Origin of the sequence: Streptomyces sp. NPDC001544 (genome assembly GCF_042894285.1) — a bacterium.
Taxonomy (GTDB): Bacteria; Actinomycetota; Actinomycetes; order Streptomycetales; family Streptomycetaceae; genus Streptomyces.
Window position 1 is genome coordinate 1,023,940 of record NZ_JBIAVN010000001.1, and the last position, 114,925, is coordinate 1,138,864.

Sequence of the window (114,925 nt, forward strand, 5' to 3'; positions counted from 1 at the left end):
GCGCACCACCCGACGCCCCGACATCCTCAAAATCGCCGCCACCCTCAAAACCCTCGGCCGCACCGGCCTCGGCGCCCTCGTCGACCAGGTCTGCGCCCACGCCCGGCACTTCGCCGCCCTCGTCCAGGACCACCCCGGCTTCGAACTCTACGACCGGCCCGCCATCAGCACCGTCCTGTTCCGGCCCCAACACGCCACCGACGACGCCGTCGCCGACGTACGCCGCACCCTCCTGCACGACGGCCGGGCCGTCCTCGGCCGGGCCCGCATGGACGGCCGCCTCTGGCTCAAGGCCACCCTCCTCAACCCCCACACCAGACCCGACGACCTCACCCGCCTCCTGAAACTCGTGGAAGGAACCACCTCCCGATGAGCCCGACGCCCAACCCCCCACGCGACGAACCCGAACCACCACGCGACCTCGTCGGCATCGGCATCGGACCGTTCAACCTCTCCCTCGCCGCCCTCGCCCACCCACTCGCCGAACTCGACACCGTCTTCTACGAACAACGCCCCGGCTTCGACTGGCACCCCGGACTGCTCATCGACAACGCCCGCGTCCAGGTCCCCTTCCTCGCCGACCTCGTCACCCTCGCCGACCCCACCAGCCCCTGGACCTTCCTCAACTACCTCCGCGCCCGCGACCGGCTCTTCCCCTTCTACTTCGCCGAACGCTTCCACATCCAGCGCACCGAATACGACGCCTACTGCCGCTGGGCATCCCAGAACATCCCCGGACTACGCTTCTCCCACCAGGTCGACGCCGTCCGCTGGAACCCCGATCGCGACGCCTTCGAAGTCGACTACACCCAACTCGACACCGACGGAAACACCCACACCCTCGGCCGCACCTACACCAGGAACATCGCCCTCGGACTCGGCACCGAACCCCACATCCCCCAACCACTCACGCCCCTCGTCGAAGCCCCCGGCGTCCCCGTCATCCACGCCGCCGACTACCTCGACCACCGCGAGCGCCTCCTCGCCGCCGGCCACGTCACCGTCGTCGGCTCCGGACAGTCCGGCGCCGAAGTCTTCCTCGACCTCCTCCGCCACCGCCCACCCGGCCGCGAACAACTCCACTGGCTCGGCCGCACCGAAGCCTTCGCACCCATGGAGTACTCCAAGCTCGGCCTGGAACACTTCACCCCCGACTACACCCGCTACTTCCAAGCCCTCGACGAACCCGTCCGCGACCAACTCGTCGCCTCCCAGTGGCAGCTCCACAAAGGCATCGACGCCGACACCACCGCCGCCATCCACGACGAGCTCTACCGGCGCAGCCTCCACGGCGGCTGGCCCGACGCCGTCCTCACCCCCGGCGTCCACGTCCGCACCGCCGGACGCATCGCCACCACCAAAATCGAACTCCACCTTGAACACACCCGGCAAGGCACCCGGTCCCGCCTCACCACCAACGCCGTCGTCCTCGCCACCGGCTACCGCGAACGCCCCCTCGACCGCCTCCTCGCCGGCCTCGACCCCTACCTGCGCCGCGACAACCGCGAACGCCCCCGCGTCGACGAACACTTCCGCATGATCCTCGACCCCTGCGTCACCGGCGCCGTCTACGTACAGAGCGCCGGACTCCACACCCACGGCGTCGGCGCCCCCGACCTCGGCCTCGCCGCCTGGCGCAGCGCCACCATCCTCAACACACTCACCGGCAAGGACCCCTACCCCCTGCCCACCCGCACCGCCTTCACCACCTTCGGCCTCGACCGGCAACCACACCTCCCCGACACCCGCCGGCCCGCACCGACCCTCGTCCCCCTCATCGACAGCCGGTGACCCACCCGGCCGCCGACGGACCACACCACGCCGCCGACGGACCCCACCACGCCGACGGCGCCGGCGCGAAAACCGCCACCGACGCCGCCGACACGAAACCCCCCACCCGCTAGAACACGGGCGTGCCGTTCCGCGTGAGCCTCCAGTCCACCGACGCGAAGTCCTTCGGGTCCAGCACACCCTTCGCGGTCACCCACTCCGCGATCCGGGTCCGGATCTCCGTCGACTCCGACCACAACTCCTTCGCCGACGCCACATACGGGAACGCGCCACCACCATTGGCCCGGTAGTTGTTCACCGCCAGCACGAACTGCCGCGCGTCATCCAGCGCGGCACCGTCGTAGGTCAGGTTCCTGATCCGCGAACCCGCCGCCTGGGCGACATCGATCTCGTACCGCAGACCCGACACATAGTCGTAGTTGTAGTCCGGGCGGCCGTTCGCATTGGTCAGCTTCTCCACATCCACCACCGCGTCCGCGGCGGTCTGGACGAAGTACTCCGCCGAATACTCCAGGTACGCCCGGATCTGCGCCCCCGTCATCAGCTTCGCGACCAGCGTGTTGTCGTACACGTACAGACTCGACAGGTCCCGGATCGTCACATCGCCCGCCGGGATCTCCGAGGTGCGCGAGAACGGCGAGGCCTGCGCGATCACCGGCAGCGAGGCGTACTCGGTGCCCGCCAGGGCCGCCTTCACCACGTCCTCCTGGACCTTCGTGATCAGGTCGATGATCGCGGCGTCCTTGTACCGGGCCTCGACCGTCGTCAGGGTCTCGGTCGCGGTGCCGACGACCTGGTTGACGTACTGCACGACCTTCGCGTGCTCGTCCGTCAGCAGCTTGGTGATCTTGGGATCGTCGGCGACCGAGTTCGCGTTCAGCAGCGAGGCCGCGACCGACTCCACCTCCCACCGCCCCTTGTCGAACACCAACTCGATGTCGAACAGCGACAGGCGCTCCGCGAAGCACAACGGCTCCGACAACACGACCGTCCGGCCCGTCACCTCATTGGTGACCTTCAGCTCCGGAATCTCCACATGCGCATGCCCGACCAGGATCGCGTCGATCCCCGGCACCTGCCGGGCGACGTTCGCGGCCGCGTTCTCCACATACGGCACCTGGTCGCCGTACGAGGAGGTGCCCGAAGAGCCGCTGTGCGCCGACACCACCACCACGTCCGCACCCATCGACCGCAACTTCGGCACCCACTTCGCGGCCTGCTCCTCCAACCCCGGGAAGGTCAGCTTCCCCTGCACATACGCCTTGTCCCAGATCGCGATACCCGGGTTGGTGAGACCCAGGACAGCCACCTTCACCGGCGGCGCGCCCGGCACATGGAACTTCTTGATGAAGTACGGCGCGAAAGCCGGCTTCAGCGTCTTCGCGTCCAGCGCATTCGCACCGAGCAGCGGAAAGCGCAACTGCTGCTCGAACTTCCGCAGCGTCTCGATGCCGTAGTTGAACTCGTGGTTGCCCAGCGCCGCAGCGTCATACCCGATCGCGTTCATCGCCTGCGCCATCGGATGCACCGGGCCGCCCTTGGCGGTGATCGGGTCCACCTTCGCGTAGTAGTACGTCAGCGGAGTGCCCTGGATCGTGTCGCCCGCGTCCAGCAGCAACGTGTTGCAGCGGCCCTTCTGCTCACGCACCTGGTTCACCAGGGTCGAGACACGCGCCAGCCCCATCGCGTTGCCCGCCTTGTCGGAGTACTCCGCGTCCTTGAAGTAGTCCCAGTTGAAGACGTGCCCGTGCAGGTCGGTCGTGCCCATCACGGTCAGCGCATACCGCTTGGCATGCTTCGCGGGCTTCCTCACCTCGGCCGCCTCGGCCGCCTCGGCCGCCGGAGCCGCCGCCGCACCGGCGACCGCCACTCCCGCCCCCGTGGCGGCCGACTTCTTCAGGAACTTCCGACGGTTCAACGGCATGTCTCGTTCTCCTCGGGAAATGGTCAACGACGCGCGTAGATTCTGACGGGTGCATGGCTTACCGCAACAGATCCAACAGGTTGCGATCTGATGACCTGACCGGGCCAACTCCCAGCCCCCACAAGGGAAACGCGTGACAGAGTAGGACGTATGACCACCCCCCACGGCACCCCGGACGCCCCCCTCCTCATCGTCCGCGGCGAAGCCGAACTGGAAGTCGAACCCGAGATCGCCCGCATCACCGTCACCCTCAGCGCCCGCAACCGCGACCGCCGCACCACCCTCGACGACCTCACCCGCCGCAACACCACCACACTCGACCTGATCAAGTCCTACGGAGACGCCGTGGAACACCTCTCCACCGGCACGCTCTCCCTCACCCCCGAACTCACCGAACACGGCCGAGACGAACGCGTCCGCGCCTACCACGGCCACATCCACCTCACCGCCGAGCTCACCGACTTCACCCTCCTCGCAGAACTCACCACCCGCCTCGCCGACATGGAACTCACCCGCGTCGACGGACCCTGGTGGCTCCTTCGCCCCGACTCACCCGTACACCGCCAAGCCCGCCGAGAAGCCGTACGAGAAGCCGTCCAACGCGCCCACGAATACGCACACGCCCTCGACACCACCCTCGCCGCCCTCATCGAACTAGCCGACACCGGAACAGAACAGCCCAGGCCCACCCGAATGCCCTTCGAACGCGGAGCCCGCCGCGCCTCCCCGGCCGACACCGACCAAGCCCCCGAACCACTCGACCTCGAACCCCGGAAACTCCGCGTCAGCGCCCAGGTCAGCGCCCAATTCACCATGGCGCCACCCACGCTCCGCAACTGACCGATTCCCATATGGAATGCTCATCAGAGCGCCCGCCCGCACAATTCAACACTTGTCAACGAACCTTCATCCAGAGGTTGTTGAGAAGTCACGGCCCACGAATTCTCTACCGGCCGGTAAGGCCTACGCTCGAACCATGCGCCGAGCAAAAATCGTCTGCACCCTGGGCCCCGCCACCGACTCATACGACCAGATCAAGGCACTGGTAGAAGCCGGAATGGACGTCGCCCGATTCAACCTCAGCCACGGCGAACACGCCGACCACGAGGAGCGCTACCAAAACCTGCGAAAGGCCTCCGACGAGACCGGCCGCAGCATCGGGATCCTCGCCGACCTTCAAGGCCCGAAGATCCGACTCGGCCGCTTCACCGAAGGCCCCGTACTCCTTGAACGCGGCGACACCTTCACCATCACCGTCGAACCCGACACCCAAGGCGACCGCCACCAGTGCGGAACCACCCACTCCGGCCTCGCCCAAGACGTCACCCCCGGCGAACGCATCCTCGTCGACGACGGCAAAGTCTGCCTCGAAGTCACAGCCGTCGACGGCCCCCGCGTCCGCACCACGGTCGTCGAAGGCGGCATCATCTCCGACCACAAAGGCCTCAACCTCCCCGGTGTCGCCGTCTCCGTCCCCGCACTCTCCGAAAAAGACGAAGCCGACCTGCGCTGGGCGCTGCGCACCGGCTTCGACCTCATCGCCCTCTCCTTCGTCCGCAGCGGCAAGGACATCGACGACGTCCACCGCATCATGGACGAGGAGGACCGCCACCTCCCCGTGATCGCCAAAGTGGAGAAACCGCAGGCCGTCGACGCCATCGAGGACATCGTCGCCGCCTTCGACGGCATCATGGTCGCCCGCGGCGACCTCGGCGTCGAAATGCCCCTCGAACAGGTCCCCATCGTGCAGAAACGCGCGATCAAACTGGCCAAGCGCAACGCCAAGCCGGTCATCGTCGCCACCCAGATGCTGGACTCCATGATCGACAACTCGCGCCCCACCCGCGCGGAAGCCTCCGACGTCGCCAACGCAGTCCTCGACGGCACCGACGCGGTGATGCTCTCCGGCGAGACCAGCGTCGGAAAATACCCCGTCGAGACCGTCCGGACCATGGCCAGGATCGTCGAAGCGGCCGAGGAAGACATGCTGGCCAAGGGCCTGCCACCGCTCACCGAGAACAACAAACCCCGCACCCACGGCGGCGCCGTCGCCCGCGCGGCCGCCGAGATCGGCGACTTCCTCGGCGCCAAGTTCCTGGTCGCCTTCACCCAGTCCGGCGACACCGCCCGCCGCCTCTCCCGCTACCGCTCACCCATCCCCCTCCTCGCCCTCACCCCCGAACCGGCCACCCGCTCCCAGCTCAACGTCACCTGGGGCGCCGAAACCTTCCTCGTCCCAGGCGTCGGCTCCACCGACGCGATGGTCGACCAGGTGGACGAGCTGCTCCTCAACTCCGGCCGCTGCCGGAAGGGCGACCTCGTGGTCATCACGGCCGGCTCCCCGCCCGGCGTCTCCGGCTCCACGAACATGGTCCGGGTCCACCATGTCGGTGAGGACGACAGCCCGAAGTAGGGTCGGTCAGCGCTTGGGGCCCACGTGGGCGTCCATGAGGGCTACGGAGGCTTTTCGGGCGACGGAGATGTTGAAGGCGTTTCCGCTGCGCGTGCACTGCGTCCACTCGATGCCCAGTTTGTCGAGGGTGTCCGTGTACAGGCGGCGGATGTCCTCCGAGACGTTGGTGAAGAAGCAACGGGGGTATTCGTAGCGCTTTCGCTCGCCCGCGATGACCTTTTCGGTCCAGTTGGTGATGCGGCAGCCGTCCGAGTGGATGAGGCCGCGGATGAATTCCCAGGGGTGGGCGTCGACGATGTCCTGCTGCCAGGGGTCGAGGACGATAAGGCGTTCGTGTTTCTTGCCGGGGCCGTGTTGGGGGAACAGGCGGGGCCAGTGCGGGGAATAGCTGGTCACCGTGGCGCAGCCCTGCCTCTGAAGCGTGTAGACGCCAATGCCGGGGCGCACCTTTGTGATGGTCTCGCGGCACTGCTGCATGAGCCCGGGCCACGCATCGGCGCAGGCGATTCTGAGGTAGTAGCCGCTGCGCGGGTGGGGGCTGATGCACCCGTCGCCGAGATGGAGACCGAGAAGGTAGGCGTAGGCGCAGTCATCGGAGGGCGGCCCGGGATCCGGCGGCGCCATGCGGGGGAGCGGTTCGAGGCGGTCCTGCCACGACCGGATCGCGGCGCGGGAGATGCCGGTCTCTCGGCTCACCGAGTTGAGGCTGCGGCCTTGGGCGACCAACGCGAGGGCTCGCTTGCGTGTGCTGATGTCGTACATGTGGCCACCCTGTGAGAATGGCCGGTGCAACACGCAGCAGACGGTGGATGTTCACGAGAACGTGCCCATCCGCTTAGTAGAGTCAACCTTGAATTCGAAGGAAAAGTGCCCCGGGTGGGATTTGAACCCACGCTGTCGGTGGTTTGAGCACCGTGCCTCTGCCGCTGGGCTACCGGGGCTTCCTGCAAAACAAAGGTTGGCGGTCACCCGCCGTGCTCTACCTTACCGCAGCTAGGTACGCTCTTGTCAGCAGTACCCCCGCCCCTGAACGAGGAGCCCTGCGTGACCGCCCCCGAGTCGCCCCAGCCCGTAGACGTGCCCGATGACGACAAGTCGCACGTGCCTCCGCTGACGACCCGTGTCGTCATCGCCGAGGACGAGGCCCTGATCCGGCTCGATCTGAAGGAGATGCTGGAGGAGGAGGGGTACTCCGTCGTAGGCGAGGCGGGTGACGGCGAGCAGGCCGTGGAGCTGGCCCGTGAGCACAGGCCGGACCTGGTCATCCTGGACGTGAAGATGCCCAAGCTGGACGGCATCTCCGCGGCGGAGAAGATCGCGGAGGAGTCCATCGCGCCGGTGCTGATGCTCACCGCCTTCTCCCAGCGGGACCTGGTGGAGCGGGCCCGGGACGCCGGTGCGATGGCGTATCTGGTCAAGCCGTTCAGCAAGAGCGATGTCGTTCCGGCGATCGAGATGGCCGTCTCGCGGTTCACGGAGCTGAGGCAGCTGGAGAAGGAGGTCGCCGACCTCACGCAGCGTCTGGAGACCCGCAAGCTGGTCGACCGGGCGAAGTCGATCCTCCAGACGGAGTACGGGCTGACGGAGCCGGCGGCGTTCCGTTGGATCCAGAAGACGTCGATGGACCGTCGGATGTCGATGCAGCAGGTCGCGGAGGCGGTCATCGCGGACAGCGAGGAGAAGAAGTCGGCCAAGGGCTGACCGGTCGCCGTAGGAGATGCGGTGAGGCCCGCGCCCCGGAGAATCGGGCGCGGGCCTCGTCGTATATACGCGTGTGCGGGCTGTGTGCCTCGGTCGGGCTAGTCCTCGCCGAGGTAGGCCTTGCGGACGGATTCGTCGTGGAGGAGGTCCTGTCCGCTGCCGGAGAGGACGATCTTGCCGACTTCCATGACGTGGCCGTGGTCGGCCAGGGACAGTGCGGCCTGGGCGTTCTGCTCGATGAGCAGGATGGTGGTGCCGTCGGCCTTGAGTTCCTGGATGGTGGCCATGATCTTCTGCATCATGATCGGGGAGAGGCCCATGGAGGGTTCGTCGAGCATGAGCAGTTTGGGCCGGGACATGAGGGCGCGTCCCATGGCGAGCATCTGCTGTTCGCCGCCGGAGAGGGTGCCCGCGGGCTGTTTCCGTCGTTCCCCGAGGATGGGGAAGAGGTCGTAGGCGCGCTGGATGTCCTTTTCGATGCCGTCCTTGTCGTTGCGGAGGAAGGCGCCGAGGCGGAGGTTGTCCTCGATGGTCATGCGGGGGAAGATGTGCCGGCCTTCGGGGGAGTGGGCCAGTCCCAGCGAGACGATCTTGTGGGCGGGGATCTTGTTCAGGGTTTTGCCGTCGAACTTGATCTGTCCGGCGAGGGGCTGGAGGAGGCCGGAGAGGGTCCGCAGGGTCGTGGTCTTGCCGGCGCCGTTGGTGCCGATGAGGGTGACGACTTCGCCGGCTTCGACCTTGAACGAGATGCCCTTGACGGCTTCGATCTTGCCGTAGGCGACCCTGAGGTCTTCGACCTCGAGCAGTGCGGTCACTTGGCGTCTCCTTCTGCGGTGCTCTGTGCCTCGGCGGCTTCGGCCGCTTCTGCCGCTTCGACCTCGGCGGCCTCCTCCGCGCCGGGTGCGCCTTCGAAGGGTGTGCCGAGGTAGGCGGCGATGACGCGTTCGTCGGCCTGGACGACTTCGGCGGTGTCCTCGACGATCTTCTCGCCCTGGACGAGCACGGCGACGCGGTCGCAGAGGTTCATGATGAACCGGATGTCGTGCTCGATGACGAGGATGGCGGTGCCCTTGTCACGGATGGCGAAGACGAGTTCCTCGGTGGCCCGGGTCTCCTGGGGGTTCATGCCCGCGGTGGGTTCGTCGAGGAGCAACAGGCCGGGTTCGCTGGCGAGGGCGCGGGCGATTTCGAGCTTGCGCTGTTCGCCGTAGGGCAGGTTGCGGGCGAGGTGGTCGGCTTTGCTCGCGAGGCCGGTGAACTCCAGCAGCTCCATGGCGCGTTCGCGGGATTCCGCCTCGGCCTTCTTGAAGCCGGGGAGGCGCAGGAGTGCGGACCAGAGGCCTTCGTTGGTTCTGGTGTGGCGTCCGACGAGGACGTTTTCCAGGACGGTCATGTTGGCGAAGAGCCGGATGTTCTGGAAGGTGCGGGCGATGCCGGCCTGGGTGACGAGGTGGGGTTTGGGTGGCAGGACGGTGCCCTTGTACTTCACTGTGCCGCTGGTGGGGACGTAGAGGCCCGTGAGGCAGTTGAAGAAGGTGGTCTTGCCTGCGCCGTTGGGTCCGATGAGGCCGACGATCTCGCCGCTGTTGACGGTGAGGTCGACGGAGCGTACGGCGGTGAGGCCGCCGAAGCGCATGGTGACGTCGCTGGCGTCGAGGACCGTGGTGGTGGTGGCGGTTGTGGTGGTGGTCATGGCGGTCACGCACCTGCCTTGGCGACGCCGGTGGTCTCTGGCAGTTCCGTGTCGTCGGGTACGTCGAGTTGGCCGGTCTCGTGGAATTCGAGTTGTTTCCTGCGGTCGGCGACGAGGCCTTCCGGGCGGAAGCGCATGAGGAGCATGAGGGCGATGCCGAAGAGGAGGAGCTGGTAGTCGGCCATGAACTGGAGTTTGGCCGGGATGAGGTAGAGGAGGGCGGCGCCGATGAGGGGTCCGCTGATGGTGCCCATGCCGCCGAGGATGACGGCGGCGAGGAGGAAGGCGGAGTTGGGGGGTACGGAGCCGGCGAACTGGTACTGCTCGGGGGTGACGCTGTAGGAGACGTGGGCCTGGACGGTGCCGGCGAAGCCTGCGAGGGAGGCGCCGAGGGCGAAGGCGAGGAGTTTGAGACGGAAGCCGTTGATGCCCATGGCGGTGGCGGCGGTCTCGTCTTCGCGGATGGCGACCCAGGCGCGGCCGATGCGGGATTCCGCGGAGCGGCGGAAGACGGTCACGACGACGGCCGTGAACAGCAGCATCAGCAGGTAGTAGTTGCTGGAGCGGGTGAGTTGGTGGCCGAGGACGTCGTGGGGGATGCCGAGGTTGAAGCCGAAGATCTCCAGGTCCGGGATGTTCGGGATGCCGTTGGAGCCGTTGGTGACGTCGGGGCCGCTGTTCCCGTTGAGGTTGTTCATGGTGATGCGGAAGATCTCACCGAAGCCGAGGGTGACGATGGCGAGGTAGTCGCCGCGCAGCCGCAGGGTCGGGGCGCCGATGACGACGCCGAAGATCAGGGAGGCGAGGGCGCCGGTGAGGACGGCGGCCCAGAACGGGAAGTGGACGCCGATGGTGGACTGGGGGGAGCCGGAGACGAGGGCTGCGGCGTAGGCGCCGACGCCGAGGAAGGCGACGTATCCGAGGTCGAGGAGGCCGGCGAGGCCGACGACGACGTTGAGGCCGAGGGCGACGGTCGCGAAGATGAGGATGTTCGCGCCGATGAGGGCGAACTGGTCGTTGGTCTGGGTGAACGGGTAGCAGATCGCGGCGGCGAAGGCGGCGGCGACGGTGACGTTGCGGTGTTTGGTGGTGAGTGCCGACAGTCGCTTGAGGAGGCCGGCGCGGGTGATGGCGGTGAATCCGAAGCCGGCGATGATGAGGAAGCCGACGAACAGTTCGGAGTAGTCGGTGCCGAGGGCGTAGGCGAAGACGTAGAGGCCGATGCCGAAGCCGGCGACGATGATGAGGATCTCGGCCCAGGAGGGGAGGTCCTTGGCGCGGCGGGGTTCGGGCGCGGTGAGTGAGTGGCGGATCCTGCCCCAGAGTCCTGGGTTGGGGTCGCTTTCGTCGTAGGGCTGGTCGACGGGGAGGCCGAAGGCCGCGATGACGGCGATGAGGGAGCCGATGCCGGAGACCCAGGCGCCGGGTTCGAGGTTGACGAGGCCGCCGAGTTCGTCGCTGATGGCGCCCATGGCGTAGCCGGTGGTGCCGAAGGTGCCGAGGGCGAACAGGATGACGGGGCTGTTGGTGCCGCCGGGGGTGAGCCAGCCGAGTCCTCGGATGCCTCCCCCACTCTCGGCTTCGCTCGAGCGGAGGGACCCCCATCCGCTGAGGGCGAAGAGCAGGGTGAGGATCGACCCGGTGAGGGTGAGGACCTGGAGGCCGCCGGGGTAGCCGGTGACGGTGAGGTCGCCGGGGAATTCGGCGGTCCAGGTCCAGGCGAGGAAGGTGCCGACGAGGGCGACGGCGGAGCCGGCGATGGTGGTGATGCGGGCGACGGCCGGGGGCAGCGGGAGCAAAGGGGTCGCCTGGGTGGGCGAGTTGGTGCTGTCCGGGGTCTCGGTGGGTGTTTTGGTGGTCATGGGTATCACGCCCGATCCGCGACGCGCTCGCCGAGGAGGCCTTGCGGTCGGAAGAGGAGGACGAGGATGAGGAGGACGAAGGCCCAGACGTCCTTCCAGGCGCCGCCGCCGAAGAGGTCCATGCCGGGGATGTCGCCGATGTAGCCGATGGCGAGGGATTCGGCGACGCCGAGGACGAGGCCGCCGAGCATGGCGCCGTAGATGTTGCCGATGCCGCCGAGGACGGCCGCGGTGAAGGCTTTGAGGCCCATGAGGAAGCCCATGCGGAAGCCGACCTGGCCGTTGTGGAGGCCGTAGCCGACCGCGGCGATGGCGGCGAACGCGGCGCCGATGGCGAAGGCCATGACGATGATGCGGTCGGTGTTGATGCCCATGAGTTTGGCGGTGTCCGGGTCCTGGGCGGTGGCCTGCATGCCGCGTCCGGAGCGGGTCTTGGTGACGAAGAGGCCGAGGGCGATCATGCAGAGGGGGGCGGCGATGATGACGAAGAGGTCGCCGCGCTGGATGTTGGCGCCGAGGACGTCGAAGGGGCTGCCGTCGAACTGGGGGAAGGGGCGGTCCTTCTTGGCGTCCGGGTACCACTTCCAGACGATCTGCTGGAGGACGATGGACAGTCCGATGGCGGTGATGAGGGGTGCCAGTCGGGGTGCGTTTCGCAGGGGGCGGTAGGCGAAGCGTTCCGCCGCGGTGGCGACGCCGACGGAGACGATGACGCCGCCGAGGATCATGAGGGGGATGGCGAGGCCCAGGGCGAAGTCCTTGGGCAGCCAGAGCCAGACGGTGAGGGCCCCGAAGCCCCCGACCATGAAGATCTCGCCGTGGGCGAAGTTGATGAGCTGGACGATGCCGTAGACCATCGTGTAGCCGATCGCGATGAGTCCGTACATCGCGCCGAGGATGAGTCCATTGGCCAGCTGTTGCGGCAGTTCGTTCACCGCAGGGCCTCCGTGGAGTGGTTCGGATACGGCGCCGCGCGGGAGCGCTGGTGGGCGCTCCCGCGCGGCCTGATCAATGTGTGCAGTGGTGAGGAACCGGTGTTGTTTCGACCGGTGTTCTTTCCTCGCTCAGCCGATCTTGGGCACCCCGCTGTACTCCGGCGTCCACGCGTTGTTCTTGATCTTGTACGCGGTCATGGTGTGGTTGGTGGTGTCGCCGTACTGGTCGAAGGAGATGGTGCCGGTGACGCCGTCGAACTTGACCTTGCTCATGGCGTCCAGGACCGCCTTGCGGCCGTCGGAGGGGAGCTTGCCGTTGTTGCCTTCGACGGCGAGCTTGACGGCCTCGATGATGGACCAGGTGGCGTCGTAGGTGAGGCCGCCGTAGGCCTCGTAGGCGTCCTTGTAGCCCGCGTTCTTGTAGTTCGCGATGAACGTCTTGGCGGAGGGGAGCTGCTCGACGGGCTTGCCGACGGAGGTGGCGAGGTCGCCTTCGGCCTTCTTGTTGAGCTTGGGGTAGTCGCCGGAGTAGATGCCGTCGCCGCCCATGAGCGGGATGTTCTGGCCGCTGTCCTTGAGCTGCTGGCTCAGGGGGGCGGCGGCCGGGTACTCGCCGCCGTAGTAGAGGGCCTGGGCGCCGGTCTTCTTGACCTTGGCGACGATGGCGTTGAAGTCGCGGTCGTCGGGGTTGACGTGGTCGGCGCCGACGATCTTGCCGCCGAGCTTGGTGAAGTTGGTCTTGAAGGAGGCGGCGAGGCCTGCGCCGTAGGTCTTCTGATCGTCGATCAGGTAGGCCTTCTTGATCTTGGCGCGATTGTAGAGGTAGTCGGCCGCGAAGGCGCCCTGGATCTCGTCCGTGGTGGCGGTGCGGAAGAAGGTCTTGAACTGGCGGACCCGGTTGTTGGTCTTCCAGCCGTCGCCCTGGGTGAGTTCGGTGCCCGTGTTGGCGGGGGAGACCTGGGTGAGGCCGGCGTCGTTGAGCGGCTTCTGCATCTGCTGGGAGACGCTGGAGTTCAGCGGGCCGACGACCCCGAGGACGTCTTTCTCGTTGATGAACTTCTGGGCGTTCTGCTGGCCGACGGAGGGCTGGGCCTGGTCGTCGAGGGCTTCGACCTTGAACTCGACGCCCTTGACGAACTCCTGCTTGTTGGCCGTCTTGGCGGCGAGGTCGGCGGAGTTCTTGATGCCGAGCCCGAGGGCCGAGAGGTCGCCGGTGGTCGGGGCGTCGACACCGATCACGACCGTGGTCTTGTCGCCGCTGCTGCTGCCCTTGTCATCGCGCGACCCACAGGCAGTGAGTGTCAGCGATCCCGCCGCGAGCGCGGCGGTGATGGCGATGATCGAACGTTGACGCACGAATCAGGTCCTTTCCCTGGCGCGCGGCGGCTCCCCGTGGAACGCACCGAGTCCGGCGCCGTGGCCGTGTGGCCGGCTGTGAATTCCATGGCGCGGTGACTGGCCGTGACTCTAAGCGTGTGTGGGGAAAGTGGAGGAGTATCTGACCAAGGCTGTGACGCTCTTGTTATGACACGCCGTAATGCAGAGCGGTGCCGGGTGGGGGGATGCGTGGAATTCCGGCCGATTCGCCCTGTCCGCATGGTGAGAACCTGCAGGACGCGCGGCTGTGTTTTCAGCAGTGTCCGGCTGTTTTGGTAATGACGGATAATTGTTGCCGCGGGCGACCAAGGTGGTGTGCGAGGAGGGGGCCGGCGGTGGGGGGCGCCGGAGTTGACGCGCGTCGCTCTCATTGCGCGCGTATTACGCAGAGTTACGCCGGGGAAAAGGGGTCGGGGATTTGCGGACGCGTTTGCATCCTTGACGGGATCGCCGCTCATCCCCAAGGCCCCTTGCCCGGACCGCCCGTGCGGTACCACTCCCGGCAGCCCTCGCGAGCCTTCTGGTCGACGAGCCGGTCGGCCGCCCGGGCGTCGCCGTGTTCGCGTTCGGTGCGGGCGGCGTCCACGACGTCCCTGAGGATGTCGTACTGGCCGTCGGACAGGCCCATCTCCTGGTAGTCGCCGTTGGTGTCCCCCTTGAGCTGTCTGCGCGACCAGTACGCGACGATCCGCGTGCACAGCTCCTCGGGTGACGTCGTGGCGGGTGAGGGCGGGCCGGTGGCGGTCGCCGGGCTGCTCCGGTCCCCCGCCCGGTCCGCGGTGCCGGAGTCCGCGCATCCGGAGACCAGGGGGCCCGTCAGCAGTGCGAGGGCGAGACCCGACGCGAGTGCCGCCCCCGGCGCGCAGTGCCGTCCCGTAGCCATGCCTCGACGCTAGGCGGCCGGGCATGCGACAGCAACTGCTCGGCGACTGTGGTCTGTTGGAGGCGTGGCCGCGGCCTGTCGGCGGCCGGTCAGTCGGCCGGGCGCACATGGGGCCCGTCGCCGGGCCGCGCGTCCCGGAGCAGGCAGGTCAGCCGCGCGGTGCACACGCGCCGGCCCTCCTCGTCGCTGATCACGATCTCGTACGTCGCCGTTGTCCGGCCCCGGTGCACGGGGGTGGCCACGCCGGTGACGAGGCCGGAGCGCGCCCCGCGGTGGTGGGTGCAGTTCAGGTCGACACCGACCGCGATCTTCGAGCTGCCGCCGTGCAGCATGGAGCCCACCGAGCCGAGGGTCTCGGCCAGTACCGCGGACGCGCCCCCGTGCAGCAGCCCGTACGGCTGGGTGTTGCCCTCCACGGGCATGGTCCCCACGACCCGGTCCGCGGAGGCCTCGGTGATCTGTACGCCCATCCGGGTACCGAGGTGCCCGGCGGAGAACAGGGCCTGGAGGTCGACGCCGAGCGCCGCGTACTCGTCGATGACCTCCTGCGGGAACTTCACGTAACTCTGCTCGCCCATCGGCCCGGCTCCGTTTCGTCGTGAACCTGTCTGTCGGCTGAGCAAACGCTCAGTCGGTCGTCGATTGTTCCAGACGTACGACGACGGACTTGCTGGCCGGGGTGTTGCTGGTGTCCGCGGTGGCGTCCAGCGGGACCAGGACGTTCGTCTCCGGGTAGTAGGCCGCCGCACAGCCCCGCGCCGTCGGGTAGTGCACCACCCGGAACCCGGGCGCCCGCCGCTCCACGCCGTCCTGCCACTCGCTGACCAGGTCGACGTACGCCCCGTCGGCCACGCCCAGCTTGCGTGCGTCCTCCGGGTTGACGAGGACGACCCGGCGGCCGTTCCTGATGCCGCGGTAGCGGTCGTCGAGCCCGTAGATCGTGGTGTTGTACTGGTCGTGCGAGCGCAGGGTCTGCAGCAGCAGCCGGCCCTCGGGCAGCACCGGGTATTCCACCGCGGCGGCCGTGAAGTTCGCCTTGCCCGTCGCCGTCGGGAAGCGGCGCTCGTCGCGCGGCGCGTGCGGCAGGGCGAAGCCGCCGGGGCGGGCCACACGGGTGTTGAAGTCGTCGAAGCCGGGGACCACGCGCGCGATGCGGTCGCGGATGGCGGCGTAGTCCTTCTCGAACTCCTCCCACGGCACCCTGCTGTCCGCACCGAGCACACGGCGCGCGAGACGGCAGACGATCGCCGGCTCGGACAGCAGATGCCGGCTCGCCGGCTCCAGGCGGCCCCGGGAGGCGTGCACCATGCCCATGGAGTCCTCGACCGTGACGAACTGCTCGCCGCCGGCCTGCTCGTCCCGCTCGGTGCGGCCGAGCGTCGGCAGGATCAGGGCACGCGCGCCCGTGACCACGTGGGAGCGGTTGAGCTTCGTCGACACGTGCACGGTCAGCCGGGCCCGGCGCATGGCCGCCTCGGTGACCTCGGTGTCGGGGGAGGCGGAGACGAAGTTGCCGCCCATGGCGAAGAAGACCTTCGCCTCGCCGTCGCGCAGCGCCCGGATGGCGCGGACGACGTCGTAGCCGTGCTCGCGCGGGGGTGCGAAGCCGAACTCCTTCTCCAAGGCGTCCAGGAAGGCCGGGGCGGGCCGTTCGAAGATGCCCATCGTGCGGTCGCCCTGCACATTGGAGTGGCCGCGGACCGGGCACACGCCCGCGCCCGGGCGGCCGATGTTGCCGCGCAGAAGGAGGAAGTTGACCACCTCGCGGATGGTCGGCACGGAGTGCTTGTGCTGGGTGAGGCCCATCGCCCAGCAGACGATGGTCCGCTCGGAGGCCAGGACCATGCCGAGGGCCTTTTCGATCTCCGCGCGCGTGAGGCCGGTCGCGGTGAGCGTCTCCTCCCAGTCGGCGGCGCGAGCGGCCTCGGCGAACTCCTCGTAGCCGTGGGTGTGTTCGCGGACGAAGGCCTCGTCGACGGCGCCCTCCGTCTGCAGGATCAACTTGTTGAGGAGGCGGAAGAGAGCCTGGTCGCCGCCGATGCGGATCTGCAGGAACAGATCGGTGAGCGCGGCCCCCTTGAGCATGCCCTGGGGGGTCTGCGGGTTCTTGAAGCGCTCCAGGCCGGCCTCGGGCAGCGGGTTCACGCTGATGATCCGCGCGCCGTTCGCCTTCGCCTGCTCCAGCGCGGAGAGCATACGGGGGTGGTTGGTGCCGGGGTTCTGGCCGGCGACGATGATCAGGTCGGCCTTGTACAGGTCCTCCAGCAGGACGCTGCCCTTGCCGATGCCGATGGTCTCGTTCAGCGCCGAGCCCGACGACTCGTGGCACATGTTCGAGCAGTCGGGCAGGTTGTTCGTGCCCAGCTCGCGCGCGAAGAGCTGGTACAGGAACGCCGCCTCGTTGCTGGTGCGGCCCGAGGTGTAGAAGACGGCCTCGTCCGGGGAGGTGAGAGCGGTGATCTCCTCGGCGATGATGTCGAAGGCGCGCTCCCAGCTGACCGGCTCGTAGTGCTCCCCGCCCTCGGGGAGGTACATGGGATGGGTGAGCCGGCCCTGCTGGCCGAGCCAGTAGCCGCTGCGCCGGGCGAGATCGGCGACCGGGTGCTCGGCGAAGAACTCCGGGGTGACCCGGCGCAGGGTCGCCTCCTCCGCCACCGCCTTCGCGCCGTTCTCACAGAACTCCGCCTTGTGCCGGTGGTCGGGCTCGGGCCAGGCGCAGCCGGGGCAGTCGAAGCCGTCCTTCTGGTTGACCCGCAGGAGCGTCAGCGCGGTGCGCCTCACACCCATCTGCTGCTGGGCGATGCGCAGAGTGTGCCCGATCGCCGGCAGCCCCGCCGCCGCGTGCTTCGGCCCCTCGACCCGAGGTGCGTCCTGGACCGGATCCCCCGTCGGCGGCTTCGTCGCCATCGCACGCTCCCCTTCGACTCCGTATGTGCCATGCCCGACCGATCCTCGCACGCGGCGCCGACAACGCCTGCGGGCGGGCGGGGGCGGACAGGACCGAGGCCCGGAGAACCGGCCACCCGCTCCTGCCCGTCGCCGGTGGGGCCCCAAAAAGGCTGTCGGGGCGAAGGGGCGCAGCCCCTGGGCGTGGGAGGGGGGGTAAGGGCGGCGGGGGTGAGAACCGATCGGCGTGACTTCCGCCGCGCTCGGGCGGGCCGCCGCCGCGAGCTGGTCGGCCACCAGACCCCGGCAGCCGGCTCCGCGGACCGCGCACCTCCGGGGCCCGGTGGCCGTCGCTCCTGCTCATGGCCCGGCCCTCGCCTCGTTACCGGCCGCGGAGCCTCCCGCCTGCTCCCCGGCCGTCCCCCTCTCCCCGCCCCGGCCAAAGCCAGCGCGGCGCCCGCACTGTCAGTGGGGCGTGGCAGGATCGGGGCGTGGCAGAAACAGCACCGAAGACGACCGACAAGACCTCCGGCGGCACCCGTCCCCGGCTGATGCTCATGGACGGGCACTCGCTGGCCTACCGCGCGTTCTTCGCGCTGCCCGCGGAGAACTTCACGACCGCTACGGGCCAGCCGACGAACGCGATCTACGGCTTCGCGTCGATGCTGGCCAACACCCTGCGTGACGAGGCGCCCACGCACTTCGCGGTGGCGTTCGACGTCTCCCGCAAGACCTGGCGCTCCGAGGAGTTCACGGAGTACAAGGCGAACCGCTCCAAGACCCCGGACGAGTTCAAGGGCCAGGTCGAGCTGATCGGCGAGCTGCTCGACGCGATGCACGCGCAGCGTTTCGCCATAGAGGGGTTCGAGGCCGACGACGTCATCGCGACCCTCGCCACCCAGGCCGAGGCCGACGGCTTCGAGGTGCTGATCGTCACCGGTGACCGCGACTCCTTCCAGCTGGTCTCCGAGCACACGACGGTGCTGTACCCCACGAAGGGCGTCTCGGAGCTCACCCGGTTCACCCCGGAGAAGGTTCTCGAGAAGTACGGGTTGACGCCCGCCCAGTACCCCGACTTCGCGGCGCTGCGCGGCGACCCGTCGGACAACCTGCCCGGCATCCCCGGCGTGGGCGAGAAGACCGCCGCGAAGTGGATCAACCAGTTCGGTTCGTTCGCGGAGCTGGTCGAGCGCGTCGACGAGGTCAAGGGCAAGGCCGGGCAGAACCTCCGCGACCATTTGGAGGCCGTCAAGCTCAACCGCCGGCTGACCGAGCTGGAGCGGCAGGTCGAGCTGCCCAAGGCGGTCGCCGACCTGGAGCGGGCGCCGTACGACCGCAAGGCCGTCGCGATGATCCTGGACACCCTGGAGATCCGCAACCCGTCCCTGCGCGAGCGGCTCTTCGCCGTCGACCCCGGCGCCCAGGAGGCCGAGACCACCCCGATCGCGACGGACGGCGTGCACCTGGACGGCACGGTCCTCGGCACGGGTGAGCTCGCCCCGTGGCTCGCCGAGCACGGCACGGAGCGGCTCGGCGTCGCCACCGTCGACACCTGGGCGCTCGGCACCGGCTCGGTCGCCGAGGTCGCGCTCGCCGCCGCCGACGGAGCGGCCGCCTGGTTCGACCCCGCCGAGCTGGACGAGCACGACGAGAACGCGTTCGCGGCCTGGCTCGCCGACCCGGACCGCCCCAAGGTCCTGCACAACGCCAAGGGCGCCATGCGCGTCTTCGCCGAACACGGCTGGTCCGTCGAGGGCGTGACCATGGACACGGCGCTCGCCGCCTACCTGGTCAAGCCCGGCCGCCGCTCCTTCGACCTGGACGCGCTGTCCCTGGAGTACCTGCACCGCGAGCTGGCCCCCGCCGCGGCGGCCGACGGCCAGCTGGCCTTCGGCGCGGACGACGGCGCGGAGGCCGAGGCCCTGATGATCCAGGCCCGCGCGGTCCTCGACCTGGGCGAGGCCTTCGAGGGCCGGCTCCAGGAGGTCGGCGCGGCGGACCTCCTGCGGGACGTGGAACTGCCCACCTCCGCGCTCCTGGCCCGTATGGAGCGGCACGGCATCGCGGCCGACCGGACCCACCTCGAAGCCATGGAGCAGATGTTCGCCGGCGCGGTGCAGCAGGCGGTGAAGGAGGCGCACGCGGCGGCGGGCCACGAGTTCAACCTGGGCTCGCCCAAGCAGCTCCAGGAAGTCCTCTTCGGCGAGCTGGCCCTGCCGAAGACGAAGAAGACGAAGACCGGCTACACCACGGACGCCGACGCCCTGGCATGGCTGGCCACCCAGACCGACAACGAACTGCCAGTGATCATGCTCCGCCACCGCGAGCAGGCGAAGCTGCGGGTCACGGTGGAGGGCCTGATCAAGACGATCGCGGGTGACGGCCGCATCCACACCACCTTCAACCAGACGGTGGCCGCGACCGGCCGGCTGTCCTCCACGGACCCGAACCTGCAGAACATCCCCGTCCGTACGGACGAGGGCCGGGCGATCCGCCGCGGTTTCGTCGTCGGCGAGGGCTTCGAGTCCCTGATGACCGCGGACTACAGCCAGATCGAACTGCGCGTGATGGCCCACCTGTCGGAGGACGCGGGCCTGATCGAGGCGTTCACCTCGGGTGAGGACCTGCACACCACGGCGGCCTCCCAGGTGTTCGCGGTGGACGCCTCGGCGGTGGACGCGGAGATGCGCCGCAAGATCAAGGCGATGTCGTACGGCCTGGCGTACGGGCTGTCGGCCTTCGGCCTGTCCCAGCAGCTGAACATCGAGGCCGCCGAGGCCCGCGCCCTGATGGACGCCTACTTCGAGCGCTTCGGCGGCGTACGGGACTATCTGCGCCGGGCGGTCGACGAGGCCCGGGCGACCGGCTACACCGCGACCCTCTTCGGGCGCCGCCGCTACCTGCCGGACCTCAACAGCGACAACCGGCAGCGCCGTGAGGCGGCCGAGCGCATGGCCCTGAACGCGCCGATCCAGGGCACGGCGGCGGACATCGTCAAGATCGCCATGCTGAACGTGGACCGGGCGCTGCGCGAGGCGGACGTGAAGTCCCGCATGCTCCTGCAGGTCCACGACGAAATCGTCCTGGAGGTCGCCCCGGGCGAGCGGGAGGCCACCGAGGAGATCGTCCGCCGCGAAATGGCGGGCGCGGTCCAGCTGAGGGCCCCCCTGGACGTCTCGGTCGGCGTCGGCCCGGACTGGGAGTCGGCGGCCCACTAGCCGCTTGCGCAGTGGTTGTCCGTCGCCCCCGCGGGAGACATCCGCAGGGGCGACGAACAACCACGAGGAGCGGATCTCGTCCCGGCTCGGCACCGCGGGTCCCCGTGTCCTCCCTTGTCGTCAGCCCTGACCAGCGCACCTCAGGCAGGTATGCCACCGGTGGGAAGAAGAGGTCGAGCAGAAGTGCCCGCGGTGGTGGGCGCGTTGCTGGTGAAGATCTTCGAAAGCCCCACCCCGGCCAGGTCGATCCACCAGACTTGCTCTCGTTCCCCCACCGAGACAGGGACGGCGGACATGGCGAGAAGCGCACTCCTGGTGATGGACGTCCAGCGGGACGTCGTGGCCGTCGCCGACGACGGTTCCGGATATCTGCAGCGCTTGCGCAGGGCGATCGACGCAGCCCGGGCCGCGGACATCCCCGTGATCTACGTGGTGCTCGGGTTACGGCCGGGCGATCCGGAAGTCAGCCCGCGCAACAAGGTGATGACGAACATCGTGCGGGCCGGCCTGTTCACCGAGGGCGAGCCCGGCACTGAGATCCATGACGACGTCGCGCCCCAGCAGGGCGACGTCGTGGTCACCAAGAGGCGGGGGAGCGCGTTCTCGGGCAGCGACCTCGACCTGGTGCTCAGGGCTCGTGACGTCGACAGCCTCGTGCTCACCGGCATTGCCACCAGCGCGGTGGTGCTGTCCACCCTGTGGCGCGCCATCGACCTGGACTTCGGCCTCACCGTTCTGGCGGATGCCTGTCTCGACACCGACCCCGAAGTGCACAGGATGCTCACCGAAAAACTGTTCCCGCAATGGGCGGACGTCGTCACCGTCGAGGACTGGATCAAGGCAATCACTCCGTGACAGCGGGAGGCCGGCCGGGCGCGCACCTGCGCGACAAGCCGGCATCGCCCCCCGCAGGACGGGCGAATCGGCCGGCAGCGTTCCGTGCTGCCGTCCAGACCGGGCTTCCGGCGCCCCGGGTGGCGTCGACCCGATTCCCAGCCCCGCAGGGACGCGTCACCCATGTGGCCCCCGCCGGAACGCCGTCCCCGCCCCCCCGCCCGTCAAGATGCGGTCATGGGTATACGCACGCCCCACCGCCGGACGGCCCCCACGCGACCCCCGAGCCGGCCTGGTGCCGCCGCGGCCCCGGACCGGCCGTACCCGCCGGTTCCGGCCTTCTCGGCCGAGGCGAGCACCGCCCGCATCCCCGCCGACCCGGTCAGGGCCGTCCGCAGGACCACGGCGGCCCTCGGACGCGGCCTCACCGGCCGGCTCTCCCGGGCGGGAAGAGCCGCCGCCGACCTGAGCCGCGGCTACCTGGCCCTGCTCCTCGCGCGACTGACGGAAATCCGCCCCGTGCGCACCATGACCGTCTTCGTGGCTTCCCTCACCGCGCGACCGATCCGGTCCGCCGCACACCGGCCCCGCCGGGACCGGCGGCAGTCCGGGCCGGGCGCCACACCCTGACCGCCACGGCATACAGCAACATCCCCGCCGCCAGCCCCGCGCCCAGCCCGAAGCACAGCGTAGGCACCAACTGCCAGGGCTTGGTGTCGGAACCCCGGTACGCCCACCACCGCACCGCCCGCTGCACGGCCGCGGCGACCGAGCAGCCGCCGATCGCCGCGGCCGCGCACCAGCGGTCCCGCACCGACAACAGCGCGACCCCGGCCGGCGCGCCCTCGGAAGCCCGGCCCACCGCACGCCCCACCCACGCCGCGATCACGAGAGCGGCGACGAGCGAACTGCCGTACTGGAGGCACTGGTACAGCGGCACCCCCGCCAGTGAGCGGGCGAGAACAGGGAAGAGCCGCACGCCCCACCGGTCGTGGTGGGTGAACGCGTCCCACACGACGTGTGTCAACGCGCCGAGCACCGCGGAGACGTACCACCAGGCGGCGGAAGCGGGCCGTACACGCGCGCGAGGCGCCCCGCACCGCAGCAGCGCCGCCCACCGTCCCTGGCGGCCCCGCGGGAGCAGCGCCACCAGCGGTTCGCGCAGCAGCAGCCACAGCCCCACCAGGGCCCAGGCCACCGGCACGTCGACGGTGAGCACACCGGCGAAGGAGTGCGTGACGTTTCCGAACCGCATCGCCCCGGGCAGGACACCCGCCGCGTAGTAGGTCATGTCGGGAGAGAACGAACCCGCCACCAGCGCCGCCGGTACCAGCCGGCCCCGGCCTGACCCGTCCCCCCGGACAGCGGGCAGCACGGCCGCCGCATGGCTGAGAGTGAACGGCAACTCGGCCCCCCAGGTCGGACATTACCGGGCGGTTCACCCGGTGATCGTGCCGCCAAGTATGCGGGAGAGCACCCCGGGCCAACGGCACATGGCCAACCGGTGAAAACCGGGCACGACCGGGTGCCCCCTGAAAGGAAGTTGTCGTAGGGTCACCTGGGTCACCGTGCCGGGACGCACGGTGCGGCACATCACGGCACGAGTGGAAAAACGCAACGGGGGCAACCACAGTCACGGGTCGACCGTCACAACGGGCGAGTGGAAAGAGCGGAAAGACTTGAGACGGGCGCTCCGGCGTCCACGGGAGGGTTCACTCTATGGCGGCGCATTTCGGCAGTCGGCTGCGCAAAGGGGCGGCGACCACCGCCGTGGCCGCGGTGGCGGTCGCGGCTCTGTCCGCGTCCCAGGCTCCAGGAGTGACGGCCGAGAACCAGGACAGACAGGCAGCCGCCGGCGCCACCTCCGCGCCGGACGCCACGTCCGGGAGCAGCGCCGCGTCCGGGGGCGACGCCACCGGTGACTCGCCGTACTACACGGACCTGCCGCCGCTGCACAGCCCCAACCCCAGCCCGTCGCCGACCACCGGCACGCCCACCTCGCCGGGCGGGACCGAAGCGGGCATACCCGCGACCGTCCTCGACGCCTACAAGAAGGCCGCGGACGAACTGCGCGGCTCCAAACCCGGATGCAACATGCCCTGGCAGCTCCTCGCCGCCATCGGCAAGGTCGAGTCGGGGCAGGCGCGGGGCGGCCGCGTCGACGCGAACGGCACCACCATCGGCCGGATCCTGGGCCCGCAGCTCGACGGCAACGGCTTCGCGCTCATCAAGGACACCGACCACGGCGAGTACGACGGCAACAGCTCCTACGACCAGGCCGTCGGTCCCATGCAGTTCATCCCGTCGACATGGGCCTGGGCGGGCCGCGACGGCAACGGTGACGGTGTGAAGGACCCCAACAACGTCTACGACGCCGCGCTCGCCGCCGGGCACTACCTGTGCCGCAACGACTGGGACATGTCCACCCAGGCCGGTCTGCACAGCGCGATCCTCAGCTACAACAACTCGCAGGACTACCTCGACACGGTCCTGTCGTGGCTGGAGTACTACCGCAAGGGCACCCACTCCATCCCCGACGGCTCCGGTTCGGTGCCCTCGCACCGCAGCGACGACGACACGCCGAGGACCGGCCCGTCCCCGACGCACCCGCACAAGCCGACACACCCGCACAGGTCGACGCCGAGCCCGAAGCCGAACGACCCGGGCGACGGCAAACCCACCGAGCCCGCCCCCGGCCCGACCCCGCCGAACACGCCGCCCAACACGCCCCCGAACACGCCGCCGAGCACGCCCCCCACCCCCACCGACACGGTGGACCACCTGGAGGACGCGGGCACCGCCAAGCTCACCACCATGGCCGGGGACGCCTTCACCCAGCGCATCAGCACCCGCGCCGAGACGAAGGCAGGCAAGGCCGTCGCCAAGGTCAGGATCCGGTTCACCGTCGTCGGAGACACGGATACCGCCTTCACCGGCGGCGAGAAGGTCGCCACGGTCATCACCAACAGCACCGGCACCGCCGTGGCCCCCGCCCTCCACGCGGGCGAGAAGACCGGCGACTTCACCATCCGCGCCACCGTCCTGGGCCGCGCGGTCAGCGGCCTCGACTACAAGGCGACCGTCACGGCGCGGGCGGCCGACACCCTCGCCCGCACCAGCGACACGGCGTTGACCTGCACGCCGGGCGGTGAGTTCGCCGACCAGGTGGAGGTGAAGGCCACCTACAAGGGCGCCGTCGCCGACAAGGTCGCCGCCACCGCCACCCTGATCAAGTCCGCCGACGACGCCACCGCGAACGACAAGGGCCCCTACTTCAAGGACGCCGACGGCAACGCCGTACGCACCCTGACGGGCCTGGAGACGGACGGCGACGGCCTGCTGAAGCTGCCGAAGCTGTACGCGGACGACACCACGGGCACCTTCCTGCTCCGCATCACGACGACCGGCGGCGCGACGCTGACCGTCGAACTGAAGGTCACCGCGGCGGACCCCTCGACGAGCCCGTCACCGAGCGGCACCGGGACCACCTCCGCGTCCCCGAGCCCCACGGCATAGCGACCACAGGGCCCGCAGGGACCCGCCGCACCCGACGAGGGCGCCCCCTCCGCACCGGCGGAGCGGGCGCCCTCGTCGGCTGTGCGCGACTGTTCTCATCTCGCCCTCCCGTTGCTACGGTGCCCGGACCTGACGATGTATCAGTTCCGGACGGTCCGGGAGGGTTCCCCCATGCGTGCCCTGATCGCCGCCGCGACCGGTTTCGCCCTCGCGCTCCTCCTGGTCCTCGCGATCGGAGCGATGGGCTCCCCGGCCGGGCGCACGTCACCGGAACCGCTGCTCACCACGGTGCCCCCGCACCCGTGACCGCCCGCCCGTGAGGGAGGCCGACATGCGCCGCACGGCCAGTCTGATCCTGCTCGCCCTCGCCGTGTTCTTCGCGGCGCTGTCCCCGCTGCTGCGCTGGTACGCCTTCCCGCGCCTGGCCAAGATCCCCGCGAACCAGTACGAGACCATGGTCCTGGAGGCGAAGGGCGCCACACTCCTCGACTACGGCACGATGAAGGCCAAGAAGGTCCCCAAGGTCACCATCGTGCAGACCCTCAAGGGCGACGTCGAGGCCGCCCGGAGGATAGAGGAGACGGCGGGGCGGGACGTCGTCGTCTGGGACGGCCTGTCCTACGTGCAGGGCCCCGACGGCAAGATGGTCTCCAAAGTGCCCGAACGCTACATCTTCGACGCGCACTCCCAGGAACCCGTCCACGCCACCGGTGAGATGGTCGACGGCGACCCCGTCAGGCGGGACGGCATCGAGTTCAAGTGGCCCTTCCTCACGCAGAAGCGGGACTACGAGTACTTCGACGCGCAGACCCGCACCACCGACCCCATCCACTACAAGGGCACCCAGGACTTCCGCGGCCTGAAGGTCTACTACTTCGAGCAGGACGTCCCCTGGACCAGGGTGAAGATGCCCAGGACCATGCCGGTCAAGGGCATCACCCCCGAGTCGATCGCCAAGACCGGCACGACCCGCTGGTACACCACCGTCCGCAGGTTCTGGGTGGAGCCCGTCACCGGCGCCCCCGTCTACGGCGAGGAGATCCACAAGGAGGAACTGCGCGGCGGCACCCTGCTCGGCGGGCGCGCCAAGGTGACGGCGTTCGCGGGGGACGTGAAGATGCGCGAGGACTACACCGAGCACACCGTGGCCCTGGTCAAGCACAACCGCACGATCGTCCTGCTGCTGACGTCCTACCTGCCCCGGGGCCTGCTGATCCTCGGGATCCTGCTGCTGGCGCTCTCCCTGTACCTGGAGGCCCGCGGCCGCGGGCCGTCGGACCCGGCGCCCTCCCGGACCGCCGCACCGGAGCCGGTCAGCGCCTGAGCCGGGCGTTGGTGTGCCGCGTCGGTTCGGCGCCGGCCGGGTCCTCGGGCCACGGATGCTTCGGATACCGCCCACGCAGCTCCGCCCGTACGCCCTTGTAGCCGTCCCTCCAGAAGGACGCGAGGTCGGCGGTGACGGCGGCGGGTCGCCCGGCGGGGGAGAGGAGATGGACGAGCAGCGGCACCCCCGCCACAGCGGGCGACTCCTGCAGCCCGAACATCTCCTGCAGCTTCACGGCGAGGACGGGCTGCTCCGGGTTGCCGTAGTCGATCCGGATCCGTGACCCGCTCGGTACGGTGATCCGTTCGGGGGCGAGTTCGTCGAGCCGCGCGGCCTGCCCGGAGGACCAGGGCAACAGCCGCCCGAGCGCCTCCCCGGCGTCGATCCGGGCCAGGTCGGCGCGGCGCCGGGCCCGGCCGAGCTCGGGCTCCAGCCACTCGTCCACGCGCGCGTGCAGCGCCTCGTCGGACACGTCCGGCCAGGGCTCGCCGACCCGCAGCCGCAGGAAGGCCAGCCGCTGCCGCAGGCCGACGGCCTCGGCCGACCATCGCAGCAGCCCGAACCCCTCCTGCCGCAGCCCTTCCAGCAGCGCCTCCCGTACGAGGCCGGAATCGACCTCCTTCAGGGGCCGTACCCCCAACTCGACGGCCCCGAGCCGCTCCACCCGGCGCGCGACCACGTCGCCGTCCGCCCAGCGCACCTCGTCACGCTCCTCGTACAGCGCACCGGCCGCGGCCCGCGCGAGCCCCTCGTCCACCGCGGCGCCGAGCCGCACGCGCGCGTGCCCCTTGCCGAGCGGCCGGTCGGCCACGGCGACGGCGATCCAGGGCACCCCGCTCAGCGCGGACCCGTCGGCAAGCTCGGCCCGCGTCCCGGAGACCATGAGGTACGACCCGCCGTCGAGCTTCGCGATCCGCTCCGGGAAGGCGAGCGCGGCGACGAGCCCGGCGACCTGGTCGTCGCCGGTGCGAGCTCCGGTCTCGACGTCCACTTCCGATCGGGAGCCACGGGCGGGTGGAGGGGAACCCCCCTCGGAGACGACGGCCCGCAGCCGCCGAACCTCGACAGCCCACCGCTTGGCGTAGGCGTCACCCCCGCGCCGGGCACTCCGCAACGCACCGGCCAGATCGTCCCCGTAATCCCTGGGCGCCTCTTCACTCAGCAGCGCCACGGTCTCGGCACCGCCGGAGGCGTCCAGCAACGCCCTGCCCAGCCGGGGGTGCAACCCCAGCCGGGCCAACCGCACCCCCCGCTCCGTGGCACGCCCGGCGGAGTCGACCGCCCCGACGGCGGCCAGCGCCGAGCGCGCCGCGGCCATCGCCCCGCCCGGAGGCGGATCCAGCAGCGCCAGCCCGGAGGCGTCCGGATCACCCCAGCAGGCCGTCTGCAGGGCGAAGGCGGTCAGGTCGGCCACCTTGATCTCCGGCGACGGAAACCGCGGCAGGCGCCCGTCCTCGGCCTCGCCCCAGCACCGGTACACAATCCCCGGCGCCTCACGCCCGGCCCGCCCCGCCCGCTGCCGCCCGGCGGCCTGCGACGCCCGTACCGTCGTGAGTGCGCTCAGCCCGCGCGCGTGGTCCACGCGCGGCTCCCGCGCCAGCCCGGAGTCGACGACCACCCGGACCCCGGGAACCGTCAGCGACGACTCCGCGACGGAGGTGGCCAGCACCACCCGGCGCCGCCGCCCCGGCAGCAGCACCGCGTCCTGCACCGCCGCCGGCGCCCTCCCGTGCACCTGGAGCACGTCCACGCCGGCCACCTCGCCCAGGTCCCCCAGCAGCCCGGCGACCCGGGCGATCTCGCCCACACCCGGCAGGAAGCACAGCACGTCCCCGGAGCACTCGGCCAGCGCCCGGCGGACCACCGACGCCACGTGCGCGAGCAGTGCCGGATCGACCCACGTGCCGTGCGACGGCCGCACCGGACGTGCCGGGGGCGCGTACACGGTGCCGACCGCGTGCGCCGAACCCCGCGCCTCGATCACGGGCGCCCCGCCCAGCAGCCGCGCCCACTGAGCCCAGTCCGTGGTCGCCGACGCGGCCACGAGGCCCAGATCCGGCCGCAGGGTCTCCCGTACGTCCCACAGGAACGCGGCCGCCGTGTCCGCGTCCAGGTGCCGCTCGTGGCACTCGTCGAGCAGGACCACGTCGACACCGCTCAACTCCTGGTCCCGCTGCAGCCGCTGCAGCAGTACACCGGTCGTGACGACCTCCACGCGCGCGTGCCGCCTCACGACCCGCTCGCCGCGCACCGTGTAGCCGACGCTGTCGCCGGCCTGCTCGCCCAGCAGCCAGGCCATCCGCCGCGCCGCGGCCCGCGCCGCGATCCGCCGCGGCTCGGCCACGACCACCCGCCGCGCGGGTCCCTCCCCGAGCAGCCCGGCCAGCGCGAGCGGCACCAGCGTCGTCTTGCCGGTGCCGGGCGGCGCCCCGAGGACGGCGGTGCCGTTTGTCTCCAGGGCGTCGTTCAGCGCGGGCAGGGCGCTGCGTACGGGGAGGGCGTCCAGGGCGTCGTAACGGATCACACGCTCAGTCTCGTACGCACACGAAGATCGCCGTCCCCGGGATCAGGCTGCCCCGCAGCGGCGACCACCCGCCCCACTCGGAGGTGTTCCAGGCCGGCCACTCCGGCTCGACCAGGTCCACCAGCCGGAAGCCCGACGACGCGATGTCCCTGACCCGGTCGCCGAGCGTCCGGTGATGCTCGACGTACACCGCCCGGCCCTCGTCGTCCTGTTCGACATATGGCGTGCGGTCGAAATAGGAGGCGGACACCGACAGCCCCTCGGGCCCGGGCTCGTCCGGGAAGGCCCAGCGGATCGGGTGCGTCACGGAGAACACGAACCGCCCGCCAGGCCGCAGCACCCGGCGGACCTCCCGCAGGACCAACCGCGGGTCGGCGACGAAGGGCAGCGCCCCGTACGCCGAGCACGCCAGGTCGAAGGAACCGTCCGCGAAGGGCAGCGCGCCGGCGTCCGCGCACACCAGGGGAAACGATCCGCCGATGCGCAGCGCGTGCTGCAGCTGGCGGTGGGAGAGGTCCAGGGCCACCGGGCGGGCGCCTTGGGCGGCCAGCCAGCGCGAGCACTGGGCGGCGCCCGCGCCGATCTCCAGGACGTCCTTGCCCTTGAGGTCCTCGGGCGGACCGAGCAGCTCCGCCTCCACCTCGTCCAGGCCCTCGGGGCCCCACACGAAGCGGTCGTCGCCGAGGAACGTGCCGTGTTCGATCTGATAGTCGTCCGCGTTCCGGTCCCACCAGCCCCGGTTGGCCCGGGAGCTCTCCATCACATCGGCGTCGCGCCGGGTGGCTTCCGGTTCGAACGGTTCGGGCTCTTGGATGATCGGCTCCCTCGTCGTACTCTTCCGTCCAACCGGTCGGAACGGTGTCCTGGAAAGAGGTCCCGGAAGGCCCGTTTGGCCTCGTGGGACGATTCTTGTGCCGGGTATGCGGCGATCCGCCCCGGGTGTGCGGCTTCGCGCATTGACCCTGTCCGGCTGCCCCCGTATGCTACAAGTTGCGCTGCGGGCCTGCGCACCTCAGACGTAGCAGGCTGCGCTCGCATCTGTTGTATGTCCCCTCGGTTGTCGAGGCGCCATCACCGATCCTGGTGGGGCGCTTCCTTGGCTGTCCGGCTTCTGCAGAGCGAAACGGGCTCCCGGCGTAAGCAGTACCTACGACTTCAATGTCCGTACCGGAGCCCTTTCCCACATGACGAGCAGCACCGAGACCACCGCCACCACCCCGCAGGTAGCGGTCAACGACATCGGTAACGAGGAAGCCTTCCTCGCCGCGATCGACGAGACGATCAAGTACTTCAACGACGGCGACATCGTCGACGGCGTCATCGTGAAGGTCGACCGGGACGAGGTCCTGCTCGACATCGGTTACAAGACCGAAGGTGTCATCCCGAGCCGCGAGCTCTCGATCAAGCACGACGTCGACCCGAACGAGGTCGTCGCCGTCGGTGACGAGATCGAGGCCCTGGTCCTCCAGAAGGAGGACAAGGAAGGCCGCCTGATCCTCTCGAAGAAGCGCGCCCAGTACGAGCGTGCCTGGGGCACCATCGAGAAGATCAAGGAAGAGGACGGCATCGTCACCGGTACCGTCATCGAGGTCGTCAAGGGTGGTCTCATCCTCGACATCGGCCTCCGCGGCTTCCTCCCGGCCTCCCTGGTCGAGATGCGCCGTGTTCGCGACCTCCAGCCCTACGTGGGCAAGGAGCTCGAAGCCAAGATCATCGAGCTGGACAAGAACCGCAACAACGTGGTCCTGTCCCGCCGTGCCTGGCTGGAGCAGACCCAGTCCGAGGTCCGCCAGACGTTCCTCACGACCCTGCAGAAGGGTCAGGTCCGCTCCGGTGTGGTCTCCTCGATCGTCAACTTCGGTGCCTTCGTGGACCTGGGTGGCGTCGACGGTCTGGTCCACGTCTCCGAGCTGTCCTGGAAGCACATCGACCACCCCTCCGAGGTCGTCGAGGTCGGCCAGGAGGTCACGGTCGAGGTCCTCGACGTCGACATGGACCGCGAGCGTGTCTCCCTGTCGCTGAAGGCGACCCAGGAAGACCCGTGGCAGCAGTTCGCCCGCACCCACCAGATCGGCCAGGTCGTGCCCGGCAAGGTCACGAAGCTGGTTCCGTTCGGTGCGTTCGTCCGCGTGGACGAGGGCATCGAGGGTCTGGTCCACATCTCCGAGCTGGCCGAGCGCCACGTGGAGATCCCGGAGCAGGTCGTCCAGGTCAACGACGAGATCTTCGTCAAGGTCATCGACATCGACCTCGAGCGCCGTCGCATCAGCCTCTCGCTGAAGCAGGCCAACGAGTCCTTCGGTGCCGACCCGGCCGCGGTCGAGTTCGACCCGACCCTGTACGGCATGGCTGCCTCGTACGACGACCAGGGCAACTACATCTACCCCGAGGGCTTCGACCCCGAGACCAACGACTGGCTCGAGGGCTACGAGAAGCAGCGCGAGGAGTGGGAGCGCCAGTACGCCGAGGCGCAGCAGCGCTTCGAGCAGCACCAGGCGCAGGTCATCAAGTCCCGCGAGGCGGACGCCCAGGCGGCTGCCGAGGGCGGCGAGGCCGCTGCTCCGGCCGCGTCCGGTGGCGGTTCGTACTCCTCCGAGGGCCCGGACAACTCCGGCGCGCTGGCCTCGGACGAGGCGCTCGCCGCGCTGCGCGAGAAGCTGGCGGGCGGCCAGAGCTGAACGCTGCCGCTGAGGCTTAGCCGATAGCTGGTTCTGAGGGGCCGTACCTTTCGAGGTGCGGCCCCTCAGCCGTTTTTCGGGCCTGCCGATCGTCGTTCGTCTGCCGGTTGCCTACGGCTGGTCGCGCCCACGCGGCGGAGCCGCAAAGTGTCACCGTCCCGCGCCCCCAAGGGGTCGCCGCGGCCCCTGCCGGGATGGCAGCGAAATCTGATCATGGCCGTGCCGCGGGAATGCCCACGCTCCAGGGCACGTTGTCCATGATGGACAACGAGGAGGGGCGGTCACTGTGCTTGATCCGCAGGGTTTGTACGCGTGGGAGCCGAAGGGGCTGGCCGTCGTCGACATGGCGCTGGCCCAGGAGTCGGCCGGGCTTGTCATGCTCTACCACTTCGACGGATACATCGACGCGGGGGACACCGGTGACCAGATCGTCGACCGGCTCCTGGACACACTGCCCCATCAGCTGGTCGCCCGCTTCGACCACGACCGGCTCGTGGACTACCGCGCGCGCCGCCCGCTGCTGACCTTCAAGCGCGACCGCTGGACCGAGTACGAGGAGCCCGGCATCGAGGTCCGGCTCGTCCAGGACACCACCGGTGCGCCCTTCCTGCTGCTGTCCGGCCCGGAGCCGGACGTGGAGTGGGAGCGGTTCGCCGCGGCCGTGCGGCAGATCGTGGAGCGGCTCGGCGTCCGCCTGTCCGTGAACTTCCACGGCATCCCCATGGGCGTCCCGCACACCCGGCCCGTCGGTCTCACCCCGCACGGCAACCGCACCGACCTCGTCCCGGGCCACCGCAGCCCCTTCGACGAGGCCCAGGTACCCGGCAGCGCCGAGGCGCTCGTCGAGTACCGCCTCATGCAGGAGGGCCACGACGTCCTGGGCGTCGCCGCGCACGTCCCGCACTACATCGCGCGCTCCCCGTACCCGGACGCGGCCCTGACCGTCCTGGAGGCCATCACGGCCGCGACCGGCCTGGTCCTGCCCGGCATCGCCCATGCCCTGCGTACGGACGCCCACCGGACCCAGACCGAGATCGACCGGCAGATCCGCGAGGGCGACGAGGAGCTCACCGCCCTCGTCCAGGGTCTCGAGCACCAGTACGACGCCGCGGCGGGTGCCGAGACGCGCGGCAACATGCTCGCCGAACCGGCCGACATCCCCTCGGCCGACGAGATCGGCCGCGAGTTCGAACGTTTCCTGGCGGAGCGCGAGGGCGACAACTGACGCCCTGCCCCTGACAGACCGCCCGCCGGGCGGTGTGTCAGGGGCAGGCCCTAAGCTTCCGCTCATGCTGACAGTGGGCCTGACCGGTGGGATCGGCGCCGGCAAGAGCGAGGTGTCGCGGTTGCTCGTCGAGCACGGCGCCGTGCTGATCGACGCGGACCGCATCGCGCGCGAGGTCGTCGCGCCGGGTACCGAGGGCCTCGCGGCCGTCGTCGAGGCCTTCGGCGACGAGGTGCTCGCCGAGGACGGCAGCCTGGACCGGCCCAAGCTGGGTTCGATCGTCTTCGCCGACCAGGAGAAGCTGGCCGTGCTGAACTCGATCGTGCACCCCCTGGTGGGCGCCCGCTCCCGCGAACTGGAGGACGCGGCGGCCGAGGACGCCGTCGTCGTCCACGACGTCCCCCTCCTCGCGGAGAACGGCCTCGCCCCGCTGTACGACGTCGTGGTCGTCGTCGACGCCGGCCCCCAGACCCAGCTCGACCGGCTGGTCCGGCTGCGCGGCATGAGCGAACAGGACGCACGCGCGCGCATGGCCGCACAGGCGACCCGGGAGAAGCGCCTGGAGATCGCGGACATCGTGATCGACAACGACGTACCACTTCCGGTGCTGCGCCAACGGGTGCGCGAGGTGTGGGACGACCTGGTGGGCCGGGCGCACGCGCCGAGCGGGGACGACGCCGGAGCGCCGTCCCAGGAATAGCGGCTCCCGAAGTGGGCGTTGAACCCCTCCAGTGAGGGAAGGACTCTGCCGTGCCCGAGACCAGCGGTTCCACCGGACGTACCCCGGAGACGCATGTCATCGACTTCCGTGCCGCCGAGCAGTTGCTCAACGCACGGGACCCGCAGGGCGCGGTGAAGCTGCTCGACGGAGTGATCGCCGCGCACCCGGAGAACACGGCCGCGCGGCTGCTGCGGGCCCGTGCCTTCTTCGCCGCCGCGCAACTGCGGCCCGCGGAGCTGGAATTCACCGTCGTGCTGGAGCGCGAGCCGGACAACGCCTTCGCGCACTTCGCGCTGGCCCGCACCTATGAGCGCCAGGGACGGCCCGACCAGGCCAAGCGCCACTTCCGGCTGGCGGCCGCGCTGGACCCCAACCCGGATTATCTGAAGGCGGCGCGCTTCGACTCCTGACCCGCGGGCTGCTCGCCGCCGGTCACGGATGCCGGTGCCGACGCGGCCGGAACGTCGGGCGGCGCTCCGGCGGGCGACGGGCCGAGTGGTCCTCCGGCGGGCGGTACGGCGGTATGTCCCGGCCCGGCTGGTAGTGCGGACCCTGCCGGATATGCCGGATGATCATGAATAGGTCGACGGTGACCACCAGCCACAGCACCCCGCACGCCGCCGCCCACCCGGGGCGCCCGGCGAGCGCGAACGCCGCCGTGCCGAAGACCGTCCAGACCAGCCCCCACACGCTCAGCCACAACCGCATCCGCAGCGCACTGCGCGCGGTCGCCGGCTCACTGCCCGTACGCATGACCGTTCACGCTCCTCCCTGGCCACGTACCCTTCCACGAGGACCTTCACCCAAGGGGGGACCGCACCGTGCTGCCGGACGCCGACGACCTGCCCGAGCTGCTCCTCGACCTCGCCGTACCGCACGAGGACATCAACGAACTCGTAAGACTGCGGCGCGCGGTGACGGCGGACCCGGGCGTGCTGCGGCTCCTCGCGGAGTGCGTGGCGGAGCTGGTCCGGGACATCGGGCGGGTCGGCATCACACCGTCCGGACTCGACGAGCGGATCGCCGCCGCCCCGGCCGCCCTGGCGCGGTGCTTCCCCGTGTACGTGTTCCTCGCCGCGCTGCCGCACACGCGCGCGTACCACCGTGAGCGCGGCATCCCGGCCGACGTCTCCCGGCACACCCTCGCCGACCTCGGCCGTCACCTCGCCGTCCACCGCAGGCGGCACGGCGAGGCAGGGCTGGAGTCCCCGCGCTGGCTCGCCCACCACTTCCGCGGTGAGCTGTACCAGCTGGGGCGTCTGCAGTTCGAGCGGGCGGTGCTCGGGGAGCGCACCGCTCAGGGGCCGGCCGCGGCCGGAGAGCGGGCGGCACCGGGCGCCCCCTGCCTCGCCGTCCATATACCCGACTTCCACGGCCCCCTGACCCCGGCGGCCTGCGACCGATCGGTGGCGCTGGCGCGGGAGTTCTTCGCCCGGCACTTTCCCGAGGAGCGGTACACGACCGCGGTCTGCCACTCCTGGCTGCTGGATCCGCAGTTGCGGCGGTACCTGCCCGAGCACTCCAACATCGTCCGCTTCCAGGAGCGGTTCCGCACCGCTCGCGAGGACACGGAGCCGGCCGACCGGGAGCCCGTCCAGTTCGTCTTCGGTGACCCGGACCTGCCGGTCGACCGGTTGCCCCGCCGGACGGCCGTCGAGCGGGCCGTCGGCGACCATCTGCGGGCCGGCGGGCACTGGTACATCGGGCACGGTTGGTTCCCGCTGCGAACCGAATAACTCGGACGAGTGAACACGTGCCGGAGGGGAACGGGCTTGCGGGGCCCGGCCGTTGTTCGGGCATGACGGTCGAGATGCGTGAGGGATACGACGGTACGGGACCCGGTGCGATCACCCCGGACGGCTGCGCGGTCGAGCTGTACTCGCGGTTACCGGTCGGTGACGAACCGGACATCATCGCCGCGGCGGTTCCCGCCGGGGCACACATCCTGGAACTGGGCAGCGGGGTGGGCCGGATGACGCACCCCCTGCTGGAGCGGGGGTTCACGGTGACGGCGGTGGACGAGTCCGCCGAGATGCTGGAGCGCGTCCACGGGGCGCGGACGATATGCACTCCGATCGAGGATCTCGACCTGGGCGAGAAGTTCGACGTGGTGATGCTCGCGTCCTTCCTGGTGCACGCCGGGGACACGGAGGTCCGTCGGGGACTGCTGCGCACCTGCGCCCGGCACGTGGCGGAAGACGGCTGTGTGCTGATCCAGCGGGAGGGCGAGGACTACCACACCGCTCTGCCGCGGGAGAGGGTCGATCCCAGCGGCTTCACGGTGCGCATGCTGTCGGCGGAACCGGTCGGGGACGGCGTGAACTCGGTCCGCGCGGAGTACGTGTTCCCGGACGCGGTGTGGACGCAGACGTTCTTGTCCCGGCCGCTGACGAAGGAGCAGTTCGAGGAGGCGCTGGCGGAGGCGGGACTGGAGGTGGAGGAGTACCTGACGCCGGACAGAGTGTGGGTGCGCGCGGTGCGCCGATGAGTTCTGGGCCTCGGGCGGGTCTACCTCGGTGACAGCAACCGGGACCGCTGCACCAGGGAGAACCCCATGTCCGAGACCACTGCCCCTGCTGCCCCCGCCGCTTCCGGGGCCCTCCGTGCTCGCCGTGCGCAGGCCGCCCGGGTCGCCCTGCGCACGGTGCAGGTGCTGCTCGCCCTGTTCTACGGGATCGCGAGCGCGCTGCCCAAGCTCATCGCCCACCCGTCGGCCGTGGGGTCGTTCGACAGGATCGGCTGGGGCAGCGCGGGGATGTACACGATCGGCGCGCTGGAACTCGCCGGGGCCGTGGCCCTGTTGGTTCCCGCCCTGCAATCCCTGGCGGCGACGGCGCTGAGCGCGCTGATGGTGGGTGCCTTCATCGTCCAACTCACCGTCTTCGACGGTCAGTACGCGGCGACACCGCTGATCCTGATCGTGCCGCTGGCCGTGATCGCCTGGGCCCGGCGCGGGCAGAACACGAAGCTGCTGCGGCTGCTGCGTTCGGCCCGGCCGGGAGCGTGACCCCCGCGCGTGGGGGTCACTGCCCCCCGGGACGTCCCCTGAGCCCGTTCAGCGCCCGCAGGCGTTCCAGCTCGCGGCGGTCGCGCTTGGTGGGGCGGCCCGTGCCGCGGTCACGCAGGACGAGGGGGGCCACGGCCTCGCGGGGCGGGGGCGGCGGGGAGTTGTCGATGTAGCACTGCTGGGCCACGGGGGCGCCGACCCGCTTGCGGATCAGACGCTTGACGATCACGACCCGCTCACGGCCCTCGTGCCGCAGACGCACCTCGTCGCCGACACGCACGGCGTACGCGGGCTTGACGCGCTCGCCGTTCACATGGACGTGTCCGCCGCGGCAGGCGGTGGCCCCGAGGGAACGGGTCTTGATCAGCCGGACCGCCCAGATCCAGCTGTCGATGCGCACGGTCTCGCCGGCCGCCGGGCCCGCCGCCTCCGCCGCGGCCACGGCGGCGGTGATCCTCGGGTCGGCGGTCTGTGCGTCCGTTCCCGCGGCGCCGCCGGTGTGGCGGGTGGTGTCCTCGTCCGCATCCTGGGAAGCCATGTCCTCGACCTTAGCTCGCCGGTCTGGGGAAGCCGGACACGTTTTCCTACCGTGGAGGAATGAACATCAGCGGCCTGAACCAGCTCGACCGGCGCGTCGCGGGCTGCCGGGCCTGCCCCCGACTGGTGGCCTGGCGGGAGGAGGTGGCCCGTACCAAGCGCGCCGCCTTCGCCGACTGGACGTACTGGGGGCGGCCGGTGCCCGGTTACGGACCGCCCGACGCCCGGCTGCTGATCATCGGCCTCGCGCCCGCCGCGCACGGCGGCAACCGCACCGGCCGCATGTTCACCGGCGACCGCTCCGGGGACGTGCTGTACCAGGCCCTGTACGACGTGGGCCTGGCCTCCCAGCCCACCTCCGTGCACGCCGGTGACGGGCTTGAGCTGTACGGCGCTCGCGTCACCTCACCCGTGCACTGCGCCCCGCCCGCCAACAAGCCGACCCCCGAGGAACGGGACACCTGCCGGCCCTGGCTGGTGCAGGAGCTGCGGCTGCTGCGGCCGACGCTACGGGCCGCCGTCGTCCTCGGCGCCTTCGGCTGGCAGGCCGCGCTGCCCGCGTTCGCCGAGGCGGGCTGGAGTGTCCCCCGCCCCCGCCCGGCCTTCGGTCACGGCACCCGGGTCGCGCTCGACGGGCTGGACCTCTTCGGCTGCTTCCACGTCAGCCAGCGCAACACCTTCACCGGCCGGCTCACCCCCGAGATGCTGCGGGAGGTGCTGCGGACAGCGGCGGAGGCCGCCGGGCTGGGAGCCTGACCCGCACCCCCCGCCCCCGGCAGGGCGTCACCCGGCCCGGCCGCCGGTCCGGCTGATCAAGGCCGCCACACGTACCGCACGTCCGGCTCCCGCTCCTCGTTCCCGCTGCCGTCGGTGAACTCCACCGCGGCGAAACCGTGCCGCTCGTAGAACCGGTGGGCCGGAGCGTTGCCCTGGAAGGTCCACAACGTGAGCCCCTGCGGGCTGCGCTCCTTGGCCAGCGCGACGAACCGGTCCCCGATGCCCCGCCCGCGCCATTCCGGGGCGAGGTAGAGCTGGGACAGCAACTCGTCCTCCAGCACCATCACCCCGACGATCCCACCACCGTCCTCCTCCTCGGCGACCCAGGTCTCCCGCAAAGGCACGACCACGTGCCGGAAGTACTCGTGCACCTCGTCGTCGGAACGCGGCCGGACCACCGTGGGCAGCGCGGCGGCGAAGGACCGCAGCCAGACATCGGCCGCGGCGGCGGCATCGGAAGCGGCCGCCCGGCGCAGCACGACCGTCGCCCCGGCGCTCACTCGGGCACCACAGCGGTCGCCGTGATCTCCACGAGCTGCCCGGTGTACCCCAGGCAGGCCACCCCGATCAGGGTCGACGAGTGCGGCCCCGCACTGAGCCCGGAGGCCTCGACCACCTCCCACACGGCGGACAGCACGGACGGTTCACTGCTCACGACGTACACGTCGGTGGCCACCACATGCCCCAGGTCGCTGCCCACCGCCGCCAGTTGCTCGCGCAGGTTGCCGATCACCTGCTCGGCCTGCCGCACGGGATCCCCCGGCCCGACGACCTCCCCCTTCTCGTCCAGAGGCACCGCTCCGGCGAGGAAGGCAAGCTTCGTGCCGGCCTCGACGACGGTGGCGTGCGAGTAGGTGGGGGGCGGGAAGAGGCCGGGGGCGGTGACGCGCCGGATCATGGGCGGGACTCCTGGGTCGGGTGGTGGGCAACCACCCGATCATCCGGGCCACCACCCCTCGACGCATCCCGATTTCCGGGCGCTGAGCAGCGGTTCGAGTCGAACGGGTGCTTCGGGACGACCCGCGTCACGATCACGGGCCGGACATGGCATCGACGATCTCGAAGCGGCCGCCCCGGACACAATCGGGACCTGGAGCAGGCGGACGCCTTCGTCACCCACGCCGGTATGGGCGGCTGTGGCGGGGGACTGATGGCAGGCGTTCCGATGATCGCCGTGCCGCAGGGCGCCGACCGGTTCATGAACGCGCCGTCGACCTCGTCGAGGACATGCCGGGGGCACGGAGCATCACGGAATGATCTCCGAATCTTCACACCCCCTTTTCGTGGTGTGTACATGCAGTTAATGTCGTCCCCTTGAAAGATCCTCAGGGGGACGACATGAACAACCCGTACTCGACGCCGTCCGCTCCGCGCACCGTGGACACCCGGCGCTGGTACAGGCGCAAGCGCGTATGGGCGGCGAGCGTGGTCGTGTTCGCTCTGGGTGCCATGGGCGGCACCCAGAGCGCGCAGGACGAGGTGAACGCTGCGAAGGCCGCCGCCGCCAAGCCGCGGCCGACGGTCACGGTGACGGCCACGGCGACCGTGACCGACATACCGAAGGTGGCGCCCGCGCCCACGGTCACCAAGACGAAGACGGTGAAGAAGCCCGGCCCGACCGTCACGGTCACGAAGACCGCGCGGACCGTCTCGGGTACCGGTACCAGCCACAGCGGTAGCAGTGGCAGCAGCAGGGGCGGCGGCGGTGGCACCGCCACCGGCACCTGCTCGATCACCTCCAACGCGGGCAACTGCTACCAGGCGGGCCAGTACTGCCGCAACAGCGACCACGGCGCCACGACGACGACCGCCGGCGGTACCAGCATCAGGTGCAGCTACAGCTCGGGCGCGTGGCGCTGGACCTACGTCTGAGTCAGTGCTGGGCGAACTGGACGCGGGTCGCCTGGACGGCATCCGGGCGGACGGCGATGCCGCTGACCGTCAGTTGCTCGCCGTAGATGTCGGTGAGCCGCAGCGGGCCGCCACAGCCGGTGCCGTCCTCGGAGAGGAAGTAGTTGTAGCTCTCGCGGGTCAGTTGGCGCCAGCCGCTGCCGGTGCTGACCTCCAGCCGGGCCAGCGGGTTGCGGTGGCCGAGGGCCTGGATGCCGCACCAGTTGGCGCTGGAGCCGGTCTTGTAGCGGATCGAGACCTTGTCGGAGGTGCTGGGGCTCAGCAGGCTCCAGGTGACCGAGATGCGGCCGGCGTTGAGGGCGGCGAGTTTCGCGAAGGCCTGCTCGCTGAGGTCCAGTTGGCCGACTGCGCACTCGGGGCACTCGTTGGTGACCCGCACCGTGACGGAGGCCCCGCCCGCGCGCACGCTGATGTACGCCCCGCACGCCTTGGCCGTCTCGTAGTCGGTGTGGTTCATCGCCGCGATCATCAGGTCGGACGTCGGGCCGTATGTGCAGGCGCCGTTGCCGTCTCCAGCGGCGTAGTGGGTGGCGACACCGCTGTAGGTGACCCCGGGCTTGATCCGTCCCGCCAGCGGGGCCGCGCCGGAAGCCGGCCGGGCGTTCGGCACGGTGGTGCGAGCGGGCGACGGCCGCGCCGAAGCGGTCGGTGTCCTGGCGGGTTTCGGGGTGGTCCTGGCGGCCGTCGGGGTCGGGGACGTCTTGGACCCCTTGGATGCCTTGGACGGTTTCGGCTTGAGCTTCGCCGTCTTCGGCGCGACGCTCGTCGACCGCGTGCTCGCGGCGGGCGTGGCCGCGGCCCGCACCGTCTGGGGCTCGCCGTGCGGGCGGAACGCCATCACCAGGGATACGACAAGTCCCATGGCGGCCACGGCGACGGCGGAGAGCAGGGCCGTGCGTCGTCCGGGGGCGGGTCGGCGATGGGGTGAGGATGCCACGGGTGACTCCTTTGAGTCCTTCGAGTCCTCACGTAGTACGTGAGGACATGCGCTTCCGACTCACCAGTGGTCGCAGGGGCCACAAAGGTTGCCGGGATTTCAGCGGCGATCCGGTACGAGGAGAGAGTCCTCGCCGCCCTGCCCGGCGTCCGGGCCGTCGCTCTCGGTGGTTCCCGTGCCAGGGCACCCACCGAGGTGGAGCCGCTGCCGCCGATCCACCTCGCGGGAACTCCCACGTACCTCGTGGTCGCCGGGCCGGCCGTCAACCGCGTGCTGCGCGGGGAGCTGCCCAGGCCCGCCGGCTACCGGGCAGGCTCCGGCGCACGGCCGTCGAGCGGTACGGCACGATCCGCTTCCGTGCGCCGCGGAATTGCGTTCATAAAGAACTCGGTCCTCCGGGCCATCCGTCACACGGGTGAAGCACATACGCTCCGTCCCCTCCGGGAACACGTTTAGGCTTGAAGCACCGAGCAGCCCGGCCACCGTCGCCCGAAGGCGCACCCCGCCCTCGTCCGCACAGGAGCCCAGTGACCCGCGTCGTCCACGCCCTGCCCCCGTGGCTCGCCCACGCCTTCCGAGCGCAGGGCGGGCCCGTTCCCTGGAGCGCGGTCACGCGGGGTGCGCTGGCCGCAGGCCCCCTGCTCCTCCTCGCCGTGCTCACCGGCCGGATCCCCCTCGGAATCCTCGCCGCCATCGGCGCCATGCTCGCCGGGACCAACGACCGGCCGGGCAGTCGGCGGGCCTCGGTGAAACGCCTCGGGGTGCCCGCGCTGGCCGGGTCGGCGGGGCTGCTGGGTGGGACGTACGGCGGGCAGCACCTGGCAGCCGTCCCGCTGACCCTGCTGCTCACCGCGCTCGGCCTGGTGGCGGGCGCCGCGGTCGCCGTCGGGCCCGCGGCCAGCGCCGCCGGCTCACAGCTGCTGGTCGGCGCGGCCATCGGCGCCGGGATGCCGCTGCCCGAACCGGGATGGCTGCGGGCACTCGCCTTCCTCGCCGGGGCGGGCTGGCTGCTCGTGCTACGGCTGGCGCTGCCCACCCCCGGCTCCCTCGCCGGTGACTTCCGCTTCGACGGGGAGCGGGACGCCGTCGCCGGGGTGTACGACGCGATCGCCGAGCTGCTCGACGCCGTGGGGACCGACGCCGCCCTGGCCCGCCGCGCCGCGCTGACCGCCGCCCTCGACCACGCACAGGACGCCCTCGCCGGGCCCCGGCTGCGCCGCCACGCCAGCTCCGCGGCCGAACGCCGGCTGCACGCCCAGTACACCGCCGCGCTGCCCCTCGCCGAGGCCGCGACCGCCCTCGCCTGGGCCGGGGAGGCCACGGACGAGAGAGCCTCGGAAGGACCCCGGCGGCTCGCCGCCGCCGTACGCGGCAACAGCGCCACCGGCCCGCTGCCCGCACCCCACCGGTCCGCCCCCGCGCTGCGCGCCCTCGACGACGCCCTGCTGCGCGCCGCCGAGACCTTCGACCGGGCCGATGACACACAGCAGCGGCTGCACACCCGGCGCCGCACCACCAAGGACCTCCTGCGTGCCGCCCTGGGCAGCGGCGGCCGGGAGTACGGGCTCAGGATCGCCCTCTGCTTCGGAGCGAGCGGGGCCATCGCCCAGGCCCTGCACACCGCGCACTGGCACGGGCACCAGTACTGGTACTGGCTGCCCGTCACGGCCGTGTGGCTCGTCAAGCCCGACCTCGGACCGCTCGCCTCCAGGGTGCTGTCCCGGGCCGCGGGAACGGTGCTGGGCGCCCTCGTCTTCGCCGGCTTCGCCGCCGTACTGCCCCGGCCCGAGGGGCTCGTCGCCCTCGTGACCATCTGCGGGGCGCTCGTCCCCGTCGCCGCCCGGCACTTCGCCGCCCAGACCGCCGTCGTCACCCTGCTCGTCCTCGCCCTCGTCATGGTCGGCGGGGAGCCGCAGGCCTCCGTCAGCCGGATCGGGGAAACGCTGCTGGCCTGTGCGATCGTGCTGATCGTCGGGCATCTGCCGATGCCGGGGACGCGTGGCGCGGGCGTACGGCAGCGGCTGGCGGCGGCCGGGAACGCCGCGCAGGCCTACCTCGCCCATGTCCTGAGCGAGTCCGACGACCGCGCCGAACGGTGGGCCCTGCGCCGTGACGCCTACCGCACCCTCGCCGAGGCCCGTACCGCCATTGCCGTCTCCGCCGCCGAACTGCCGGCCCTCGCCCGGCACACGGAGGGCACGGACTCCGTCGCCGCCATGCTCGAACGGCTCGTCGACACGACCACCGCGTCCGCGGTGCACCTCGACGACACGGGGCACCTGACTCCGCGCCAGATCAGCCTCCTCACCGAGCTCGTCGGCGAGCTGGAGCAAGAGCGCGAGCGGCTGGGGCTGCGGTCCACACACTCCCGTCCGGTGCATTTCGTGACCCACACGGGTGATTAATCGTATTGATTGCGAAACCGGGCGCGGCGCCCGTGGAATTGCTGATTCCGATCCGAGTGACACTCACCGAAAAGGGAGTAAGCGTGAAATCAGCACACAGGGTCCCACGGCGTCCGGACGGCCGGTCCAAGGGCTTCACGTGGACGGCAAGAGGTCTTTCGGCGGTGGCCGGATCCGTGATCGCGGGGGTTCTCGCCACCTCTCCTGCGGCCGCCCTCGGTTCGGCCGGCCCGTCCACCCCGGCTCCGCCGAACACGAGCAACTCGACGGCCGCGGAAACAGCCGTCAAGGGGCAGAACGATCCCCATGAGAACGGGGAGCAGAGGATCGTCCGGGCCGTCGTGAGAAGCGACGGAAGCCTCGTCCCCGGGCAGAGCTCCGGTGCCGTGTCGTCGTACAGGATCGCCGTCGGCACCTATCAGGTCTGCTTCAACACGCCGATCACCAACGGCACGTACGTCGCCACCATCGGCCTGCCCGGCAACGCCATGTCGTCATCGCCCGGTGAGATCACCGTCGTGGGCCGGTACGCCACCAACAACTGCCTGTTCATCCAGACGTACAACTCGGTGGGAACGCTGGAGGACCACAGCTTCCACGTGGTCGTGGCGTACCACCACTGAAGATGACACTTCGACGGCCGGCCCGTCCACGACCCCTCGTGGACGGGTGTCGCCCGTCTGTCCTTCGCCGTATTGAATCCGTCACCTTCGGTGCCTTTGGTGTCGCACAGTGAACGGAATCTCACCTACCGCAGTGAACGGGTGTCAACAATGTCTCAGTACCGTCACTGAGCGAGGCCGTTTCCCATTCCAGGGCGTTTACTCCTACAGGTATGACGCTTTCTGGAGGTGCGAGATGGTGAACGGGCGAACGGTGCTCGAACGCTTTCCCGCCGGTGGACCGCGGGGATCGTGGCCGGCCGAGGAGTTCGCGCACGCGCGGCGCCTCGAAGGGCTGCCCGCCGAGGTCGTCATGGACCTGGCGACCGACACGTTCCTGGTGATCGTGCGGGGTTCCGTCGGTGCCGAGTGAGCGGGCTCAGCCCGCCTTCGGGGCGGGCAGCTTCGCCGTGAACTGCTCCGCCTGGAGCGCGTACAGCTCCGCGTAGAGGCCACCGGTGGCCAGCAGTTCCTCGGGGGTACCGGACTCCACGAGCCGACCCTGGTCGAGGACGTGCACCAGATCCGCGTGCCGTACCGAAGCCAGCCGGTGGGTGATCAGCACGACCGTCTGACCGCTGCCCGCCAGCGCCCGGATCCGGTCGAAGACCTCCAGCTCGGCCCGTGCGTCCAGGGCCGCGGTCGGCTCGTCCACGATCAGGATCCGCCCGCGCCGGTACGCGGCCCGGGCGATCCCCAGGCGCTGCCACTGGCCGCCGGAGAGCTGGTGCCCCCCGCTGAAGTGACGGGCCAGCAGGGTGTCCAGACCGTGCGGCAGGTCCGCGACCACCTCCTGCGCGCCCGCCTCGTCGATCGCGTCGGCCAGGCGCTCCTCGGTGAGGGGCACCGCGGAACGGCCGACGGCCACGTTGACCCGCGCGGTGAACGGCCAGCGCTTGAAGTCCTGCGCGACCATCGCGATGCGCTCGGCCAGTTGGTGCCGGTCGGCCCGCGCCGCGTCGACACCGTCCCACAGGATCCGGCCCCGGTCCGGCTTGTACAGGCCCGCGAGCAGCTTGACCAAAGTCGTCTTGCCCGAGCCGTTCTCACCCACCAGCGCCACGATCCGGCCCAGCGGGAGGGTGAGCGTGACGTCGTCGAGGGCGGGGTGGGTGGAGTCGCCCGGGTAGCGGAAGGTGACGTTCTCGAAGCGGACCTCACTCGGATCCTCGGGCAGCGTCTCCCCGCCGACCGGGATGGCGCGCTCGGCCGCCTCCGTGTACAGCCGCTGCAGGTCGCCCACGAACAGCGCCTCCTCGTGCAGCGTGTTGACCTCCAGCACCAGCGTGTCGAGGCTCGCCGAGCCGGTGCGGATCGCGATCACCGCGGTGCCCGCCACGGACAGCGCCATCGTCCCCGACAGCAGCAGGGCGCCCAGCGTCGCGTACGTCGCCACGGTCGCCAGACCCGTCCAGGCCGCCGCGATCAGACCGGTACGGGCCGCCAGCCGGGCCAGCCGCGCCTGCTCCGCCTCCGCGGTCTCCGACATCGCCCGGAAGTGCCGGAGCAGGAACGGGCCGACACCGTGCACACGGATCTCCGGCGCGGCCTCCGGCTCGGTGAGCAGACCGCTGATCAGATGACCGGCGCGGGCGTGCTGCACCCAGGTGTGGAAGGACTCGTAGCGACGCCGGGCGTTGGTCAGCGCGCCCCAGGCGCTCGGCAGGGTCATGGTGATCAGCAGCGGCAGCAGAGCCGGATGGAGCACGGTGAGCACACCGGCCGCCGCCACCAGCGAGATCAGTGCGTTGATCACCCGAGTGCCGTACATGATCATGCGGCGGGCGGACGAGGCCCCGTACTGCGCGGTGTCCAGCAGCTTGTGGAACGCGTGATCCTCGATGGCGGCCAGTTCCACGCCCGCCGCCCGCTCCAGATACCGCTCGGTCGCCACCCGCTCCACCTTCGGCTCCAGCCGGCCGGTGGCGTACGTCGACGCGGCCCCGAGCAGTGTGGTGACCAGCGCCACCGAGGCCATGGCGACCAGGGCGGGGGCGGCGCCGCGCAGCCGGTCCTCCAGGGGGCCGCCGCCGATCAGCCGGCCCAGCACGCTGTTCACCGCCAGCAGGCTCACCGCCTGGGCCACACCCCGGCCCGCCTCGGCGGCCAGCACCGTCCGGGCCGCGCTCCGGTCCGCCTCCCGGGCCAGCCGGAAGCTGGACGCGAGCATGCCGGGCAGCCGGGTCACCATGGCCCGGAAGTCCAGCTCCAGGAAGGCGTCCGTGTGCTGGTTCCACCCCATGTCGTAGCGCAACGGCCCACCGAACAGCAGCCGCTCCGACTCGGACACTTCGGGCCCCACCGAGCCGCGCCTCTTCCCCACCGTCAACCTCCCCCGAGCCGGCCATGACCGACGGCCACTATCCCGGCACGACCGCCCACAAGGCAGGGCGCGAACCCGGTTCACCGGGGGCGCGCGGGCGTACGAACTGCTTCCCAGCCCACCCGACGTCCGACCACGACGCCGTCGAGGCCGATCGGAGCGGGGTAGGGGAGGCGGCCACGTGAGGGGGGGCTCCGGCGGGGTGCGGGGGCGAAGCCCCGCGAGGGTCCCGGGCCGCAGTCCTGCGGGGTTCAGAGGCGTAGCCCCCCGGCGGGGTGCGGAGGGCGTAACCCTGCGGGGGGTGAGGGGCGCTCCCGGCGGGGTGCTGGGGCGGACCCGCAGGGGTCCCGGGCCAAAGCCCCGCGGCGGTTCAGAGGCGCAGCCCCCCGGCGCAGTGCGGGGCGGACCCCCGCAGGGATCCCGGGCCGGAGCCCCGCGGCGGTTCAGAGGCGCAGCCCTCCCCGGCGGGGCGGAGCCCCGCAGGGGTTCAGGGGGGGGCGGAGCCCCCCGGGCGGGGTTGAAGGGGCGGAGCCCCTGGGGACGGGAACGGGTAGGGGCGGCGGGGGCGAAAACTCCCCGCGAGCCGGCCCGGCGGCGCAGCCCCGACCCGCAAGGCCCGCGGTCCGGCGCGGCCCCGGCACCGGCCCCACCAGCCCGCCCCGGGCAAGAACACCCCGCAAACCCGCGGAGCGCTACGCGCTGATGGCCCCCGACCAGTCCGGAGCAGCCCCCAACACCCGGCACAGCGCCAGGTACAGCGGTATCGGCGGAGTGTACGGAACCGTACCCTCCGGCCGGTGGATGAGCCGGGCGGCCCGCGGCACCGGCGCGCCGTGCACGTACAGCCCGGGCGCGGGCCACGCCAGGTCGTGGTCGGAGTCCGACGGAACGATCCACCACCACCGGTCCCCGTCGGTGTACACGCACCCCACACGCGGCAGCCGGGGCACGATGACCGGCCCGAAGCGGGCGGGCACGGCCACGGCGTCACAGCCCAGCGGCGCCGTCATGCCCTCGGGCACGGGCATCCGCGGTGCGCCTCCGACGTCACCCGAGGGATCCTGCTCGCGCCTGATGCGCACCAGAGTGTCCAGGCCCATCGACTGGCCGGGGCCAGGGGCCCCGGTCACGGCCTTCCCCACGACCGGTCCCGCGCGCGCGGGATCCTCCCGAGGGCACCGGAGTCATGGAGGGCCTTGACCTCGTCCTCGTCCGGGCGGCGCTCGGAGCCGTGTCCCGAGTCACGCGGCGCGGCCGGCTTGGAACGGGTGCCCCAGCCCAGGTCACCCCGCACCTCGCCCGCCTCGCCGGCCTCGGCCGCGGCGTCGTGCGACCCGTCCGCCTGCCGAGGCAGTTCGGCCCAGACCGTCAGACCCGGACCGTGCTCCTGGGCGCCCCAGGCCCGGCACAGCGCGTCGACGAGGAGCAGCCCCCTCCCGTGCTCCTCGTCGGGCCGCTGAGGGGACGGGTGCGGCTCACCGGGCGCACAGCCCTCGTCGTGCACGGCTATGCGCACCATGTCGTCGTGGTCGTGCAGCTCGCACACGACACGAGTGCTGGCGGTGTGCACTATGGCGTTGGTCACCAGCTCGGATATCACCAGAGCCGCGGTGTCGCAGGTGTCCGCGCAGACCGCCCAGCCGTCCAGCCGGGCACGCGCCAGACGTCTCGCCTGGGCGGGCGAACCGGGATGAGCGGCCAGCTCGAAGCGGAACCGGCGCCCGGAAGCGGCCCCGACCGGGGCGACTCCCGTGGCGGCACCGAGACCGAAACGGCCTGCGGCGGCGTCTGTTCCTAAAGGCGCGGACGGAATCACGCTTGCCACTATCGCCCCGCCATGAACACTTGGCAAGTGTCACTCTGAAAAATGCAGAGTGCTGTGTGACTCGGTCGGGCGCCGTGGCACACTGCACGCAACAGCACGTTGAGCGGCGCCAGTTGGGATCGGCGAGGATCCGAAAGATCTTCGAACGTGATTTCGAATGGCGCCGTAGGTCTGTCAGCATCTCTTCGCGTTCAGTCGTGTTGAGCCGTATTCGTCCATGGAGGTGGGCGTGTGAGCGAGCCGCGGTCTGCGCCGACGGTGGGCCAGGTCGTCCTCGGTCGGCGCCTGCTGGACCTGCGGGAACGTGCCGGACTCAAGCGGGAGGAAGCCGCCCGCATCCTCCGCGTCGCCCCAGCCACCGTCCGCCGTATGGAGATGGCGGAGGTCGCCCTCAAGATCCCGTACCTTCAACTCCTGCTGAAGGCCTACGGTGTCGGCGACGAGGAGGCCGAGGCCTTCGTCCAACTGGCCGAGGACGCCAACAAGCCCGGCTGGTGGCAGCGGTTCCACGACATCCTGCCCGGCTGGTTCTCGATGTACGTCAGCCTCGAGGGCGCGGCGAGCCTGATCCGCTCCTATGAACCGCACTTCGTGCCCGGCCTGTTCCAGACCGAGGAGTACGCGCGCGGAGTCCTGAAAGCGGGCGCCATCGGCCAGACCCGGCCGGAGGACATCGAGCGGTACGTCGCGCTGCGCATGGAGCGCCAGCAACTGCTCACCCGTTCCGACGCGCCCCGGTTCTGGGCCGTGATGGACGAGACCGTCCTGCGCCGCCCGGTCGGCGGACCGGAGGTGATGCGCGCGCAGATCGACAGACTGATCGAGGCCACGACGCTGCCCAACGTGACGCTCCAGGTGGCCCCGTTCGCGAACGGGCCGCACCCCGGCACGTACGGGCCCTTCGTGCTGTTCCGATTCGCCATGCCCGAACTTCCGGACATGGTCTACAGCGAGTACCTGACCGGCGCCGTCTACCTGGACGCGCGCACCGAGGTGGCGACCCATCTCGAGGTCATGGACCGCATGGCGGCGCAGGCCGCTACTGCACAACGCACGAAGGAGATCCTCCGGGATCTCCGCGAGGAGCTCTGAATGGATCGCATCAAGCCGCGCAGTCACGTCTACAACGGCATGCCCGCGCGGGAGCTGGGCAGCGAAGGGTGGCACAAGCCCTGGAGCGGCGGCAACGGCGGGAACTGTCTGGAGGCGATGAAGCTCGCCGACGGCCGGATAGCCGTACGCCAGTCGACCGACCCCGACGGTCCGGCACTGATCTACACCACGGACGAGATGACCGCCTTCATCGAGGGCGCCAAGGCGGGGGAGGCCGATTTCCTGCTGTCCTGATGCCTGTTGATTATTTTTCTTGCTCAACTTCCCTATGTTGATACGACTTTGGTGCAAACTTGATCATTCACCGCGTCAGACGCTTACGGAGTGCCTCATGACCGGGCAGGACCCCATGGCCGCCGTCCAGATCGACACCAGCAGGCCACACCCCGCACGCATGTACGACTGGTATCTCGGCGGCAAGGACAACTACCCCGTCGACGAGGAGATGGGCCGGCAGATGCTGGCCCTGGACCCCAGGGTGCCGGTGATGGCCCGGGTCAACCGCGCGTTCATGCACCGTGCCACGCGCTGGCTGGCCCAGCAGGGTGTACGGCAGTTCCTGGACGTCGGCACCGGCATCCCGACCGAACCGAACCTCCACCAGATCGCCCAGGGGGTCGCACCGGAAGCCCGCGTCGTCTACTGCGACAACGACCCCATCGTGCTGGCCCACGCGGCGGCCCTGTTGCGCGGCACGGACGAGGGCGCCACGGAGTACCTGCAGGCCGACGTGCGCGACCCGGCCGCCATCCTGGCGGGCGCCAAGCAGGTCCTGGACATGGGCCGGCCCGTCGCGCTCTCGCTCGTCGCCCTGCTGCACTTCGTCTCCGACGAGGACGGCGCACACGACCTGGTCGCCCGGCTGCTGTCCGAACTGCCCTCCGGCAGCTACCTGGTGATGACCCACGCCACCGCCGACTTCACCCCGGAGGAGTCCGCGGCGGCCATCGAGAAGCTCAAGGCGGCGGGCGTCACCCTGGCGCTGCGCTCCCGCGAGGAGTTCTCCCGCTTCTTCACCGGGCTCGAACTGGTCGATCCCGGCGTCGAGATCGTCCACAAGTGGCATCCCGAGCTGGGCGACCCGGTCCCCGGGCAGGACGACGGGGTGATCCCCGGGTACGGGGCGGTGGCCCGCAAGGCGTAGGTTCCGCCCTCCGTCACGGCGGCGGCAGTACGGCGCACAACGCGTCCACTGCCGCCGCGTACGCGTGTTCCGGCGGCGTCGCATAGCCCACGACGAGGCCGTCCCGGGCGGCCATGTCCGTATCCGGGTGCCGGAACGCGCCGAGCCCGTCCAGGGCCACACCGTGCCAGGTCGCCGCCTTGACGGTGGACGCCTCGGTACCGGGCGGCAGCCGCAGCACCGCGTGCAGCCCGGCCGCGACGCCGGTCACCCGGACGTGCGGGGCGTGTGCGGCGAGTGCCTCGACGAGGCGGTCCCGGCGGTGCCGGTAGCGCTGCCGCATACGCCGCACATGACGGTCGTACGACCCCGACACCACGAAGTCGGCCAGCGCCAGTTGCTCCGGGACGCTCGCCCACGCCTCGCGTTCGCCCTTGGCCGCGAGCACGGCGTCGACATACCGCTCCGGCAGAACCATCCACCCCAGCCGCAGCGCCGGCGACAGGCTCTTGCTGACCGAGCCGATGAAGATCACCCGTTCGGGGTCGAGGCCCTGGACCGCACCGACGGGCTTGCGGTCGTACCGGAACTCGCCGTCGTAGTCGTCCTCCAGGACCACCCCGTCACGCGCGCGTGCCCAGTCGACGACGGTGGCCCGGCGCTCGGCGTGCAGCGGCCCACCGGTGGGGAACTGGTGCGCGGGGGTGAGCAGCACGGCCCGCTCCCGCCCCAACCGGTCCACCAGGGCACCGCCTTCGTCGAGGGGGAGCGGCACGGTCCGCACCCCGGCCGTCGCGAGCAGTTGCCGGTGGAACCCCAGCCCGTAGGCCTCCACCGCGAGCGGTCCGCGCAGCACACCGCCGCCGGTCCGCCCCTGCCCGAAGAGCAGCCGGAGCGCGTGCGCGAAACCGGAGCAGATCACGATCCGGCCCGGCTCGGTACGCACGCCACGCGCGCGTGCCAGGTACTCGGCGAGCGCCTCCCGCAGCTCCGGCCGCCCGGCGGGATCACCCGGCCCGAACGCCTCGCTGGGCGCGGACTGGAGCGCTCTGCGGTACGACGCCGCCCAGGCCGCCCGCGGAAACTCCGACGCGTCCGGAGCGCCCTGCCGGAGATCGTGCCGCGGCACACGCGCGCGTGGAGGCGACTTCTTCGGCGTCCGCGCGGCGGCCCGCACCGGCTCCGCCCGGTCCGCGACCCGGGTGCCCGAACCCTGGCGCGCGGTCAGCCGGCCCTCCGCCACCAGCTCCGCGTACGCGTCCGCGACCGTGTTGCGGGCCACGCCCAGGTCGGCGGCGAGCGAGCGGTACGGCGGCAGCCGCGTCCCCGGCGGCAGCCGCCCGTCGACCACGGCGTCCCGCAGCGCCGCGATCAGCGCCGCCCGGCGCCCGCCCGTCGCCGGCAGCTCCAGATGGAGGTCCACACCGATCCGCTGCGCGGAATTGACCCATGATTCCGTCATGGAAATGCACCCTACAAGGGGTCTTTCCGGTCCGTAGGTTGAAGGACATGACGACGAACACGAACACCCCGGTCCGTACCCGCCTCGACTTCGCGAAGGCCGCCCCGAAGGCCTTCCGCGCCCTCATCGGCTTCGACGCCGCCGCCCGCGAGGGCCTCGACCCCGCCCTGGTCGAGCTGATCCAGATCCGCAGCTCCCACCTCAACCACTGCGCCTACTGCCTGCACATGCACACCAACGACGCCCGCAAGGCGGGCGAGAGCGAGGACCGGCTGCACATGGTCGCCGTGTGGCGCGAGGCCCGCCACTTCTTCACCGAGAAGGAGCAGGCGGCGCTCGCCCTCACGGAGGCGGTCACCCTGGTCGCCGACGGCGGTGTCCCCCACGACGTCTACGCCGAGGCGGCGGCCCGCTTCGACGACACCGAACTGGCACACGTACTCGCCCTGATCTTCGCGATCAACACATGGAACCGGGTGGCCCTGTCCACGGCCAAGATGGCCGGGACGGACGAGCGGCGTCGCTGAACCACGCGACGGCTCACACCGCCATCGGCCGGTCGTGCGGCGAAATCGGCGCCGGCAGCCGCGAACTTCCCGTCAGATGACGGTCGACGGCCGCCGCGACCGCCCGCCCCTCCGCGATCGCCCACACGATCAGCGACTGCCCGCGCGCGGCGTCCCCGGCGGCGAACACACCGGGGACGCCGGTCGCGAAGCCGGCGTCCCGGGCGATCGTGCCGCGCGGCTCCAGTTCCAGCCCCAGCTGGTCCACCAGACCGTCCCCGCGGTCGGGTCCGGAGAAACCGAGCGCGAGCAGGACGAGGTCTGCGGGGATGGCCCGTCCGGTGCCGGGCAGCGGCCGCCGCAGCGCGTCCACCTCGACCAGGTGCAGCGACCGCACGCGTCCGTCCGCGTCACCGGTGAACCGCAGCGTCGACGCCGCGAACAGCCGGGCGTCGGCGTCCGCGACCGGGGCGGTCTCCAGGTCGCGCGCCTCCTCGTGCGCGGCCGACATCCGGTAGATCTTCGGGTACGTCGGCCAGGGCTGGGTGAGCTCGTCGCGCTCGGCGCCCGGCTGGGCGTAGATGTCCAGCTGGGTGACCGACGCCGCCCCGTCCCGTACCGCCGTGCCCAGGCAGTCGGCGCCCGTGTCACCGCCGCCCACGATCACCACGTGCTTACCGGCGGCCGACAGCGGCGACACCTCCAGGTCGCCCTCGCAGACCCGGTTGGACAGCGGAAGGTACTCCATCGCCTGGTGTATCCCGGCCAACTCGCGGCCGGGCACGTCCAGTTCCCGCCAGGCCGTGGCCCCCGTGGCGATGACGACGGCGTCGTACCGCGCGCGCAGCTCGGCCGCGTCGACGTCCCGCCCGACCGCCGTGGACGTGCGGAACTTGGTGCCCTCGGCACGCATCTGCTCCAGCCGCCGCTCCAGATGCCGCTTCTCCATCTTGAACTCGGGGATGCCGTAGCGCATCAGCCCGCCGAGCCGGTCGTCCCGCTCGTACACGGCGACGGTGTGCCCGGCCCGCGTCAGCTGCTGGGCCGCCGCCAGCCCCGTCGGACCCGAGCCGATCACCGCGACGGTCCGCCCGGACAGTCGCTCCGGAGGCCGCGGCGGCGCGAAACCCTCCTCCCAGGCCCGGTCGGCGATCGCACACTCGACGTTCTTGATCGTGACAGCCGGCTGGTTGATCGCCAGCACACAACCCGCCTCGCAGGGCGCCGGGCACAGACGCCCGGTGAACTCGGGGAAGTTGTTCGTGGCGTGCAGCCGGTCGCTCGCCGCCCGCCAGTCCTCGCGCGAGACCAGGTCGTTCCACTCGGGGATGAGGTTTCCCAGCGGGCACGCCTCGTGGCAGAAGGGGACGCCGCAGTCCATGCAACGGTCGGCCTGTCTGCTGATGATGGGCAGCAGGGCACCCGGGACGTACACCTCGTCCCAGTCCTGGACACGCTCCGCGACCGGCCTGCGCGGCCACTCCTGGCGGGGCGTCTTCATGAAACCCTTGGGATCGGCCATGGCCGTCTTCCTTGCTCGGGCGTTAGGACAGGCCGTGCGTCATCGGGCGGCACACTCTTTCGGCCACTTTACGTCCCCTCCATGTCACCCGCAGAGGGGGAGGACAGCGCTTTCTCCGTGGCTTCCTCAGGCGGCTGCCGGATTTCTCCGAGGCCATTCCGAGGCCGTCCCGGGACCTCCCTCAGGTGAGAGCCAGCGCGTACACGAGTGCGGCGGCGGCCGAGGCGATCGTGCGCAGGTGGTTCCAGAAGGTCCACTCGCGTATGTACGTCGGCCAGTACGCGGCGGCTTCCCCGGTCCCCGGATCCAGCCGCTGCAGCGTCTCGTTGCGCGGCACGTTCGCGACCACGGTCAGTCCGAAGGCGCCGAACAGATACAGCGCGCTGCCCAGCAGCAGTTCCACCTTCCCGTCGTCGGGCCACAACACGAAGGTCACCACCGAGATCACGGCACACAGTACGGCCGACCCCAGGAAGAGGATCATGAAGGCCGGTGCCACAGCCGCCACGTTGATCGCGTTCATCGCGGCGATCCCCTGCGCGGGCGGCAGCGCGGCCAGCCCCCGCATCACGAACGTCGAAAACCCGCAGAAAACCCCGGCCACCAGCCCGGTCGCCAGCACACCCGACACGACCAGTGCCAGGTAAGGCCCGTCGATCATGCTTCAACCACCTTTTGTCCCAAAGCGCTCGCCGTCACCGCCCGCTCACCCCGACCACCGCCCGCCACCGGCCGGCCCGGCGGCTCTTCCCCTCTCATCCGACATCGATCCCGGCCGCACGCCATCCGCGCAGCACCGTCTCCACGGCCGCCGAGATCCGCCGCCGCGCCTCATGGCGCGGCACCCCGCTCATCAGCAGTCGGTCGTACGGCGTGTCCAGGTGCCGTACGGACGCCGTGACCGCCGAGACCACCGCCCCCTCGGTCAGTGCCCGCCCGGCGGCGCTCCGCCCGACTCGCCCGCTGCCGCGCAGGGAGGCGTGCACGGCGATCGCCCGGGCCCGCTCGGCCGGGCATCCCGGGAACAACCGCAGGATCCGAGCCGCGAACGCCTCGGCGAACCGAGTGTCCTCCACCGCCCTGCGTCGCGCGTCCCGAGCCCGGCGCCGGCGCCGCACCTCCGCGTCCGCCAGGCACCGCTCCTCGGCCCGCGCCAGCGCCTCCTCCTCCACGAGGACACCCTGCCGCTCGTACCGGCTCTTGCGCCGGTTGTAGCGCACCACCACCGCGGACAGCGCGCTCTCCTCACGCGACCTGCGCGTCAGCGCGGTGTCGCCGCGTGGCAGGAACACCAAGTGCCCGAGGTCGGCGCAGTCGAGGCAGCGCGGCACGCCCTCCTCCAGTACGAGCATCGGCATCGGCCCCCGCCGGCACGCGGCGCAGTGCTTGCGCCTCAGGGGCTGGACGACGAGAAGTCCGCGGCCGGGCGGGACGGTTGCGAGTCGGACCATATCCGCTTCCTTCCCGCTGCGGTCCGGGCTGCCACGTCGTCGAGGTGGACCCTCGCGGCATCATGGGGCCTGTGCAACTCGAAGCGATCACCTGGGAACGGCTCGGTGAGCTGCTCGCCGACCGACTGGCCGAGCTGAAGCCCACCGACGGCGGCCCCTGGACACGCGTCGCCTTCGACGGGGCTCCGGCGGCCCGCCCGGTGGACCTCGCCGAACGGGTCGGGGACGCCCTGCGGGTGCGGGGCCGCCCCTCGCTGGTGGTGGGAACCGAGGGCTTCCTGCGCCCGGCCTCGCTCCGCCTGGAGCACGGCCGGAGGGACGTGGAGTCCTATTACGGCGGCTGGTTCGACACCGGCGCCCTGTGGCGCGAGGTCTTCGGCCCGCTGGAACCGGGCGGGACCGGTCGTGTCCTGCCCGACCTGTGGGACCCGGCAACCGACCGCGCCACCCGCAGCACCCATGTCCAGCTCCCGCCCGGCGGTCTTCTGCTGCTGCACGGCCCCCTCCTCCTGCGGCACTGGTTCCCCTTCGACCTGACCGTCCACGTCCTGCTCTCCCCGGGAGCCCTGCGCCGTCGCACCCCCGAGGCCGACCACTGGACGCTCCCCGCCTTCGAGCGCTACACGGCCGAGACCGACCCCGCCGGGACGGCCGACGTGCTGGTACGCGCCGACGACCCCAGGCATCCGGCGTGGAACGGCTGACCCGCCCGGCGGCCGGCTTCAGAGCCAGCCGTTGCGCCGGAAACCGCGGTACAGCGCCAGACACGCCACCGATATGACGCCTATGACGAGCGGATAGCCGAACCGCCAGTGAAGCTCCGGCATGTGATCGAAGTTCATGCCGTACACCCCGCACACCATCGTCGGTACGGCGATCACCGCCGCCCAGGCCGTGATCTTCCGCATGTCCTCGTTCTGCGCGACCGTCACCTGCGCGAGGTGCGCCTGCAGGATGGAGTTGAGCAGTTCGTCGAAGGACGCTATCTGCTCCTTGGCCCTCATCAGGTGGTCGAGGACGTCCCGGAAATAGGCCTGTATCTCCGGGGCGACCACCCTGATCGGCCGGGTCGCGAGATCCTCGATGGGGCGGCCGAGGGGCGCCACGGCCCGCTTGAGCTCCAGCAGTTCACGCTTCATCTGGTAGATGCGCCCCGGGTCCACCCGCGCGCCGTTCTCCGCGAACACGTCCGTCTCGACCTGGTCGATGTCCGCCTGCACCGAGTCCGTGACCGTCAGATAGTCGTCGACCACATGGTCCGCGATGGCGTGCAGAACGGCCGCCGGCCCCTTGGCGAGCTGCTGCGGATCCGACTCCAGCTCCTCACGCAAGGGCCCCAGCGAGCCATGCCTCCCGTGCCGCACCGTGACCACGAAGTCGTGGCCCACGAACACCATGATCTCGCCGGTGTTCACCACCTCGCTCGTCGCGGTCAACTCCTCGTGCTCGACGTAACAGACCGTCTTGAACACCGCGAAGAGCGTTTCGCCGTACCGTTCGAGCTTCGGCCGCTGATGGGCCTCCACCGCGTCCTCGACCGCCAGCGGATGCAGGTCGAACAGCTCGGCGATGCCGGCGAACTCACGGTCCGTCGGCTCGTGCAGACCCAGCCAGACGAAGCCGTCGCCCTTCTTGCGCACCCGCTCCACGACATCCACCAGTTCGCCGTCCCCGGGGACCCGGACGCCGTCCCGGTACGTCACGCAGTTCACCACCGAGGAGCCCAGCGGGGAGCGCGCGGGATGGCTCAGGTCGACCTTCGGCCGTCGCCGGGCCAGCCGCGCCATCCGGCGCAGACCGCCGACACCGCCGAGGCCCCTGACCTTCCGCAGATTCCCTGCCATGGACATCTGGATCTCCTCGCGTGGATCTCCCCGCACAACGCCGCCGCGCCTTGCCGGGCCAGTCTGCCAGCCCCGCGTGATCTGCGGGCAAGCCTGTGGAAACGACTGCTTCCGCTTTGTTCCCGGCTGTGGACAACACGTTGGATGATCGCGGCATGACGCGATCCGACGAGTACCTCCTCGACAACCGGCAGGAAGAAGCGGGGGAGCGTTTCGACGCCTTCACCGCCCTCTTCGACCCCACCACCTTCCGCCACCTCGAGGCACTGGGCATCGGCCCCGGCCTGCGCTGCTGGGAGGTGGGGGCCGGCGGCACCTCCGTGGTGTCCTGGCTGGCCGAGAAGGTCGGCCCGACGGGCAAGGTGGTCGCCACCGACATCGACGTCTCGCGGGTGGCCGCGGCCGCCCGCCCGCCGGTGGAGGTACGCGTCCACGACGTCGGCGCGGAGGAGCCGCCGGGGGAGGGGTTCGACCTGGTGCACGCCCGGCTCGTCCTCGTCCACGTGCGAAACCGCGAGAGGGCGCTGCGGTCCATGGTCAGCGCGCTGCGGCCCGGCGGCCGGCTCCTGGTCGAGGACGCCGACCCGGCCCTGCAGCCCCTTGTCTGCCCCGACGAGTACGGCCCCGAGCAGGAGCTCGCCAACCGGCTGAGGCATGGCTTCCGCAAGCTGCTCGCCGACCATGGCGCCGACCTGTCGTACGGCCGCAAACTGCCTCGGCTGCTCCGCGAGGCCGGGTTGCGCGACGTGCGGGCCGACGCCCGCTTCCCCCTCGCCTCACCCGTCTGCACCGCCCTGGAGTCCGCCACCGTCCGCCAGATCCGCGGGCAGCTGGTGGCCGCAGGCCTGGCCACCGACGAGGACATCGACCGGCACCTGTCCAACGTCGCCTCCGGCACCATGGACCTCGCCACGGCACCGATGATCTCGGCCTGGGGCCGCAAGGAGTAGACCGACGCCCCGGGGCACAGCTCGGGCCGGGACGCCGGTCGGTGCGTCAGCCGCGGGTGGGCGGTCTGCCGCCCACCCTTTCCACCGCCCGCGCCCCCGCCCGGCAGCCCGCGACCGCCGCTTCCTCGGGCGCCGCGCCCGCGAGGAGCGCGGCGAGGAACGCGCCGGTGAAGGCGTCCCCGGCGCCCGTGGTGTCCTTCGGCGTCGCCGGCACGGCCGGGACGCGTACGAGCACCGTGCCGGCCCGGGCCACCAGCGCACCGTCCGCGCCCGCCTTGGCCACCACCAGCGGAACATGCCGGCTCAGCTTCGCCGCCGCGTCCACCGGATCCGGCAGACCCGTCAGCAGGGCCGCCTCGTCGCGGCTGGGCAGCAGCACGTCCACCTGCTCGGCGAGGGCCAGGAACCGGTCAACCCCCAGCCGCCCGAGGAAGCCCGCCGAGGCCGGGTCCACACTGACCGGCACTCCACGCGCACGCGCCGCCTCCAGGGCCACCGCCGCCAGCGCCCGGCTCGGCTCGGAGAACAACAGGTAGCCCGACAGATGCAGCCGGGCGACCCCCTCCAGCAACGCGTCGGACCAGTCGGCCGGCTCCAGGCGCAACGACGCGCCGCTGTCCGTGAGGAACGTACGCTCGGCCGACGCCCCCGTGTCCACCAGGCAGACCACCGTCCCGGTGGCCGCCTCCCGGTCGATGACGAGCCGCGGTCGCACCCCTGACGCGACCAGCTCCCGCTCGTGCCAGTCCGCCGCGTCCTCACCCACCCGCCCCAGCAGCCGTACGTCCGGACAGCCGGTGTGGGCGGCCCAGCAGGCCACGTTGGCGCCCGCCCCACCCGGCCGCGTCCGGATCACGGCCGCCGTGTCCGTGCCCGCCGCGAGCGGCCCCCGGTGCCGGGCGACGACGTCCGTGACGACGTCCCCCACCACCAGCAGAGCCCCGTCGCCGTCCGCCGTCACCCCAGCGTCCACGCCGCCGCGATCCGCGCCGCCAGCCGGACGTTGCCGCGCACCGCCGCGAGGTTGGCGCTCAGCGACGCACCGTCCGTGTGCCGGACCAGGTAGTCGAGCAGGAAGGGGGTGACCGCCTGACCGGTGACGCCTTCCTCCTCGCACGCCCGCAGCGCGTCACCGAGCACGCGCGAGTGCAGCCCGGGATCGAGCTGCTCCTCCTCCGGAACGGGATGGGCCACGATGAGGGCCGAGTCCGGCACCCCGAGAGCGTCCTGCGCCCGCATGACCTCCGCTACCTGCTCCGGGGTGTTCAGAGTCCAGTCGACGGGGTGCCCCGAGTCCGACAGGTAGAAGCCGGGGAAGCGCTCGGTGCCGTATCCGGCGACGGCCACGCCCAGGGTCTCCAGGCGCTGCAGGGTGGCGGGCACGTCCAGGATCGACTTCACTCCCGCGCACACCACGGTGATCCGCGTCCGCGCCAACAGCCCCAGGTCCGCGGACTCGTCCTGCGTCACGGTCCACTCCCGGTGGACACCGCCCAGCCCACCCGTCGCGAACACCCGGACGCCCGCCAACGCCGCGAGCAGCGCGGTCGCCGACACCGTGGTCGCCCCGCTCGCCCCGGACGCCACCGCGAGCGGCAGGTCACGGTGGCCCAGCTTGCGGATCCCGTCCTCGTTCGCGACCCGTTCCAGCTGCTCCTTGTCGAGGCCCACGTGGGGCCGTCCGTCCAGCACGGCGATCGTCGCGGGTACGGCGCCCTCCTGCCGTACGGCTGACTCCAGCTCCCGGGCCACCTGCAGGTTGCGCGGGCGGGGCAGCCCGTGCGCGATGATCGTGGACTCCAGCGCCACCACGGGTCGACGCGCGTCGATCGCCTCACGTACTTCCTCGGACACCACCAGCACCACGGGCCTGCCTCCTGTCAGTCCGTCCTTCCTCATCTCTGGCGGGCGCCGCACCCGGATAAACGCATGCGGCCCGCGGTGGCGACTTCCGGTCAGAACAGCGGCTCGGGCAGGACACCCTCCAGGGCGAGCAGCTTCCGCTTGGTCTCCAGGCCGCCCCCGAACCCGCCGATCCCGCCGTCGCTCGCCACGACCCGGTGGCACGGCACGACGACCGGCAGCGGATTGGCGCCCATCGCCGCCCCCACTGCCTGCGCCGCGCCCGGCTGGCCCACCCGTCCGGCCAGGTCGCCGTACCCGACGACGGTGCCGTAGGGCACGGCGGCCAGCTCGCGCAGCACCTGCCGGTTGAAGCCGGATATCAGCGACCAGTCCAACGGCAGTTCGAAGTCGTGCCGCTCACCCGAGAAATACGCCCGCACCTGGCGTATCGCCTCCGCCAGCAGCGGCGAGCCGGGCGCTTCCACGGGCTCGGTGCCCAGCCTGCCCGCCAGTCGTTCCAGCGCCCGGTCGCGCACCGCGTCGGTGGCGTGGAACACCACGTGGACCAGGCCTTCGCCGGTCGCCGCCAGCAGCAACGGGCCGATGTCCGTGCCGACGACGGCCCACACGACCTGCTGCTCGTACCGCCCATGGCTGTCCATGCGCCCCACCGTACGACCCGCCACTGACAACGTTCCCCGGTCCGGCAGTGGCTCAGGAGCCGTTCAGTGCCGCCCGCACCACGTCGGGCTTGTTCGTGATCAGGCCGTCGACGCCGTAGCGGGCCACGGTCCGGGCCGTGGCCGCGTCGTCGACGGTCCAGGCGAACACACCCAAGGGCCTGCAGTGCGGGCCTCGGAACGCGTGCACAGCGGCGACGTAGCCGCTGTCGATCGACCGGTACGAAGGGTTGATCAGATCGGTGAAATCGGCGTACTCACGCAGGCTGCCCACCGTCGGCCTGCCGAGGAAGCCGGTCGTCAGGGCGGGTTTCAGGTCGTGGACGATCCGCAGGCTGGCCGCGCTGAAGCTCTGCACGATCAGCCGTCCCAGGTGCCGCTGGTCCAGCCAGCCCTCGTTGCTGAGGAGCTTCAGGGTCTGCCGCTCGATACCCGGGTACAGCTCGGGGTTCTTGATCTCCAGGAGCAGCTTCTGGTGGTTGTGCTCTACCCGGCGCATGTACTGCTGCAGCGTAGGCACTCGCGTGCCCGCGTACGCGGCGCCGAACCAGCTGCCCGCGTCCAGGCGGGCGATCTCGGCCGCAGTGAAGTCCTTCACCTTCCACGGCGCCCGGCCGGGGAAGACGTCCTCCACGTTCGTGGTGCGCGCGAGGCTGTCGTCGTGGATGACGACGAGCCGGCCGTCCCTGGTGCGCTGGACGTCGTTCTCGACCCAGGAGAAGCCGAGGGCGGCCGCCTTGTCGATGGCGGGCAGAGTGTTCTCCGGCGCGTAGGCGGAGGCACCCCGGTGGGAGATGATCCCCGGGTGCCCGCCGACATCATCGGACCGGGCATGCGAGACGGGGGTCAGCAGGGCGACCGCCACCAGGAGTGCGGTGGTCGTGGCGGCGACTTCGCGCGCGTGCATGCGTACTCCTCGCGTCGAGCGGATGCCCGCGAACACGGACAGCACCAGCCTGACAGCACAGAGTAAACAGTGCCGGGTTGCGCGATGCCCACAGATTGAACGGAGTTGCCCAAGTCCGCTCACTGGTACGGCACAAGTGGGGCAAGGCTGTGTTTCTTTGCCGGAAAATCGTTCGACCATTCCGGTGCGGGTCATACTCTCTGCGACACACCTGGCCGCCGGAGCGGTCCAGGGGGCGGGGGCACTTGTCACAGGTTCCGGGACGCAAGAGGCGGAAGGGCAGCCGCGCATGCAAGGCACGATCGACGGTTTCAGCTACGGGGTCGTCACCCCGTTGGTGGCCTACCTCATGGCCTGCCTCGGCGGGGCCCTCGGTCTGCGCTGCACCACGCGGTCCATGCTGGTGGCGCACTCCTGGCGCCCCGCCTGGCTCGCCCTCGGCTCGGCCGCGATCGGCTCCGGTATATGGACCATGCACTTCGTCGCGATGATGGGCTTCACCGTCAAGGAGACGCCGGTCCACTACGACAAGTCGACCACGTTCGCGAGCCTCGGCCTCGCCATCGTCATGGTCGGCGTCGGGATCTTCATCGTCGGCTACCGCGGCGCCACCGGCACGGCCCTGTTCACCGGTGGCACGATCACCGGTCTTGGCGTCGCGTCCATGCACTACCTCGGTATGGCCGGGATGCGCCTGAACGGCACGCTCGGGTACAACACGTTCACCGTCGCCGCCTCGGTGGTCATAGCGGTCGTGGCCGCCACCGCGGCCCTGTGGGCGGCCGGACAGGTGCGGGGCTTCCTGTGGAGCGTGGGCGCGAGCCTCGTCATGGGGCTCGCCGTGAGCGGCATGCACTACACCGGCATGGCCGCCCTCAGCGTCCACCTGCACGGCACGTCCGGGACGCCCGCGGGTGACTCGCCCGCCTCCCTGCTCGCGCCCATGCTGATCGGCCCCCTGGCCTTCCTCCTCCTCGCCGGCGTCGTGGTGATGTTCGACCCGCTGGTGGTCATGGGCAAGCCCGATGTGACGCGCGTCGACCGCAAACCGGGCGTCCCGGCCGGCGTCATCGCACACCCCGGCCGCCGCCCGCCTCTCGAGCCGGCCCGGTCGCAGGGGGACCGCGTCTTCCGCACCCCGCAGAACCGCTGATCAGGCCCCGTTGTCAGTGCGGGGTCGTACGGTTGATTCCATGCGGCCCGTTTCCCACATCGAACGCACGGTGGCGCCCTTCGAGGTCGTCAGCCCCTACCAGCCCAGCGGCGACCAGCCGACGGCCATCGCCGAGCTGGCCAGACGCATCGAGGCAGGTGAGAAGGACGTCGTACTGCTCGGCGCGACCGGCACCGGCAAGTCCGCCACCACCGCTTGGATGATCGAGAAGCTCCAGCGCCCCACGCTCGTGATGGCGCCGAACAAGACGCTGGCCGCGCAGCTGGCCAACGAGTTCCGTGAGCTGCTCCCGAACAACGCCGTCGAATACTTCGTCTCGTACTACGACTACTACCAGCCCGAGGCGTACGTACCCCAGTCGGACACGTACATCGAGAAGGACTCCTCGATCAACGAGGAGGTCGAGCGGCTGCGCCACTCGGCGACCAACTCGCTGCTCACCCGCCGCGACGTCGTCGTGGTCGCCTCGGTCTCCTGCATCTACGGCCTCGGCACCCCGCAGGAGTACGTGGACCGGATGGTCCCGCTCCGGGTCGGTGACGAGATCGACCGGGACGAGCTGCTGCGCCGCTTCGTGGACATCCAGTACACCCGTAACGACATGGCGTTCACCCGCGGCACCTTTCGGGTCCGCGGCGACACCATCGAGATCTTCCCGGTGTACGAGGAGCTGGCCGTCCGCATCGAGATGTTCGGCGACGAGATCGAGGCGCTGTCCACGCTGCACCCGATCACCGGCGAGATCATCAGCGACGACCGGCAGCTGTACGTCTTCCCGGCCTCCCACTACGTCGCCGGCCCCGAGCGCCTGGAGCGGGCCGTCAACGACATCGAGAAGGAGCTGGGGGAGCGACTGGCCGAGCTGGAGAAGCAGGGCAAGCTCCTGGAGGCACAGCGTCTGAGGATGCGTACGACGTACGACATCGAGATGCTCCGCCAGATCGGCAGCTGCTCCGGTGTCGAGAACTACTCGATGCACTTCGACGGCCGCTCGCCCGGCTCCCCGCCCAACACCCTGCTGGACTACTTCCCGGAGGACTTCCTGCTCGTCATCGACGAGTCGCACGTCACCGTCCCGCAGATCGGCGCCATGTACGAGGGCGACGCCTCTCGCAAGCGCACCCTCGTGGAGCACGGTTTCCGGCTCCCCTCCGCCCTGGACAACCGCCCCCTGAAGTGGGAGGAGTTCCAGGAGCGCATCGACCAGACCGTCTACCTGTCGGCCACCCCGGGCGCCTACGAGATGTCGCGCTCCGAAGGCGTCGTCGAGCAGATCATCCGCCCGACCGGCCTGGTCGACCCGGAGGTCGTCGTCAAGCCCACCGAGGGGCAGATCGACGACCTGGTGCACGAGATCCGGGAGCGTACCGAGAAGGACGAGCGCGTCCTGGTCACCACGCTCACCAAGAAGATGGCCGAGGACCTCACGGACTACTTCGTGGAACTGGGCATCCAGGTGCGCTACCTGCACAGCGACGTCGACACCCTGCGCCGCGTCGAACTGCTGCGTGAGCTGCGTTCCGGCGAGTTCGACGTCCTGGTCGGCATCAACCTCCTCCGGGAGGGACTCGACCTGCCCGAGGTGTCCCTGGTGGCGATCCTCGACGCCGACAAGGAAGGTTTCCTGCGCTCCGGCACCTCGCTGATCCAGACCATCGGCCGCGCCGCGCGCAACGTCTCCGGCCAGGTCCACATGTACGCCGACAAGATCACTCCGGCGATGGAGCGGGCCATCGACGAGACCAACCGCCGCCGGGAGAAGCAGATCGCCTACAACAAGGCGAACGGCATCGACCCGCAGCCGCTGCGCAAGAAGATCAACGACATCGTCGCCCAGATCGCCCGCGAGGACGTCGACACCGAACAGCTGCTCGGCTCGGGCTATCGCAAGCTGAAGGACGGCAAGGGTGCCAAGGCCCCGGTGCCGTCGCTCGGCGACTCGGCGGCCAAGGGCGCGAAGGCCACGAAGGCGGCCAAGTCCGCCAAGGGCAAGGCGACGGTGCCCACGGACCGCCCCGCGGCCGAGCTCGCCCAGCAGATCGAGGAGATGACCGAGCGCATGCGCGCGGCCGCCGCGGACCTGCGGTTCGAGATCGCAGCCCGGCTGCGCGACGAGGTCGCCGAGATGAAGAAGGAACTGCGTCAGATGAAGGAAGCGGGCCTGGCCTGAGCCGCCCGCGACGGACCCCGGCATCCGCGCGCAGTGCGGAGTGTTGCAACACCGACACAAAGCGCGGGCCGGGGGTCGGCACCCTCGGCGCCCCTGCGTAGGGTCATGGTCAACCGCGCACTGCGCGGGAACAGGGGAAATCCGAAAGGGGAAACCGCCGTGACCGTCAACATGACCAAGGGTCAGGCCATCAGCCTGGAGAAGAAGGACGGGGGCAGCCTGACCGCGGTTCGCATGGGTCTCGGCTGGCAGGCGGCTCCCCGTCGTGGTCTGTTCGGCTCGCGCACCCGTGAGATCGACCTGGACGCCTCCGCGGTGCTGTTCGCCGACAAGCAGCCGGTCGACGTGGTCTTCTTCCGTCACCTGGTCAGCGACGACGGGTCCGTGCGGCACACGGGCGACAACCTCGTCGGCGGCGTGGGTCAGGGCGGCGACGACGAGGCCATCCTCGTCGACCTGCAGCGTGTCCCGGTCCACATCGACCAGATCGTCTTCACCGTCAACTCCTTCACGGGGCAGACCTTCCAGGAGGTGCAGAACGCGTTCTGCCGCCTGGTCGACGAGACCAACGGCCAGGAACTGGCCCGCTACACGCTGGCGGGCGGCGGCGCGTACACCGCCCAGATCATGGCCAAGGTGCACCGGTCGGGTGCGGGCTGGACGATGACCGCCCTGGGCACCCCGTCCAACGGCCGTACCTTCCAGGACCTGATGCCGGCGATCCTGCCGCACCTGTAGGCGGGTCCGGTACCGGCGCACGACACAGACCAGGGGGGCAGCCGATGACAGCCGAGCTGGTGCGGGGGCAGAACCACCCGCTCTCGCAGGTCCGGCTGGAGATCCGGATCACGGCCGGGGCACCGGTCCTGGCCGGGGCCACGCTCAGCGACGACAGCGGCAAGGTGCGCGGCGTCGAGTGGGTGGCGCACCCGGGCGCCCCCACCCTCCCGGGCCTGGAGGTCTCCCGTCAGGCGGCCGCCGAACACCGCCTCGCGGTCGACCTGGACGCCGTGCCCGAACAGGTGCACCGCGTCGACGTGCTGCTCGCCCTGCCATCGGGGACCGGGGGGCCGCTCCGCTTCGGCGCCGTCGCCGCCCCCTCCGTCGCGGTCACCGGTCTCGACGGCACCCAGATCGCGCGCTACACGATCACCGGCCTCGACGCGGAATCCGCCGTCGTCGCGCTGGAGCTCTACCGCAGGCAGGGCGCCTGGAAGGTACGTGCCGTCGGCCAGGGTTACGCGGGCGGCCTCGCCGCGCTCCTCACCGACCAGGGCCTGCCCGAGGCCGACGAACTCGCGGACGGTATCCAGGAAGCGGTCACCCGAGGTCTGGCCCGTTCCGTACCGGCTCCCGCCCCCGGTCTCGAGCAGCCCGGCACCGCCTCCCACGGTTCCCCCGACGCAGGACCGCTGTGGCCCCCGAGCCCGTCCCACGGGCAGCCCTCGTCCGGCGTTTCCCCGTCCTCCGGGGCGTCCGGCAGCCCCGTCGACTACACCCATCCGCGCCGTCACCCCGCTCCGCCACCGCCCGCGCCCGAGGCGCCTCCCGGCCCGGCGGGGCAGCCCGTGGCGCCGGTCGCCGGTGACGCGGTCGGCTGGTCGATGGAGGAGCGGCTGTACAACCAGGTCTGGGGCATGTTCGAGGATCTCGCACGCACCACGGCCGCCTACCGCAGCGCCGTCGACTTCGCCGACTCGCGCCTGGAGAAGGAACTCGACCAGGCCCTGACCGATCCGCGCGACCGGCTCGGCCCGGCGGGTGACGCGGCTCGCGAGGCGGCCCGTTCCAGACGCGAAGCGCTCGTCGACCAGGCACGAGCGGTCCTCGACCGCGACCTCGCCCAGCTCACCGCCGAGGGGGAGGTGGTGGAGCCCGCCCTCCCGCCGGCCTTCGCCGGCTGGGACAACCCGGTGTGGCACGGCTACCAGGTGCCGACGGAGCCCCCGCTGGCCGTGCGCCTGGGGGAGCTCCACCTGCCGGAGAGCGTCCCGCTGCGCGTTCCGATGCTGGTCCGGCTGCCGCTGGAGCGCGGTCTGTGGATCGACACCGGTCGTGAGACGGCGCCCGACGGCTGGGACACCGCGCCGGAGGGGCTGCGGCACCTCGCCATGGAGGCGGCGGTGGCGCTCGCTGTCCGGATGCTCGCCGTGCACCCGGCGGGGGAGTTCCGCGTCCAGGTGATCGACCCGGCGGGTTCGGCGTCCCGGGCGCTCACGCCGCTGGTGCGCAGCGGAGTGCTGACCGGTCCGCCCGCCGCCGGCGCCGCGGGTGTGAGGGACGTCCTGGGCCACCTCACCCGGCGCGTCGACCTCCTCCAGATGGCGGTGCGCGGCGGTGCGGCCGAATCACTGCCGCCGGATCTGGACATGGCCCGGCAGCTGCTGTTCGTGAACGACTTCCCGCATGGCTTCGACGACCGGGCCGTGACGGAGCTGCGCTACCTCGCGGACGAGGGACCGTCCGTGGGCGTGCACCTCCTGATGGTCGCCGACCGGGAGGACGCCGCCGCGTACGGCCCTCTGCTCGACCCGCTGTGGCATTCCCTCATGCGACTCACCCCGGTGCCCGACGACCATCTCGCGGATCCCTGGGTCGGCCACGCCTGGACGTACGAACCGTCACTGGTGCCGCCCGGCAGCGAGGTGCTCGACCACGTGCTCGCCAAGGTGGCTCAGGCATCTCCCAAGCAGAGGTAAAGGACCTTCCACCAGGCGATTTGGACTTTTCTTTGCCAATCGCTTTACCTTTCCTTGGTGATGGGGGTACTGTTGTGGACACGGAGGGGAGTACTCCCTGACTGCGGCGCACCCGTCAGTACGGATCGGACGAGATCCCGGGGCGTCGGCCCATCCCGGGTGGAAGAGACCTCCGGCAGCGATGACGCTGACTGTTCGCCGTTACGAACTGCCGGAGGCGCAGTGGAAGTTTCCGCAACCCTGTGGGCCCTGACCATCGTCGGCCTCGCCGCTCTCATCGCGGTCGACTTCTTCATCGGTCGCAAACCCCATGACGTGTCCGTCAAGGAAGCCGGCATCTGGACCGTCGTCTGGATCGCTCTCGCCGGGCTCTTCGGCCTCGGCCTGCTCGTCTTCGGCGGCGGGCAGCCCGCCGGCGAGTTCTTCGCCGGGTTCATCACCGAGAAGTCACTGAGCGTGGACAACCTCTTCGTCTTCGTCCTGATCATGGCGAAGTTCGCGGTGCCCTCGCAGTACCAGCAGCGCGTGCTGCTCGTCGGAGTGCTCATAGCCCTGGTCCTGCGGGCCGTCTTCATCGCCGCCGGAGCCGCGATCATCGCGAGTTTCTCGTGGGTCTTCTACCTTTTCGGCGCCTTCCTGATCTGGACCGCCTGGAAGCTCGTCCAGGAGGCCCGGGCCGACGAGGAGGACGAGGAGTTCGAGGAGAACAAACTGCTCAAGGCCGCCGAGCGCAAGTTCGGCGTGGCCGACCGCTACCACGGCACCAAGCTGTGGATCCGGCAGAACGGCAAGCGGGTCATGACGCCGATGCTCGTCGTGATGCTCGCGATAGGTACCACGGACGTCCTCTTCGCGCTGGACTCGATACCCGCGATCTTCGGCCTGACGCAGGACCCGTACATCGTCTTCACCGCCAACGCCTTCGCTCTGATGGGGCTGCGCCAGCTGTACTTCCTCATCGGCGGCCTGCTGAAGAAGCTGGTCCACCTCTCCTACGGCCTGTCGATCATCCTCGGCTTCATCGGGGTGAAGCTGGTGCTCCACGCGCTGCACGAGTCCGGGGTGCATGTTCCGGAGATCAGTATCCCGGTCTCGCTCGGTGTGATCTGCGCGGTCCTCGTCGTCACCACGATCACCAGCCTGACGGCCTCCAGGAAGCAGGCGGCGCTGGAGACGGCAGAGGCCGGCGGCGAGAGCGCAGTTCCCTGACGGTGGTGCCGGGCCGGGCCACGCCGCTGCAGGGAGGCGTCCACCTGGTGCTGTTCGCCGCCTACCTGGAGCTGGCGATCAACCCGTAGCCGGCCGGCCGGCGGCCGGTTCCACCGCCCTGGCCACCGGCACCGGACGCGTCTCCGGCAGCAGCGCGAAGCAGGCGAGACTGAACAGCGCGATCCCGGTCAGATAGGCGCCCACACCCCACGGGACGCGGCCCGAGTGCTCGGCCAGCGCGGTGGCGACGATCGGCGTCAGCGCGCCGCCGAGCACCCCACCGAGGTTGTAGCCCACCGCGGCGCCCGTACAGCGCACCCTGGGTTCGTACAGCTCCGGCAGGTACGCGGCGATCACAGCGAACATCATGACGAACCCGATGAACGCTCCGAGGAAGCCGAGGAACATCAGCAAGGGCGCTCCGGTCGCCAGCAGCGCGACCATGGGGAACATCCACAGCGCCGTGGCGGTGCACCCCGCCAGGCACAACGGCCGACGCCCGAACCGGTCGCCGAGGAGTGCCATCAGGGGCGTCAGCGCCCCCTTCACCACCACGGCGGCCATGACGCAGGTCAGCATGACGGTGCGGCTCACTCCCAGCCGTTCCGTCGCATAGGCCAGGGACCAGGTCGTCACCGTGTAGAAGACCGCGTAGCCGACCGCGAGTGCGCCCGCCGTCAGCAGCACCAGCCGCCAGTGGTGCCGTACCACCTCGGCGAGCGGCATGCGCGCATGGTCGTCGATCTCCAGGAACCGGGGGCTCTCGGCCAGAGAGGAGCGCAGCCACAGACCGGCCACGGCCAGCACCCCGGCCGCCCAGAACGGCACCCGCCAGCCCCATTGGGCGAACTGCGCGTCGGACAACGTCGCCGACAGTGCCAGCATCACGCCGTTGGCCAGCAGAAAACCCACAGCGGGTCCCACCTGCGGGAAGCTCGACCACAGCGCGCGCCGCCCGGCGGGCGCGTGTTCGGCGGTCAGCAGGACCGCCCCGCCCCACTCCCCGCCCAGCCCCAGTCCCTGCAGGAAACGCAGGAGGAGGAGCAGTACGGGTGCGGCCAGGCCGATCGAGCCGTAGACCGGCACGCAGCCGACCGCGACCGTGGAGGCCCCGGTCAGCAGCAGGGACCCCACGAGGACCGGCCGGCGTCCGTGCCGGTCCCCGATGTGCCCGAACAGCACCGAACCCAGCGGCCGGGCCAAGAACCCCACGCCGAACGTCCCGAACGCCGCCAGCGTCCCGGCCATCGGCGAGAACGTCGGGAAGAACAGCCGCCCGAGGACCAGGGCGGCCGCGGTTCCGTAGGCGAAGAAGTCGTAGAACTCGATCGCGGTCCCGGCGAGCGAGGCGGCCGCGAGCCGCGGCATGGAGGGCGCCCTTACGGTGCGTACGTCGTGCATGCTGCGTCAACTACCCACAGTGAGCGCTGGTTACGGGGGGCGTGCGGGGGTGTGTCCTGGGTCAGTAGGTCACCGTGATGCGCCGTGCGGGGCCGTCGACGCGGACGGTGCCGCCATACGGAATGACCAGTTGGGGGTCCGTGTGGCCGAAGTCCACGTCGAAGACGGCCAGCGTGTCGGGGGCGTACGCACTCAGCGCGCGCCGCACGGCCTCGCGCTGTTCCGCGGCGTACCGGGCCGCCTCCTCCGGGCTGTTGGGGCGCTGGAAGGACCACGTCTTGGCGCGGCCCACCAGCAGTGCCGGGAAGCGCTGCAGCAGGCCGCGCTCGCCCATGTTGCGCAGGATGTAGAAGACCTCCCTGGCGCTCGGCATGTCTTCGGAGGTCTCGAGGAGCAGTACGCCCCCGTCGTACACCGACGGGTCTCGCGCGATCTCGCGGTCCGTCATCAGCAGCCAGGAAAGGATCTCCAGATTGCCGCCCCAACTGCGGCCCTCGACCACGCGGTCGGCGCCCAGCCAGGTCCACCCCGTGCCGGGTCGGGTCTCCGGTTCCGACTCGAAGGTCGCCGGGTCGCGCCAGTCACGGTTGACGTCGTTCCAGCGGTCGGCCGGCCGCAGCTCGTACGGACCCGAGGTGAACAGCGCCGCCCGCAGGGAGTCCGCGGTCTGCGGGTGCATCGCGCCGGGGCGGCCGAGCTCGCACATCACCGTGGCGCCGTGGTAGCCGACGATGCCGGTGTTGTACAGGAACGCGAGCAGGTTGGTGTTGTCGCTCATGCCGAAGAAGGGCTTGGGGTCGGCCCGCAACAGCTCCCGGTCCAGGAACGGCAGCACGGTGATCTGGTCGTCGCCGCCGATCGACGCGATGACCGCCTTGACTTCCGGATCGGCGAAGGCCGCATGGATGTCGTCCGCCCGCTCCTGGGGTGACGTGCCCATCTTCCGGGTCGTCGGGTACTCGACAGGCTCCAGACCGTAGTCCTCGCTCAGCCGCTCCAGCCCGAGTTCGTAGGGTCGCGGGAAGAGTTCGGGCAGCCCGCCGGAGGGTGAGACGACGGCTATGCGGTCGCCGGGCGAGGGCTTGGGAGGGTACGAGGGCGTGATCATGCCCGGAGGGTAACGGCCTCGGCCGTCTCGGTGCACCGTGATAGACCGGGTCCGAGCAGCGGTCCCCACGGGCCGCCCACCCCGAACGGACCGGAGGAACCGTGCCCCGCACCCTGGCCAACGCCCCGATCATGATCCTCAACGGGCCCAACCTGAACCTGCTCGGCCAGCGTCAGCCCGAGATCTACGGCTCCGACACCCTCGCCGACGTCGAGGCCCTGTGCGCCAAGGCCGCGGCCGCGCACGGCGGCACGATCGACTTCCGGCAGTCCAACCACGAGGGCGAGCTGGTCGACTGGATCCACGAGGCGCGGCTGAACCACTGCGGGATCGTGATCAACCCCGGCGCCTACTCCCACACGTCGGTGGCGATCCTGGACGCGCTCAACACCTGTGACGGCATGCCGGTGCTGGAGGTCCACATCTCCAACATCCACAAGCGGGAGTCCTTCCGGCACCACTCGTACGTCTCCCTGCGCGCCGACGGGGTCATCGCCGGATGCGGCGTCCAGGGCTATGTGTTCGGCGTGGAGCGGATCGCGGCGCTGGCCGGAGCGGCGCAGACCGACGCGTAAGCCTCGACGCCCCTGGCACAAGCCCCTTACCGCGCCCGCCCCTTCACAGCCGGCCCGCCTCCACGATCCGCCGCAGGAAGCGCCGGGTGCGTTCCTGCTGCGGGTCACCGAAGACCTGCTCGGCGGTGCCGCGCTCCAGCACGACCCCTCCGTCCAGGAAACAGACCTGGTCCGCGACGTCTCGGGCGAAACCCATCTCATGCGTCGCCAGCACCATGGTCATGCCGTCGTCCTTGAGATCGCGGACCACGGTGAGCACCTCGCCCACGAGCTCCGGATCGAGAGCGGCGGTGATCTCGTCGAGCAGCAGCAGCCGGGGACGCACCGCCAGCGCGCGCACGATCGCCACCCGCTGCTGCTGACCGCCGCTCAGCCGGTCCGGGTAGGCGTCCGCCCTCCCGCCCAGTCCGAGCCGCTCCAGCAGCTCCCTGGCCCGCTCCTCGGCCTCCGCGCGGGGCACGCCGTGCACCCGGCGCGGGGCGAGGACGATGTTCTCCAGCACGGTCATGTGCGGGAAGAGGTTGTACGCCTGGAAGACCACGCCGATACGGCGCCGTACCGCGTCCTGGTCGGCCCGCGGGTCGGTGATCTCCTCGCCGTCCAGCCAGATCGCGCCGTCGTCGATCTCCTCCAGCAGGTTGGCGCACCGCAGCAACGTGGACTTGCCGGAGCCGGAGGCACCGATCAGCGCGGTCACCGTGTGCGGGGCGACCTCCAGATCGACGTCGCGCAGCACGACCGAGCCGCCGAAGGTCTTGCGGACGGACTCCATCCGCAGCACCGGAGCGCCGCTCATACGGTTCCTCCCTGGGCCCGCTGCCGGTCCATCCTGGCCGTCACCCAGTCCGTGAAGCGGGTCATCGGGATGGTCAGCGCCACGAAGACAAGCCCGGCGACGATGTACGGCGTGTAGTTGAGGCTGCGTTGGGCGATGATGTCGGCCGCCCGTACGGCGTCGATCGCACCGCCGATCGACACGAGCCCGGTGTCCTTCTGCAGCGACACCAGGTCGTTCAGCAGAGGCGGCACCTGACGGCGTACGGCCTGGGGGAGCACCACGTACCGCAGCGCCTGCCGGTTGGTCAGTCCCAGCGAGCGGGCGGCGGCACGCTGCGAGGGGTGCACGGACTCGATGCCCGCGCGGAACACCTCGGCGACGTACGCCGAGTACGTCAGCGTCAGTGCCGTTCCGCCCAGCAGCACGGGATCGACGGTCACGCCCTGGAGGCGCAGCGCGGGTACCCCGAAGACCACGATCATCAGGTTGATGATCAGCGGCAGACCGCGGAAGAAGTCCGTGTACGCCGCCGCCAGCACCCGCAGCGGGAAGAACACGGGCCCCGGCAGGGTGCGCGCGACGGCGATCAGCATGCCGAGGACGAGCACCAGTACGCCGCAGATCAGCAGCAGCCGGACGTTGAGCCACAGGCCGTCGAGCACCTTGGGGAGGGCCTCGCGCGCGTAATGCCCGTCGAAGAAGGTCTCCTTGGTGCGCTGCCAGCCCGGTGCGCTGACCACGACCACGTACAGGACGACGGCGGTGACCAGGGTCGACAGTGCTGCGATCGCGGTCGCCCGGCGGGCTCGGGTGCGCTTGTGGCGCTCCCGTTCCAGCCGTCGCCGCGACGGGACGTACGGGTCCGGCATGCCGTCCTCGCCGGAGTCCTCCCCGGCCTCCTCCTTGGTGACCGTCACTTGAGCACCGGAGCGTCGACGGCGTCGGACAGCCACTGCTTCTCCAGCTTCGCCAGGGTGCCGTCGCCTCGCAGGGCGTCCACGGCCGACGTCACGCAGGAGGTGAGGGCGCTGCCCTTGTCCAGGACGAGGCCGAACTGCTCGGGCGTGCCGCCCTGGTTCTCGAACTGGCCGACGATCCTGGCGTTCTTCACCTGGGCCGCGGTGACGTAGAAGGCGGTCGGCAGGTCGGTGACGATCGCGTCCACCTGGCCGTTCCTGAGCGCAGAGACGGCCTGGTCGTTCTTGGAGTACGCGGCCGCCTGCTGCGACGGCTTCACCACGTCGCTGATGTAGTCGAGGCTGGTCGTGCCCACCTGGGCGCCCAGCTTGAGGCCCTTGAGGCCGGCGATGTCCGTCACCTTGGCGGCCTTGCTGTCCTTCAGCGCGATGACGGCCTGGCGGACGTCGTAGTAGCCGGACGAGAAGTCCACGGCCCTCTTGCGCTCGGCACTGATCGACACCTGGTTGATGTCGAAGTCGAAGGTCTTCTCACCGGGCGCGAACGCCTTGTTGAAGGGGACGCTCTGCCAGACGACGGCGTTCTTGCCGTAACCGAGCCGCTGCGCCACGGCGTAGGCCACCGCGGACTCGAAACCCTTGCCGCTGGCGGGCTTGTCGTCCTGGAACCAGGGCTCGTAGGCCGGCTCGTCGGTGGCGATCGTCAGCTTGCCCGACGTCTTCGTGGCCAGTTTGCCCTTGGCGCAGCTCTTCGCGGCCGAAGCGGACGGATCGGCGGCCGCCTTCTCCTCCGGCTGCGGGGCACAGCCGACAGCGGTGGCGAGGAGGGCCGTGGTGGCGGCGACGACGGCGTGGCGCAGAGCGCGAGGAGCGAGATGCATGGCGGGAGAGTGACAGCAGGGCATCCCGTTTGTCGAGGTCACGGCAGGAATTGTTCGCATGGTGGGAACGGGTGTTGCGGTCTTGTGAACAGTTCCTGTGAGGCGTGCCCGGGCCGCCGGCCGAGGGCGGGGATAAGGGTGGACCGGCGGCCCGATCCGCGCGGGTGCCGTCTTCCCGCGCGTGGCTGCTTCCAGTTGAGCGCGCAACCACGTGACCGGGGAGCGCGCACACGCCGTCAGCGCGTGTGCGCGATTCACACGGGGCGCGCACGAGGCTTGCGCGGGCTGCTCGGCCGCACGCGCGCGGGCGTACGTCTGCGGCATGCGCGCCGAATGGACGGAATTCTCACCACCCGCGCGCGTGCCACTGCGGCAGTTGCGGCCGCTCGGCGCCCAGGGTGGTGTCGTTGCCGTGGCCCGGGTAGACCCAGGTCTCGTCCGGCAGTACGTCGAAGATCTTCGTCTCCACGTCGTGGATCAGGCTGGCGAACGCCTTCGGATCCTTCCGCGTGTTCCCCACCCCGCCCGGGAAGAGGCAGTCGCCGGTGAAGACGTGCGGGTGGCCGTGCGGGTCGTCGTAGACCAGGGCGATGGAGCCGGGCGTGTGCCCGACCAGATGGCGCGCGGTGAGTTCGACGCGCCCCACCCGGACGGTGTCGCCGTCGTCGACGAGGACATCGGTCGGTACCGGGATGCCGGGAGCGTCCTCGCGGCCCGCGTACGTACGGGCTCCCGTGGCCGCGACGACCTCGGCCAGTGCCTGCCAGTGGTCACCGTGCTGATGGGTGGTGACGACGGACGCGATGCCGTCGTCACCGATCATGCCGAGCAGGGTGTGCGCCTCGTTGGCGGCGTCGATCAGCAACTGCTCGTCCGTGGCCCGGCAGCGCAGCAGATAGGCGTTGTTGTTCATCGGCCCGACCGCGACCTTGGTGATCATCAGGTCCTTGAGCTCGTGCACGTCGGCCGGTCCGCCGACCGTCACCTCACCGCTGTACGTCATGGTGATCAGCCTAATCCGTTCCATGGCGGGGGAGCGGTCCTGAGTCCGCTCAGCGCTACAGCGGCGGCAGGGAAGGCAGCGCGCCACCCGTCACGGCGAGGCCCGAGCCGCCGCGGCGTCCGGCGAGCCAGCCCAGCAGGTCGGCGGCCGGACCCTCGACGCCGATCGGGCCGCCCCCGGCGCCGCCCCCGGTGGTCCAGGTCCGGCCGTCGTGGCTGCGCAGACCGGTCGAGGGGACGTCCTTGTGCCCGCCGAAGCGTTCGGCGAGAAAATCGATCTCCCGTGCCACGAACTCCTCCGGGAGGTCCTCCAGTTCGTATCCGATGCCGAGATCGACGTGGTGGAGCTCCACCTCGGCCCAGCGCCGGAAGGGCACGCGGGACGCGGAGTCGGTGACCCCGCCCCGCAGCTCCACCGTGCGCGACCAGTCGTCAGGGGCGTTCCCCGTCTCCCGGAAGCGGGCGGCGCTCGCGCGCAGGTCGGCGAGCTGGGCGTCCAGAGGGCGCGGGGCGTCCCGCTCGATGTCGGCGTCCCGGGCGTCGGCCGACGTGTACATGGGACGTCCCTGAAGGACATTGACGAGCGCGTCCGCGTTACGGGCGAGGTGGGCGAGGACATGGCCCCGGGTCCAGCCGGGCAGCCGTGACGGGTCGGTCACAGCCGCGTTGTCCAATGCGGTCACTGCGGTGAGGAGTCGCTCGGTGGCTTTCTGCACAGACGCCAGGTCACGCGCGTGATCAGTCATGCCGTAGACCCTAGCCCCGCCACTCCTTCGGGTGAAGGTGGCGGACCTGGAGCCTAAATCGAATGCACGTGCTATATGGTCAGGTGCGGCGTCGGGCATGCTGGATGGCCGGGGATTGTTGTTCCGACCGGGATCCCGACCGGCGTTGTCAGTGGCTCCCCCTAGGCTGAAGAAGCACGGGGGCCCCGCCCCTGTCACTTCTCTCAAGAAAGGTGCGGACCGGCGTGGCCGACCGTCTCATCGTCCGTGGCGCGCGCGAGCACAACCTGAAGAACGTGTCGCTCGACCTGCCTCGTGACTCGCTCATCGTCTTCACGGGCCTGTCCGGGTCAGGCAAGTCCTCCCTGGCCTTCGACACCATCTTCGCCGAGGGCCAGCGGCGCTACGTGGAGTCGCTCTCCTCGTACGCCCGCCAGTTCCTCGGCCAGATGGACAAGCCGGACGTCGACTTCATCGAGGGCCTCTCGCCGGCCGTCTCCATCGACCAGAAGTCGACCTCGCGCAACCCGCGCTCCACGGTCGGCACCATCACCGAGGTCTACGACTACCTGCGGCTGCTGTTCGCGCGCATCGGCAAGCCGCACTGCCCCGAGTGCGGCCGGCCGATCTCGCGGCAGTCACCGCAGGCCATCGTCGACAAGGTCCTGGAGCTGCCGGAGGGGAGCCGCTTCCAGGTGCTCTCGCCGCTGGTGCGCGAGCGCAAGGGCGAGTTCGTCGACCTCTTCGCCGACCTGCAGACCAAGGGCTACAGCCGGGCGCGTGTGGACGGGCAGACCATCCAGCTCTCCGAACCGCCCACGCTGAAGAAGCAGGAGAAGCACACCATCGAGGTGGTCGTCGACCGCCTCACGGTGAAGGACAGCGCCAAGCGCCGCCTCACCGACTCCGTGGAGACCGCGCTCGGACTCTCCGGCGGCATGGTCGTGCTCGACTTCGTCGACCTTCCCGAGGACGACCCCGAGCGCGAGCGCATGTACTCGGAGCACCTGTACTGCCCGTACGACGACCTGTCCTTCGAGGAGCTCGAGCCCCGCTCCTTCTCCTTCAACTCGCCCTTCGGAGCCTGCCCCGAGTGCACCGGCATCGGCACGCGCATGGAGGTCGACCCGGAGCTGATCGTCCCCGACGAGGACAAGTCCCTCGACGAGGGCGCCATCCACCCCTGGTCGCACGGGCACACCAAGGACTACTTCGGCCGTCTGGTCGGCGCCCTCGCGGACGCCCTGGGTTTCCGGACCGACATCCCCTTCGCCGGTCTGCCGCAGCGCGCCAAGAAGGCCCTGCTGTACGGCCACAAGACGCAGATCGAGGTCCGCTACCGCAACCGGTACGGGCGCGAGCGCGTGTACACCACGCCCTTCGAGGGCGCCGTGCCCTTCGTCAAGCGCCGGCACAGCGAGGCGGAGAGCGACGCCAGCCGCGAGCGCTTCGAGGGCTACATGCGCGAGGTGCCCTGCCCCACCTGTGAGGGCACGCGACTGAAGCCGATAGTCCTCGCCGTCACGATCATGGACAAGTCGATCGCGGAGGTCTCCGCGATGTCCATCAGCGACTGCGCGGACTTCCTGGGCGAGCTGAAGCTGAGCGCACGCGACAAGAAGATCGCCGAGCGGGTGCTCAAGGAGGTCAACGAGCGGCTGCGGTTCCTGGTCGACGTCGGCCTCGACTACCTCTCGCTCAACCGCGCGGCAGGCACCCTCTCCGGCGGCGAGGCCCAGCGCATCCGCCTGGCCACCCAGATCGGTTCCGGCCTCGTCGGCGTCCTCTACGTGCTCGACGAGCCGTCCATCGGCCTGCACCAGCGCGACAACCACCGGCTGATCGAGACCCTGGTCCGGCTCCGGGACATGGGCAACACGCTGATCGTCGTGGAGCACGACGAGGACACCATCAAGGTCGCCGACTGGGTCGTCGACATCGGCCCCGGTGCGGGCGAGCACGGCGGCAAGGTCGTGCACAGCGGCTCCCTGAAGGAACTGCTCGCCAACGCCGAGTCGCAGACCGGCCAGTACCTGTCCGGCAAGAAGGCCATCCCCGTGCCCGGCATCCGCCGTCCCCGCGACCTCTCGCGGCAGCTCACGGTGCACGGCGCCCGGGAGAACAACCTCCAGGACATCGACGTCTCCTTCCCGCTCGGCGTGTTCACGGCCGTCACGGGCGTGTCCGGCTCCGGCAAGTCGACGCTGGTCAACGACATCCTCTACACGCATCTGGCCCGCGAGCTGAACGGCGCGCGCTCCGTGCCCGGGCGGCACACGCGCGTGGACGGCGACGACCTCGTGGACAAGGTGGTGCACGTCGACCAGTCGCCCATCGGCCGCACCCCGCGGTCGAACCCGGCGACCTACACCGGTGTCTTCGACCACGTCCGCAAGCTGTTCGCGGAGACGACCGAGGCGAAGGTCCGCGGCTACCAGCCCGGGCGTTTCTCCTTCAACGTCAAGGGCGGCCGCTGCGAGAACTGCGCCGGCGACGGCACGATCAAGATCGAGATGAACTTCCTCCCGGACGTCTACGTCCCGTGCGAGGTCTGCCACGGGGCCCGGTACAACCGGGAGACCCTGGAGGTCCACTACAAGGGCAAGTCCATCGCCGAGGTCCTGAACATGCCCATCGAAGAGGCCATGCACTTCTTCGAGGCGGTCCCGGCGATCAACCGCCACCTGAAGACGCTGAACGACGTCGGTCTCGGCTACGTCCGCCTCGGCCAGTCCGCGACCACCCTGTCCGGTGGTGAGGCGCAGCGCGTGAAGCTCGCCAGCGAGCTGCAGAAGCGCTCCACCGGCCGCACCGTCTACGTGCTCGACGAGCCGACCACCGGTCTGCACTTCGAGGACATCAGCAAGCTGCTCAAGGTCCTGTCCGGCCTGGTCGACAAGGGCAACACGGTCATCGTCATCGAGCACAACCTCGACGTGATCAAGACCGCCGACTGGATCGTCGACATGGGCCCCGAGGGCGGCGCGGGCGGCGGCCTGGTCGTCGCGGAGGGCACTCCCGAGCAGGTGGCCGGGGTGCCGGCCAGCCACACCGGCAAGTTCCTGCGCGAGATCCTGCAGCCGGAGACGATCAGCGACGCCACCCCGTCGACGAAGGCGCCGGCGAGGAAGACGGCCACGGCACGTGCCGCGAAGGCCGCCAACAGCACGGCGACCGCCAAGGCCGCCGGGGCCACGAAGAAGGCGGCACCCGCGAAGAAGACGACGCGGGCCCGCAAGGCCTGACACGGACGAACGGCGCCCCGCGGCACTGCCCGCGGGGCGCCGTTCTCATGCCCGCCCGGTTCTCGTGCGCCCGCTCCCGCGCCGCCCCGTGCTGTCAGACGCCCCCCACCTCGGCGGCGAACGGCGGCTCGGCCCCGGCCCGGGAGCAGGTGATCGCCGCCGCGCGGGCCGCGAACCGCATCAGCCGCGTCCAGCCGTCCGAGCCCAGCGCGGCGAGGGCCGAGGGGGAGAGGGCGTCCTGCCGGGACAGCCCGTGCAGCAGAGCCGCGTTCACCGTGTCACCGGCGCCGATGGTGTCCACGACGTCGACCTTCACACCGGGCACGGAATGCTCGGCGCCGTCCCGGGTGAAGGCGGTGAGACCGTCGCCGCCCCGGGTGACCACGACGGCGGAAGGACCCGCGGCGAGCCATTCGTCCGGGGTGCCGCCCAGCCAGCGGGCGTCCTCCTCGGAGAGCTTCAGCAGGGTCACCGACGGCAGCCAGCTCTTGAAACGCGCACGGTAGGCGTCCGCGTCGGAGATCAGGCCCGGCCGGATGTTCGGGTCGAGGGCGGTGAACAGCCCCTGCCCGGCAGCGGTCCGCATGAGCTCCTCGTAGGCGCTCGCCCCCGGCTCCAGGACGAGTGAGCAGGTGCCGAAGGACACCGCGCGGGTCCCGGCGGGAAGGCCGGCGGGGACCGTGAACAGGCGGTCGGCAGTGCCCTGGACGTAGAAGGAGTAGGCGGCGGAACCGTCGGCGTCGAGGGTGGCGACCGCGAGGGTGGTGGGCTCCGCGCCGCGCTGCACGGCCGAGACGTCCACGCCCGCCCGCCGGAGCCCGTCCAGCAGGGCCTCGCCGAAGGCGTCGCAGGAGGTGCGGGAGCAGAAGGCGGTGGCGGAGCCGAGGCGGCCCAGCGCCAGGGCCGTGTTGTAGGGGCCGCCACCGAGTGCCGGCTGCAGCCCCGCCAGGGCGCCCTGGCCCTGCGGTACGAGGTCGATCAGTGCCTCACCGGCGACGACGATCACGAGTCGGTTCCTTTCTCGGGGCACCCGCACGACGTGCGATGAACGAAGGAGCAGGGCAGCCGGACGGTCCGGGCGGGCCCGTCCGGCGTGGCCAGGCGGTCGAGGAGGACCCGGACCGCCCGGGCGCCGATGTCCCTGCTGGGCTGGGCGATCGCGGTGAGCCGCGGGGAGAACAGATCGGCCCAGGCGAAATCGTCGAAGCAGCACAGGGCGATGTCGCCGGGTACGGACAGGCCCCGGTCGCGCAGGGCGCGCAGGGCGCCGATGGTCATCGCGTTGTTGGCGGTGACCAACGCCGTCGGGGCGGGTCTGAGCGCCAGCAGCGCCGCCGTGGCCCGCTCGGCGCCGGCCGACTCGGAGTTGCCGGAGACGACGAGGCGGGGGTCGTGGGCGAGCCCGGCCGCGGCGAGGCCCTGCCGGTAGCCGGTGATCCGCTCGCCGGTGGTGCTCAGCCCGGGCAACCCGGCCACCAGTGCGATCCGGCGGTGGCCGAGCCCGGCCAGATGGGTCACGAGCCGGGTCATCGGCTCGGTGTTCTCCGCGCAGACCTGGTCGAAGCGCGGTGCGGAGGTCGTGCGGTCGTCGACCACCCGGTCCAGGAACACCGTCGGCACGGCCTGCCGGCCGAGGTAGGCGACGAGCTCGCGGGGGTCCGCGGACGGCGCGACGATCATGCCGTCCACCCGGCGCTCGTGCAGCAGCTGGACGACCTTGCGCTCGTGCCCGGGATCGTCGTGCGGATCGGCGATGAGGAGGCTGTAGCCCTCCTGCAGGGCCGCGGCCTCGACCCCCTGCAGGATCTCCGTGAAGTAGGGGTTGGTGATCGCCGACACCGCGAGCCCGATCGAGCGGGTGCGGGAGGTCACCAGGGAGCGGGCCAGGGTGTTGGGCGTGTAGCCGAGCTCGTCGATGGCGTCCAGGACCGCCTGGCGGGTGTGGGGCAGCACCGGGCGGGTGCCGTTGAGCACGTGGGAGACGGTCGCCACCGAGACGCCGGCGCTGCGCGCGACGTCGGCCATGGTGGGCATCGGATCGGGCTCCCTCCTGGGCCCCGGCGGGTCCTGCTGGCCGGAAGGTACCCCATGAGGGCGCCCGACGTAAACGTTTGCGCAAGCGTTTACGCGCAGCGCTTCAGTCCCAGTCCCAGCAGATGCCCACGATGCCCGGCCGGGTCCGCGGCTCGACGACGTGCACCGAGCGGTGCAGTCCGCTGAGCGGCAGCTCCTGCCGGCCGCTGCGCGGGGCCGCCGTGGAGGGCTGCGTGAACCGGTGGCAGCGCACCGGCAGCGCCCCCGCGTCGAAACGCACCTGGAGGGCGTACTGCCCGCCGGGGAAGCCGAAGCCACGCGCGTACTCGCGGCAGAGCCCGGCCGTGCCGTCCTCGACGCCGTACCGGAAGAGGAAGGTGTCGCCCGACCGCAGCCGGGTGTCGAAGAGCAGCTCCGCGACGAGCACCCCGGTGTCCTCGTCCCAGCGGACCCGGCCGGTGCGGCAGTTCTCCAGGGCGCGGACGTTCATACGCCGCGGCACGCAGCCCGGGTCACCGTGGTGGACGGCCACGAAGCGGTCCACGCCGTCCCGGTGCGCGCGCACGATGTGGTGGGACTCCCGGCCGGCCAGTTCACGGCGCGCCCCGATCCGTATCCGCTCATGGTGTCCGAGGGTGTCCAGGCCGCCGTCGAGCGACCAGCCGAGGTCCGCCTGCAGCCGGTCCAGGACGCCGGAGGCCTCGACCAGTGAGCGGTACGACCGGGCGGCGGCCGGCGTCGAGGTGGCCTGGCGTTCGCCGGACTCGGCGAGCAGCCGGATCAGCGACTCGTCCGGCAACTGAAGGATCTCCTCCAGCGCCCGCACGGCCCGCAGCGACTCCGGGCGCTGCGGGCGCCGGGCCCCCTGCTGCCAGTAACTCAGGCTGGTCACCCCGACCTTGACCCCGTGCCGGGAGAGATGGTGCTGCACGCGCTGGAGCGGCAGTCCGCGGGCGGCGATCGCGGCCCGCAGGGCGACATGGAAGGGGCCGCCCCGAAGGGCCGTGTCCAGTTCGGCGGCGACATCCGCGTGCTGTGTGGCGTGCGGCATGCACAGGGGCCTTTCTGTGAAGGTTCACTACGGCTGGTCAGACCGTGCGCGTGGGCCTGGGCCCTGTCCGTTCGGATCATCCCGGCGGCGTGGGGAGTTCCGCCCGGGGGCCACCCCGTCGGCGCCGGGGTTGTCGCACACCCGTACGCTGTTGCCACCCGCCGTCGTTCACGGCCCCCGAGTTCCTCCGCATTGAAGCGTGTTGACCTTGCTCCGACAACACCTCGCGTTCGGCCGCCGTGCACACTTGGCCGAGCAGCGCCCCCGGGCGGGGCGGCAGGCGCGTGGCGTCGTCCACAGGCCCGCCGCGGTGTCGGTCCTCGCCAGTAGGGTGTGAGACATGGCCGACCCCTCCAGCTACCGCCCCAAGCCGGGAGACATCCCGGACTCTCCCGGGGTCTACAGGTTCCGGGACGAGCACCGCCGGGTGATCTACGTCGGAAAGGCGAAGAGCCTGCGCCAGCGTCTGGCGAACTACTTCCAGGATCTGGCGAACCTCCACCCCCGCACCCGGACGATGGTCACCACCGCCGCGTCCGTGGAGTGGACCGTGGTGTCCACGGAGGTCGAGGCGCTGCAGCTGGAGTACTCGTGGATCAAGGAGTACGACCCCCGGTTCAACGTCAAGTACCGCGACGACAAGAGCTACCCGTACCTCGCGGTGACGATGAACGAGGAGTTCCCCCGGGTCCAGGTGATGCGGGGTCACAAGAAGAAGGGCGTCAGGTACTTCGGTCCGTACGCGCACGCGTGGGCCATCCGCGACACCGTCGACCTGCTGCTCCGCGTCTTCCCGGTACGCACCTGCTCGGCCGGCGTCTTCAAGAACGCCGCCCGCACCGGCCGTCCCTGCCTGCTCGGCTACATCGGCAAGTGCTCGGCCCCCTGCGTCGGCCGGATCCCGGCCGAGGACCACTGGGAACTGGCGGACGAGTTCTGCGACTTCATGGCCGGGCGCACGGGCACCCACCTGCGCCGTCTGGAGAAGCAGATGACGCAGGCGGCCGACGAGATGGAGTACGAGCGGGCCGCCCGCCTGCGCGACGACATCGAGGCCCTGAAGAAGGCCATGGAGAAGAACGCGGTCGTGCTCGCCGACGCGACCGACGCCGACCTCATCGCGGTGGCCGAGGACGAGCTGGAGGCGGCCGTCCAGATCTTCCACGTCCGTGGCGGCCGGGTCCGAGGTCAGCGCGGCTGGGTGACCGACAAGGTCGAGGAGATCACCACCGGCGCCCTGGTCGAGCACGCCCTGCAGCAGCTGTACGGCGAGGAGAGCGGTGACGCGGTTCCCAAGGAGGTGCTCGTCCCCGCTCTGCCCGAGCCGGTCGAACCGGTCCAGGAATGGCTGACCGGCCGCCGCGGGGCGGGTGTCTCCCTGCGCATACCGCAGCGCGGCGACAAGAAGGCGCTCATGGAGACCGTGCAGCGCAACGCACAGCAGGCACTCGTCCTGCACAAGACCAGGCGTGCCTCCGACCTCACCACCCGCTCGCGCGCCCTGGAGGAGATCGCCGAGGCCCTCGACCTGGACAGCGCCCCCCTCAGGATCGAGTGCTACGACATCTCCCACCTGCAGGGCGACGACGTGGTCGCCTCCATGGTCGTCTTCGAGGACGGTCTGCAGCGCAAGGGCGAGTACCGGCGCTTCCAGATCAAGGGCTTCGCGGGCCAGGACGACGTCCGGTCCATGCACGAGGTGATCACCCGCCGGTTCCGGCGTTATCTCGCCGAGAAGGAGAAGACCGGCGAGTGGGTGGACGACGGCTCCGAGGACGGCGAGCTCGGGAACGAGCCCAGGGACGGGCTGAAGGACGACGACGGCCGTCCCAAGAAGTTCGCCTACCCGCCGCAGCTCGTCGTCGTGGACGGCGGACAGCCGCAGGTCGCGGCTGCCCAGCGGGCCCTGGACGAGCTCGGCATCGATGACATCGCGGTCTGCGGCCTGGCCAAGCGCCTGGAGGAGGTGTGGGTGCCGGGCGAGAGCGACCCGGTGGTCCTGCCCCGCACCAGCGAGGGCCTCTACCTGCTCCAGCGCGTCCGCGACGAAGCGCACCGGTTCGCGATCACCTACCAGCGGGCCAAGCGCGCCAAACGCTTCCGCGCCGGCCCCCTCGACGAGGTGCCCGGCCTCGGCGACACCCGCAAACAGGCGCTGATCAAGCACTTCGGCTCGGTGAAGAAGCTGCGGTCCGCCACGCTGGACCAGATCCAGGAGGTCCCCGGGATAGGCCGCAAGACGGCCGAGACGATCGCCGCGGCCCTCGCCCTGGCGGCCCCGGCCGCCCCGGCCGTCAACACGGCGACCGGAGAGATCATTGAAGACGGGGAACCCGGTACGACGGGGGATTCCTCGGGGGAGCCCGTGACGGCGGGCACCCCGGACGAACGACGGGGGCAGGAGACATGACGGAGCACGAGGCACACCCCACAGCGGACCGAGATCCGGCACACGAGGAAAAGCGCGAGGACCAGCCGCAGCAGGCGGTCCAGGACAACGGAGCAAAGGTGAGTACGGGCAGCGAGACAGCCGGGGCCCCCGACGGGGCCATCCCCGAGCTGGTGATCATCTCCGGCATGTCCGGAGCCGGCCGCTCGACGGCCGCCAAGTGTCTGGAGGACCTCGGCTGGTTCGTCGTCGACAACCTTCCGCCCGCGCTGATCCCCACCATGGTGGAGCTCGGCGCCCGCTCCCAGGGCAACGTGGCGCGGATCGCGGTCGTCGTCGACGTTCGCGGCCGGCGCTTCTTCGACAACCTGCGGGAGTCGCTCGCCGACCTCGACGCCCGGGGCGTCACCCGGCGGATCGTCTTCCTGGAGTCCTCCGACGAGGCACTGGTGCGCCGTTTCGAGTCGGTGCGCCGCCCGCACCCGCTCCAGGGCGACGGCCGGATCGTCGACGGCATCGCCGCCGAACGGGAGCTGCTGCGCGAGCTGCGCGGTGACGCCGACCTGGTGATCGACACCTCCAGCCTCAACGTGCACGAACTGCGCGCCAAGATGGACGCCCAGTTCGCCGGCGAGGAGGAGCCCGAGCTGCGGGCCACCGTGATGTCCTTCGGCTTCAAGTACGGCCTGCCGGTCGACGCCGACCTGGTCGCGGACATGCGGTTCCTGCCCAACCCGCACTGGGTCCCGGAGCTGCGCCCGTTCACCGGCCTCAACGAGGAGGTGTCCGCGTACGTCTTCAACCAGCCCGGCGCCAAGGAGTTCCTCGACCGGTACGCCGAACTGCTGCGGCTCATCGCGGCCGGTTACCGCCGCGAGGGCAAACGGTATGTGACCATCGCCATCGGCTGCACCGGCGGCAAGCACCGCTCGGTCGCGGTGTCGGAGAAGCTCGCCGCGCGGCTCGCGGCCGAGGGTGTGGAGACGGTGGTCGTACACCGGGACATGGGACGGGAATGACGGAACGTACACCGCGGCTGCGCGGGCTGCGCCGGGTGGTGCCGGAGGCCCGCGCCGGCCGGCCCGTCGAGGTCCGCGGCGCCAGGCCGCGCCGGCGCGGCGCCCAGCCCAAGGTCGTCGCCCTCGGCGGTGGCATGGGCCTGTCCGCCTCGCTGGCCGCGCTGCGCCGGATCACCGGCGACCTCACCGCCGTCGTCACCGTGGCCGACGACGGCGGTTCCAGCGGGCGCCTGCGCGACGAGCTGGGTGTGCTGCCGCCCGGCGACCTGCGCAAGGCGCTGGCCGCGCTGTGCGGTGACGACGACTGGGGCCAGACCTGGGCCCGGGTCATCCAGCACCGCTTCCAGTCCCAGGGCGACCTGCACGAGCACGCGGTCGGCAACCTGCTGATCGTGGCCCTGTGGGAGCAGCTCGGCGACCACGTCCAGGCCCTGGACCTGGTCGGCAAACTGCTCGGCGCGCACGGGCGCGTACTGCCCATGTCCGCCGTGCCGCTGGAGCTCCAGGCCCTGGTCAAGGGACACGACCCGCAGCGTCCGGACGACGTCGACACGGTACGGGGGCAGGCCACCGTCGCCCTCACCCCGGGCGAGGTGCAGTCCGTGCACCTGGTGCCGAACGACCCGCCCGCCGTCCCGGAGGCCGTCGCCGCCGTCCTGGACGCGGACTGGGTGGTGCTCGGCCCCGGCTCGTGGTTCTCCTCCGTCATCCCGCACCTGCTCGTCCCCGAACTCCTGGACGCGCTCACGGAGACGAAGGCACGCCGGGTGCTGTCCCTGAACCTCGCCCCGCAGCCCGGAGAAACCGAGGGGTTCTCCCCGCAGCGTCATTTGGAGGTTTTGGGGCGACACGCCCCTAAACTCGCCCTGGACGTGGTGCTGGCCGACGAGGCCGCCGTGCCCGACCGCGACTCCCTCACCGAGGCCGCCAAGCGGCTGGGAGCCGCGGTCGAGCTGGCGCCCGTGGCCCGGACCGACGGGACCCCGAGGCACGACCCGGAGCTGTTGGCCGCCGCGTACGACCGTATTTTTCGGATGCATGGAAGGATCGGCCCATGGCGATGACGGCAGCGGTGAAGGACGAGATCTCCCGGCTCCCCGTCACCCGGACCTGCTGCAGGAAGGCGGAGGTCTCCGCCATCCTGCGGTTCGCCGGCGGCCTCCACCTGGTCAGCGGACGCATCGTGATCGAGGCGGAGCTGGACACCGCGATGGCGGCCCGGCGCCTCAAACGGGACATCCTGGAGATCTTCGGCCACAGTTCCGAGCTGATCGTGATGGCGCCGGGCGGGCTGCGCCGCGGCTCGCGGTACGTGGTGCGGGTGGTCGCCGGAGGTGACCAGCTCGCCCGGCAGACCGGCCTGGTGGACGGCCGGGGCCGCCCGATCCGGGGCCTGCCCCCGCAGGTGGTCTCAGGCGCGACCTGCGACGCCGAGGCGGCCTGGCGCGGTGCTTTCCTGGCGCACGGCTCACTGACCGAGCCGGGACGCTCCTCCTCCCTGGAGGTCACCTGCCCGGGTCCCGAGGCCGCGCTGGCACTGGTCGGCGCCGCCCGCCGCCTCTCGATCGCCGCCAAGGCCCGCGAGGTGCGGGGAGTGGACCGGGTGGTCGTCCGGGACGGGGACGCGATCGGTGCCCTGCTCACCCGGCTCGGCGCGCACGAGTCGGTGCTGGCGTGGGAGGAGCGCCGGATGCGCCGCGAGGTGCGCGCCACGGCGAACCGGCTCGCCAACTTCGACGACGCCAACCTGCGCCGCTCGGCCCGGGCCGCCGTCGCCGCCGGTGCCCGCGTCCAGCGCGCCCTGGAGATCCTCGGCGACGAGGTCCCCGAGCACCTCGCGGCCGCCGGGCGGCTGCGGATGGAGCACAAGCAGGCCTCCCTTGAGGAGCTGGGCGCCCTTGCCGACCCGCCGCTGACCAAGGACGCCGTGGCCGGCCGTATCCGCCGTCTGCTGGCGATGGCCGACAAGCGCGCCTCCGACCTCGGTATCCCGGGCACGGAGGCCAACCTCAGCGAGGAGCTGGCGGACAACCTGGCGGTATGACGACAACCGGTCAGTGCGCCGGTGCCTGCGCCCACTCGGGTGACGGCACCGGCGTTTTGCTGTCCTTGGGGCGCTCTTGACTGGATCATGAGGTGTCATGAGCCTGGCAGGTGTCCGCCGCCGGGGCGGACCATTAGGGGGGTTCATGAGACACAGAGCGAGATCGATCCTCGCTGTCGGCGCGCTCCTGCTCGGTGGAGCGAGCCTCGCACCCATCGCCCACGCACAGTCCGCTGCCTCGGCCAGAGCCGACGCGGGCAGGGACGACGAGGTCAAGGTCTTCCGCGCCGAAGTCACCCGGAAACAGGTACCGCTACTGCTCGCGGCCGGACAGGACGGCCAGGAACTCGGCGACCAGGTGACCGGAGCCGGCAAGCACACCGTCGAGCTCTACCTCACCGACAAGCAGGCCGAGAAGCTCGGGAAAGAGGGCGTCGACCTCACCGAGCACAAGCTTTCGGCCAAGGCCGCGACCCGCGTCGAGGACGCCGCCCAGGGCGTGTTCCGCCCGTACAGCGGAACCGGCGGCCTGAAGGAGGAGATCCTCAAGGTCGCCCAGCAGAACCCCGGCCTCACCAAGGTCGAGTCCATCGGCAGGACCGTGGGCGGCCAGGACATCCTCGCCCTCAAACTGACCAGGAACGCGAAGAGGTCCAAGGACGGCTCCAAGCCCTCCGTGCTGTACATGTCCAACCAGCACGCGCGCGAGTGGATCACGCCGGAGATGACGAGGCGGCTGCTCCACTACTACCTGGACCGCTACAAGACGGACAAGCGCATCAAGAAGATCGTCGACTCGACCGAGCTGTGGTTCGTGCTCTCGGCCAACCCCGACGGCTACGACTACACCTTCAAGAACTCCGACACCCGTCTGTGGCGCAAGAACCTGAGGGACGTCAACGGCGACGGCGTCATCTCCACCGGCGACGGCGTGGACCTCAACCGCAACTTCGCCTACAAGTGGGGCTACGACGACGAGGGTTCGTCCCCCAACCCCACCAGCGAGACCTACCGCGGCGCGAGCCCGGCGTCCGAGCCGGAGACCAAGGCCCTCGACCGCTTCGAGAAGCGCGTCGGCTTCACCTACGGCATCAACTACCACTCCGCCGCCGAACTCCTGCTGTACGGAGTCGGCTGGCAGGTCGCCACACCGACCCCGGACGACGTCCTCTACAAGGCACTCGCCGGCACCCCGGAGCACTCCGCTATCCCCGGCTACCACCCGCAGGTCTCCTCGGAGCTGTACACCACCAACGGCGAGGCGGACGGCCACGCCTCCAACGTCAACGGCATGGCGATGTTCACCCCGGAGATGTCGACCTGCCAGACCGCTTCGGACATCGACCCGAACGACGCCTGGAAGGCCGCCGACTGCCAGTCGGTCTTCAACTTCCCCGACGACGAGAAGCTGATCCAGCAGGAGTTCGCCAAGAACATCCCGTTCGCGCTCTCCGTCGCCGAGACCGCCGCCCACCCCGACAAGCCGGCCTCCTCGGTCGGACTGGGCGCGGCCGACTTCACCCCGGCGACGTTCCCCACGTCGTACGCGCGCGGCGCGGACCAGGAGGTCTCGGTCGTCGTCCGCAGGTCCGTGCGGGACAAGGAGCTCAAGTACCGCGTCAACGGCGGCCGTGCGCGCGAGCGCACGCTCAGGCACTGGAAGGGCGGCGAGACCTTCGGCGGTGCGGACAACCTCTACTTCGACGAGTACCGGGCCAAGGTCCGCGGCGGCGAGCCCGGTGACAAGGTCGAGGTGTGGTTCACCGGCCGGACGAGGAGCGGAAAGCGCACCTCCAGCCCGCACTTCACGTACACCGTGGCCAAGCGGTCCGCGGCGGACACCCTGGTGGTCGCCGAGGAGGGCGCGCCCGCCGCTCAGGCGCAGAAGTACGTGGACGCGCTGAAGGCGGCCGGCCGCAAGGCGATCGTCTGGGACGTCGCCGAGCAGGGAGCGCCGGACGCGCTCGGCGTGCTGAAGTACTTCAGGACGGTCGTGCACTACTCCGGCGCGAGCGGCCCGGGCAACGCCACCCAGCTCCAGCTGCGTGCCTACCTCAACGAAGGCGGAAAGCTGATCGAGGCCGGTGAGCTGGCGGGCGGCAACGTCGCCCTCGCCGACGGCACCCTGTCGGACGACTTCAGCCAGTACTACCTCGGCGCCTACTCGCGCACGTCGCTCGCCGGGGCCACCGGCTTCACCGGCTCGGGCGAGTTGGGTGGGGTCACTGCCGCCCTGGGCGACGCGCCCGGCAACCCGCTCGACAAGGCCGGCAGCTACGCCGTCACCTCCGACGAGCTGCCCGCGGCGAAGTACCCGCAGTTCGCCAGCGCGGGCGCGGGCCAGTTCGCGGGCACCGTCAACCCCTACGGCCCGTACACGGGCTCGTACATGGCCGCGGCGGTGCACACCGACGACGCCTACAAGCGCCTGACCCGGACCGTCGACCTCACCGGTGTCAGCGCCGCCGACAAGCCGACGCTCCGTACCCGGCTGCTGTGGGACACCGAGCCGGGCTACGACCACGCGGTGGTCGAGGCGCACACCACCGGCGCGAACGACTGGACGACACTCCCGGAGGCGGGCGGCGCCACCTCCACGGCCGTGCCGGCCGACTGCGAGGCCGGGTTCCTGGTCAACGAGCATCCCTGGCTCAAGCACTATCTGACCTTCGCGACCAGCGGCTGCACCGCGACCGGCAGCACCGGCTCGTGGAACAGCCTCACCGGCAGCTCGAACGGCTGGCGTTCGGTCGACTTCGACCTCAGCGCGTACGCGGGGAAGTCCGTCGAGCTCTCGATCGCCTACATCACCGACCCGGGCACCGGCGGCCACGGCGTCCTCGCCGACGACGCCTCGCTCGTCGTCGGCGGCACGGCCAAGGAGACCGAGGGCTTCGAGACGTCGCTGGGCGCCTGGAAGGCGACCGGACCGCCACCGGGCAGCCCGGCGGCACTGAAGGACTGGACGCGCACCGGAGCCCTGTTCAAGACGTACGGAGCGGTCACCACCGACCGGACCGTGCTGCTCGGCTTCGGCCTGGAACAGGTCCCGGCCGCGGCCGACCGCAAGGCCCTGGTGAAGAAGGCCCTGGCGGCACTCGACAAGTGAGCCGACGCGCTCACGAACGAGTGATCCGGGCACTCGGCCGGCACTGACAATTCATGGCTGAACCGGGTGATCCGGGCGCAAGTCCGGGGCGGTCCGTACCCCTACTGGCGGGTACGGACCGCCCTGCCGTGTATGAGGCATCTGGATGTCACCACCGGGCCCCCAGGGAGGTAGGGTCGGGGGTGGTCGGGGACATCCCAAACACAGCTCGCCGGCACCGCATGGCCGGCGTACCAACGAGGAGATCGGTTCGTGACGATCCGCGTAGGCATCAACGGCTTCGGCCGCATCGGGCGTAACTACTTCCGCGCGCTGCTCGAGCAGGGGGCGGACATCGAGGTTGTGGCTGTCAACGACCTGGGTGACACCGCGACCACCGCCCACCTGCTCAAGTACGACACGATCCTGGGGCGCCTGAAGCAGGAGGTCTCCCACACCGCCGACACGATCACGGTCGACGGCCACACGATCAAGGTGCTCTCCGAGCGCAACCCCGCCGACATCCCGTGGGGCGAGCTGGGCGTCGACATCGTCATCGAGTCGACCGGCATCTTCACCAAGAAGGACGACGCCGCGAAGCACATCGCCGGCGGCGCGAAGAAGGTCCTCATCTCGGCTCCGGCCAAGGACGAGGACATCACCATCGTGATGGGCGTCAACCAGGACAAGTACGACGCGGCGAACCACCACGTCATCTCCAACGCCTCCTGCACCACCAACTGTGTGGCGCCGATGGCGAAGGTCCTCGACGAGAACTTCGGCATCGTCAAGGGCCTGATGACGACGGTGCACGCGTACACGAACGACCAGCGCATCCTGGACTTCCCGCACAAGGACCTGCGCCGCGCCCGTGCCGCCGCCGAGAACATCATCCCGACCACCACGGGTGCCGCCAAGGCCACCGCCCTCGTGCTCCCGCAGCTCAAGGGCAAGCTGGACGGCATCGCCATGCGCGTCCCGGTCCCGACCGGCTCGGTCACCGACCTCGTCGTCGAACTCGGCCGTGAGGTCACCAAGGAAGAGGTCAACGCCGCCTTCCAGAAGGCCGCCGAGGGCGAGCTCAAGGGCCTCCTCGACTACACCGAGGACCCGATCGTCTCCTCCGACATCGTCAACGCCCCGGCGTCCTGCACCTTCGACTCCTCCCTGACCATGGTCCAGGAGGGCAAGAACGTGAAGGTCATCGGCTGGTACGACAACGAGTGGGGCTACTCCAACCGCCTCGTCGACCTGACGGTCTTCGTCGGCAACCAGCTCTGATCGCCGAAGCAGGCATCTCGGTGTGAGGACAGGGCTCGGGCAGCGTGCGAACGCGCTGCCCGAGCCCTGACTCACGTACAGATCAGGCCCTCTTTACGATCACGAGCATCATGATCCCTCCTCAGGAGTCCCTCCCCATGAAGACGATCGACGAACTTCTCGCCGACGGCGTGGACGGCAAGCGGGTCTTCGTCCGTGCCGACCTCAACGTGCCGCTCGCCGACGGCACCATCACCGACGACGGCCGCATCCGCGCCGTCCTGCCCACCGTCAAGGCCCTGGCCGACGCGGGCGCCAAGGTGATCGTCGCCTCCCACCTGGGCCGCCCCAAGGGTGCCCCGGACCCGGCCTTCTCCCTCGCCCCGGCCGCCTCGCGCCTCGGTGAACTCCTCGGTTCCGCGGTGTCGTTCGCGACCGACACGGTCGGTGAGTCCGCGAGGGACGCCGTCGCGGGCCTGATCGGCGGCCAGGTCGCGGTCATCGAGAACCTGCGCTTCAACGCCGGCGAGACCAGCAAGGACGACGCCGAGCGCGGCGCCTTCGCCGAGCAGCTCGCCGAACTCGCCGACGTGTACGTGGGCGACGGATTCGGCGCGGTGCACCGCAAGCACGCCTCCGTGTACGACCTCCCGGCCCGGCTGCCGCACTACGCCGGCCACCTGATCGCCACCGAGGTCGGCGTTCTGAAGAAGCTCACCGAGGACGTCCAGCGCCCCTACGTCGTCGCGCTCGGCGGCGCCAAGGTCTCCGACAAGCTCGCCGTCATCGACGAGCTGCTCGGCAAGGCCGACCGCCTGCTCATCGGCGGCGGCATGGCCTACACCTTCCTCAAGGCCAAGGGCTACGAGGTCGGCATCTCCCTGCTCCAGGAGGACCAGGTCCCGGCCGTCACCGAGTACCTGGAGCGCGCCGAGAAGCTGGGCGTCGAGCTGGTGCTCCCCGTCGACGTCGTGGTCGCCCGGCAGTTCCCGGACCTGAAGGCCAAGGCGCCCACCCAGCACACCGTGGTCGACGCGGACAAGATCCCCGAGGACCAGGAGGGCCTGGACATCGGCCCGAAGACCCGCGAGCTCTACGCCGCGAAGCTCGCCGACGCCGCGACCGTCTTCTGGAACGGCCCGATGGGCGTCTTCGAGCACCCCGACTACGCCGAGGGCACCAAGGCGGTCGCCCAGGCCCTCGTCGACGGACACGGCTTCAGCGTCGTCGGCGGCGGCGACTCCGCCGCGGCCGTGCGTACGCTCGGCTTCGACGAGAACGCGTTCGGCCACATCTCGACCGGTGGCGGCGCCTCCCTCGAATACCTCGAGGGCAAGACGCTCCCCGGCCTCGCCGCACTGGAGGACTGAACAAGCATGGCTGCATCCACTACTTCCGGTCGCACGCCGATCATGGCGGGCAACTGGAAGATGAACCTCAACCACCTCGAGGCCATCGCCCACGTCCAGAAGCTCGCCTTCGCCCTCGCGGACAAGGACTACGAGGCCGTCGAGGTCGCCGTCCTGCCGCCCTTCACCGACCTGCGCTCCGTGCAGACCCTGGTCGACGGCGACAAGCTCAAGATCAAGTACGGTGCCCAGGACGTCTCGGCCCACGACTCAGGCGCCTACACGGGCGAGATCTCCGGCTCGATGCTGGCCAAGCTCAAGTGCACGTACGTGGTGATCGGCCACTCCGAGCGCCGCCAGTACCACAACGAGACCGACGAGCTCGTCAACGCCAAGGCCAAGGCCGCCTTCCGGCACGGCCTGACCCCCATCCTGTGCGTCGGTGAGGAGCTGGACGTCCGCGAGGCGGGCAACCACGTGACCCACACCCTCACCCAGGTCGAGGGCGGTCTGAAGGACCTCACGGCCGAGCAGGTCGAGACCGTCGTGATCGCGTACGAGCCCGTCTGGGCCATCGGCACCGGCAAGGTCTGCGGCGCCGAGGACGCCCAGGAGGTCTGCGCCGCCGTCCGCGGCAAGATCGCCGAACTCTACTCGCAGGACGTGGCCGACAAGGTGCGCGTCCAGTACGGCGGCTCCGTGAAGTCCGGCAACGTCGCCGAGATCATGGCGCAGGCCGACATCGACGGCGCCCTGGTCGGCGGGGCCTCGCTGGACGCGGACGAGTTCGTCAAGATCGTGCGATTCCGCGATCAGTGAGCACAGATGTGAGTAGGCGGTAGCGGCGATCCGTCGTACCCTTGCGGGGGTACAGCCCGGGTGCTGTGCCCCCGTCCATCCGATTCCGAGGAAGTTGGTCCAGCCGTGGTTTTGGGGTTCTCGATCGCCCTGATCGTCTTCAGCCTGCTGATGATGCTGCTGGTGCTGATGCACAAGGGGAAGGGCGGCGGCCTCTCCGACATGTTCGGCGGCGGCATGCAGTCGTCCGTCGGCGGTTCCTCGGTCGCCGAGCGCAACCTCGACCGGATCACCATCGTGATCGGTCTGCTGTGGTTCGCGTGCATCGTCGTCCTCGGCCTCCTGATGAAGTCGAACGGCTGATCGCACCTGATCGACGTCAGGACAAGTACATACATTCCGTACGTTGAGCCCCATGTTGGGTACGCGCTCCTGTGCGCGGCCTATCATGGGGCTTGCGTCTGCAGAGCGGGGGGTTTGTAACTCCAATCACTGGACGCGCGTTGGGCCTTACGTAGACTGAGGCGCTCGCAGCGGAGCGAAACGCCGACTCGCTTCGCGGCACCATCACGCAGGGAGTTACGACCGTGGCAAGTGGCAACGCGATCCGAGGTAGCCGGGTCGGGGCGGGGCCGATGGGCGAGGCCGAGCGCGGCGAGTCCGCGCCGCGTCTGCGCATCTCCTTCTGGTGCTCCAACGGGCACGAGACCCAGCCCAGCTTCGCCAGCGACGCGCAGGTGCCCGAGACCTGGGACTGCCCGCGCTGTGGCTTCCCGGCAGGTCAGGACCGGGACAACCCGCCGGACCCGCCGCGCACCGAGCCCTACAAGACGCACCTCGCGTACGTCAGGGAGCGGCGCAGCGACGCGGACGGCGAGGCCATCCTCGCCGAGGCGCTCGCCAAACTGCGGGGCGAGATCTAGGAGTTGAAACCGGCCGGGTGTCCGTGGGCGCCTGGCCGGAGCTGTTTCTCCCCTCGGCCGACGGCCGATTGTCAGTGCTGCCCTCTACGGTTCGTGCATGGACCGGCAGTGAGGCACGGACCGACTGGGGGAGTCGTGATGACGGTCGAGGACGCGGGCAGGGCCGCGCCCGCGTGGCGCGGGGAATTCGGGCGGCTGTGGACGGCCGCCGTGGAGTCCCGGTTCGGGGCCGCGTTACGGACGTCCGCGCTGCCCCTGCCCGCCGTGCGCCTCACCCGGCGTACCGCTCGCCGTCGCCGTCCCCGTCGCCTTTCGCCTTCGCCTTCGCGCTGACCACCCCGCAGACCCTCTTCGACAACGCCCTCCACGGCCCTGCCGACCTCCCTCGTGGACCGCGTCCCCCTCGGCGGAGCCGTGCTGCACGTGACGCGCCGGCTGGACCCCGGCAACGCGGTCGCCGGCGCCGTGGCCCGGGGTACGGGCTGAACGGGCCCGCCCTGTCCGCTGCCGTGCTCTTCTCCCCGGCGGTCATCACGTTGATACCGGCGGGCAAGCCGGACGTACCTGTTGTCGCCTCGGACGACGGCGCGACGACCGCTCACGCCACGCGCTGATCAACTAGGTTGGAACCCGCAGCGGGGCAAGGTACGCAGCAGGGAACAGGCAGGAAAGAAGGCTGAAGTCCGAAATGAACGCAGACGGCCGTACCAGGCTCAACCAGACGCCCGAGTGGACCGCTCTCGCCAAGCACCGCGAGGAGCTCACCGACACCCATCTGCGGGACCTGTTCGCCGCGGACCCCGGCCGCGGCACCGGGTACACCCTCCAGGTCGGTGACCTGTACGTCGACTACTCCAAGCAGCTCGTCACCGACGAGACGCTGCGGCTGCTGCGCGAGCTGGCCGCCGCGACCGACGTCTTCGGCCTGCGGGACGCCATGTTCCGCGGCGAGAAGATCAACACGACGGAGAACCGGTCGGTGCTGCACCTGGCGCTGCGGGCCCCACGGGACGCGGTGATCGAGGTCGACGGGGAGAACGTCGTCCCGGCGGTGCACGCCGTGCTCGACAAGATGAGCGACTTCGCCGAGCGGGTCCGCTCGGGGGAGTGGACGGGGCACACCGGCAAGCGCATCAGGAACGTGGTCAACGTCGGCATCGGCGGCTCCGACCTCGGTCCCGCGATGGCCTACGAGGCGCTGCGCAGCTTCACCGACCGCGACCTCACGGTCCGCTTCGTCTCCAACGTGGACGGAGCCGACCTGCACGAGGCCACGCGTGACCTGGACGCGGCTGAGACGCTGTTCGTCATCGCGTCGAAGACCTTCACCACCATCGAGACGGTCACGAACGCCACCTCGGCCCGTGACTGGCTGCTCAGCGAGCTGAACGCCGGGCCGGAGGCCGTCGCCAAGCACTTCGTGGCCCTGTCGACGAATGCCGAGAAGGTCGGCGAGTTCGGTATCGACACCGCCAACATGTTCGAGTTCTGGGACTGGGTAGGCGGCCGGTACTCGTACGACTCGGCGATCGGGCTGTCGCTGATGATCGCCATCGGTCCGGACCGCTTCCGGGAGATGCTGGACGGTTTCCGGATCGTCGACGAGCACTTCAGGAGTGCGCCGGCGGAGTCCAACGTGCCGCTGCTGTTGGGGCTGTTGGGCATCTGGTACAACAACTTCCACGACGCCCAGTCGCATGCGGTGCTGCCGTACAGCCACTACCTGTCGAAGTTCACGGCCTACCTGCAGCAGCTGGACATGGAGTCCAACGGCAAGTCGGTGGACCGTCAGGGCCGCCCGGTCGAGTGGCAGACGGGGCCGGTGGTGTGGGGCACGCCCGGCACCAACGGGCAGCACGCTTACTACCAGCTCATCCACCAGGGTACGAAGCTGATCCCGGCGGACTTCATCGGCTTCGCCGAGCCGGTCGCGGAGCTGCGTGACGAGCTGAAGGCACAGCACGACCTGTTGATGGCGAACTTCTTCGCCCAGACGCAGGCGCTCGCCTTCGGGAAGACGGCGGAGGAGGTGCGGGCCGAGGGGGTGCCGGAGGAGCTGGTGCCGCACAAGACCTTCAAGGGCAACCGGCCGACGACGACGATCCTCGCGCGTGAGCTGACGCCGTCCGTGCTCGGGCAGCTCGTCGCGCTGTACGAGCACAAGGTGTTCGTGCAGGGCGCGGTGTGGGACATCGACTCCTTCGACCAGTGGGGTGTGGAGCTCGGCAAGGTGCTTGCCAAGCGGCTGGAGCCCGCGTTGACGGAGGGGGCGGAGGTGGCGGGGCTGGACGCGTCGACGTCTGCGCTGGTTGCCAAGTACCGGGAGCTGCGCGGGCGTTGACGGGGGGTTTGCCCACCCGCCCGCCCTTGTCGACGGGCCGGGGCGGCCCCCGCCCCTGGGGCTCCGCCCCAGACCCCGGCAGGGGGCTTCGCCCCCTGCACCCCCGGGGGTTGCCCACCCACCCACCCGTTGCTGTGGGTCAAGAGGTCCCGCCCTGGGGCTCCGCCCCAGGCCCCGGCGGGGGCTTCGCCCCCTGCACCCCTGCGGGGCTCCGCCCCAGGCCCCGGCGGGGCTCCGCCCCCGTCCGCCGCGCTGTCCCTTCCCCGGCCGCCGCCTCAAGCCACCGCGCTCAACGTGTCCGCCAGTCTCCGTCTTGCCGCTCGGCCTGCGGGGAGGGTTGCCAGGGCGGCGGCGCCCAGGACGGCTGCTGAGGCGAGGAGCAGGAGGAGGGACGGGGAGGGGATCTGGGCGATGCCGGCGCCGATGCCGCTGGAGCGGCCCTGGGTGTCGATCAGCCAGTGGGCCAGGGGGAGGCCGAGGGCGGTACCGGTGAGGGCCGCGGCGAGGGCCGTGCAACTGGTCGCCGTGACGGTGATCGCGGTGATCTGGCGCGGGGACATGCCGATGGCCTTGAGGGCGAGCAGGTCGCGCTCGCTCTCGCGGACCGTGCCGCCGATCGCGGTCAGCAGCTCGATGAGGCCGATCAGCGCCAGGACGGCGATCAGGCCGACCACTACTCCGCGCAGCGGGGACAGGCCGTCGGCCGGGTTCGTCACGGCGTGCACGTCGAGGTGGCCTTGGCCGGCCGCCGTCAGGGCGGTCGCGACGCGGTCGGGGTCGGCGCCGGGGCGCAGGCGCAACTGGTACAGGGTCGGGGCCAGCCCGGGGTCGTTCTCGCGGAGGGTGTCCAGCGAGGTGGAGATCACCCGGCCGGCGTTCTCCGGTTCGATGCTGCGGCCCACGATGTGCAGGATCTGCGGCTGGTCGCCGACCGTCATCCGTACCCAGTCGCCGACGCGCACATCGAGGAGGTCCAGCAGGCCCTGGCCCGCCACCGCCTCGTCGGGACCGCTCGCCGGACGGCCCGCGGCGAGCGTGTACGGGTAGGGGTCGTGGTGGGTGCCGAGACCGCGCAGGGCGATGGTGGCTGTCTGGCCCGGGACCAGCGCGGCCACCTCGACGCCAGGGTAGACGGCCGCGACCCGAGGGTCGTGGTTCAGCAGCGTGCGGGTCTCGCCGTCGGTCGTGCCGCTGTCCGCCCGTACGGTGAGTGCCGCGGGCAGCCCCATCCGGTCGGGGCTGTCGTGGAAGCGGTCGATGGTGGTCCAGGCGCTCATGGCCACCACGATGAGCAACAGCGGAAGGGCCAGCCGCCCGATCGTGGCGAGCGCGCGTGGGCGGCGGGTGAAGGCCTGGTGCCAGCCCAGCACGAGGGCGGGCGGCATGCGCAGACCCAGAGCCCTGCGGGCCACGCCGGTCAGCCGTCCGCCGGCCGGAGCGGCGGGGCGCGGCACCGGCACGGGGGGCACCCGTCCCGCCCGCCAGGCCGCGAGCCCGGTGACCGCGCCGATGAACAGCACCGCGCCCACCGGCACCGCGACGAGGGTCACCGTGTGCCCCGGCAGCCCCTGCCACACGCCGACCGCGTCGCCGAGCCGGCCGGGGACGGAGGTGCCCAGGCCCTGGGTCAGCGCGGCGGCGGCCACGGCGCCGAGAAGGGCGTAAGCGACATGCTGGAGCAGGAAGATCCGGACGACCTGGGCGGGCGTGAAGCCGATCGCCTTCAGGACCGAGATGTCCCGGAGATGGCCGCCGATACGGGTGCCGATCGCGCCGTGCACCGCGAACCCGGCGGCGAGCAGCGCGCCCAGGCCGAACAGGCCGAGGACCTGGCCCAGCAGCCGGTTGTCGCCCTGCGCCTCGGCCCGCGCCTGCTGCCAGGTGGAGACCTCGCCGACCGCGCCCGCGCCGAGCACGGTGACGGCCCGCTGGACGGCGTAGTCGGTGTCGCCGGGATCGGTGAGGCGCAGTCCGATCACCCGGCCGCCGGGGTCGCGTACGGCGGCCGGCGGAGCCCAGACCAGGCCGGGCTGCTCGCCCGCGCGGTAACGCGGTTCGGCGCTGTCGGCGACGCCGACGACGGTCAGCTTCCGGGCGGTGCCCGGCAGGGTGAGCGTGTCGCCGGGCTCGGCCAGCAGCGCCCGCGCGAGTCGGCTCTCCAGGACGACACCGTCGGGTTCCCGGGCGTCGAGCCAGTGACCCGAGGTGAGCAGCGGACTGCCCACGGCCGGCCTCTCGGGGGTGGCGCGCAGTTCGACCGAGGCGCGGGTGCCGCGTGCGGAGACCGTGACGGACTCGGTCGGGTAGGGGCCGGCGACGGACTCGACACCGTCGAGCGAGGCGAGGCGGCCGGTGTCGGCGGACTTAACGGTGTGGATCCACACGTGGGCGCCCCGGGACTGGGTGAAGATCCGCTGCCAGGGGTTGGTCGCATAGCCGAACAGCGCCGTGGCCAGCAGCAGCGAGACGACGATGCCGGCGGTGGCCAGCACGATGAACAGCGCCTCGCCGCGATGCGTGCGCAAGTCGGAGTGGGCCCAGCGCAGGGTGGCTCGCACGCGTCAGTCCTTCAGTTCCAGCACGCCCGATATCCCGGTGCCCCGGCGCGACGGCGTGCCGTCCAGGTGCGCGTCGTCGACGATCCGCCCGTCGTAGAAACTGATCACGCGGTCCGCGGCGCTCGCCAGCCGGGCGTCGTGGGTGACCAGCAGGATGCTCTGCCCCCGGTCGTGGAACCGGGACAGCAGCCGCATCACCTCGCGGGTGCCCTTGCTGTCCAGGCTGCCGGCGGGTTCGTCGGCCAGCAGCAGCGGAGGATGGTTGACCAGGGCGCGGGCGAGTGCGACCCGCTGCTGCTCACCACCGGACAGCTCGCCCGGCATGCTGCGCTCCTTGCCCTGAAGGCCCAGCTCGGCGAGCAGTTCCTCCCGTTCGGCCCGTGCCTGCTTCGGCGAGCGGCCGACCAGGAGCGCGGGCAGCTCGACGTTGTCGGCGACCGACAGGTTGGAGACCAGGTTGAAGAACTGGAAGACGATCCCGATGCCTTTCCTGCGTTCCTCGGCCCACCGGGCCTCGCTGTAGCCGTCCGTGCACCGGCCGTCCAGCCAGATGCTGCCCCGGTCGGGCCGCTGCAGTCCGCCGAGCAGATGCAGCAGTGTCGACTTGCCCGCCCCGGACGGGCCGGTGACCGCCACGAACTCGCCGTGCCGCACGGACAGGTCGACCCCGCGCACGGCCCGGGCGGGCGCGCCCTCACCGTGGTGGGTCTTGACCAGGCCCTCGGCACGCAGCGCAGGAGTGGGGCTCTCGCTCACTCCAGCTCCTCCAGTTCCTCCTGGCACCGCTCCAGCCAGTCGAGGTCGGCCTGCAGGTGCAGCATCGCGCCCTCGATCAGCAGCTGGGCGATTCGGTTGTCCCGGTCCTCGGCGGCGGCCAGTTTCGACAGATCACGCATGGTGTTGAGGTACTGGCGCCGCTGCTTGTTGATGAGGGCGATCTGGTCGGCGAGACCGGTCTGCGGGGCCAGGGCGAGTTTCATGAAGAACTCGTCCCGGACCCGAGGCTCGTCCTCGGGCTCCTCGAACCAGACGCGCAGCGCCTCACGTCCGGCTTCGGTGAGGCGGTAGACCTTCTTGTTGGGCCGACTGGACTGCTCGACGTCCTCGCCCTCGATCAGTCCCGACTTCTCGAGGCGGCCGAGGGTCACATAGATCTGGCCGACGTTCGGCTGAGGGTACGCGGAGCCCAGCAGTTGCTCAAGGCCCTGCTTGAGCTCGTAGCCGTGGGCGGGGCGGCGTGCGAGGAGTGCCAGGAGGGGCAGGCGCACTCGTGCTGTCCTCCTAGTCTGCGTAATGTGCTCCAGGCCCTAGTATCGCCCATACCTAACAGGTATACATGGCCTCTGACTCACGGGCGAGGGTGCCCGCGGTGCCGGTGTGCAAGGAGGAACCTATGCGGTGGACGAGCGCCGCCGGTAGGGTCCTTCTCGTCCTCGTCGTGGTCATGACCGGGTATGTCACCTCGGGCGCCCGTGCCGACGAGGGCGGCGCCGGGGGCCGCGGCCCGCTCACCCTGGCCACCGCGGGGGACCTCACCGGCTATCTCGGCCCGCTGCTCCAGGGCTGGAACCGCACCCACCCCGGCGAGAAGGTCCACCTGGTCGAGCTGCCGGACTCCGCCGACGAGACCCACGCGCAGATGACCACCGACCTGCGCGACGGCGACCGCAGCCGGTTCGACGTGCTCAACATCGACGTCAACTGGACCTCGGAGTTCGCCGCCGCCGGCTGGATCCGGCCGCTGCCGGCGGACCGCTTCCCGCTCGGCACCTTCCTGCCGCCGGTCGTCGACACGGCCAGGTACGACGGACGCCTGTACGCCGTCCCGTACGTCACCAACGCCGGCCTGCTCCTGTATCGCAAGGACGTCCTGGACAAGGAGGGCGTGCCGCCGCCGCGCACCTGGGCGGAGCTCGAACACGACGCGAAGACCATCGCACCGAAGTACGGACTCGGCGGTTACGCAGGCCAGTTCCTGCCGTACGAGGGCCTCACGGTCAACGCGGCCGAGGCCGTCTACTCCGCGGGCGGGACCATCCTCGGCGACGAGGGGGAACGCGTCACCGTGGACTCCTCCGCCGCCCGCGAGGGCATCGGTTTCCTGGCGCGCGGCTTCCGCGAGGGCTGGATCCCGAAGCAGGCGCTGACGTACAAGGAGGAGGAGTCCAAGGACGCCTTCCAGGACGGCCGTCTGCTCTTCCTGCGCAACTGGCCCTACGCGTACGCCGTCGCCTCGGCCAAGGGCTCGAAGGTCGCCGGGAAGATCGGCGCCGTACCGCTGCCCGGACCGGACGGACCGGGCAGGAGTGTCCTCGGCGGCTCCGATCTGGCCGTGAACACACACGCCCGGCACCCCGACTCCGCCGCGCGTCTCATCGCGTACCTCACCAGCGAGCCCGTCCAGCGCCAGGTCCTCACCCGTGGCGCGCTGCCGCCCGTACGCGCCGCGCTGTACGAGGACCCCGAGCTCGTACGGGAGTTCCCTTACCTGCCGACCCTGCGCACCGCCCTGCGGGACGCCAAGGCGCGTCCCAAGAGCCCGCGTTACGACCAGGTCAGCCTGGTGGTGCAGGCGGTGGTGCACGATGCGCTGACCGGGCGGGAGACACCCGGAGCGGCCGTGCGGCGACTGGCGCGGGAACTCGACACCGTCGCCCATCGATAGTTACCTGTTAGGTAACGCGAACATCTCAACTGGGTGCGAGATGCCCGGCTAAGTCATGATTTTCGCCTCCCATGTCCCGGGAACCTCTGTTCTTTTCATTGACACCCCTGTGAAACGCCTACCTAACATGCATGCATAACTGCTGCCCTTCACAGAGACAGGCCACAGGGTTGAACAGGCTTCATTGGTGGCGTGACGCGGTGATCTACCAGGTCTACGTCCGCAGCTTCCTCGACAGCACCGGCGACGGTGTCGGCGACCTGGCCGGCGTCCGGGCCGGGCTGCCGTACCTGAAGAAGCTCGGCGTCGACGGGATCTGGCTGAGCCCCTTCTACCCCTCGCCCCAGCACGACCACGGCTACGACGTCGCCGACTACTGCGACGTCGACCCGCTCTTCGGCGACCTCGCCGAGTTCGACCTGCTGATGGCGGCCGCCCGGCGGCTCGGTGTCAAGGTGCTCCTCGACATCGTCCCCAACCACTGCTCCAGCGAGCACCCGTGGTTCCGTGAGGCGCTCGCGTCGGCGCCCGGCAGCCCGGCCCGCGCCCGCTTCCACTTCGCCGACGGCCGCGGCCCGGACGGCAGCGAACCGCCCAACAACTGGCACGCCATGTTCGGCGGCCCGGCCTGGACCAGGGTCGGCGACGGCCAGTGGTACCTGCACATGTTCACGCCCGAGCAGCCCGACTGGAACTGGCGCCACCCCGACGTCCCCGCCGAGTTCGACCGCGTGCTGCGCTTCTGGCTGGACCGGGGTGTCGACGGCTTCCGCATCGACGTCGCCGCCGGACTGTTCAAGCACCCGGACCTGCCCGACTCCGACGACCCCGAGGCCGACGCCCGCACCCGTGACTCGGTCAACCCGCTCGCCTGGAACCAGCCCGAGGTGCACGACGTGTGGCGGCACTGGCGGTCGGTGTGCGAGGAGTACACGGCCCGCGACGGCCACGAACGCCTCCTCGTCGGCGAGGTCTCGGTGCCGAGCGCCCGTGAACACGCCCAGTACGTCCGCCCCGACGAACTCCACCAGGCCTTCTTCTTCGACCTGCTCAGCGCCCCCTGGGACCCCGACGCGTTCCGCAAGGTCATCTCCGAGGCCATGGACGACATCGCCGGCACCGGCTCGACGGTCACCTGGGTCCTCAACAACCACGACCAGGTCCGCACCGTCACCCGCTACGGAGAACCCGCGACCGAGGGCAGCGGCCTCGGCACCGCCCGCGCCCGCGCCGCCGCCCTGCTGATGCTGGCGCTGCCCGGAGCGGCGTACATCTACCAGGGCGAGGAACTGGGCCTGCCCGAGGTCGTCGACCTGCCCGACGACGTGCTCACCGACCCGATCTTCCGGCGTACCGGCAGCCGCGCCCGTATCCGCGACGGCTGCCGCGTGCCACTGCCCTGGTCCGGACAGGCCTCCCCGTTCGGCTTCACGTCCGGGACGGAGAGCGTGAAGCCGTGGCTGCCGCAGCCCGAGTACTTCGCCGAGTACGCCACCGACCGGGCCCTCGCCGACACCCGCTCGTTCTGGCACCTCTACCGCGACGGCCTCCAACTGCGCTCGGCCCTGCCGCAGTTGGGCGAGGGCTCGCTGCGCTGGCTGGACACCCCGCCGGGCGTCCTCGGCTTCGTCCGCGGCGACGGCCTCGTGTGCGCCGTCAACTTCGGTACGGCGCCCACGCCCGCGCCGGTCCCCGGCACCCCCCTGCTGTCCAGCGGCCCCTGCCCGGCCGGGGTGCTCCCCGGCTCGACGGCCGCCTGGTGGATCAACGACCTCTGACCCGCCCGTCACCTCCCCACCCCCCGAAGGGACATCGAAGATGATGCGACGACGCACCACCCTGCTCACCGGCTGCACCGCCCTCGTCCTGACGCTCGGCGCGACCGCCTGCGGCGGCGGCCCGATCTCCGCAGGCGGCGGCGACAAGGCGCTCAGCGGCCAGACCGTCACCGTCGCCGGTGTCTGGTCCGGCAGCGAGCAGAAGAACTTCCAGAAGGTACTGGACGCGTTCACCGCCAAGACCGGCGCCAAGACGCAGTTCGTGTCCACCGGCGACAACGTCTCCACCGTCGTCGGCAGCAAGATCGAGGGCGGCAACGCACCCGACGTCGTGATGGTGCCGCAGGTCGGCGTGCTCCAGCAGTTCGCGAAGAAGGGCTGGCTCAAGCCGCTGTCCGCCACCACCGAGAAGTCGGTGGACGCCGGTTACGCACCCGTCTGGAAGAAGTACGGCAGCGTCGACGGCCGCCTGTACGGCCTGTACTTCAAGGCCGCCCACAAGTCGACCGTCTGGTACAGCCCCGACGCCCTCACCCAGGCCGGGGTGAAGCCGCCGAAGACGTACGACGCGATGCTGAAGGCCGGGCACACCGTCTCCGACTCCGGGCTCGCCGCCTTCGCGGTCGCCGGGCAGGACGGCTGGACCCTCACCGACTGGTTCGAGAACATCTACCTCTCCCAGGCCGGGCCCGAGAAGTACGACGCCCTCGCCACCCACAAGCTGAAGTGGACCGACGCGAGCGTGGTCAAGGCGCTCGGCACGCTCGGCAAGCTGTTCAAGGACAAGCAGCTGATCGCGGGCGGCCGGAAGGAGGCCCTCAACACCGACTTCCCGGGCTCGGTCGAGAAGGTGTTCGGGCCCAAGCCCGAGGCGGGCATGGTCTACGAGGGCGACTTCGTCGCGGGCGTCGCCCACGACCAGTTCGGCAAGGCCATCGGCAAGGACGCGGACTTCTTCCCGTTCCCGGCGGTCGACGGCGGCAAGGCGCCGGTCGTCAGCGGCGGTGACGCGGCCGTGGTGCTGAAGGACGGCAAGAACTCCAAGGCCGGCATGAAGCTCCTGGAGTACCTGGCCACTCCTGAGGCCGCGGCGGTGTGGGCGAAGGCGGGCGGCTTCCTGTCCCCGAACAAGAAGCTCGACCTCGCCTCCTACGGCGACGACGTCACCCGCGCCACCGCCAAGTCCCTGATCGCGGCCGGGGACTCGGTCCGCTTCGACATGTCCGACCAGGTACCCGCCTCCTTCGGCGGCACCAAGGGCGTGGGGGAGTGGAAGCTCCTGCAGGACTTCCTGCGCGACCCCTCCGACCCGAAGGGCACCGCGGCGAAGCTCGAAGCCGCGGCGGCCAAGGCCTACCAGGACTGAGCCCGCCGATGACCGCCACCACACTCGTGCAGAAGGAAGGGGCGAACCCCCCGCCGCCGCCCGGAGCGTTCGCCGAACGCGCCCGGCGCTCGCGGCGGCGCGGCCGGATCGTCGCCCTGCTCTTCGTCTTCCCCGCCCTGCTCCTGCTCGGCGCGCTCGTCGTCTACCCGGTGCTGTTCTCCGTCGGCCGCAGCTTCTTCGACGCCTCCGGCAGCCGTTTCGTCGGCGCGGACAACTACACCGAGATGTTCCGCGACCCGGCCACGCTCACGGCCATCCGCAACACGACCATCTGGGTCGTCGTGGCCCCGGCCCTGCTGACCGGACTCGGCCTGATCCTGGCCGTCCTGGTGGAGAAGGTCCGCTGGGCCACGGCCTTCAAGCTGCTGCTGTTCATGCCGATGGCGGTGTCGTTCCTCGCGGCCGGGATCATCTTCCGGCTCGCCTACGACGAGGACCCCGACAAGGGCGTGCTCAACGCCGCCGTGGTCTCCGTGCACGACGCCTTCCAGGACACGTCCTCCTACCCGACGGCGCGGGCCCGGCTCGGACACGGCCTGGCCCAGGGCCACGACGGGTCGTACACCACGAAGGCGAGCGCCTCCCCGGGCGACCTGGTGACGCTGCCCATGGTCGGCGTCCTCCCCAAAGACCTGCCCAAGGGCGCCTCGCCCGCCTACCCGGCGGCCGCGAAGAAGCCCGCCGCCGGTGAACTGCGCGGCGTCGTCTACCTGGACTTCACGCCCGGTGGCGGCGGCACGCAGGGCAAGGTCGACCGGCGGGAGAGCGGGCTGCCCGGCATGACGGTCGAGGCGGTGCGGGACGGGAAACCGGTGGCGAGCACCACCACCGCGTCCGACGGCTCCTTCCGCTTCCCGGGACTGCACACGGGCTCGTACGCGCTGAAGCTGCCGGAGTCGAACTTCGCGCCGCCCTACCAGGGCGTCTCCTGGCTGGGCCCGACCCTCGTCACGCCCGCGATCATCGGCGCGTACCTGTGGATCTGGACCGGATTCGCGATGGTGCTGATCGGCGCGGGCCTGTCGACCCTGCCCCGGGACGCACTGGAGGCGGCCCGGATGGACGGCGCGAACGAATGGCAGATCTTCCGCCGCATCACCGTCCCGCTGCTCGCACCCGTCCTCACCGTGGTCTTCGTGACCCTCGTGATCAACGTGATGAAGGTCTTCGACCTCGTCTACATCATCGCGCCCGGCCCGGTGCAGGAGGACGCCACCGTACTGGCCACCCAGATGTGGCTGGTGTCCTTCGGCGGCGGCAACAACCAGGGCCTCGGCAGCGCGCTGGGCGTGCTCCTGCTGCTGCTCGTGGTCCCCGCGATGGTCTTCAACGTCCGCCGCTTCCGCAGGAGTCAGCGATGAGGGAGTCAGCGATGAACGCGGTCAGGCGCGGCCTCGGCAACGGGCTGGTGCAGGCCTTCCTGGTGGTGATCGGCCTGGTCTGGCTGACCCCGCTGGCGGGGCTGTTCCTCTCCTCGCTGCGGTCGGCGCAGGACACCGCCAAGGGCGGCTGGTGGACCGCACTGGCCGGCCCCGGGCAACTGTCCTTCGACAACTACTCGGCGCTGCTGAAGAACTCCGGGATGACGCAGGCCTTCTGGAACACGGTGCTGATCTCGGTACCGGCGACGCTCCTCGTCGTCGTCATCGCGTCCCTCGCCGGATATGCCTTCGCCTGGCTGGACTTCCCCGGACGCGAGCCCGTCTTCCTGCTCGTCGTGGCCCTGCTGGTGGTGCCGGTGCAGATCGGCCTGCTGCCGGTCGCCAAACTCTTCGGTCAGCTCGGCCTGTTCGGCACGATTCCCGGCGTCGTCCTCTTCCACGTCGCCTACGGACTGCCGTTCGCGGTGTTCCTGCTGCGCAACTACTTCGCCGAGATGCCCAAGGAGATGCTGGAGGCCGCCCGTATGGACGGCGGCAGCGAGTGGCGCATCTTCACCCGCCTCGTCCTGCCCGTCGGCCGGCCGGCCATCGCCAGTCTCGCCATCTTCCAGTTCCTGTGGGTCTGGAACGACATGCTGGTGGCCCTGCTGTTCGCCGACAGCTCCTCCCAGCCGCTCACCGTGGAACTCCAGTCCCAGATCCGTCAGTTCGGCAGCAACATCGACGTGCTCGCCCCCGGCGCGTTCCTGTCGCTGATCGTGCCGGTGGTGGTGTTCTTCGCCTTCCAGCGGCACTTCGTGCAGGGCGTGATGGCCGGGTCGGTGAAGTAGGGACCCAAGAAAAGGGGCGGCCCGGGAAAACCCCGCGCCGCCCCTTTCTCACCGCCGTCTCACGGCGAAGCCGGCGGATACAGCGACCGCGGCAGCCGGGAGGCCGCCGCCGAGTCCAGCAGCCACAGGGTGCGGGAGCGACCGTAGGCGCCCGCGGCCGGGGCCTGGATCTCCCCCGCGCCCGAGAGGGCGATCGCCGCGGCCTGCGCCTTGTCCTCGCCCGCCGCCAGCAGCCAGACCTCCCGCGCCGCCCGGATCGCCGGCAGGGTCAGGGTGACCCTGGTCGGCGGGGGCTTGGGGGCGCCGTGCACGCCGACCACCATGCGCTCGGTCTCCCGGACCGCGGGCAGCTCGGGGAAGAGCGACGCCACATGGGTGTCCGGACCGACGCCCAGCATCAGGACGTCGAAGACGGGGACACTGCCGTGGTTCTCCGGTCCGGCCGCCTTGGCCAGTTCCGCCGCGTACGCCTCCGCCGCCGCGTCCACATCGGCACCGTGCGGACCGTCCGAGGCGGGCATGGCGTGCACGCGCTCCGGGTCCAGCGGCACCGAGTCGAGCAACGCCTCGCGGGCCTGGGTGACATTGCGCTCCGGGTCGCCCTCGGGCAGGAAGCGCTCGTCGCCCCACCACAGGTCCAGCCGGGCCCAGTCGACGGCGTCCCGGGCCGGGGCCGAGGCCAGCGCCGCCAGCAGACCGTTGCCGTTGCGGCCGCCGGTGAGCACCACGGACGCGGAGCCCCGCGAGGACTGCGCGTCCACGATCTTGGTGATCAGCCGGGCCGCGGCGGCCTGCGCCATCAGTTCCTTGTCGTGGTGCACGACCAGCTGCGGGGTGCTCACTTCGCCGCCGCCTTCTTCGTGGGCTCCTGCTTCACCGGGGCCTGCGCCGCCGCGTCCTTCGCGGGAGCTTTCGCAGCCGTTTCGACAGGGGCCTCGACTCCGAGCCGTTCCCCTGTTCCCTCCGCTCCTGCTCCTTTGCCGGAGGCTCCTTCGCCTCCTTTGGCGGCGGGTTCCCCGGCCGGGGAACCGCTCCACGGCGACCCCAGCCGCTCGACCCCGTAGCGCAGTGCCGACGCGTACGTGTCGTCCGGGTCGAGCCGCCGCAGCTCCTCCGCGATCAGCTCGGCCGTGTCACGCCGCTTCAGCGCCACCGCCCGGTCCGGCTGGCCCTGGATGGACAGCGTGGCCAGCGAACCGTCCGCCCGGTCCAGGGTTATCGGGCCGCAGGTGGTCTCCATGCGGACCGCCGTCAGTCCCGGCCCGGACGACAGGGAGCGCCTGACAGGGACGTCCAGCCGGTCCGCGAGCCACATCGCCAGCAGCTCGCAGCTCGGGTTGAACTCCTCGCCCTCCACCTCGACGGCCTTGACCTCGCACACGACCTGGTCGAGTGCCGCGGCCAGCATCGAACGCCAGGGCGTGATCCGGGTCCAGGACAGGTCCGTGTCACCGGGCGTATAGGCACCGGCGCGGGCGGACAGCTCCCGTACCGGCTGCTCGGCGGCGTAGGTGTCGGTGACCCGGCGCTGGGCGAGCGCGCCCAGCGGGTCGCTGGCCGGGTTCGACGGGGCGTTCACCGGCCACCAGACGACCACCGGGGCGTCCGGCAGCAGCAGCGGCAGCACCACGGAGTCGGCGTGGTCGGAGACCTCGCCGTGCAGCCGCAGCACCACCGTCTCGCCGGAGCCCGCTTCCGCGCCCACCCGCACCTCGGCGTCCAGCCGGGACTGCGTGCGGTCGCGGGGGGAGCGGGAGACCCGCTTGATGACCACCAGCTTGCGCGAGGGGTGCTCGTGCGAGGCGTCGCTGGCGGCCTTCAGCGCGTCGTAGGCGTTCTCCTCGTCGGTGACGATGACCAGGGTGAGCACCATGCCCACGGCGGGCGTGCCGATGGCCCGGCGGCCCTGCACCAGCGCCTTGTTGACCTTGCCGGCCGTGGTGTCCGTGAGGTCTATCTTCATGGCCGGCGCCAGCTCCGTCCGTCTCGTGCAAGCATCTCGTCGGCCTCCGCGGGACCCCAGGTGCCCGACGGGTACTGTGCGGGCCTGCCGTTCTTGTCCCAGTACTCCTCGATCGGGTCGAGGATCTTCCAGGACAGCTCGACCTCCTCGGTGCGCGGGAAGAGGTTGGCGTCGCCCAGCAGCACGTCCAGGATGAGCCGCTCGTACGCCTCCGGGCTGGACTCCGTGAAGGACTCGCCGTAGGCGAAGTCCATGGACACGTCCCGGATCTCCATCGAGGTGCCCGGCACCTTCGAACCGAACCGGACCGTGATGCCCTCGTCGGGCTGGACACGGATGACGACCGCGTTCGAGCCCAGCTCCTCGGTCGCCGTGTGGTCGAAGGGGGAGTGCGGGGCCCGCTGGAAGACCACCGCGATCTCGGTGACCCGACGGCCCAGCCGCTTGCCGGTGCGCAGGTAGAAGGGGACGCCCGCCCAGCGGCGGTTGTCGACCTCGACCTTGATCGCCGCGTACGTGTCGGTCTTCGACTTGGCGTCGATGCCGTCCTCTTCGAGGTAGCCGATGACCTTCTCGCCGCCCTGCCAGCCCGCTGCGTACTGGCCGCGCACGGTGGCGCTGCCCAGGTCCTTCGGCAGCCGTACCGCGCCGAGCACCTTGGTCTTCTCCGCGGCCAGCGCGTCCGCGTCGAAGGAGGCGGGCTCCTCCATGGCCGTCAGCGCCATCAGCTGGAGCAGGTGGTTCTGGATGACGTCACGGGCGGCGCCGATGCCGTCGTAGTAGCCGGCCCGGCCGCCGATGCCGATGTCCTCGGCCATGGTGATCTGCACATGGTCCACGAAGGACCGGTTCCAGATCGGCTCGAACATCGTGTTGGCGAAGCGCAGCGCCAGGATGTTCTGGACGGTCTCCTTGCCGAGGTAGTGGTCGATCCGGAACACCTGGTCCGGCTCGAACACCTCGTGCACGACCCGGTTCAGCTCCTCGGCCGACTTCAGGTCGTGACCGAACGGCTTCTCGATGACCGCGCGCCGCCAGGAACCGCCGGACTGGTCGGCCAGCCCGTGCTTCTTGAGCTGCTGGATGACCACCGGGAAGGAACGCGGCGGTACCGACAGGTAGAAGGCGAAGTTGCCGCCCGTGCCCTGTGCCTTGTCCAGCTCCTCGATCGTGCCGCGCAGCCGCTCGAAGGCGTCGTCGTCGTCGAAGGTGCCCTGGACGAAGCGCATCCCCTGGATGAGCTGCTGCCAGACCTCCTCGCGGAACGGGGTCCGGGCGTGCGCCTTCACGGCGTCGTGGACCTCGGCCGCGAAGTCCTCGTGCTCCCACTCCCGGCGGGCGAAGCCCACCAGCGAGAAGCCCGGGGGCAGCAGACCCCGGTTGGCGAGGTCGTACACCGCGGGCATCAGCTTCTTGCGGGACAGGTCGCCGGTGACGCCGAAGATGACCAGGCCCGACGGCCCCGCGATACGCGGGAGCCGTCGGTCGGCGGGGTCACGAAGCGGGTTCGCCCCGAAACCGGAAGAGCCGGAAGAGCCTGAAGAGGGGGACAATTCAGCCCTCCGAAGGAGCGAGGCGCTGCAGCTCCGCCTCCGTGGACTTGAGCAGGTCGTTCCAGGACGCCTCGAACTTCTCGACGCCCTCGTCCTCCAGCACCTGGACCACGTCGTCGTACGAGATCCCGAGCTTCTCGAGCGCGTCCAGGTCGGCGCGCGCCTGCTCGTAGCTGCCGGCGACGGTGTTGCCGGTGATCTCGCCGTGGTCCTCGACGGCCTCCAGCGTGGCCTCCGGCATGGTGTTCACCGTGTTCGGCGCCACCAGATCGGTGACGTACATGGTGTCCTGGTACGCCGGGTCCTTCACGCCGGTCGACGCCCACAGCGGACGCTGCTTGTTGGCGCCCGCCCGCTCCAGCGCGGCCCAGCGGTCGGAGGAGAAGACCTCCTCGTACGCCTGGTAGGCGAGCCGCGCGTTGGCGACGGCGGCCTTGCCGCGCAGCGCCTTGGCCTCGTCGGTGCCCAGCGCGTCCAGCCGCTTGTCGATCTCGGTGTCCACGCGGGAGACGAAGAAGGACGCCACGGAGTGGATCTTCGACAGGTCCAGGCCGCGCTCCTTGGCCTTCTCCAGGCCCGAGAGGTACGAGTCCATGACGGCCCGGTAGCGCTCGAGCGAGAAGATCAGCGTGACGTTGACGCTGATGCCGTTGCCGATGGTGTCGCTGATCGCCGGGACGCCCGCCATGGTGGCCGGGATCTTGATCAGCGTGTTCGGGCGGTCGACCAGCCAGGCCAGCTGCCGGGCCTCGGCGACGGTCGCCTTCTCGTTGTGCGCCAGGCGCGGGTCCACCTCGATGGAGACCCGGCCGTCCTGGCCGCCGGTGGCGTCGAAGACCGGGCGCAGGATGTCGGCGGCGTCACGGACGTCCGCCGTGGTGATCATGCGGATGGCCTCTTCGACGGTGACCTTGCGGGCGGCGAGGTCCGACAGCTGCTGGTCGTAGCCGTCGCCCTGCGAGATCGCCTTCTGGAAGATCGTCGGGTTGGTGGTGACGCCCACGACGTGCTGCTGGTCGATCAGCTCGGCGAGGTTGCCGGACGTGATCCGCTTGCGCGACAGGTCGTCCAGCCAGATCGCGACGCCTTCTTCGGAGAGGCGCTTGAGTGCGTCTGTCATGGAATTACATCTCCTACAGGTCGTATATGAGCGTCAGCGCTGGGCGGCAGCGAGGGATTCCCGGGCCTTGGCGGCCACGTTCTCGGCAGTGAAGCCGAACTCGCGGAACAGGACCTTGGCATCGGCTGAAGCGCCGAAGTGCTCCAGGGAAACGATGCGGCCGGCGTCCCCGACGTACTTGTGCCAGGTCAGACCGATACCGGCTTCCACCGCTACACGAGCCTTCAGGGACGGGGGCAGGACCCTGTCCCGGTACCCCTGGTCCTGCTGCTCGAACCACTCCACGCACGGCATGGACACCACGCGGGTGGGGACGCCCTCGGCCTGCAACTGCTCGCGCGCCTCGACGGCGACGTGCACCTCGGAACCGGTGGCGATCAGCACGACCTGCGCCTCGCCGCCCTCGGCCTCGAACAGGACGTAACCACCGCGCGCGGCGTCGTCGTTGGGCTCGTACACCGGCACGCCCTGGCGGGTCAGCGCCAGACCGTGCGGCTGGCCCTTGCCGAACTCCTTCGTCCAACGCCTGAGAATCTCGCGCCAGGCGATCGCGGTCTCGTTGGCGTCCGCCGGACGGACCACGTTGAGACCCGGGATGGCACGCAGCGAGGCCAGGTGCTCGACCGGCTGGTGGGTCGGGCCGTCCTCGCCGAGGCCGATGGAGTCGTGCGTCCACACGTACGTCACCGGCAGGTGCATCAGGGCCGACAGGCGCACGGCGTTGCGCATGTAGTCGGAGAACACCAGGAAGGTGCCGCCGTAGACGCGGGTGTTGCCGTGCAGCGTGATGCCGTTCATCTCCGCTGCCATCGAGTGCTCGCGGATGCCGAAGTGGATCGTGCGGCCGTAGGGGCTCGCCTCCGGCAGCGGGTTGCCCTCGGGGAGGAAGGAGCTGTCCTTGTCGATGGTCGTGTTGTTCGACCCGGCCAGGTCCGCGGAGCCGCCCCACAGTTCGGGGATGACCGCGCCGAGCGCCTGCAGCACCTTGCCGGACGCGGCACGCGTCGCGACGCCCTTGCCGGGCTCGAAGACCGGGAGCTTCTCCTCCCAGCCGGTGGGCAGCTCGCCCGCGGCGATGCGGTCGAAGTCGGCGGCGCGCTCGGCGTTGTTCTCACGCCAGAGCTGGAACGACTTCTCCCACTCCGCCTTGGACTCGCGGCCCCGGTCGAGGGCCTTGCGGGTGTGGGCCAGGACCTCGTCGGCGACCTCGAAGCTCTTGTCGGGGTCGAAGCCGAGGACGCGCTTGGTGGCCGCGACCTCGTCGCCGCCGAGCGCCGAGCCGTGGGCGGCCTCGGTGTTCTGCGCGTTCGGGGCGGGCCAGGCGATGATCGAGCGCATCGCGATGAAGGACGGCCGGTCCGTGACCTTCTTGGCTTCCTCGATCGCGTCGTAGATCGCGTGCGGGTCCAGGTCGCCGTCGGGCTTGGGGGCGACGCGCTGCACGTGCCAGCCGTAGGCCTCGTACCGCTTGACGGTGTCCTCGGAGACGGCCGTCTCGGTGTCACCCTCGATCGAGATGTGGTTGTCGTCCCACAGCAGGACCAGGTTGCCGAGCTTCTGGTGGCCGGCCAGCGAGGACGCCTCGGCGGAGATGCCCTCCTGGAGGCAGCCGTCACCGGCGATGCAGTAGATGAAGTGGTCGAAGGGGGACTCGCCCTGCGGGGCCTCGGGGTCGAACAGGCCGCGCTCGTAGCGGGCGGCCATCGCCATGCCCACCGCGTTGGCGACGCCCTGGCCGAGCGGGCCGGTCGTCGTCTCGACGCCCCTGGTGTGCCCGTACTCCGGGTGCCCCGGCGTCTTCGAGCCCCAGGTGCGGAAGGACTCCAGGTCCTCCAGTTCCAGGCCGAACCCGGCCAGGAAGAGCTGTGTGTAGAGGGTCAGGGACGAATGGCCGGCGGACAGCACGAAGCGGTCGCGCGCCACCCAGTCGGGGTCGGCGGGGTCGTGCCGCATCACCTTCTGGAAAAGGGTGTACGCGGCGGGCGCCAGGCTCATGGCCGTGCCGGGATGGCCGTTGCCGACCTTCTGTACGGCGTCGGCGGCGAGGACACGAGCGGTGTCGACGGCCCGCTGGTCCAACTCGGTCCACTCGAGGTCTGTTGTGGTCGGCTTGGTGCTCACCCTGAGTCAGGGCTCCTCTCCACATGATCGAATACCGGTGATCTGGGCGCGCGCCCACCGGCTGCCGGTGCACTGGATGCCCACCGGCCGCTGTCG

At 70.7% G+C, this 114,925-nt stretch carries 99 protein-coding genes, 1 tRNA gene and 2 pseudogenes (1 of these 102 cut by a window edge); 53 read left to right on the forward strand and 49 right to left on the reverse strand.

Annotated elements, in window-relative coordinates:
• Nucleotides 1-373, forward strand: the 3' end of a protein-coding gene (locus ACFY0F_RS04685; RefSeq protein WP_388788798.1) for a pyridoxal phosphate-dependent decarboxylase family protein. It extends 986 nt beyond the left edge of the window; 373 of the gene's 1,359 nt are visible here — the last part of the coding sequence; its start codon lies beyond the left edge, outside the window; its stop codon occupies nt 371-373.
• Entirely contained in the window at nt 370-1,791 is a 1,422-nt protein-coding gene (locus ACFY0F_RS04690; RefSeq protein ID WP_388788801.1) for a lysine N(6)-hydroxylase/L-ornithine N(5)-oxygenase family protein, read from the forward strand. The genes ACFY0F_RS04685 and ACFY0F_RS04690 overlap by 4 nt, the downstream gene beginning before the upstream one ends.
• A 109-nt stretch (nt 1,792-1,900) precedes the next feature.
• Here ACFY0F_RS04690 and ACFY0F_RS04695 read toward each other — a convergent pair whose 3' ends face one another.
• Nucleotides 1,901-3,715 (reverse strand): bifunctional metallophosphatase/5'-nucleotidase, encoded by a 1,815-nt coding sequence (locus ACFY0F_RS04695; RefSeq protein ID WP_388788803.1) that lies wholly within the window; start codon nt 3,713-3,715, stop codon nt 1,901-1,903.
• Nucleotides 3,716-3,865: 150 nt separating this feature from the next.
• Here ACFY0F_RS04695 and ACFY0F_RS04700 point away from each other — a divergent pair, with 150 nt between their 5' ends.
• Nucleotides 3,866-4,555, forward strand: coding sequence for an SIMPL domain-containing protein (locus ACFY0F_RS04700; protein WP_388788806.1), 690 nt, complete (start codon nt 3,866-3,868; stop codon nt 4,553-4,555).
• Between the two features lie 136 nt (nt 4,556-4,691).
• A complete protein-coding gene (gene pyk / locus ACFY0F_RS04705; RefSeq protein ID WP_388788809.1) occupies nt 4,692-6,128 on the forward strand; it encodes a pyruvate kinase in 1,437 nt (478 codons plus the stop codon).
• Between the two features lie 6 nt (nt 6,129-6,134).
• On the opposite strand, the gene ACFY0F_RS04710 is transcribed toward pyk, so the two are convergent.
• Nucleotides 6,135-6,890: a helix-turn-helix domain-containing protein gene (locus ACFY0F_RS04710; protein WP_388788812.1), complete on the reverse strand. Its 756-nt coding sequence runs from the start codon at nt 6,888-6,890 to the stop codon at nt 6,135-6,137.
• 106 nt (nt 6,891-6,996) lie between these two features.
• Nucleotides 6,997-7,069 (reverse strand) — tRNA-Leu (locus ACFY0F_RS04715).
• Nucleotides 7,070-7,172: 103 nt separating this feature from the next.
• Between ACFY0F_RS04715 and ACFY0F_RS04720 the strand changes: the two genes are divergently transcribed.
• Complete coding sequence (locus tag ACFY0F_RS04720) at nt 7,173-7,829, forward strand: ANTAR domain-containing response regulator (RefSeq protein ID WP_388788815.1); 657 nt, start codon at nt 7,173-7,175, stop codon at nt 7,827-7,829.
• 98 nt (nt 7,830-7,927) lie between these two features.
• Here ACFY0F_RS04720 and ACFY0F_RS04725 read toward each other — a convergent pair whose 3' ends face one another.
• From ACFY0F_RS04725 to ACFY0F_RS04760, 8 genes are all read right to left on the reverse strand, one after another.
• Nucleotides 7,928-8,644, reverse strand: coding sequence for an ABC transporter ATP-binding protein (locus tag ACFY0F_RS04725; protein WP_388788818.1), 717 nt, complete (start codon nt 8,642-8,644; stop codon nt 7,928-7,930).
• Nucleotides 8,641-9,531: an ABC transporter ATP-binding protein gene (locus tag ACFY0F_RS04730; RefSeq protein ID WP_388788821.1), complete on the reverse strand. Its 891-nt coding sequence runs from the start codon at nt 9,529-9,531 to the stop codon at nt 8,641-8,643. Before ACFY0F_RS04730 ends, ACFY0F_RS04725 begins: the two co-directional genes overlap by 4 nt.
• Nucleotides 9,528-11,384 (reverse strand): branched-chain amino acid ABC transporter permease, encoded by a 1,857-nt coding sequence (locus tag ACFY0F_RS04735; protein ID WP_388788824.1) that lies wholly within the window; start codon nt 11,382-11,384, stop codon nt 9,528-9,530. The genes ACFY0F_RS04730 and ACFY0F_RS04735 overlap by 4 nt, the downstream gene beginning before the upstream one ends.
• Before the next feature lie 5 nt (nt 11,385-11,389).
• The gene (locus ACFY0F_RS04740; protein ID WP_388788826.1) at nt 11,390-12,319 is read right to left on the reverse strand and encodes a branched-chain amino acid ABC transporter permease; all 930 of its coding nucleotides are present in this window, start codon (nt 12,317-12,319) and stop codon (nt 11,390-11,392) included.
• Nucleotides 12,320-12,448: 129 nt separating this feature from the next.
• Nucleotides 12,449-13,675, reverse strand: coding sequence for a branched-chain amino acid ABC transporter substrate-binding protein (locus tag ACFY0F_RS04745; RefSeq protein ID WP_388788828.1), 1,227 nt, complete (start codon nt 13,673-13,675; stop codon nt 12,449-12,451).
• Between the two features lie 475 nt (nt 13,676-14,150).
• Nucleotides 14,151-14,579, reverse strand: a complete 429-nt coding sequence (locus ACFY0F_RS04750; RefSeq protein ID WP_388788831.1) for a hypothetical protein — start codon at nt 14,577-14,579, stop codon at nt 14,151-14,153.
• Nucleotides 14,580-14,668: 89 nt separating this feature from the next.
• A complete protein-coding gene (locus tag ACFY0F_RS04755) occupies nt 14,669-15,157 on the reverse strand; it encodes a PaaI family thioesterase (RefSeq protein ID WP_388788834.1) in 489 nt (162 codons plus the stop codon).
• A gap of 49 nt (nt 15,158-15,206) precedes the next feature.
• Complete coding sequence (locus tag ACFY0F_RS04760; RefSeq protein WP_388788837.1) at nt 15,207-17,486, reverse strand: FdhF/YdeP family oxidoreductase; 2,280 nt, start codon at nt 17,484-17,486, stop codon at nt 15,207-15,209.
• A 470-nt stretch (nt 17,487-17,956) separates the two neighbouring features.
• Here ACFY0F_RS04760 and polA point away from each other — a divergent pair, with 470 nt between their 5' ends.
• Nucleotides 17,957-20,683, forward strand: a complete 2,727-nt coding sequence (gene polA / locus ACFY0F_RS04765) for a DNA polymerase I (protein ID WP_388788840.1) — start codon at nt 17,957-17,959, stop codon at nt 20,681-20,683.
• Nucleotides 20,684-20,977: 294 nt separating this feature from the next.
• Nucleotides 20,978-21,538 (forward strand): cysteine hydrolase family protein, encoded by a 561-nt coding sequence (locus ACFY0F_RS04770; protein ID WP_388789201.1) that lies wholly within the window; start codon nt 20,978-20,980, stop codon nt 21,536-21,538.
• A gap of 529 nt (nt 21,539-22,067) precedes the next feature.
• Here the strand turns inward: ACFY0F_RS04770 and ACFY0F_RS04775 are convergent.
• Nucleotides 22,068-22,922 (reverse strand): DUF4184 family protein, encoded by an 855-nt coding sequence (locus ACFY0F_RS04775; RefSeq protein WP_388788842.1) that lies wholly within the window; start codon nt 22,920-22,922, stop codon nt 22,068-22,070.
• Between the two features lie 314 nt (nt 22,923-23,236).
• Between ACFY0F_RS04775 and ACFY0F_RS04780 the strand changes: the two genes are divergently transcribed.
• The 3 genes from ACFY0F_RS04780 to ACFY0F_RS04790 all read left to right on the forward strand — a co-directional run bounded on the left by ACFY0F_RS04780 (nt 23,237) and on the right by ACFY0F_RS04790 (nt 26,357).
• Nucleotides 23,237-25,033: a lytic transglycosylase domain-containing protein gene (locus ACFY0F_RS04780; RefSeq protein WP_388788844.1), complete on the forward strand. Its 1,797-nt coding sequence runs from the start codon at nt 23,237-23,239 to the stop codon at nt 25,031-25,033.
• Nucleotides 25,034-25,204: 171 nt separating this feature from the next.
• Nucleotides 25,205-25,339, forward strand: a complete 135-nt coding sequence (locus ACFY0F_RS04785; protein WP_388788847.1) for an SPW_0924 family protein — start codon at nt 25,205-25,207, stop codon at nt 25,337-25,339.
• 25 nt (nt 25,340-25,364) lie between these two features.
• The gene (locus ACFY0F_RS04790) at nt 25,365-26,357 is read left to right on the forward strand and encodes a DUF3068 domain-containing protein (protein ID WP_388788850.1); all 993 of its coding nucleotides are present in this window, start codon (nt 25,365-25,367) and stop codon (nt 26,355-26,357) included.
• On the opposite strand, the gene hrpB is transcribed toward ACFY0F_RS04790, so the two are convergent.
• Entirely contained in the window at nt 26,347-28,881 is a 2,535-nt protein-coding gene (hrpB, locus tag ACFY0F_RS04795) for an ATP-dependent helicase HrpB (RefSeq protein WP_388788853.1), read from the reverse strand. The genes ACFY0F_RS04790 and hrpB overlap by 11 nt on opposite strands.
• A 4-nt stretch (nt 28,882-28,885) precedes the next feature.
• Complete coding sequence (locus tag ACFY0F_RS04800) at nt 28,886-29,641, reverse strand: class I SAM-dependent methyltransferase (protein WP_388788856.1); 756 nt, start codon at nt 29,639-29,641, stop codon at nt 28,886-28,888.
• 424 nt (nt 29,642-30,065) lie between these two features.
• Here ACFY0F_RS04800 and rpsA point away from each other — a divergent pair, with 424 nt between their 5' ends.
• The 4 genes from rpsA (at nt 30,066) to ACFY0F_RS04820 (ending at nt 33,915) form a co-directional block, all read left to right on the forward strand.
• Complete coding sequence (gene rpsA / locus ACFY0F_RS04805; protein ID WP_031115633.1) at nt 30,066-31,559, forward strand: 30S ribosomal protein S1; 1,494 nt, start codon at nt 30,066-30,068, stop codon at nt 31,557-31,559.
• Between the two features lie 286 nt (nt 31,560-31,845).
• Complete coding sequence (locus ACFY0F_RS04810) at nt 31,846-32,784, forward strand: PAC2 family protein (protein WP_388788859.1); 939 nt, start codon at nt 31,846-31,848, stop codon at nt 32,782-32,784.
• A gap of 64 nt (nt 32,785-32,848) precedes the next feature.
• Nucleotides 32,849-33,484 carry a dephospho-CoA kinase gene (gene coaE, locus ACFY0F_RS04815; RefSeq protein ID WP_388788862.1) on the forward strand — a complete coding sequence of 212 codons (636 nt, stop codon included), beginning with the start codon at nt 32,849-32,851 and terminating at the stop codon, nt 33,482-33,484.
• 50 nt (nt 33,485-33,534) lie between these two features.
• Nucleotides 33,535-33,915, forward strand: coding sequence for a tetratricopeptide repeat protein (locus ACFY0F_RS04820; RefSeq protein WP_388788864.1), 381 nt, complete (start codon nt 33,535-33,537; stop codon nt 33,913-33,915).
• 22 nt (nt 33,916-33,937) lie between these two features.
• Here the strand turns inward: ACFY0F_RS04820 and ACFY0F_RS04825 are convergent, their stop codons facing one another.
• Nucleotides 33,938-34,258: a DUF6343 family protein gene (locus tag ACFY0F_RS04825; RefSeq protein ID WP_388788867.1), complete on the reverse strand. Its 321-nt coding sequence runs from the start codon at nt 34,256-34,258 to the stop codon at nt 33,938-33,940.
• 68 nt (nt 34,259-34,326) lie between these two features.
• On the opposite strand from ACFY0F_RS04825, the gene ACFY0F_RS04830 reads away from it, so the two are divergent.
• The 3 genes from ACFY0F_RS04830 (at nt 34,327) to ACFY0F_RS04840 (ending at nt 36,512) form a co-directional block, all read left to right on the forward strand.
• A complete protein-coding gene (locus ACFY0F_RS04830; RefSeq protein ID WP_388788869.1) occupies nt 34,327-35,241 on the forward strand; it encodes an acyltransferase domain-containing protein in 915 nt (304 codons plus the stop codon).
• Between the two features lie 62 nt (nt 35,242-35,303).
• Entirely contained in the window at nt 35,304-35,993 is a 690-nt protein-coding gene (locus ACFY0F_RS04835; protein WP_388788872.1) for a class I SAM-dependent methyltransferase, read from the forward strand.
• A 66-nt stretch (nt 35,994-36,059) separates the two neighbouring features.
• Nucleotides 36,060-36,512 carry a DoxX family protein gene (locus ACFY0F_RS04840; RefSeq protein WP_388788875.1) on the forward strand — a complete coding sequence of 151 codons (453 nt, stop codon included), beginning with the start codon at nt 36,060-36,062 and terminating at the stop codon, nt 36,510-36,512.
• Between the two features lie 16 nt (nt 36,513-36,528).
• On the opposite strand, the gene ACFY0F_RS04845 is transcribed toward ACFY0F_RS04840, so the two are convergent.
• Nucleotides 36,529-37,050: an RNA-binding S4 domain-containing protein gene (locus ACFY0F_RS04845; protein WP_388788877.1), complete on the reverse strand. Its 522-nt coding sequence runs from the start codon at nt 37,048-37,050 to the stop codon at nt 36,529-36,531.
• A 59-nt stretch (nt 37,051-37,109) separates the two neighbouring features.
• Here ACFY0F_RS04845 and ACFY0F_RS04850 point away from each other — a divergent pair, with 59 nt between their 5' ends.
• On the forward strand, nt 37,110-37,805 hold the full coding sequence (locus tag ACFY0F_RS04850) for a uracil-DNA glycosylase (RefSeq protein ID WP_388788878.1): 696 nt from the start codon (nt 37,110-37,112) through the stop codon (nt 37,803-37,805).
• A gap of 56 nt (nt 37,806-37,861) precedes the next feature.
• Here ACFY0F_RS04850 and ACFY0F_RS04855 read toward each other — a convergent pair whose 3' ends face one another.
• Together ACFY0F_RS04855 and ACFY0F_RS04860 are read right to left on the reverse strand one after the other, a co-directional pair.
• Nucleotides 37,862-38,326 carry a GNAT family N-acetyltransferase gene (locus ACFY0F_RS04855; protein ID WP_388788881.1) on the reverse strand — a complete coding sequence of 155 codons (465 nt, stop codon included), beginning with the start codon at nt 38,324-38,326 and terminating at the stop codon, nt 37,862-37,864.
• Nucleotides 38,323-38,724 carry a RidA family protein gene (locus ACFY0F_RS04860; protein WP_388788884.1) on the reverse strand — a complete coding sequence of 134 codons (402 nt, stop codon included), beginning with the start codon at nt 38,722-38,724 and terminating at the stop codon, nt 38,323-38,325. Before ACFY0F_RS04860 ends, ACFY0F_RS04855 begins: the two co-directional genes overlap by 4 nt.
• A 192-nt stretch (nt 38,725-38,916) precedes the next feature.
• Here ACFY0F_RS04860 and ACFY0F_RS04865 point away from each other — a divergent pair.
• Both ACFY0F_RS04865 and ACFY0F_RS04870 read left to right on the forward strand, forming a co-directional pair.
• Nucleotides 38,917-39,033 (forward strand): annotated as a pseudogene (locus ACFY0F_RS04865) (glycosyl transferase); the annotation flags it as partial.
• 131 nt (nt 39,034-39,164) lie between these two features.
• Nucleotides 39,165-39,698, forward strand: a complete 534-nt coding sequence (locus tag ACFY0F_RS04870) for a hypothetical protein (protein WP_388789204.1) — start codon at nt 39,165-39,167, stop codon at nt 39,696-39,698.
• A gap of 1 nt (nt 39,699) precedes the next feature.
• On the opposite strand, the gene ACFY0F_RS04875 is transcribed toward ACFY0F_RS04870, so the two are convergent.
• Nucleotides 39,700-40,674, reverse strand: coding sequence for an expansin EXLX1 family cellulose-binding protein (locus tag ACFY0F_RS04875; RefSeq protein WP_388788886.1), 975 nt, complete (start codon nt 40,672-40,674; stop codon nt 39,700-39,702).
• A 195-nt stretch (nt 40,675-40,869) separates the two neighbouring features.
• Between ACFY0F_RS04875 and ACFY0F_RS04880 the strand changes: the two are divergent.
• The 4 genes and pseudogenes from ACFY0F_RS04880 to ACFY0F_RS04895 form a co-directional block, all read left to right on the forward strand.
• Nucleotides 40,870-40,980, forward strand: a pseudogene (locus ACFY0F_RS04880) (nucleotidyltransferase domain-containing protein); the annotation flags it as partial.
• Between the two features lie 221 nt (nt 40,981-41,201).
• Nucleotides 41,202-43,079 carry an FUSC family protein gene (locus ACFY0F_RS04885; RefSeq protein ID WP_388788889.1) on the forward strand — a complete coding sequence of 626 codons (1,878 nt, stop codon included), beginning with the start codon at nt 41,202-41,204 and terminating at the stop codon, nt 43,077-43,079.
• A 164-nt stretch (nt 43,080-43,243) separates the two neighbouring features.
• Complete coding sequence (locus ACFY0F_RS04890) at nt 43,244-43,702, forward strand: hypothetical protein (protein ID WP_388788892.1); 459 nt, start codon at nt 43,244-43,246, stop codon at nt 43,700-43,702.
• 235 nt (nt 43,703-43,937) lie between these two features.
• Complete coding sequence (locus tag ACFY0F_RS04895; RefSeq protein ID WP_388788895.1) at nt 43,938-44,114, forward strand: hypothetical protein; 177 nt, start codon at nt 43,938-43,940, stop codon at nt 44,112-44,114.
• 6 nt (nt 44,115-44,120) lie between these two features.
• Here the strand turns inward: ACFY0F_RS04895 and ACFY0F_RS04900 are convergent, their stop codons facing one another.
• From ACFY0F_RS04900 to ACFY0F_RS04910, 3 genes are all read right to left on the reverse strand, one after another.
• A complete protein-coding gene (locus tag ACFY0F_RS04900; RefSeq protein ID WP_388789207.1) occupies nt 44,121-45,983 on the reverse strand; it encodes an ABC transporter ATP-binding protein in 1,863 nt (620 codons plus the stop codon).
• A 773-nt stretch (nt 45,984-46,756) separates the two neighbouring features.
• Nucleotides 46,757-47,164, reverse strand: a complete 408-nt coding sequence (locus ACFY0F_RS04905; protein ID WP_388789210.1) for a hypothetical protein — start codon at nt 47,162-47,164, stop codon at nt 46,757-46,759.
• Between the two features lie 26 nt (nt 47,165-47,190).
• Nucleotides 47,191-47,889 carry an ATP-binding protein gene (locus ACFY0F_RS04910; protein ID WP_388788898.1) on the reverse strand — a complete coding sequence of 233 codons (699 nt, stop codon included), beginning with the start codon at nt 47,887-47,889 and terminating at the stop codon, nt 47,191-47,193.
• A 231-nt stretch (nt 47,890-48,120) separates the two neighbouring features.
• Between ACFY0F_RS04910 and ACFY0F_RS04915 the strand changes: the two genes are divergently transcribed.
• The 3 genes from ACFY0F_RS04915 to ACFY0F_RS04925 all read left to right on the forward strand — a co-directional run bounded on the left by ACFY0F_RS04915 (nt 48,121) and on the right by ACFY0F_RS04925 (nt 50,146).
• Complete coding sequence (locus tag ACFY0F_RS04915) at nt 48,121-48,981, forward strand: helix-turn-helix domain-containing protein (RefSeq protein WP_388788900.1); 861 nt, start codon at nt 48,121-48,123, stop codon at nt 48,979-48,981.
• Nucleotides 48,982-49,236, forward strand: coding sequence for a DUF397 domain-containing protein (locus tag ACFY0F_RS04920; protein ID WP_388070964.1), 255 nt, complete (start codon nt 48,982-48,984; stop codon nt 49,234-49,236).
• Between the two features lie 97 nt (nt 49,237-49,333).
• Nucleotides 49,334-50,146 carry an SAM-dependent methyltransferase gene (locus ACFY0F_RS04925; RefSeq protein ID WP_388788903.1) on the forward strand — a complete coding sequence of 271 codons (813 nt, stop codon included), beginning with the start codon at nt 49,334-49,336 and terminating at the stop codon, nt 50,144-50,146.
• A 13-nt stretch (nt 50,147-50,159) separates the two neighbouring features.
• Here ACFY0F_RS04925 and ACFY0F_RS04930 read toward each other — a convergent pair whose 3' ends face one another.
• The gene (locus ACFY0F_RS04930) at nt 50,160-51,587 is read right to left on the reverse strand and encodes a PLP-dependent aminotransferase family protein (protein WP_388788905.1); all 1,428 of its coding nucleotides are present in this window, start codon (nt 51,585-51,587) and stop codon (nt 50,160-50,162) included.
• 47 nt (nt 51,588-51,634) lie between these two features.
• Between ACFY0F_RS04930 and ACFY0F_RS04935 the strand changes: the two genes are divergently transcribed.
• Nucleotides 51,635-52,114, forward strand: a complete 480-nt coding sequence (locus ACFY0F_RS04935) for a carboxymuconolactone decarboxylase family protein (RefSeq protein ID WP_388788908.1) — start codon at nt 51,635-51,637, stop codon at nt 52,112-52,114.
• Between the two features lie 13 nt (nt 52,115-52,127).
• Here the strand turns inward: ACFY0F_RS04935 and ACFY0F_RS04940 are convergent, their stop codons facing one another.
• The 3 genes from ACFY0F_RS04940 to ACFY0F_RS04950 all read right to left on the reverse strand — a co-directional run bounded on the left by ACFY0F_RS04940 (nt 52,128) and on the right by ACFY0F_RS04950 (nt 55,066).
• Nucleotides 52,128-53,615 (reverse strand): glutamate synthase subunit beta, encoded by a 1,488-nt coding sequence (locus ACFY0F_RS04940; protein WP_388788910.1) that lies wholly within the window; start codon nt 53,613-53,615, stop codon nt 52,128-52,130.
• Between the two features lie 181 nt (nt 53,616-53,796).
• Nucleotides 53,797-54,276, reverse strand: a complete 480-nt coding sequence (locus ACFY0F_RS04945; protein WP_388788913.1) for a DUF1772 domain-containing protein — start codon at nt 54,274-54,276, stop codon at nt 53,797-53,799.
• 94 nt (nt 54,277-54,370) lie between these two features.
• Entirely contained in the window at nt 54,371-55,066 is a 696-nt protein-coding gene (locus tag ACFY0F_RS04950; RefSeq protein ID WP_388788916.1) for a DUF2293 domain-containing protein, read from the reverse strand.
• Between the two features lie 62 nt (nt 55,067-55,128).
• Here ACFY0F_RS04950 and ACFY0F_RS04955 point away from each other — a divergent pair, with 62 nt between their 5' ends.
• Nucleotides 55,129-55,770, forward strand: a complete 642-nt coding sequence (locus tag ACFY0F_RS04955) for a uridine kinase (protein WP_388788919.1) — start codon at nt 55,129-55,131, stop codon at nt 55,768-55,770.
• Between the two features lie 18 nt (nt 55,771-55,788).
• Here ACFY0F_RS04955 and ACFY0F_RS04960 read toward each other — a convergent pair whose 3' ends face one another.
• Nucleotides 55,789-56,916, reverse strand: coding sequence for a magnesium and cobalt transport protein CorA (locus ACFY0F_RS04960; protein WP_388788922.1), 1,128 nt, complete (start codon nt 56,914-56,916; stop codon nt 55,789-55,791).
• Between the two features lie 149 nt (nt 56,917-57,065).
• Here ACFY0F_RS04960 and ACFY0F_RS04965 point away from each other — a divergent pair, with 149 nt between their 5' ends.
• Entirely contained in the window at nt 57,066-57,860 is a 795-nt protein-coding gene (locus ACFY0F_RS04965) for a methyltransferase (protein WP_388788925.1), read from the forward strand.
• A 46-nt stretch (nt 57,861-57,906) separates the two neighbouring features.
• Here the strand turns inward: ACFY0F_RS04965 and ACFY0F_RS04970 are convergent, their stop codons facing one another.
• From ACFY0F_RS04970 to ACFY0F_RS04985, 4 genes are all read right to left on the reverse strand, one after another.
• Complete coding sequence (locus ACFY0F_RS04970; protein ID WP_388788927.1) at nt 57,907-58,833, reverse strand: carbohydrate kinase family protein; 927 nt, start codon at nt 58,831-58,833, stop codon at nt 57,907-57,909.
• Nucleotides 58,818-59,726: a pseudouridine-5'-phosphate glycosidase gene (locus ACFY0F_RS04975; RefSeq protein WP_388788931.1), complete on the reverse strand. Its 909-nt coding sequence runs from the start codon at nt 59,724-59,726 to the stop codon at nt 58,818-58,820. The genes ACFY0F_RS04970 and ACFY0F_RS04975 overlap by 16 nt, the downstream gene beginning before the upstream one ends.
• A gap of 89 nt (nt 59,727-59,815) precedes the next feature.
• Nucleotides 59,816-60,367: a methylated-DNA--[protein]-cysteine S-methyltransferase gene (locus ACFY0F_RS04980; RefSeq protein WP_388788934.1), complete on the reverse strand. Its 552-nt coding sequence runs from the start codon at nt 60,365-60,367 to the stop codon at nt 59,816-59,818.
• Between the two features lie 52 nt (nt 60,368-60,419).
• Nucleotides 60,420-61,292, reverse strand: coding sequence for a glycerophosphodiester phosphodiesterase (locus tag ACFY0F_RS04985; RefSeq protein WP_388788937.1), 873 nt, complete (start codon nt 61,290-61,292; stop codon nt 60,420-60,422).
• Between the two features lie 289 nt (nt 61,293-61,581).
• On the opposite strand from ACFY0F_RS04985, the gene ACFY0F_RS04990 reads away from it, so the two are divergent.
• The 5 genes from ACFY0F_RS04990 (at nt 61,582) to ACFY0F_RS05010 (ending at nt 68,544) form a co-directional block, all read left to right on the forward strand.
• Nucleotides 61,582-62,445: an MHYT domain-containing protein gene (locus tag ACFY0F_RS04990; RefSeq protein WP_388788939.1), complete on the forward strand. Its 864-nt coding sequence runs from the start codon at nt 61,582-61,584 to the stop codon at nt 62,443-62,445.
• A gap of 40 nt (nt 62,446-62,485) precedes the next feature.
• Nucleotides 62,486-64,636: an excinuclease ABC subunit UvrB gene (uvrB, locus tag ACFY0F_RS04995; RefSeq protein WP_388788942.1), complete on the forward strand. Its 2,151-nt coding sequence runs from the start codon at nt 62,486-62,488 to the stop codon at nt 64,634-64,636.
• 159 nt (nt 64,637-64,795) lie between these two features.
• Nucleotides 64,796-65,374 carry a TerD family protein gene (locus ACFY0F_RS05000; protein ID WP_388788945.1) on the forward strand — a complete coding sequence of 193 codons (579 nt, stop codon included), beginning with the start codon at nt 64,796-64,798 and terminating at the stop codon, nt 65,372-65,374.
• Between the two features lie 44 nt (nt 65,375-65,418).
• Nucleotides 65,419-67,335, forward strand: a complete 1,917-nt coding sequence (locus tag ACFY0F_RS05005; protein ID WP_388788947.1) for a TerD family protein — start codon at nt 65,419-65,421, stop codon at nt 67,333-67,335.
• A 222-nt stretch (nt 67,336-67,557) separates the two neighbouring features.
• Nucleotides 67,558-68,544: a TerC/Alx family metal homeostasis membrane protein gene (locus ACFY0F_RS05010; RefSeq protein WP_388788950.1), complete on the forward strand. Its 987-nt coding sequence runs from the start codon at nt 67,558-67,560 to the stop codon at nt 68,542-68,544.
• Nucleotides 68,545-68,622: 78 nt separating this feature from the next.
• Here ACFY0F_RS05010 and ACFY0F_RS05015 read toward each other — a convergent pair whose 3' ends face one another.
• A complete protein-coding gene (locus ACFY0F_RS05015) occupies nt 68,623-69,912 on the reverse strand; it encodes an MFS transporter (protein ID WP_388789213.1) in 1,290 nt (429 codons plus the stop codon).
• A 94-nt stretch (nt 69,913-70,006) separates the two neighbouring features.
• Nucleotides 70,007-71,053: a S66 peptidase family protein gene (locus tag ACFY0F_RS05020; RefSeq protein ID WP_388788952.1), complete on the reverse strand. Its 1,047-nt coding sequence runs from the start codon at nt 71,051-71,053 to the stop codon at nt 70,007-70,009.
• 101 nt (nt 71,054-71,154) lie between these two features.
• Here ACFY0F_RS05020 and aroQ point away from each other — a divergent pair, with 101 nt between their 5' ends.
• Nucleotides 71,155-71,628: a type II 3-dehydroquinate dehydratase gene (gene aroQ, locus ACFY0F_RS05025; RefSeq protein WP_388788954.1), complete on the forward strand. Its 474-nt coding sequence runs from the start codon at nt 71,155-71,157 to the stop codon at nt 71,626-71,628.
• A 43-nt stretch (nt 71,629-71,671) separates the two neighbouring features.
• On the opposite strand, the gene ACFY0F_RS05030 is transcribed toward aroQ, so the two are convergent.
• The 5 genes from ACFY0F_RS05030 to ACFY0F_RS05050 form a co-directional block, all read right to left on the reverse strand.
• Nucleotides 71,672-72,424, reverse strand: a complete 753-nt coding sequence (locus ACFY0F_RS05030) for an amino acid ABC transporter ATP-binding protein (RefSeq protein WP_388788956.1) — start codon at nt 72,422-72,424, stop codon at nt 71,672-71,674.
• Nucleotides 72,421-73,323, reverse strand: a complete 903-nt coding sequence (locus tag ACFY0F_RS05035) for an amino acid ABC transporter permease (RefSeq protein WP_388788958.1) — start codon at nt 73,321-73,323, stop codon at nt 72,421-72,423. Before ACFY0F_RS05035 ends, ACFY0F_RS05030 begins: the two co-directional genes overlap by 4 nt.
• Complete coding sequence (locus ACFY0F_RS05040; protein ID WP_388788960.1) at nt 73,320-74,204, reverse strand: ABC transporter substrate-binding protein; 885 nt, start codon at nt 74,202-74,204, stop codon at nt 73,320-73,322. The genes ACFY0F_RS05035 and ACFY0F_RS05040 overlap by 4 nt, the downstream gene beginning before the upstream one ends.
• A 346-nt stretch (nt 74,205-74,550) precedes the next feature.
• Entirely contained in the window at nt 74,551-75,207 is a 657-nt protein-coding gene (locus ACFY0F_RS05045; RefSeq protein WP_388788962.1) for an MBL fold metallo-hydrolase, read from the reverse strand.
• A gap of 55 nt (nt 75,208-75,262) precedes the next feature.
• Nucleotides 75,263-75,952, reverse strand: coding sequence for a maleylpyruvate isomerase family mycothiol-dependent enzyme (locus ACFY0F_RS05050; protein ID WP_388788965.1), 690 nt, complete (start codon nt 75,950-75,952; stop codon nt 75,263-75,265).
• Nucleotides 75,953-76,176: 224 nt separating this feature from the next.
• Here ACFY0F_RS05050 and uvrA point away from each other — a divergent pair, with 224 nt between their 5' ends.
• On the forward strand, nt 76,177-79,176 hold the full coding sequence (gene uvrA, locus ACFY0F_RS05055; RefSeq protein ID WP_388788968.1) for an excinuclease ABC subunit UvrA: 3,000 nt from the start codon (nt 76,177-76,179) through the stop codon (nt 79,174-79,176).
• 94 nt (nt 79,177-79,270) lie between these two features.
• On the opposite strand, the gene ACFY0F_RS05060 is transcribed toward uvrA, so the two are convergent.
• From ACFY0F_RS05060 to ACFY0F_RS05070, 3 genes are all read right to left on the reverse strand, one after another.
• A complete protein-coding gene (locus ACFY0F_RS05060) occupies nt 79,271-80,182 on the reverse strand; it encodes a carbohydrate kinase (RefSeq protein ID WP_388788970.1) in 912 nt (303 codons plus the stop codon).
• Nucleotides 80,179-81,210 carry a LacI family DNA-binding transcriptional regulator gene (locus ACFY0F_RS05065; RefSeq protein ID WP_388788973.1) on the reverse strand — a complete coding sequence of 344 codons (1,032 nt, stop codon included), beginning with the start codon at nt 81,208-81,210 and terminating at the stop codon, nt 80,179-80,181. Before ACFY0F_RS05065 ends, ACFY0F_RS05060 begins: the two co-directional genes overlap by 4 nt.
• A 103-nt stretch (nt 81,211-81,313) precedes the next feature.
• Nucleotides 81,314-82,261, reverse strand: a complete 948-nt coding sequence (locus tag ACFY0F_RS05070; protein WP_388788975.1) for a hypothetical protein — start codon at nt 82,259-82,261, stop codon at nt 81,314-81,316.
• A gap of 340 nt (nt 82,262-82,601) precedes the next feature.
• Here ACFY0F_RS05070 and uvrC point away from each other — a divergent pair, with 340 nt between their 5' ends.
• The 11 genes from uvrC (at nt 82,602) to pgi (ending at nt 97,472) form a co-directional block, all read left to right on the forward strand.
• A complete protein-coding gene (uvrC, locus tag ACFY0F_RS05075; protein ID WP_388788978.1) occupies nt 82,602-84,671 on the forward strand; it encodes an excinuclease ABC subunit UvrC in 2,070 nt (689 codons plus the stop codon).
• On the forward strand, nt 84,668-85,669 hold the full coding sequence (gene rapZ, locus ACFY0F_RS05080; protein ID WP_388788980.1) for an RNase adapter RapZ: 1,002 nt from the start codon (nt 84,668-84,670) through the stop codon (nt 85,667-85,669). Before uvrC ends, rapZ begins: the two co-directional genes overlap by 4 nt.
• Complete coding sequence (yvcK, locus tag ACFY0F_RS05085; RefSeq protein ID WP_388788983.1) at nt 85,666-86,733, forward strand: uridine diphosphate-N-acetylglucosamine-binding protein YvcK; 1,068 nt, start codon at nt 85,666-85,668, stop codon at nt 86,731-86,733. The genes rapZ and yvcK overlap by 4 nt, the downstream gene beginning before the upstream one ends.
• Nucleotides 86,724-87,713: a DNA-binding protein WhiA gene (gene whiA / locus ACFY0F_RS05090; protein ID WP_132886120.1), complete on the forward strand. Its 990-nt coding sequence runs from the start codon at nt 86,724-86,726 to the stop codon at nt 87,711-87,713. Before yvcK ends, whiA begins: the two co-directional genes overlap by 10 nt.
• Nucleotides 87,714-87,858: 145 nt before the next feature.
• On the forward strand, nt 87,859-90,822 hold the full coding sequence (locus ACFY0F_RS05095) for a M14 family zinc carboxypeptidase (protein WP_388788987.1): 2,964 nt from the start codon (nt 87,859-87,861) through the stop codon (nt 90,820-90,822).
• 252 nt (nt 90,823-91,074) lie between these two features.
• Complete coding sequence (gap, locus tag ACFY0F_RS05100; protein WP_132854504.1) at nt 91,075-92,082, forward strand: type I glyceraldehyde-3-phosphate dehydrogenase; 1,008 nt, start codon at nt 91,075-91,077, stop codon at nt 92,080-92,082.
• Nucleotides 92,083-92,219: 137 nt separating this feature from the next.
• Nucleotides 92,220-93,431: a phosphoglycerate kinase gene (locus ACFY0F_RS05105; protein WP_388788991.1), complete on the forward strand. Its 1,212-nt coding sequence runs from the start codon at nt 92,220-92,222 to the stop codon at nt 93,429-93,431.
• A gap of 42 nt (nt 93,432-93,473) precedes the next feature.
• Nucleotides 93,474-94,229, forward strand: coding sequence for a triose-phosphate isomerase (tpiA, locus tag ACFY0F_RS05110; protein WP_388789216.1), 756 nt, complete (start codon nt 93,474-93,476; stop codon nt 94,227-94,229).
• Nucleotides 94,230-94,340: 111 nt separating this feature from the next.
• Nucleotides 94,341-94,571: a preprotein translocase subunit SecG gene (gene secG / locus ACFY0F_RS05115; protein WP_358939699.1), complete on the forward strand. Its 231-nt coding sequence runs from the start codon at nt 94,341-94,343 to the stop codon at nt 94,569-94,571.
• A 224-nt stretch (nt 94,572-94,795) separates the two neighbouring features.
• A complete protein-coding gene (locus tag ACFY0F_RS05120; RefSeq protein ID WP_003976875.1) occupies nt 94,796-95,131 on the forward strand; it encodes an RNA polymerase-binding protein RbpA in 336 nt (111 codons plus the stop codon).
• A gap of 688 nt (nt 95,132-95,819) precedes the next feature.
• Nucleotides 95,820-97,472 carry a glucose-6-phosphate isomerase gene (gene pgi, locus ACFY0F_RS05125; protein ID WP_388788994.1) on the forward strand — a complete coding sequence of 551 codons (1,653 nt, stop codon included), beginning with the start codon at nt 95,820-95,822 and terminating at the stop codon, nt 97,470-97,472.
• 275 nt (nt 97,473-97,747) lie between these two features.
• On the opposite strand, the gene ACFY0F_RS05130 is transcribed toward pgi, so the two are convergent.
• Genes ACFY0F_RS05130 through ACFY0F_RS05140 form a run of 3 tightly spaced genes read right to left on the reverse strand, consistent with a single transcriptional unit; the run spans nt 97,748 to nt 101,298 of the window.
• A complete protein-coding gene (locus ACFY0F_RS05130; protein ID WP_388788995.1) occupies nt 97,748-100,030 on the reverse strand; it encodes an FtsX-like permease family protein in 2,283 nt (760 codons plus the stop codon).
• A gap of 3 nt (nt 100,031-100,033) precedes the next feature.
• Nucleotides 100,034-100,786, reverse strand: a complete 753-nt coding sequence (locus ACFY0F_RS05135; RefSeq protein WP_388788998.1) for an ABC transporter ATP-binding protein — start codon at nt 100,784-100,786, stop codon at nt 100,034-100,036.
• Complete coding sequence (locus ACFY0F_RS05140; RefSeq protein WP_388789001.1) at nt 100,783-101,298, reverse strand: PadR family transcriptional regulator; 516 nt, start codon at nt 101,296-101,298, stop codon at nt 100,783-100,785. The genes ACFY0F_RS05135 and ACFY0F_RS05140 overlap by 4 nt, the downstream gene beginning before the upstream one ends.
• A gap of 125 nt (nt 101,299-101,423) precedes the next feature.
• On the opposite strand from ACFY0F_RS05140, the gene ACFY0F_RS05145 reads away from it, so the two are divergent.
• The 5 genes from ACFY0F_RS05145 to ACFY0F_RS05165 all read left to right on the forward strand — a co-directional run bounded on the left by ACFY0F_RS05145 (nt 101,424) and on the right by ACFY0F_RS05165 (nt 108,072).
• Nucleotides 101,424-102,695, forward strand: coding sequence for an ABC transporter substrate-binding protein (locus tag ACFY0F_RS05145; protein WP_388789003.1), 1,272 nt, complete (start codon nt 101,424-101,426; stop codon nt 102,693-102,695).
• 131 nt (nt 102,696-102,826) lie between these two features.
• Nucleotides 102,827-104,473 carry a glycoside hydrolase family 13 protein gene (locus tag ACFY0F_RS05150; protein WP_388789006.1) on the forward strand — a complete coding sequence of 549 codons (1,647 nt, stop codon included), beginning with the start codon at nt 102,827-102,829 and terminating at the stop codon, nt 104,471-104,473.
• 40 nt (nt 104,474-104,513) lie between these two features.
• Nucleotides 104,514-105,839, forward strand: coding sequence for an ABC transporter substrate-binding protein (locus tag ACFY0F_RS05155; RefSeq protein WP_388789009.1), 1,326 nt, complete (start codon nt 104,514-104,516; stop codon nt 105,837-105,839).
• A gap of 8 nt (nt 105,840-105,847) precedes the next feature.
• Nucleotides 105,848-107,221: an ABC transporter permease subunit gene (locus tag ACFY0F_RS05160; RefSeq protein WP_388789012.1), complete on the forward strand. Its 1,374-nt coding sequence runs from the start codon at nt 105,848-105,850 to the stop codon at nt 107,219-107,221.
• Between the two features lie 11 nt (nt 107,222-107,232).
• Entirely contained in the window at nt 107,233-108,072 is an 840-nt protein-coding gene (locus tag ACFY0F_RS05165) for a carbohydrate ABC transporter permease (RefSeq protein ID WP_388789015.1), read from the forward strand.
• Between the two features lie 59 nt (nt 108,073-108,131).
• Here the strand turns inward: ACFY0F_RS05165 and pgl are convergent, their stop codons facing one another.
• From pgl to tkt, 5 genes are read right to left on the reverse strand one after another with little or no spacing between them, the layout of a single operon-like run.
• A complete protein-coding gene (gene pgl, locus ACFY0F_RS05170) occupies nt 108,132-108,914 on the reverse strand; it encodes a 6-phosphogluconolactonase (protein ID WP_388789018.1) in 783 nt (260 codons plus the stop codon).
• Nucleotides 108,911-110,035 carry a glucose-6-phosphate dehydrogenase assembly protein OpcA gene (gene opcA / locus ACFY0F_RS05175; protein WP_388789021.1) on the reverse strand — a complete coding sequence of 375 codons (1,125 nt, stop codon included), beginning with the start codon at nt 110,033-110,035 and terminating at the stop codon, nt 108,911-108,913. Before opcA ends, pgl begins: the two co-directional genes overlap by 4 nt.
• Nucleotides 110,032-111,588: a glucose-6-phosphate dehydrogenase gene (zwf, locus tag ACFY0F_RS05180; protein WP_388789024.1), complete on the reverse strand. Its 1,557-nt coding sequence runs from the start codon at nt 111,586-111,588 to the stop codon at nt 110,032-110,034. The genes opcA and zwf overlap by 4 nt, the downstream gene beginning before the upstream one ends.
• 1 nt (nt 111,589) lies before the next feature.
• Nucleotides 111,590-112,708 carry a transaldolase gene (gene tal / locus ACFY0F_RS05185; RefSeq protein WP_388789027.1) on the reverse strand — a complete coding sequence of 373 codons (1,119 nt, stop codon included), beginning with the start codon at nt 112,706-112,708 and terminating at the stop codon, nt 111,590-111,592.
• A gap of 33 nt (nt 112,709-112,741) precedes the next feature.
• The gene (gene tkt, locus ACFY0F_RS05190; protein ID WP_388789029.1) at nt 112,742-114,829 is read right to left on the reverse strand and encodes a transketolase; all 2,088 of its coding nucleotides are present in this window, start codon (nt 114,827-114,829) and stop codon (nt 112,742-112,744) included.
• Nucleotides 114,830-114,925: the final 96 nt, after the last annotated feature.

Coding starts and splice junctions, on each gene's coding strand:
- ACFY0F_RS04930 (WP_388788905.1), bottom strand. CDS start 51,587: ATGACGGAATCATGGGTCAATTCCGCGCAGCGGATCGGTGTGGACCTC.
- rapZ (WP_388788980.1), top strand. CDS start 84,668: ATGACGGAGCACGAGGCACACCCCACAGCGGACCGAGATCCGGCACAC.
- ACFY0F_RS04760 (WP_388788837.1), bottom strand. CDS start 17,486: ATGGCGACGAAGCCGCCGACGGGGGATCCGGTCCAGGACGCACCTCGG.
- ACFY0F_RS05050 (WP_388788965.1), bottom strand. CDS start 75,952: ATGACTGATCACGCGCGTGACCTGGCGTCTGTGCAGAAAGCCACCGAG.
- ACFY0F_RS04695 (WP_388788803.1), bottom strand. CDS start 3,715: ATGCCGTTGAACCGTCGGAAGTTCCTGAAGAAGTCGGCCGCCACGGGG.
- ACFY0F_RS04790 (WP_388788850.1), top strand. CDS start 25,365: ATGCGCCGCACGGCCAGTCTGATCCTGCTCGCCCTCGCCGTGTTCTTC.
- ACFY0F_RS05160 (WP_388789012.1), top strand. CDS start 105,848: ATGACCGCCACCACACTCGTGCAGAAGGAAGGGGCGAACCCCCCGCCG.
- ACFY0F_RS04735 (WP_388788824.1), bottom strand. CDS start 11,384: ATGACCACCAAAACACCCACCGAGACCCCGGACAGCACCAACTCGCCC.
- ACFY0F_RS04965 (WP_388788925.1), top strand. CDS start 57,066: ATGACGCGATCCGACGAGTACCTCCTCGACAACCGGCAGGAAGAAGCG.
- ACFY0F_RS04780 (WP_388788844.1), top strand. CDS start 23,237: ATGGCGGCGCATTTCGGCAGTCGGCTGCGCAAAGGGGCGGCGACCACC.
- ACFY0F_RS04800 (WP_388788856.1), bottom strand. CDS start 29,641: ATGGAGAGCTCCCGGGCCAACCGGGGCTGGTGGGACCGGAACGCGGAC.
- uvrB (WP_388788942.1), top strand. CDS start 62,486: ATGCGGCCCGTTTCCCACATCGAACGCACGGTGGCGCCCTTCGAGGTC.
- ACFY0F_RS04945 (WP_388788913.1), bottom strand. CDS start 54,276: ATGATCGACGGGCCTTACCTGGCACTGGTCGTGTCGGGTGTGCTGGCG.
- ACFY0F_RS05030 (WP_388788956.1), bottom strand. CDS start 72,424: ATGAGCGGCGCTCCGGTGCTGCGGATGGAGTCCGTCCGCAAGACCTTC.
- ACFY0F_RS04920 (WP_388070964.1), top strand. CDS start 48,982: ATGGATCGCATCAAGCCGCGCAGTCACGTCTACAACGGCATGCCCGCG.
- uvrC (WP_388788978.1), top strand. CDS start 82,602: ATGGCCGACCCCTCCAGCTACCGCCCCAAGCCGGGAGACATCCCGGAC.
- ACFY0F_RS04900 (WP_388789207.1), bottom strand. CDS start 45,983: ATGGGGTGGAACCAGCACACGGACGCCTTCCTGGAGCTGGACTTCCGG.
- ACFY0F_RS04960 (WP_388788922.1), bottom strand. CDS start 56,916: ATGTCCATGGCAGGGAATCTGCGGAAGGTCAGGGGCCTCGGCGGTGTC.
- ACFY0F_RS05070 (WP_388788975.1), bottom strand. CDS start 82,261: ATGCCGCACGCCACACAGCACGCGGATGTCGCCGCCGAACTGGACACG.
- ACFY0F_RS04840 (WP_388788875.1), top strand. CDS start 36,060: ATGTCCGAGACCACTGCCCCTGCTGCCCCCGCCGCTTCCGGGGCCCTC.
- ACFY0F_RS05095 (WP_388788987.1), top strand. CDS start 87,859: ATGAGACACAGAGCGAGATCGATCCTCGCTGTCGGCGCGCTCCTGCTC.
- ACFY0F_RS04690 (WP_388788801.1), top strand. CDS start 370: ATGAGCCCGACGCCCAACCCCCCACGCGACGAACCCGAACCACCACGC.
- ACFY0F_RS04985 (WP_388788937.1), bottom strand. CDS start 61,292: ATGCACGCGCGCGAAGTCGCCGCCACGACCACCGCACTCCTGGTGGCG.
- ACFY0F_RS04860 (WP_388788884.1), bottom strand. CDS start 38,724: ATGATCCGGCGCGTCACCGCCCCCGGCCTCTTCCCGCCCCCCACCTAC.
- pgi (WP_388788994.1), top strand. CDS start 95,820: ATGAACGCAGACGGCCGTACCAGGCTCAACCAGACGCCCGAGTGGACC.
- ACFY0F_RS04895 (WP_388788895.1), top strand. CDS start 43,938: ATGGTGAACGGGCGAACGGTGCTCGAACGCTTTCCCGCCGGTGGACCG.
- whiA (WP_132886120.1), top strand. CDS start 86,724: ATGGCGATGACGGCAGCGGTGAAGGACGAGATCTCCCGGCTCCCCGTC.
- yvcK (WP_388788983.1), top strand. CDS start 85,666: ATGACGGAACGTACACCGCGGCTGCGCGGGCTGCGCCGGGTGGTGCCG.
- ACFY0F_RS04950 (WP_388788916.1), bottom strand. CDS start 55,066: ATGGTCCGACTCGCAACCGTCCCGCCCGGCCGCGGACTTCTCGTCGTC.
- ACFY0F_RS05020 (WP_388788952.1), bottom strand. CDS start 71,053: ATGATCACGCCCTCGTACCCTCCCAAGCCCTCGCCCGGCGACCGCATA.
- ACFY0F_RS05105 (WP_388788991.1), top strand. CDS start 92,220: ATGAAGACGATCGACGAACTTCTCGCCGACGGCGTGGACGGCAAGCGG.
- ACFY0F_RS04990 (WP_388788939.1), top strand. CDS start 61,582: ATGCAAGGCACGATCGACGGTTTCAGCTACGGGGTCGTCACCCCGTTG.
- pyk (WP_388788809.1), top strand. CDS start 4,692: ATGCGCCGAGCAAAAATCGTCTGCACCCTGGGCCCCGCCACCGACTCA.
- tal (WP_388789027.1), bottom strand. CDS start 112,708: ATGACAGACGCACTCAAGCGCCTCTCCGAAGAAGGCGTCGCGATCTGG.
- ACFY0F_RS04700 (WP_388788806.1), top strand. CDS start 3,866: ATGACCACCCCCCACGGCACCCCGGACGCCCCCCTCCTCATCGTCCGC.
- ACFY0F_RS04845 (WP_388788877.1), bottom strand. CDS start 37,050: ATGGCTTCCCAGGATGCGGACGAGGACACCACCCGCCACACCGGCGGC.
- ACFY0F_RS04750 (WP_388788831.1), bottom strand. CDS start 14,579: ATGGCTACGGGACGGCACTGCGCGCCGGGGGCGGCACTCGCGTCGGGT.
- ACFY0F_RS04870 (WP_388789204.1), top strand. CDS start 39,165: ATGAACAACCCGTACTCGACGCCGTCCGCTCCGCGCACCGTGGACACC.
- ACFY0F_RS05155 (WP_388789009.1), top strand. CDS start 104,514: ATGATGCGACGACGCACCACCCTGCTCACCGGCTGCACCGCCCTCGTC.
- ACFY0F_RS04835 (WP_388788872.1), top strand. CDS start 35,304: ATGACGGTCGAGATGCGTGAGGGATACGACGGTACGGGACCCGGTGCG.
- ACFY0F_RS05045 (WP_388788962.1), bottom strand. CDS start 75,207: ATGACGTACAGCGGTGAGGTGACGGTCGGCGGACCGGCCGACGTGCAC.
- ACFY0F_RS04940 (WP_388788910.1), bottom strand. CDS start 53,615: ATGGCCGATCCCAAGGGTTTCATGAAGACGCCCCGCCAGGAGTGGCCG.
- ACFY0F_RS05150 (WP_388789006.1), top strand. CDS start 102,827: ATGCATAACTGCTGCCCTTCACAGAGACAGGCCACAGGGTTGAACAGG.
- ACFY0F_RS05040 (WP_388788960.1), bottom strand. CDS start 74,204: ATGCATCTCGCTCCTCGCGCTCTGCGCCACGCCGTCGTCGCCGCCACC.
- ACFY0F_RS05015 (WP_388789213.1), bottom strand. CDS start 69,912: ATGCCGCGGCTCGCGGCCGCCTCGCTCGCCGGGACCGCGATCGAGTTC.
- ACFY0F_RS05005 (WP_388788947.1), top strand. CDS start 65,419: ATGACAGCCGAGCTGGTGCGGGGGCAGAACCACCCGCTCTCGCAGGTC.
- ACFY0F_RS04825 (WP_388788867.1), bottom strand. CDS start 34,258: ATGCGTACGGGCAGTGAGCCGGCGACCGCGCGCAGTGCGCTGCGGATG.
- ACFY0F_RS04770 (WP_388789201.1), top strand. CDS start 20,978: ATGGCGAGAAGCGCACTCCTGGTGATGGACGTCCAGCGGGACGTCGTG.
- ACFY0F_RS04785 (WP_388788847.1), top strand. CDS start 25,205: ATGCGTGCCCTGATCGCCGCCGCGACCGGTTTCGCCCTCGCGCTCCTC.
- ACFY0F_RS04980 (WP_388788934.1), bottom strand. CDS start 60,367: ATGGACAGCCATGGGCGGTACGAGCAGCAGGTCGTGTGGGCCGTCGTC.
- ACFY0F_RS04710 (WP_388788812.1), bottom strand. CDS start 6,890: ATGTACGACATCAGCACACGCAAGCGAGCCCTCGCGTTGGTCGCCCAA.
- ACFY0F_RS05065 (WP_388788973.1), bottom strand. CDS start 81,210: ATGCCCACCATGGCCGACGTCGCGCGCAGCGCCGGCGTCTCGGTGGCG.
- ACFY0F_RS04755 (WP_388788834.1), bottom strand. CDS start 15,157: ATGGGCGAGCAGAGTTACGTGAAGTTCCCGCAGGAGGTCATCGACGAG.
- ACFY0F_RS04905 (WP_388789210.1), bottom strand. CDS start 47,164: ATGGGCCTGGACACTCTGGTGCGCATCAGGCGCGAGCAGGATCCCTCG.
- tpiA (WP_388789216.1), top strand. CDS start 93,474: ATGGCGGGCAACTGGAAGATGAACCTCAACCACCTCGAGGCCATCGCC.
- coaE (WP_388788862.1), top strand. CDS start 32,849: ATGCTGACAGTGGGCCTGACCGGTGGGATCGGCGCCGGCAAGAGCGAG.
- ACFY0F_RS05145 (WP_388789003.1), top strand. CDS start 101,424: ATGCGGTGGACGAGCGCCGCCGGTAGGGTCCTTCTCGTCCTCGTCGTG.
- ACFY0F_RS04935 (WP_388788908.1), top strand. CDS start 51,635: ATGACGACGAACACGAACACCCCGGTCCGTACCCGCCTCGACTTCGCG.
- opcA (WP_388789021.1), bottom strand. CDS start 110,035: ATGAAGATAGACCTCACGGACACCACGGCCGGCAAGGTCAACAAGGCG.
- ACFY0F_RS04925 (WP_388788903.1), top strand. CDS start 49,334: ATGACCGGGCAGGACCCCATGGCCGCCGTCCAGATCGACACCAGCAGG.
- ACFY0F_RS04850 (WP_388788878.1), top strand. CDS start 37,110: ATGAACATCAGCGGCCTGAACCAGCTCGACCGGCGCGTCGCGGGCTGC.
- ACFY0F_RS05165 (WP_388789015.1), top strand. CDS start 107,233: ATGAACGCGGTCAGGCGCGGCCTCGGCAACGGGCTGGTGCAGGCCTTC.
- ACFY0F_RS04955 (WP_388788919.1), top strand. CDS start 55,129: ATGGGGCCTGTGCAACTCGAAGCGATCACCTGGGAACGGCTCGGTGAG.
- rpsA (WP_031115633.1), top strand. CDS start 30,066: ATGACGAGCAGCACCGAGACCACCGCCACCACCCCGCAGGTAGCGGTC.